105 protein-coding genes (2 of these 105 cut by a window edge) are annotated in these 113056 nt (G+C 61.4%); 54 read left to right on the plus strand and 51 right to left on the minus strand.

The genetic code is table 11. The features are described from left to right. The 9 genes from mrdA to AC1Q9F_RS20245 form a co-directional block, all read left to right on the plus strand. Positions 1-564, plus strand: the 3' portion of a protein-coding gene (gene mrdA / locus AC1Q9F_RS20205) for a penicillin-binding protein 2 (protein WP_007958656.1). It extends 1332 nt beyond the left edge of the window; 564 of the gene's 1896 nt are visible here — the last part of the coding sequence; its start codon lies off the left edge, out of view; the stop codon is at positions 562-564. Positions 565-595: 31 nt separating this feature from the next. Beyond that, positions 596-1699, plus strand: coding sequence for a rod shape-determining protein RodA (gene rodA / locus AC1Q9F_RS20210; RefSeq protein ID WP_052026248.1), 1104 nt, complete (start codon positions 596-598; stop codon positions 1697-1699). A 17-nt stretch (positions 1700-1716) separates the two neighbouring features. Next, positions 1717-2727: a lytic murein transglycosylase B gene (gene mltB / locus AC1Q9F_RS20215; RefSeq protein ID WP_007958658.1), complete on the plus strand. Its 1011-nt coding sequence runs from the start codon at positions 1717-1719 to the stop codon at positions 2725-2727. After that, positions 2727-3734, plus strand: a complete 1008-nt coding sequence (locus AC1Q9F_RS20220) for a septal ring lytic transglycosylase RlpA family protein (protein WP_127800096.1) — start codon at positions 2727-2729, stop codon at positions 3732-3734. The genes mltB and AC1Q9F_RS20220 overlap by 1 nt, the downstream gene beginning before the upstream one ends. A gap of 183 nt (positions 3735-3917) precedes the next feature. Continuing rightward, on the plus strand, positions 3918-5075 hold the full coding sequence (locus AC1Q9F_RS20225; RefSeq protein ID WP_007958662.1) for a D-alanyl-D-alanine carboxypeptidase family protein: 1158 nt from the start codon (positions 3918-3920) through the stop codon (positions 5073-5075). Between the two features lie 84 nt (positions 5076-5159). Then, complete coding sequence (locus AC1Q9F_RS20230) at positions 5160-5435, plus strand: DUF493 domain-containing protein (RefSeq protein ID WP_007958664.1); 276 nt, start codon at positions 5160-5162, stop codon at positions 5433-5435. Next, positions 5435-6082, plus strand: a complete 648-nt coding sequence (gene lipB / locus AC1Q9F_RS20235; protein ID WP_108563334.1) for a lipoyl(octanoyl) transferase LipB — start codon at positions 5435-5437, stop codon at positions 6080-6082. The genes AC1Q9F_RS20230 and lipB overlap by 1 nt, the downstream gene beginning before the upstream one ends. Positions 6083-6107: 25 nt before the next feature. Next, entirely contained in the window at positions 6108-7106 is a 999-nt protein-coding gene (lipA, locus tag AC1Q9F_RS20240) for a lipoyl synthase (RefSeq protein WP_162130488.1), read from the plus strand. A 174-nt stretch (positions 7107-7280) separates the two neighbouring features. After that, entirely contained in the window at positions 7281-8228 is a 948-nt protein-coding gene (locus tag AC1Q9F_RS20245; protein ID WP_492620766.1) for a S66 peptidase family protein, read from the plus strand. A gap of 50 nt (positions 8229-8278) precedes the next feature. Here AC1Q9F_RS20245 and AC1Q9F_RS20250 read toward each other — a convergent pair whose 3' ends face one another. The 5 genes from AC1Q9F_RS20250 to leuS all read right to left on the minus strand — a co-directional run bounded on the left by AC1Q9F_RS20250 (position 8279) and on the right by leuS (position 14345). Next, entirely contained in the window at positions 8279-9601 is a 1323-nt protein-coding gene (locus tag AC1Q9F_RS20250) for a lytic murein transglycosylase (RefSeq protein WP_492620765.1), read from the minus strand. A gap of 61 nt (positions 9602-9662) precedes the next feature. Beyond that, complete coding sequence (gene arfA / locus AC1Q9F_RS20255; RefSeq protein ID WP_007958672.1) at positions 9663-9827, minus strand: alternative ribosome rescue factor ArfA; 165 nt, start codon at positions 9825-9827, stop codon at positions 9663-9665. Between the two features lie 141 nt (positions 9828-9968). Continuing rightward, positions 9969-11006 carry a DNA polymerase III subunit delta gene (holA, locus tag AC1Q9F_RS20260; RefSeq protein ID WP_007958673.1) on the minus strand — a complete coding sequence of 346 codons (1038 nt, stop codon included), beginning with the start codon at positions 11004-11006 and terminating at the stop codon, positions 9969-9971. 39 nt (positions 11007-11045) lie between these two features. Beyond that, positions 11046-11651 (minus strand): LPS-assembly lipoprotein LptE, encoded by a 606-nt coding sequence (locus AC1Q9F_RS20265; protein ID WP_273904868.1) that lies wholly within the window; start codon positions 11649-11651, stop codon positions 11046-11048. Between the two features lie 87 nt (positions 11652-11738). Next, positions 11739-14345 carry a leucine--tRNA ligase gene (gene leuS, locus AC1Q9F_RS20270; RefSeq protein ID WP_492620764.1) on the minus strand — a complete coding sequence of 869 codons (2607 nt, stop codon included), beginning with the start codon at positions 14343-14345 and terminating at the stop codon, positions 11739-11741. 254 nt (positions 14346-14599) lie between these two features. On the opposite strand from leuS, the gene AC1Q9F_RS20275 reads away from it, so the two are divergent. Further along, positions 14600-14923 (plus strand): hypothetical protein, encoded by a 324-nt coding sequence (locus AC1Q9F_RS20275; RefSeq protein WP_207984055.1) that lies wholly within the window; start codon positions 14600-14602, stop codon positions 14921-14923. A gap of 105 nt (positions 14924-15028) precedes the next feature. After that, on the plus strand, positions 15029-15790 hold the full coding sequence (locus tag AC1Q9F_RS20280; RefSeq protein ID WP_492620763.1) for a YdcF family protein: 762 nt from the start codon (positions 15029-15031) through the stop codon (positions 15788-15790). A 52-nt stretch (positions 15791-15842) separates the two neighbouring features. Here the strand turns inward: AC1Q9F_RS20280 and lnt are convergent, their stop codons facing one another. From lnt to miaB, 5 genes are all read right to left on the minus strand, one after another. After that, on the minus strand, positions 15843-17366 hold the full coding sequence (gene lnt / locus AC1Q9F_RS20285) for an apolipoprotein N-acyltransferase (RefSeq protein WP_492620762.1): 1524 nt from the start codon (positions 17364-17366) through the stop codon (positions 15843-15845). Positions 17367-17383: 17 nt separating this feature from the next. Next, the gene (locus AC1Q9F_RS20290; RefSeq protein WP_007909641.1) at positions 17384-18223 is read right to left on the minus strand and encodes a CorC family transporter; all 840 of its coding nucleotides are present in this window, start codon (positions 18221-18223) and stop codon (positions 17384-17386) included. Between the two features lie 5 nt (positions 18224-18228). After that, positions 18229-18723, minus strand: coding sequence for an rRNA maturation RNase YbeY (gene ybeY / locus AC1Q9F_RS20295; protein ID WP_007958682.1), 495 nt, complete (start codon positions 18721-18723; stop codon positions 18229-18231). Further along, positions 18716-19720 (minus strand): PhoH family protein, encoded by a 1005-nt coding sequence (locus AC1Q9F_RS20300; RefSeq protein WP_085608754.1) that lies wholly within the window; start codon positions 19718-19720, stop codon positions 18716-18718. Before AC1Q9F_RS20300 ends, ybeY begins: the two co-directional genes overlap by 8 nt. Before the next feature lie 194 nt (positions 19721-19914). Beyond that, entirely contained in the window at positions 19915-21243 is a 1329-nt protein-coding gene (gene miaB, locus AC1Q9F_RS20305; protein WP_074691567.1) for a tRNA (N6-isopentenyl adenosine(37)-C2)-methylthiotransferase MiaB, read from the minus strand. A 132-nt stretch (positions 21244-21375) separates the two neighbouring features. On the opposite strand from miaB, the gene AC1Q9F_RS20310 reads away from it, so the two are divergent. Then, positions 21376-21705: a DUF1820 family protein gene (locus AC1Q9F_RS20310; RefSeq protein WP_007958692.1), complete on the plus strand. Its 330-nt coding sequence runs from the start codon at positions 21376-21378 to the stop codon at positions 21703-21705. Positions 21706-21816: 111 nt separating this feature from the next. On the opposite strand, the gene AC1Q9F_RS20315 is transcribed toward AC1Q9F_RS20310, so the two are convergent. The 4 genes from AC1Q9F_RS20315 to AC1Q9F_RS20330 form a co-directional block, all read right to left on the minus strand. Beyond that, on the minus strand, positions 21817-22371 hold the full coding sequence (locus tag AC1Q9F_RS20315) for a tetratricopeptide repeat protein (protein WP_003228518.1): 555 nt from the start codon (positions 22369-22371) through the stop codon (positions 21817-21819). A gap of 226 nt (positions 22372-22597) precedes the next feature. Further along, positions 22598-23881 (minus strand): glutamate-1-semialdehyde 2,1-aminomutase, encoded by a 1284-nt coding sequence (gene hemL, locus AC1Q9F_RS20320; RefSeq protein WP_064599654.1) that lies wholly within the window; start codon positions 23879-23881, stop codon positions 22598-22600. A gap of 10 nt (positions 23882-23891) precedes the next feature. Continuing rightward, entirely contained in the window at positions 23892-24515 is a 624-nt protein-coding gene (gene thiE, locus AC1Q9F_RS20325; RefSeq protein ID WP_207984051.1) for a thiamine phosphate synthase, read from the minus strand. Positions 24516-24539: 24 nt separating this feature from the next. Next, a complete protein-coding gene (locus tag AC1Q9F_RS20330) occupies positions 24540-25337 on the minus strand; it encodes a hydroxymethylpyrimidine/phosphomethylpyrimidine kinase (protein ID WP_007958699.1) in 798 nt (265 codons plus the stop codon). Between the two features lie 303 nt (positions 25338-25640). Here AC1Q9F_RS20330 and AC1Q9F_RS20335 point away from each other — a divergent pair, with 303 nt between their 5' ends. The 4 genes from AC1Q9F_RS20335 (at position 25641) to AC1Q9F_RS20350 (ending at position 32001) form a co-directional block, all read left to right on the plus strand. After that, complete coding sequence (locus AC1Q9F_RS20335; protein WP_492620761.1) at positions 25641-27989, plus strand: 7TM diverse intracellular signaling domain-containing protein; 2349 nt, start codon at positions 25641-25643, stop codon at positions 27987-27989. Between the two features lie 95 nt (positions 27990-28084). Further along, positions 28085-29734, plus strand: a complete 1650-nt coding sequence (locus tag AC1Q9F_RS20340) for an acyl-CoA dehydrogenase family protein (protein WP_492620760.1) — start codon at positions 28085-28087, stop codon at positions 29732-29734. A gap of 59 nt (positions 29735-29793) precedes the next feature. Then, positions 29794-31293 (plus strand): AMP nucleosidase, encoded by a 1500-nt coding sequence (gene amn / locus AC1Q9F_RS20345; protein WP_207984048.1) that lies wholly within the window; start codon positions 29794-29796, stop codon positions 31291-31293. A 72-nt stretch (positions 31294-31365) separates the two neighbouring features. Next, entirely contained in the window at positions 31366-32001 is a 636-nt protein-coding gene (locus AC1Q9F_RS20350; protein WP_243459114.1) for a pseudouridine synthase, read from the plus strand. Here AC1Q9F_RS20350 and AC1Q9F_RS20355 read toward each other — a convergent pair. Beyond that, positions 31996-32205: a DUF2788 domain-containing protein gene (locus AC1Q9F_RS20355; RefSeq protein ID WP_003228500.1), complete on the minus strand. Its 210-nt coding sequence runs from the start codon at positions 32203-32205 to the stop codon at positions 31996-31998. The two genes, AC1Q9F_RS20350 and AC1Q9F_RS20355, sit on opposite strands and share 6 nt — an antisense overlap. Positions 32206-32311: 106 nt before the next feature. Continuing rightward, entirely contained in the window at positions 32312-32791 is a 480-nt protein-coding gene (locus AC1Q9F_RS20360; protein WP_007909658.1) for an Lrp/AsnC family transcriptional regulator, read from the minus strand. Between the two features lie 454 nt (positions 32792-33245). Between AC1Q9F_RS20360 and AC1Q9F_RS20365 the strand changes: the two genes are divergently transcribed. Continuing rightward, positions 33246-34295: a DUF6515 family protein gene (locus AC1Q9F_RS20365; RefSeq protein WP_207984047.1), complete on the plus strand. Its 1050-nt coding sequence runs from the start codon at positions 33246-33248 to the stop codon at positions 34293-34295. On the opposite strand, the gene AC1Q9F_RS20370 is transcribed toward AC1Q9F_RS20365, so the two are convergent. Continuing rightward, on the minus strand, positions 34289-35185 hold the full coding sequence (locus AC1Q9F_RS20370) for a cation diffusion facilitator family transporter (protein WP_492620759.1): 897 nt from the start codon (positions 35183-35185) through the stop codon (positions 34289-34291). The two genes, AC1Q9F_RS20365 and AC1Q9F_RS20370, sit on opposite strands and share 7 nt — an antisense overlap. Positions 35186-35200: 15 nt before the next feature. Continuing rightward, positions 35201-35620, minus strand: a complete 420-nt coding sequence (locus tag AC1Q9F_RS20375; RefSeq protein WP_492620758.1) for a polyribonucleotide nucleotidyltransferase — start codon at positions 35618-35620, stop codon at positions 35201-35203. Positions 35621-35728: 108 nt separating this feature from the next. On the opposite strand from AC1Q9F_RS20375, the gene hrpB reads away from it, so the two are divergent. Further along, the gene (gene hrpB / locus AC1Q9F_RS20380) at positions 35729-38248 is read left to right on the plus strand and encodes an ATP-dependent helicase HrpB (protein WP_492620757.1); all 2520 of its coding nucleotides are present in this window, start codon (positions 35729-35731) and stop codon (positions 38246-38248) included. Positions 38249-38251: 3 nt separating this feature from the next. Here hrpB and AC1Q9F_RS20385 read toward each other — a convergent pair whose 3' ends face one another. Further along, positions 38252-39166: a LysR family transcriptional regulator gene (locus AC1Q9F_RS20385; protein ID WP_007958716.1), complete on the minus strand. Its 915-nt coding sequence runs from the start codon at positions 39164-39166 to the stop codon at positions 38252-38254. Between the two features lie 238 nt (positions 39167-39404). Here AC1Q9F_RS20385 and AC1Q9F_RS20390 point away from each other — a divergent pair, with 238 nt between their 5' ends. From AC1Q9F_RS20390 to AC1Q9F_RS20410, 5 genes are all read left to right on the plus strand, one after another. Next, positions 39405-40898: an aldehyde dehydrogenase gene (locus AC1Q9F_RS20390; protein WP_492620756.1), complete on the plus strand. Its 1494-nt coding sequence runs from the start codon at positions 39405-39407 to the stop codon at positions 40896-40898. A 32-nt stretch (positions 40899-40930) separates the two neighbouring features. Continuing rightward, positions 40931-42301, plus strand: a complete 1371-nt coding sequence (locus AC1Q9F_RS20395) for an aspartate aminotransferase family protein (protein ID WP_064382156.1) — start codon at positions 40931-40933, stop codon at positions 42299-42301. 403 nt (positions 42302-42704) lie between these two features. Then, positions 42705-43682 (plus strand): ABC transporter substrate-binding protein, encoded by a 978-nt coding sequence (locus AC1Q9F_RS20400; RefSeq protein ID WP_262193939.1) that lies wholly within the window; start codon positions 42705-42707, stop codon positions 43680-43682. A gap of 10 nt (positions 43683-43692) precedes the next feature. Then, entirely contained in the window at positions 43693-44496 is an 804-nt protein-coding gene (locus AC1Q9F_RS20405) for an ABC transporter permease (RefSeq protein WP_007958721.1), read from the plus strand. Further along, positions 44484-45320: an ABC transporter ATP-binding protein gene (locus tag AC1Q9F_RS20410; RefSeq protein ID WP_492620755.1), complete on the plus strand. Its 837-nt coding sequence runs from the start codon at positions 44484-44486 to the stop codon at positions 45318-45320. Before AC1Q9F_RS20405 ends, AC1Q9F_RS20410 begins: the two co-directional genes overlap by 13 nt. Positions 45321-45322: 2 nt before the next feature. Here the strand turns inward: AC1Q9F_RS20410 and AC1Q9F_RS20415 are convergent, their stop codons facing one another. Together AC1Q9F_RS20415 and AC1Q9F_RS20420 are read right to left on the minus strand one after the other, a co-directional pair. Further along, positions 45323-46399, minus strand: coding sequence for an endonuclease/exonuclease/phosphatase family protein (locus AC1Q9F_RS20415; RefSeq protein ID WP_492620754.1), 1077 nt, complete (start codon positions 46397-46399; stop codon positions 45323-45325). 74 nt (positions 46400-46473) lie between these two features. After that, positions 46474-47148 carry a YciC family protein gene (locus tag AC1Q9F_RS20420; RefSeq protein ID WP_007958726.1) on the minus strand — a complete coding sequence of 225 codons (675 nt, stop codon included), beginning with the start codon at positions 47146-47148 and terminating at the stop codon, positions 46474-46476. Positions 47149-47326: 178 nt separating this feature from the next. Between AC1Q9F_RS20420 and AC1Q9F_RS20425 the strand changes: the two genes are divergently transcribed. The 3 genes from AC1Q9F_RS20425 to AC1Q9F_RS20435 all read left to right on the plus strand — a co-directional run bounded on the left by AC1Q9F_RS20425 (position 47327) and on the right by AC1Q9F_RS20435 (position 49349). After that, complete coding sequence (locus AC1Q9F_RS20425) at positions 47327-48085, plus strand: DUF2076 domain-containing protein (protein WP_492620753.1); 759 nt, start codon at positions 47327-47329, stop codon at positions 48083-48085. Between the two features lie 137 nt (positions 48086-48222). Continuing rightward, entirely contained in the window at positions 48223-48702 is a 480-nt protein-coding gene (locus AC1Q9F_RS20430; protein ID WP_003228475.1) for a LabA-like NYN domain-containing protein, read from the plus strand. 41 nt (positions 48703-48743) lie between these two features. Continuing rightward, positions 48744-49349 carry a 3'-5' exonuclease gene (locus AC1Q9F_RS20435; protein WP_179693646.1) on the plus strand — a complete coding sequence of 202 codons (606 nt, stop codon included), beginning with the start codon at positions 48744-48746 and terminating at the stop codon, positions 49347-49349. Positions 49350-49486: 137 nt separating this feature from the next. Here the strand turns inward: AC1Q9F_RS20435 and AC1Q9F_RS20440 are convergent, their stop codons facing one another. Next, entirely contained in the window at positions 49487-49939 is a 453-nt protein-coding gene (locus AC1Q9F_RS20440; protein WP_179693647.1) for an Lrp/AsnC family transcriptional regulator, read from the minus strand. 163 nt (positions 49940-50102) lie between these two features. Between AC1Q9F_RS20440 and yedA the strand changes: the two genes are divergently transcribed. Together yedA and rhlE1 are read left to right on the plus strand one after the other, a co-directional pair. Then, a complete protein-coding gene (yedA, locus tag AC1Q9F_RS20445; RefSeq protein WP_492620752.1) occupies positions 50103-51053 on the plus strand; it encodes a drug/metabolite exporter YedA in 951 nt (316 codons plus the stop codon). A gap of 65 nt (positions 51054-51118) precedes the next feature. Further along, a complete protein-coding gene (rhlE1, locus tag AC1Q9F_RS20450) occupies positions 51119-52459 on the plus strand; it encodes an RNA helicase RhlE1 (RefSeq protein ID WP_007958742.1) in 1341 nt (446 codons plus the stop codon). A gap of 38 nt (positions 52460-52497) precedes the next feature. Here the strand turns inward: rhlE1 and AC1Q9F_RS20455 are convergent, their stop codons facing one another. Together AC1Q9F_RS20455 and AC1Q9F_RS20460 are read right to left on the minus strand one after the other, a co-directional pair. After that, complete coding sequence (locus tag AC1Q9F_RS20455; RefSeq protein WP_492620751.1) at positions 52498-53739, minus strand: TIGR03862 family flavoprotein; 1242 nt, start codon at positions 53737-53739, stop codon at positions 52498-52500. Positions 53740-53914: 175 nt separating this feature from the next. Further along, on the minus strand, positions 53915-54835 hold the full coding sequence (locus tag AC1Q9F_RS20460) for a histone deacetylase family protein (RefSeq protein WP_007958746.1): 921 nt from the start codon (positions 54833-54835) through the stop codon (positions 53915-53917). Between the two features lie 82 nt (positions 54836-54917). Here AC1Q9F_RS20460 and AC1Q9F_RS20465 point away from each other — a divergent pair, with 82 nt between their 5' ends. From AC1Q9F_RS20465 to AC1Q9F_RS20475, 3 genes are all read left to right on the plus strand, one after another. Then, complete coding sequence (locus AC1Q9F_RS20465) at positions 54918-55487, plus strand: GNAT family N-acetyltransferase (RefSeq protein ID WP_085608734.1); 570 nt, start codon at positions 54918-54920, stop codon at positions 55485-55487. Between the two features lie 109 nt (positions 55488-55596). Next, positions 55597-56466: an acyl-CoA thioesterase II gene (gene tesB, locus AC1Q9F_RS20470; protein ID WP_007958750.1), complete on the plus strand. Its 870-nt coding sequence runs from the start codon at positions 55597-55599 to the stop codon at positions 56464-56466. Continuing rightward, entirely contained in the window at positions 56463-57056 is a 594-nt protein-coding gene (locus AC1Q9F_RS20475) for an HAD family hydrolase (RefSeq protein WP_492620750.1), read from the plus strand. The genes tesB and AC1Q9F_RS20475 overlap by 4 nt, the downstream gene beginning before the upstream one ends. A 27-nt stretch (positions 57057-57083) precedes the next feature. Here AC1Q9F_RS20475 and AC1Q9F_RS20480 read toward each other — a convergent pair whose 3' ends face one another. From AC1Q9F_RS20480 to AC1Q9F_RS20495, 4 genes are all read right to left on the minus strand, one after another. Continuing rightward, complete coding sequence (locus tag AC1Q9F_RS20480) at positions 57084-58037, minus strand: alpha/beta fold hydrolase (protein ID WP_127800050.1); 954 nt, start codon at positions 58035-58037, stop codon at positions 57084-57086. Beyond that, positions 58038-58925, minus strand: coding sequence for a KPN_02809 family neutral zinc metallopeptidase (ypfJ, locus tag AC1Q9F_RS20485; protein WP_492620749.1), 888 nt, complete (start codon positions 58923-58925; stop codon positions 58038-58040). A gap of 190 nt (positions 58926-59115) precedes the next feature. Next, positions 59116-59949, minus strand: a complete 834-nt coding sequence (locus AC1Q9F_RS20490) for an aldo/keto reductase (protein WP_492620748.1) — start codon at positions 59947-59949, stop codon at positions 59116-59118. After that, complete coding sequence (locus AC1Q9F_RS20495) at positions 59933-61669, minus strand: FAD-dependent oxidoreductase (protein ID WP_492620747.1); 1737 nt, start codon at positions 61667-61669, stop codon at positions 59933-59935. The genes AC1Q9F_RS20490 and AC1Q9F_RS20495 overlap by 17 nt, the downstream gene beginning before the upstream one ends. A 177-nt stretch (positions 61670-61846) precedes the next feature. Here AC1Q9F_RS20495 and AC1Q9F_RS20500 point away from each other — a divergent pair, with 177 nt between their 5' ends. From AC1Q9F_RS20500 to AC1Q9F_RS20515, 4 genes are all read left to right on the plus strand, one after another. Next, positions 61847-62623, plus strand: coding sequence for an IclR family transcriptional regulator (locus AC1Q9F_RS20500; RefSeq protein WP_011336050.1), 777 nt, complete (start codon positions 61847-61849; stop codon positions 62621-62623). Positions 62624-62739: 116 nt separating this feature from the next. Then, positions 62740-63801 carry a Gfo/Idh/MocA family protein gene (locus AC1Q9F_RS20505; protein WP_492620746.1) on the plus strand — a complete coding sequence of 354 codons (1062 nt, stop codon included), beginning with the start codon at positions 62740-62742 and terminating at the stop codon, positions 63799-63801. A 2-nt stretch (positions 63802-63803) separates the two neighbouring features. Continuing rightward, positions 63804-64619, plus strand: a complete 816-nt coding sequence (locus AC1Q9F_RS20510; RefSeq protein WP_492620745.1) for a sugar phosphate isomerase/epimerase family protein — start codon at positions 63804-63806, stop codon at positions 64617-64619. Between the two features lie 66 nt (positions 64620-64685). Continuing rightward, positions 64686-65564 (plus strand): DMT family transporter, encoded by an 879-nt coding sequence (locus AC1Q9F_RS20515; RefSeq protein WP_007958785.1) that lies wholly within the window; start codon positions 64686-64688, stop codon positions 65562-65564. A 60-nt stretch (positions 65565-65624) separates the two neighbouring features. Here AC1Q9F_RS20515 and AC1Q9F_RS20520 read toward each other — a convergent pair whose 3' ends face one another. After that, positions 65625-66962: an MFS transporter gene (locus tag AC1Q9F_RS20520; RefSeq protein ID WP_007958787.1), complete on the minus strand. Its 1338-nt coding sequence runs from the start codon at positions 66960-66962 to the stop codon at positions 65625-65627. A 273-nt stretch (positions 66963-67235) separates the two neighbouring features. On the opposite strand from AC1Q9F_RS20520, the gene quiC reads away from it, so the two are divergent. Continuing rightward, positions 67236-69137: a 3-dehydroshikimate dehydratase QuiC gene (quiC, locus tag AC1Q9F_RS20525; RefSeq protein ID WP_492620744.1), complete on the plus strand. Its 1902-nt coding sequence runs from the start codon at positions 67236-67238 to the stop codon at positions 69135-69137. A gap of 102 nt (positions 69138-69239) precedes the next feature. Then, on the plus strand, positions 69240-69917 hold the full coding sequence (locus AC1Q9F_RS20530) for a TetR/AcrR family transcriptional regulator (RefSeq protein WP_492620743.1): 678 nt from the start codon (positions 69240-69242) through the stop codon (positions 69915-69917). 33 nt (positions 69918-69950) lie between these two features. Here the strand turns inward: AC1Q9F_RS20530 and AC1Q9F_RS20535 are convergent, their stop codons facing one another. From AC1Q9F_RS20535 to AC1Q9F_RS20545, 3 genes are all read right to left on the minus strand, one after another. Then, positions 69951-70805 carry a shikimate dehydrogenase gene (locus AC1Q9F_RS20535; RefSeq protein ID WP_492620742.1) on the minus strand — a complete coding sequence of 285 codons (855 nt, stop codon included), beginning with the start codon at positions 70803-70805 and terminating at the stop codon, positions 69951-69953. Between the two features lie 5 nt (positions 70806-70810). Beyond that, a complete protein-coding gene (gene aroQ / locus AC1Q9F_RS20540) occupies positions 70811-71251 on the minus strand; it encodes a type II 3-dehydroquinate dehydratase (protein ID WP_011336043.1) in 441 nt (146 codons plus the stop codon). A 141-nt stretch (positions 71252-71392) separates the two neighbouring features. Then, positions 71393-72304 (minus strand): LysR family transcriptional regulator, encoded by a 912-nt coding sequence (locus AC1Q9F_RS20545; RefSeq protein ID WP_492620741.1) that lies wholly within the window; start codon positions 72302-72304, stop codon positions 71393-71395. 201 nt (positions 72305-72505) lie between these two features. Between AC1Q9F_RS20545 and AC1Q9F_RS20550 the strand changes: the two genes are divergently transcribed. Further along, positions 72506-72934, plus strand: coding sequence for a DUF4160 domain-containing protein (locus AC1Q9F_RS20550; RefSeq protein WP_492620740.1), 429 nt, complete (start codon positions 72506-72508; stop codon positions 72932-72934). Then, a complete protein-coding gene (locus AC1Q9F_RS20555) occupies positions 72931-73377 on the plus strand; it encodes a hypothetical protein (RefSeq protein WP_492620739.1) in 447 nt (148 codons plus the stop codon). Before AC1Q9F_RS20550 ends, AC1Q9F_RS20555 begins: the two co-directional genes overlap by 4 nt. Positions 73378-73432: 55 nt before the next feature. On the opposite strand, the gene trmA is transcribed toward AC1Q9F_RS20555, so the two are convergent. After that, entirely contained in the window at positions 73433-74512 is a 1080-nt protein-coding gene (trmA, locus tag AC1Q9F_RS20560; RefSeq protein WP_085747690.1) for a tRNA (uridine(54)-C5)-methyltransferase TrmA, read from the minus strand. Beyond that, on the minus strand, positions 74509-75804 hold the full coding sequence (locus tag AC1Q9F_RS20565) for an NCS2 family permease (protein ID WP_007950999.1): 1296 nt from the start codon (positions 75802-75804) through the stop codon (positions 74509-74511). The genes trmA and AC1Q9F_RS20565 overlap by 4 nt, the downstream gene beginning before the upstream one ends. 220 nt (positions 75805-76024) lie before the next feature. Here AC1Q9F_RS20565 and AC1Q9F_RS20570 point away from each other — a divergent pair, with 220 nt between their 5' ends. Together AC1Q9F_RS20570 and AC1Q9F_RS20575 are read left to right on the plus strand one after the other, a co-directional pair. Then, positions 76025-76474: a DUF4879 domain-containing protein gene (locus tag AC1Q9F_RS20570; protein ID WP_492620738.1), complete on the plus strand. Its 450-nt coding sequence runs from the start codon at positions 76025-76027 to the stop codon at positions 76472-76474. 67 nt (positions 76475-76541) lie between these two features. Beyond that, entirely contained in the window at positions 76542-77093 is a 552-nt protein-coding gene (locus AC1Q9F_RS20575; RefSeq protein ID WP_492620737.1) for a DJ-1 family glyoxalase III, read from the plus strand. Between the two features lie 5 nt (positions 77094-77098). Here AC1Q9F_RS20575 and AC1Q9F_RS20580 read toward each other — a convergent pair whose 3' ends face one another. From AC1Q9F_RS20580 to AC1Q9F_RS20590, 3 genes are all read right to left on the minus strand, one after another. Then, the gene (locus AC1Q9F_RS20580; RefSeq protein WP_045121630.1) at positions 77099-77386 is read right to left on the minus strand and encodes a HigA family addiction module antitoxin; all 288 of its coding nucleotides are present in this window, start codon (positions 77384-77386) and stop codon (positions 77099-77101) included. A gap of 14 nt (positions 77387-77400) precedes the next feature. Then, positions 77401-77679 carry a type II toxin-antitoxin system RelE/ParE family toxin gene (locus AC1Q9F_RS20585; RefSeq protein WP_207983993.1) on the minus strand — a complete coding sequence of 93 codons (279 nt, stop codon included), beginning with the start codon at positions 77677-77679 and terminating at the stop codon, positions 77401-77403. A 106-nt stretch (positions 77680-77785) separates the two neighbouring features. Then, positions 77786-79024: an MFS transporter gene (locus tag AC1Q9F_RS20590; RefSeq protein ID WP_492620736.1), complete on the minus strand. Its 1239-nt coding sequence runs from the start codon at positions 79022-79024 to the stop codon at positions 77786-77788. 400 nt (positions 79025-79424) lie between these two features. Here AC1Q9F_RS20590 and AC1Q9F_RS20595 point away from each other — a divergent pair, with 400 nt between their 5' ends. Genes AC1Q9F_RS20595 through AC1Q9F_RS20605 form a run of 3 tightly spaced genes read left to right on the plus strand, consistent with a single transcriptional unit; the run spans position 79425 to position 82097 of the window. Beyond that, on the plus strand, positions 79425-80861 hold the full coding sequence (locus AC1Q9F_RS20595; protein ID WP_492620735.1) for a cytochrome ubiquinol oxidase subunit I: 1437 nt from the start codon (positions 79425-79427) through the stop codon (positions 80859-80861). 3 nt (positions 80862-80864) lie between these two features. Then, positions 80865-81872, plus strand: a complete 1008-nt coding sequence (gene cydB, locus AC1Q9F_RS20600; protein ID WP_085608716.1) for a cytochrome d ubiquinol oxidase subunit II — start codon at positions 80865-80867, stop codon at positions 81870-81872. Between the two features lie 57 nt (positions 81873-81929). After that, entirely contained in the window at positions 81930-82097 is a 168-nt protein-coding gene (locus AC1Q9F_RS20605) for a DUF2474 domain-containing protein (RefSeq protein ID WP_007950992.1), read from the plus strand. A 69-nt stretch (positions 82098-82166) separates the two neighbouring features. On the opposite strand, the gene AC1Q9F_RS20610 is transcribed toward AC1Q9F_RS20605, so the two are convergent. Together AC1Q9F_RS20610 and AC1Q9F_RS20615 are read right to left on the minus strand one after the other, a co-directional pair. After that, positions 82167-83291: a methyltransferase gene (locus AC1Q9F_RS20610; protein ID WP_492620734.1), complete on the minus strand. Its 1125-nt coding sequence runs from the start codon at positions 83289-83291 to the stop codon at positions 82167-82169. 176 nt (positions 83292-83467) lie between these two features. Beyond that, positions 83468-84175, minus strand: coding sequence for a LuxR C-terminal-related transcriptional regulator (locus AC1Q9F_RS20615; RefSeq protein ID WP_492620733.1), 708 nt, complete (start codon positions 84173-84175; stop codon positions 83468-83470). 308 nt (positions 84176-84483) lie between these two features. Here AC1Q9F_RS20615 and AC1Q9F_RS20620 point away from each other — a divergent pair, with 308 nt between their 5' ends. Further along, on the plus strand, positions 84484-85260 hold the full coding sequence (locus AC1Q9F_RS20620) for a ferredoxin--NADP reductase (RefSeq protein ID WP_492620732.1): 777 nt from the start codon (positions 84484-84486) through the stop codon (positions 85258-85260). Positions 85261-85292: 32 nt separating this feature from the next. Here AC1Q9F_RS20620 and mscL read toward each other — a convergent pair whose 3' ends face one another. Then, entirely contained in the window at positions 85293-85706 is a 414-nt protein-coding gene (gene mscL, locus AC1Q9F_RS20625; protein WP_186546846.1) for a large-conductance mechanosensitive channel protein MscL, read from the minus strand. A gap of 285 nt (positions 85707-85991) precedes the next feature. On the opposite strand from mscL, the gene katB reads away from it, so the two are divergent. Both katB and radA read left to right on the plus strand, forming a co-directional pair. Next, positions 85992-87530 carry a catalase KatB gene (gene katB, locus AC1Q9F_RS20630; protein ID WP_492620731.1) on the plus strand — a complete coding sequence of 513 codons (1539 nt, stop codon included), beginning with the start codon at positions 85992-85994 and terminating at the stop codon, positions 87528-87530. A 143-nt stretch (positions 87531-87673) separates the two neighbouring features. Beyond that, entirely contained in the window at positions 87674-89041 is a 1368-nt protein-coding gene (gene radA, locus AC1Q9F_RS20635) for a DNA repair protein RadA (RefSeq protein WP_007950985.1), read from the plus strand. On the opposite strand, the gene AC1Q9F_RS20640 is transcribed toward radA, so the two are convergent. Next, entirely contained in the window at positions 89042-89398 is a 357-nt protein-coding gene (locus AC1Q9F_RS20640) for a PilZ domain-containing protein (RefSeq protein ID WP_115079275.1), read from the minus strand. It lies immediately after the preceding gene. 159 nt (positions 89399-89557) lie between these two features. On the opposite strand from AC1Q9F_RS20640, the gene AC1Q9F_RS20645 reads away from it, so the two are divergent. The 3 genes from AC1Q9F_RS20645 to yjiA all read left to right on the plus strand — a co-directional run bounded on the left by AC1Q9F_RS20645 (position 89558) and on the right by yjiA (position 92971). Continuing rightward, complete coding sequence (locus AC1Q9F_RS20645; protein WP_007950983.1) at positions 89558-91624, plus strand: carbon starvation CstA family protein; 2067 nt, start codon at positions 89558-89560, stop codon at positions 91622-91624. A gap of 15 nt (positions 91625-91639) precedes the next feature. After that, positions 91640-91837 carry a YbdD/YjiX family protein gene (locus AC1Q9F_RS20650; protein ID WP_003228401.1) on the plus strand — a complete coding sequence of 66 codons (198 nt, stop codon included), beginning with the start codon at positions 91640-91642 and terminating at the stop codon, positions 91835-91837. Between the two features lie 159 nt (positions 91838-91996). Further along, entirely contained in the window at positions 91997-92971 is a 975-nt protein-coding gene (gene yjiA, locus AC1Q9F_RS20655; protein WP_492620730.1) for a GTPase, read from the plus strand. A 13-nt stretch (positions 92972-92984) separates the two neighbouring features. On the opposite strand, the gene AC1Q9F_RS20660 is transcribed toward yjiA, so the two are convergent. From AC1Q9F_RS20660 to morA, 5 genes are all read right to left on the minus strand, one after another. Further along, positions 92985-93680, minus strand: coding sequence for a GntR family transcriptional regulator (locus tag AC1Q9F_RS20660; RefSeq protein ID WP_492620729.1), 696 nt, complete (start codon positions 93678-93680; stop codon positions 92985-92987). Positions 93681-93704: 24 nt separating this feature from the next. Beyond that, entirely contained in the window at positions 93705-94409 is a 705-nt protein-coding gene (locus AC1Q9F_RS20665; protein WP_230733623.1) for a FadR/GntR family transcriptional regulator, read from the minus strand. A gap of 49 nt (positions 94410-94458) precedes the next feature. After that, positions 94459-95772: a C4-dicarboxylate transporter DctA gene (locus AC1Q9F_RS20670; protein WP_207983984.1), complete on the minus strand. Its 1314-nt coding sequence runs from the start codon at positions 95770-95772 to the stop codon at positions 94459-94461. A gap of 276 nt (positions 95773-96048) precedes the next feature. Continuing rightward, entirely contained in the window at positions 96049-97302 is a 1254-nt protein-coding gene (gene glyA, locus AC1Q9F_RS20675; RefSeq protein WP_007950978.1) for a serine hydroxymethyltransferase, read from the minus strand. Between the two features lie 237 nt (positions 97303-97539). Beyond that, positions 97540-101388, minus strand: a complete 3849-nt coding sequence (morA, locus tag AC1Q9F_RS20680; protein WP_492634785.1) for a cyclic di-GMP receptor MorA — start codon at positions 101386-101388, stop codon at positions 97540-97542. A gap of 286 nt (positions 101389-101674) precedes the next feature. Between morA and ettA the strand changes: the two genes are divergently transcribed. Then, positions 101675-103339: an energy-dependent translational throttle protein EttA gene (gene ettA, locus AC1Q9F_RS20685; RefSeq protein ID WP_007950976.1), complete on the plus strand. Its 1665-nt coding sequence runs from the start codon at positions 101675-101677 to the stop codon at positions 103337-103339. A gap of 194 nt (positions 103340-103533) precedes the next feature. Continuing rightward, on the plus strand, positions 103534-104871 hold the full coding sequence (gene gdhA / locus AC1Q9F_RS20690; RefSeq protein WP_085747705.1) for an NADP-specific glutamate dehydrogenase: 1338 nt from the start codon (positions 103534-103536) through the stop codon (positions 104869-104871). Positions 104872-104881: 10 nt separating this feature from the next. Here gdhA and AC1Q9F_RS20695 read toward each other — a convergent pair whose 3' ends face one another. The 4 genes from AC1Q9F_RS20695 to AC1Q9F_RS20710 form a co-directional block, all read right to left on the minus strand. Then, positions 104882-105376 carry a GreA/GreB family elongation factor gene (locus AC1Q9F_RS20695; protein WP_492620727.1) on the minus strand — a complete coding sequence of 165 codons (495 nt, stop codon included), beginning with the start codon at positions 105374-105376 and terminating at the stop codon, positions 104882-104884. Between the two features lie 70 nt (positions 105377-105446). Then, positions 105447-105803 (minus strand): hypothetical protein, encoded by a 357-nt coding sequence (locus AC1Q9F_RS20700; protein ID WP_007950973.1) that lies wholly within the window; start codon positions 105801-105803, stop codon positions 105447-105449. A 203-nt stretch (positions 105804-106006) separates the two neighbouring features. Further along, the gene (locus AC1Q9F_RS20705; RefSeq protein ID WP_289203835.1) at positions 106007-107860 is read right to left on the minus strand and encodes an Lnb N-terminal periplasmic domain-containing protein; all 1854 of its coding nucleotides are present in this window, start codon (positions 107858-107860) and stop codon (positions 106007-106009) included. Between the two features lie 92 nt (positions 107861-107952). Continuing rightward, complete coding sequence (locus AC1Q9F_RS20710) at positions 107953-108441, minus strand: DUF3015 domain-containing protein (RefSeq protein WP_007950971.1); 489 nt, start codon at positions 108439-108441, stop codon at positions 107953-107955. A gap of 301 nt (positions 108442-108742) precedes the next feature. On the opposite strand from AC1Q9F_RS20710, the gene AC1Q9F_RS20715 reads away from it, so the two are divergent. Both AC1Q9F_RS20715 and AC1Q9F_RS20720 read left to right on the plus strand, forming a co-directional pair. Continuing rightward, positions 108743-111181, plus strand: coding sequence for a Lon protease family protein (locus tag AC1Q9F_RS20715; protein ID WP_007950970.1), 2439 nt, complete (start codon positions 108743-108745; stop codon positions 111179-111181). Between the two features lie 245 nt (positions 111182-111426). Next, positions 111427-111756 (plus strand): PA4575 family protein, encoded by a 330-nt coding sequence (locus AC1Q9F_RS20720; RefSeq protein WP_007950969.1) that lies wholly within the window; start codon positions 111427-111429, stop codon positions 111754-111756. Positions 111757-111788: 32 nt separating this feature from the next. Here AC1Q9F_RS20720 and AC1Q9F_RS20725 read toward each other — a convergent pair whose 3' ends face one another. Beyond that, positions 111789-113056, minus strand: partial view of a hypothetical protein gene (locus AC1Q9F_RS20725; RefSeq protein ID WP_492620726.1) — the 3' portion only. The gene runs 562 nt beyond the window's last position; 1268 of the gene's 1830 nt are visible here — the last part of the coding sequence; its start codon lies beyond the right edge, outside the window; its stop codon occupies positions 111789-111791.

The raw sequence follows: 113056 nt of genomic DNA on the forward strand, positions 1-113056 counted from the left end.
ACCCTGATTCTCGGGATCGGCCAGGGCTACATGCAATCGACCCCGCTGCAACTGGCCCAGGCCACGGCGCTGGTGGCCAACAAGGGCGTGTGGAACCGCCCGCACCTGGCCAAATCCCTCGAAGGCGTGAAACCGGTGGATGAGAATCCGATGCCGGACATCATCCTGCGCGATCCGTCGGACTGGACCAAGGTCAACCATGGCATGCAACAGGTGATGCACGGTGCACGGGGTACGGCGCGTAAAGCGGCGATCGGCGCGCAATACCGGATCGCCGGCAAGTCGGGTACGGCGCAGGTCGTGGCGATCAAGCAGGGCGAGAAGTACGACCGCTCCAAGGTTCAGGAACGCCACCGCGACCACGCTTTGTTCGTCGGTTTCGCGCCGGCGGATGACCCGAAAATCGTGGTGTCGGTGATGGTCGAGAACGGTGAATCCGGTTCCGGCGTCGCGGCACCGGTGGTGCGGCAGGTCATGGATGCCTGGCTGCTGGATCAGGACGGACGGTTGAAGGCCGAATACGCCAGCCCTATCAGTGCGGAGGCTACGGCCCGTGATGAATAATTTCGATCGCATGCTCTCCAGCGAGGATGTGATGCGTCGCCGCGCGACGCTGTTACAACGTTTGCATATCGACGGCCCGCTGCTGGTGCTGCTCTTGATTCTCGCGGCCGGCAGCCTGTTCGTGCTGTATTCGGCCAGCGGCAAGAGCTGGGATCTGCTGGCCAAACAGGCCACGTCGTTCGGCATCGGTCTGGTGTCGATGATCGTCATCGCCCAGTTCGAGCCAAGGTTCATGGCGCGCTGGGTGCCGCTCGGCTATGTGATCGGGGTGGTGCTGCTGCTGGTGGTGGACATCATGGGCCACAACGCCATGGGCGCGACCCGCTGGATCAACATTCCCGGGGTGATCCGCTTCCAGCCCTCGGAGTTCATGAAGATCCTGATGCCGGCGACCATCGCCTGGTACTTGTCCAAACGCACGCTGCCGCCGCAGCTCAAGCATGTCGGCATCAGCCTGCTGTTGATCGGCGTGCCGTTCGCCCTGATCGTGCGTCAGCCGGATCTCGGCACGTCGCTGCTGATTCTGGCCGGTGGCGCTTTCGTACTGTTCATGGGCGGGCTGCGCTGGCGCTGGATTCTCAGCGTACTGGCGGCGGCGATTCCGGTGTCGGTTGCGATGTGGTTCTTCATCATGCACGACTACCAGAAACAGCGGATCCTGACGTTCCTCGACCCGGAAAGCGATCCGCTGGGGACCGGCTGGAACATCATCCAGTCGAAAGCCGCCATCGGTTCCGGCGGCGTATTCGGAAAGGGCTGGCTGCTGGGCACCCAGTCGCACCTGGACTTCCTGCCGGAAAGCCACACCGACTTCATCATCGCCGTGCTCGGCGAAGAGTTCGGCCTGGTGGGCATCTGCGCACTGTTGCTGATCTATCTGTTGCTGATCGGTCGCGGCCTGGTGATTACCGCCCAGGCCCAGACGCTGTTCGGCAAATTGCTGGCCGGCGCACTGACCATGACGTTTTTTGTTTACGTTTTCGTCAACATCGGTATGGTCAGTGGCCTGTTGCCGGTGGTGGGGGTGCCGTTGCCGTTCATTAGCTACGGCGGAACTTCGCTGGTGACGCTGCTGTCAGCGTTTGGGGTTTTGATGTCGATCCATACCCATCGCAAGTGGATCGCACAGGTTTGAATAAGGTGAAGAGTTCAATGCAAGTAATGCGTGACTGGGCGACACGATACGCACCGTGGCTCGGCCTGGTAGGCATCCTTGGCAGCGCGCAGGAAGCGTTGGCCGGCGATTACGAAGGCTCGCCCCAGGTGGCCGAATTCGTCGGTGAAATGACCCGCGACTACGGTTTCGCCGGCGAACAGCTGATGGCCGTGTTCCGCGAGGCCCAGCGCAAGCAGGCGATTCTCGACGCCATTTCCAAACCCGCCGAACGGGTCAAACAGTGGAAAGAATACCGGCCGATGTTCATCACCGACGCGCGCATAGCCCGCGGTGTGGACTTCTGGCGTCAGCACGAGGCCACCCTGGCCCGCGCCGAGCAGGAATACGGCGTTCCGGCCCAGGTGATCGTGTCGATCATCGGCGTTGAGACCTTTTTCGGACGTAATACCGGCAATTACCGGGTGATCGATGCCTTGTCCACGCTGGGATTCGACTATCCTCCCCGTGCCGAATTTTTCCGCAAGGAACTGCGTGAGTTCCTGCTGCTGGCGCGCGAAGAGCAGGTCGACCCTCTGACCCTCAAGGGTTCCTACGCCGGGGCGATGGGTCTGCCGCAGTTCATGCCGAGCAGTTTCCGCGCCTACGCGGTGGATTTCGACGGCGACGGCCACATCAATATCTGGAACAACCCGGATGATGCGATCGGTAGCGTTGCCAGCTATTTCAAGCGTCACGGCTGGGTCGCCGGCGAGCCGGTGGTCAGTCGCGCGGATGTACGCGGTGAACAGGTGGATGAAGGCCTGACCACCGGCATCGAGCCGACGAAAACCGTCGGGGAGTTGCGAGCGCTGGGCTGGTCGAGTCATGATGCGCTGCGCGATGACATGCCGGTCACCGCTTTCCGCCTCGAAGGCGACAATGGCCCGGAATACTGGATGGGCCTGAAGAATTTCTACGCGATTACGCGTTATAACCGCAGCGTGATGTACGCCATGGCCGTACATCAACTGTCTGAACAGCTGGTACAAGCACGGGGCGTCAAGTAATGCGGGCATTGCCTATCAATAAACCCCTGAAGCTGGTGGCTTTCGCTGCGTTGGCGGTGCTGGTCGCCAGTTGTTCGACCAGCCGTTCGCCGAGCCAGAAGCCGACCACCGCCGTGCGTTCGCAGCCTGGCCTGGACATCAACCGGGCCCACAAGGATGGCGCGCCGTGGTGGGACGTCGACGTATCGCGCATCCCGGACGCCACGCCGACCCTGCACACCGGCCCGTACAAGGCCAACCCGTACACCGTGCTGGGCAAGACCTACTTCCCGTTGCAGGAGTCCAAGACGTACGTGGCCTCCGGCACCGCGTCCTGGTACGGCACCAAGTTCCACGGTCAGAACACCGCCAACGGCGAGGTCTACGACCTGTACGGCATGAGTGCCGCCCACAAGACATTACCGCTGCCGAGTTACGTTCGGGTGACTAACCTGGACAACAACCGTACGGTGATCCTGCGAGTCAACGACCGTGGCCCGTTCTACTCGGACCGGATCATCGACCTGTCCTACGCCGCCGCGAAAAAACTCGGTTATGCCGAAACCGGCACCGCGCGGGTCAAGGTCGAGGGCATCGACCCGCAACAATGGTGGGCCGCCAAGGGCCGTCCGGCGCCTTTGATGCTCAACGAGCCCCAAGTCGCGCAGAATAGCGCCCCGGTGATCACGGCCTCGGCCGGCACCGTCGAGCAATGGACTCCGCCGCCGCAGCAGCACGCCGCGGCCGTTGTGCCGGTTCAGCTCGATGCAAAAAAAAACGCTTCTGCACCAGCGTCTGGCCAGTATCTGCAGGTGGGCGCGTTCGCCAACCCGGACGCTGCAGAACTCCTGAGGTCGAAGCTCAGCGGGATGGTGAGCGCTCCGGTGTTCATCAGCTCGATCGTGCGCAATCAGCAGACCCTGCACCGGGTTCGCCTGGGACCGATCGGTTCGCCGGGTGAAATTGCCCAGGTACAGAACAGCGTGCGCCTGGCCAACCTGGGTTCGCCAAGTGTGGTCACCGAGTAAACGTAGGACTTGATTGACGGTTCACCAGCGATTGGGGGGTGAACCAGGTTGTTGGCTCGTCGAAGAACAAAAGCCCGGCAAGGGTGACTGGAGTGAGCAACTGAACACGCGATGGCCCGTTAGAAAGCCATCTGATTAATTTTGTCCGCAAGGACAGTTTCCATTAGCGATTTCGAGAGACGGATGAACATCACCACCTTTGCCAAACGCCTGTGTCTGCTAGTCCCGCTGCTCCTCTCGCCTGCCGCGTTCGCGGCCGAGATGATGCCGTCGCCACCACAACTGGCCGCCAAATCCTACGTGCTCATGGATGCCAACAGCGGCAACGTGCTGGTGGAGAACAACGGTGACCAGCGTCTGCCACCGGCCAGCCTGACCAAACTGATGACCGCGTACATTGCCACGCTGGAAATCCGTCGCGGCCAGATCGGTGAAAACGACCCGGTGACCGTCAGCGAAAACGCCTGGCGCACCGGCGGTTCGCGGATGTTCATCAAGGTCGGCTCGCAAGTCACTGTGAGCGACCTGCTGCACGGCATCATCATCCAGTCCGGCAACGACGCCAGCGTCGCGGTTTCCGAGCACATCGCCGGCAGCGAAGACGCCTTCGCCGACCTGATGAACAAGACCGTCGCCGATCTGGGCATGACCAATACCCACTTCATGAACCCGACCGGTCTGCCGAACCCTGAGCACTACTCGTCGGCTCACGACATGGCGATCCTGGCTCGCGCGATCATCCACGAAGACCCTGCTCACTACGCGATCTACTCGCAGAAAGAGTTCTTCTGGAACGGCATCAAACAGCCTAACCGCAACCTGCTGCTGTGGCGCGACAAGACCGTCGACGGTCTGAAAACCGGCCACACCGACGAAGCCGGCTACTGCATGGTGTCTTCGGCCGTACGTGACGGCATGCGCCTGATCGCCGTGGTGTTCGGCACCAACAGCGAAGTGGCCCGCGCCGCCGAGACCCAGAAGCTGCTGACCTACGGTTTCCGCTTCTTCGAAACCCAGACCTTCTACCAGAAGGGCACCGAACTGGCTCAGGCCCCGGTGTGGAAAGGCACTACCAGTCAAGTCAAGGCCGGCCTGGCACAAGACCTGACCATGACCCTGCCGAAAGGCCAGCTGAAGAAGCTCGCTGCCAGCATGACCATGAACCCGCAACTGACCGCGCCAATCGCCAAGGGTGACGTGATCGGTAAAGTCGAAGTGAAACTGGACGACAAGGTGGTGCACAGCGCCGACCTGATCGCCCTGGACGCTGTCGAGGAGGGTGGTATCTTCCGCCGCATGTGGGATAGCATCCGTCTATTCTTCTACGGCTTGTTCAACTGATTTGAGTTGACCTGCATGGCCCCGTTCCGGTCCGGAGCGGGGCCTTGTTCGTTACCGGGCTTACGCTTACGAGGCCGTTACGCCATGACCGATACCGAAGTAAAGGCGCCAAAGATCGAATTTCCCCAGGTTGATTATCCGGTTAAGGTGATCAGCGATACGGGCGTCGGCAACAAAGACAAGATCATCGACATCGTCAAGAAGCACGCCAAGATCAACGATGAGCGTGTCGACGAGCGTCAAAGCAGCAACGGCAAGTACACCACCATTCAGTTGCACATCGTCGCGACCGACCAGGATCAGCTGTACAACATCAACAGCGAACTGCGGGCTACCGGTTTCGTGCACATGGTGCTGTGATGCCGGGCACGCTGGGCTTTCGCGAGCTTGGCCAGATGGCTTACGAGCCGGTCTGGCAGGCCATGCAACGTTTTACCAACGAGCGTGGTACCGCAGCCCCGGACGAAATCTGGCTGGTCGAGCACCCGCCGGTGTTCACCCAGGGCCAGGCCGGCAAGGCCGAGCACCTGTTGCTGCCGGGGGATATTCCGGTGGTGCAGGTCGACCGCGGCGGTCAGGTGACCTACCATGGCCCCGGCCAACTGGTGGCGTACCTGCTGCTGGATGTGCGCCGACTCGGTTTCGGCGTGCGCGATCTGGTCAGCCGCATGGAGCGCTGCCTGATCGAACTGCTGGCCAGCTACGGCGTGACCGCCGTGGCCAAGCCGGATGCTCCCGGCGTCTACGTCGACGGAGCGAAGATCGCTTCTCTGGGTTTGCGGATTCGCCACGGTTGTTCCTTTCATGGCCTGGCCCTGAACGTGGACATGAACCTGGAGCCGTTTCGACGGATTAATCCCTGCGGCTATGCCGGGCTGGCGATGACCCAGCTGAGCGAGCACGCAGGATCGATTGAATTTGCCGAGGTAAGTGCCCGGCTGCGCGCGCAGCTCGTCAAACACCTCGACTATGCTGAGCAGACGACCCTGACGGGCGGAATCGACTGATATGACTACTGATGCAGTGCAAACCATGATCCCGACGCTCGACGTGACCGAGCGCCCGGCCCCGCGTCCCAAGGTTGAAGCCGGCGTCAAGCTGCGCGGCGCCGAGAAGGTTGCACGCATCCCGGTGAAGATCATTCCGACCACCGAACTGCCGAAGAAACCCGACTGGATCCGCGTGCGCATCCCGGTTTCGCCGGAAGTCGACCGCATCAAGAGCCTGCTGCGCAAGCACAAGCTGCACAGCGTCTGCGAAGAGGCGTCCTGCCCGAACCTGGGCGAGTGCTTCTCCGGTGGCACCGCGACCTTCATGATCATGGGTGACATCTGCACCCGTCGCTGCCCGTTCTGCGACGTCGGCCACGGTCGTCCGAAGCCACTGGACGTCAACGAGCCGGAAAGCTTGGCCATCGCCATCGCCGACCTGAAACTCAAGTATGTGGTGATCACCTCGGTTGACCGCGACGACCTGCGTGATGGCGGTGCCCAGCACTTCGCCGACTGCATCCGCGAAATCCGCAAGCTGTCGCCGAACGTGCAGCTCGAGACCCTGGTCCCGGACTACCGTGGCCGTATGGACATCGCCCTGGAAATCACCGCGGCCGAGCCGCCGGATGTGTTCAACCACAACCTGGAAACCGTGCCGCGCCTGTACAAGGCTGCGCGTCCGGGTTCGGACTACCAGTGGTCGCTGACCCTGCTGCAACGCTTCAAGCAGATGATGCCGCACATTCCGACCAAATCCGGCTTGATGCTGGGTCTGGGCGAGACCGACGACGAAGTCATCGAAGTGATGAAGCGCATGCGCGAACACGACATCGACATGCTGACCCTGGGCCAGTACCTGCAACCGTCCCGCAGCCACTTGCCGGTGCAGCGTTTCGTGCACCCGGACACCTTCGCCTGGTTCGCCGAGGAAGGTTACAAGATGGGCTTCAAGAACGTCGCGTCCGGCCCGTTGGTGCGTTCCTCGTACCACGCCGACGAACAGGCGAAACTGGTCAAGGCCGAGCTGCTCGGTTCCTGATTCAGCGCTGAATGAGAAAATGCCCGCCGGGGTTTATCGCCCGGCGGGCATTTTTTTGCCCGGCCTACACCCGTTACTGACTTTTCCTGCAATCTGCGGCGCGACCGGGCCTCTTCTGTTTGTCGCCGTTCCTGACTACTGTGTGAGCATGACTTCACACAGGGAGATCCATGGATGACCGTTCGACCGACCCACACCCTTTTTCCGCACAAGCCTGTGCCGGCGTTGCCGTCGGAAGGGCTGATAGGCGTCATTGCGCCAGCCGGCCCCGGCACGCTGGATACTGAAAAGGCCGTTCAGTGGATGCGCGCCCGGGGTTACGGTTTGCGGGTGTTCCCTGGCGTCTACGAGAAGGATGGCTATCTGGCCGGCAGCGACGAGGTGCGGCTCAACGATCTGCACGCGGCGTTCGCTGACGAAGAGGTGGATGCAATCATTTGCCTGCGCGGTGGCTACGGCACGCCAAGGTTGCTGGACCGGATCGACTACGACTTGCTGAGCCGCCATGCCAAGCCCTTCGTCGGTTACAGCGACATCACCGCGCTGCATCTGGCCATCAGTCGCTACGCCGGATTTGTGACCTTTCACGGGCCGTTGTTGAATGCCGATCTGCTGGGGGACAAGGAACCGCCGACAGTGACGTCGTTCTTCGCCATGCTGCGCGGTCAGTTGAAGGCCGGCAGTGTGCTGAGTCATCCGGCGGCTTATCCATTGACCACCGTGGAGCCCGGCATCGCCCACGGGCGTCTGCAGGGTGGCAATCTGGCGATGATCGCCGCGACCTTGGGCACGCCTTACGAAATCGACGTCGAAGGGGTGATTCTACTGATCGAGGACATCAACGAGCCGCTGTACCGGATCGACCGCTTGCTGACCCAGATGCGTCTGGCGGGCAAGTTGGCGAGATTGCGCGGCGTGCTGGTCGGGGATGTGGCGGGCGTGGATGTCGAGGCTTTGAACCGCTTGCTCAGGCAGACCTTTGAAACGCTGCGGATTCCGGTGCTGTCCGGCTGGCGCAGCGGGCACTGCGATCCGAACCTGACCTTGCCGCTGGGGGCGCTGGTTCGACTGGATGCAGGGAAGAAGGAATTGATGTTGGAACAGGATGTGGTGATTCGCTGACCGAGCCACAAAAAAAGACCGCCGCCTGAAGAGGCGGCGGTCTTTTTGTTTTACTGGTTACGCAGGCTTTCCAGCAGCTTGTGCGTCGGATAACCATCCGCCGGCCAGCCAAACGACTGCTGCGCACTGCGGATCGCCTTGCGCGTATTGGCACCGATGATCCCGTCTGCCGCACCAGCGTCGTAGTTGCGCGCGGTCAGCAGGTTTTGCAGTTCGATCCGTTCGGTGCGGCTCAACGGCAGATCGTCTTTTGGCCAGGCGCCATTGATCAGGCCGGCGCCATTGAAGCGCTCGGACAACAGGCTGACGGCCAGTGCGTAGGACGACGAGTTGTTGTACTTGAGGATCGCCCGGAAGTTATCGAGGATCAGGAACGCCGGGCCACGGTAGCCGGCCGGCAACAGCAGGGCGGCGGACAATTGCTCGGAGCCGGCCGGCACCTGGCCGCCGTTCGGCAGGATCACGCCCAGTTGCCGCCATTCGGCGACGCTTTTACGAATCGCGCCATCGGCCAGGGTGTAATTGAAACCGCTTGGCAGTTGCACTTCGAAGCCCCACGGCTGGCCACGCTGCCAGCCTGAGCTTTGCAGGTAATGCGCGGTGGAGGCCAGGGCGTCGGCCGGGCTGCCCCAGATGTCGCGGCGACCGTCACCGTCGAAATCCACGGCGTGGGTGTTGTAGGTGGTCGGGATGAACTGGGTCTGGCCCATGGCGCCGGCCCAGGAACCGAGCATTTTCTCCGGCGTGATGTCGCCCTGTTGCAGGATCTGCAGCGCCGCGATCAGCTGCGCGTGGGCAAAGCCCGGGCGGCGGCCTTCATAGGCCAGGGTCGCCAGCGAGTTGATCACCGACTTGCTGCCCTGGAACTGGCCGAAATTGCTTTCCATCCCCCACACCGACACCAGCGCCTGACGATCGACGCCATAACGCTGTTCGATGCTCTGCAGGATGTCGGCGTACTGGCTGATCAGCGCCTGGCCTTTGCGCACGCGCAGGGGCGAAAGGGCACCGTCCAGGTATTCCCAGACCGGCCGGGCAAATTCCGGCTGGCTGCGGTCGGCGCGAATCACGCTGGCATCGAAGCTGACATTGGCGAACGCGCGGTCGAACAGGTCGGCACGAATGCCGGCAGCCAGAGCTTCCTTGCGGAAACCGGCCTGCCATTCGGCAAAGGTCTGGGTCGGTTGCAGGTCGAGGTTGTCACCGGACGGCACTACCGGAGGGATGACCGCTGGGGCTGTGGCAACGGGGACGGTCTGAAGCGGTTGAGCGTCGGCGGCGGTGGGTTTTTCCGCGCAGGCGACGAGCAGTACGAAGCTGGAGGCAGCGATCAGTTGGCGGAAGGGCCAACGACGGGAAAGACTGAGGGGCATGCACAGGTCCAGGGGATACGAATCAGGTGCAGACCTTAACATGAGGAAGGGGTACTGTGCTTCAAGCGGCCAGAAAGTAAGAAGCCTCCCAGCTGTCAGACTGGAAGGCTTCGCGGCGGTAGCTGCCTTTACCCTTGGTTGGTCGTTCCTGGCGGCTGCGGAACAGGGGTTGGGCGACGATGGATTTGGCCTTGTTGTGGCCATGTTTCGATGGCTTTTTGCTCATGAGGATTCTCTCGATTGAGTGGAGTTTTGCGCGGCAGATAATCTGCCGATCTCGGGCGTCTGTCTATAGGACCGAGGGCGGGATGTTCTGTAGGAAATGGACTCGGTAAAAAAACGGGATCGCAGCGCGCGATCCCGGATTTCATTCGGCAGGCAATGTCAGACGCTGACCGGCCATCAGCAGCGCCAACCGGCTCAGGCTCATCCACGGCGAACCGGCCGCCTGGCCCTTGATCTGCGCATCGATGCGCTGGGCTTCGAGCAGCAACTGCGCCCAGCGTTGCGCCGAGTAGCGTTGCAGCGCCTTGCTCATCAGCGGTTTGCGCTTGTCCCAGACCGGCGGTTTAGCCTGACTGAAGCACTTGTCCAGCGGCGTGCCCTGACTGTATTGCAACGAGATATTAGCCAGCAGGCGCAACTCACGGGCCAGGGCCCATAGGATCACCGGCGGCTCGACCCCTTCACCGCGCAGCCCTTCGAGCATGCGCAGGGCGTGAGCCGGTTCACCGTTGAGCACCGCGTCGGTCAGGCCGAATACGTCAAAACGCGCACTGTCGGCCACGGCCGCCTGCACGGTTTCGACGGTGATCTGCCCGCCCTCGGCCATCAGCTTGAGCTTTTCGATCTCTTGCGCAGCGGCCAGCAGGTTGCCTTCGACCCGCGCGGCAATCAGCTCGACCGCGTCCTGACTGGCCGACAATCCGGCCTGGGACAGACGCTGACGAATCCAGCTCGGCAGTTGGTTGGCGTCCACCGGCCAGATCTGCACGAACTGGGTCTGCTGACCCTCGACCAGCGCCTTGCCCCACTTGGTCTTCTGCGCGCTGCCATCCAGCTTCGGCAGGCTGATCAACAGCACCGTGTCTTCTGCCGGGCGCGAGCAGTATTCGATGAGTGCGGCAGCGCCCTTGTCACCGGGCTTGCCCGACGGCAGGCGCAGTTCCAGCAAGCGCTTTTCGGCGAACAGCGACATGCTGGCGCCGGCCTGCAGCAACGTGCCCCAATCGAAATTGGCGTCGGCGGCGAAGACCTGGCGTTCGTCGAATCCTTGCTGACGGGCAGCGGAGCGAATGGCGTCGGCAGCTTCCTGGCACAGCAGCGGGTCATCGCCGCTGATGATGTAGACCGGCGCAAGGGCGCCTTGCAGGTGTTTGCCGAGTTGGGCGGGAGCGAGCTTCATAAGAGAGGGCGAACGGGGCGCCTGAGCGCCCCGAACGTCTTACTGCTGCGGCAGTTCGAGCGGCGACTGACGCGGGGTTTCCGCTTCAGCCTTCTGCGCCGCTTCGAGGGCGTCGGCTTCTGCCTTGGCCCGTGCGTTGGCGGTTTGCTGCAGGGCGTCCAGCTGTGCCGGCGTCAGCTGTTGCAGACGCAGCATCATGCGCTGTACCAGCTCGCGACGGGTTTCACGGCGGGCGTCGTTGGCTTCCTGGTCGGAACCCACCAGGTTGTTGCCGTCGTGGATGAACACTTTCTGCACTTCAAGCTTGTCGCTTTTCAGCAGCAGATCTTTTTCGCCACGGATATCGTAGGTCAGCACGGTGCTCACCTGGTATTCGCCAGTACGACCGGCGCCGGCATAGCTGAGGATGCGCTGGGATTCCTGCTCATCGGCCAGGTACAGTTTGTACGGCGCACCGGAAGTGACCTTGACGCCGCTGGCCTCCAGCACCTGACGCAGTTGCGTCACGGTTTCGCCGTAGGCGTTGCGGGCGCTCAGATCGAGTTCCTTGATCGACAGTTCGTTGGTGCCGGTGCCACGCAGCTGGAAACCGCAGGCGCTCAACAGGACGGCGAGGCCCATCACCAGCAGATTGCGTTTGATCATTGTGTTGCTCCCCTTGAAACCATGTGGGCCGACTCTGTGGCCCGAAAGGTTTTACTGGGCGCCAGGCTCACCTGACGCCCGATCCAATTAGCTGGCGACGATATTGACCAGTTTCCCGGGCACTACGATCACTTTGCGAATAGTCAGGCCGTCAACGAAACGCAGCACGTTTTCGTTGGCGCGGGCTGCCGCTTCGACTTCTTCACGGGTCGCGGCGGCCGGCATTTCGATCTGGCCGCGCAGCTTGCCGTTGACCTGGATCACCAGGGTCAGGCTGTCCTGTACCAGCGCGCTTTCGTCCAGCACCGGCCAGCCGGCGTCGATCACCGGGTCAGCGTGACCCAGGCGGTTCCACAGCTCGTGGCTGATGTGCGGTGTGATCGGAGCGAGCAGCAGCGTCACGGTTTCCAGGCCTTCCTGAACCAGTGCGCGATCCTGTTCGGTGGCTTGCGCAGCTTTTTCCAGCACGTTCATCAGCGTCATCACCTGAGCGATGGCGGTGTTGAATTTGTGGTTCTGGCCGACGTCATGGCTGGCCTGCTTGATTGCCTGATGGATCGCGCGACGAATGACTTTCTGCTCGTCATTCAGGCCGGCGATGTCCAGTTTGCCCGGCAGGCCCTGAGTGATATGGGCCTGAGCCAGACGCCAGACGCGCTTGAGGAAGCGGTGCGAGCCTTCCACGCCGGAGTCGGACCATTCCGCGCTCATGTCAGGTGGCGAGGCGAACATCATGAACAGACGGCAGGTGTCGGCGCCGAACTGGTCGATCATCGACTGTGGGTCGACGCCGTTGTTCTTCGACTTGGCCATCTTCTCGGTGCCGCCGATTTCCACCGGCAGGCCGTCGGCGATCAGCTTGGCGCTGATGACCTTGGCCTTGCTGTCACGCTCGAGTTCCACGTCCGCCGGGTTGAACCAGGTGTAGGCACCGTTGGCTTCGCGACGATAGTAAGTCTCGGCGACCACCATGCCTTGGGTCAGCAGGTTCTTGAACGGCTCGTTGGAGCTCACCAGGCCTTCGTCGCGCATCAGCTTGTGGAAGAAGCGCGCGTAGAGCAGGTGGAGAATGGCGTGTTCGATACCGCCGATGTACTGATCCACCGGCAACCAGTGGTCGGCCGCGGATTTTTCCACCAGACCGCCTTCGAAGTGCGGCGAAGCGTAACGGGCGTAGTACCAGGACGACTCGACGAAAGTGTCCATGGTGTCGGTTTCACGCTTGGCAGGCTGACCACATTTCGGGCAGTTGCATTCGTAGAACTCGGGCATGCGCGCCAGCGGCGAACCTGCGCCGTCCGGCACCACGTCTTCCGGCAGGACGACCGGCAATTGATCTTCCGGTACCGGTACGTCACCGCAGGCATCGCAGTGGATGATCGGGATCGGGCAGCCCCAGTAGCGCTGGCGGCTGATGCCCCAGTCGCGCAGGCGGAACTGGGTGCGCGAGGCGCCGAGTTCTTTCTTGATCAGGGCGACTTCCATGGCGTCGAACGCGCCAGCGAAGTCCAGGCCGTCGAACTCGCCGGAGTTGATCAGCGTGCCATGCTCGCCGTAGGCGTCTTGCCATGGCGCCGGGTTGGTTTCACCGGAGCTGGTGCGCACCACGGATTTGACCGGCAGGTTGTATTTGTGGGCGAATTCGAAATCGCGCTCGTCGTGAGCAGGAACAGCCATGACCGCGCCGTCGCCGTAGTGCATCAGCACGTAGTTGGCGACCCACACCGGCAGTTTTTCGCCGGTCAGCGGGTGCTCGACGAACAGGCCGGTCGGCAGGCCTTTCTTCTCTTGGGTGGCGACGTCGGCTTCGGCGACGCTGCCGCCCTTGCATTCGGCGATGAATGCTTGCAGCTCAGGGTTGTTCTTGGCGGCGAGAGCAGCCAGGTGGTGCTCGGCAGCGACCGCAACATAGGTTGCGCCCATCAGGGTGTCCGGACGGGTGGTGAAGACTTTCAGGGTACCGCTTTCGCCGATCGAATCGACGTTGTACGGGAACTGCACTTCCATCCCGCGCGACTTGCCGATCCAGTTGCGCTGCATGGTCTTGACCTGCTCGGGCCAGCCGGTCAGTTCGTCGAGGCTCTCCAGCAGCTCATCCGCGTAGGCGGTGATCTTGAAGTAGTACATCGGGATTTCGCGCTTTTCGATCAGCGCGCCGGAACGCCAGCCGCGACCGTCGATCACCTGTTCGTTGGCCAGAACGGTCTGGTCGATCGGGTCCCAGTTCACGGTGCCGTTCTTGCGGTAGATCACGCCTTTTTCGAACAGGCGAGTGAACAGCCATTGTTCCCAGCGGTAGTAATCCGGTTTGCAGGTGGTGACTTCGCGCGACCAGTCCACCGCCAGGCCCAGGCTGCGCAGCTGGGATTTCATGTAGGCGATGTTTTCGTAGGTCCACTTGGCCGGGGCCACGTTGTTCTTCATCGCGGCGTTTTCCGCCGGCATGCCGAAGGCGTCCCAACCCATCGGTTGCAGAACGTTCTTGCCGAGCATGCGCTGGTAACGGGAGATCACGTCGCCGATGGTGTAGTTGCGCACGTGCCCCATGTGTAGCTTGCCGCTGGGGTAAGGGAACATCGACAGGCAGTAGTAAGTCTCCTTGCCTGGCTGTTCACTGACTTCAAAGGACTTTTGCTCGTCCCAGAACGACTGGGCGGCGGCTTCGATTTCACGGGGCTGATATTGTTCGTGCATGGCTACTTTTGTACTGGATAGGGGTGGCCTAATCCTCTTCAATGCGACGTTCGGGGCGTGCCGGACGAGCTGGAAGTGGAGTTACAGGAAGCGCCGTAGCATACATGACCGCGCTCGGCCTAGGGAAACCCTGATTGCAGCCGTTTGACCGGCTGAAATTACGGCGAGGGCCGTTGGTCGCGGCGTGCAGCCGGTTTGTGCAGCGAAGCTAAGCTCTAACTGGGGAGTGAGTCTTATCTTCAATGAGGTGAGGGATGGTGGAGTCACAGCAAAAAAACGTTACCAAACCCGAGTTGTACGAGCGGTTGATCGATCGTCTGGGTATGGCCCTGGACGCGGCAAAAACCGCTGGCCGGCTGCGCGACGAGCGCCCCCTGGAGCTGGAATTGCGTGGCTTGAGTACCGCCGAGTTCAAACTGGTCAAGGCCTACCTGGATCGCAGTGAGCGTGAAACCCACGGATACCTGTCACAAGCAGTGAAACAACTCGATGCAGCTCATACGGCCAATGTCATCTGGCTCAAGGACAAGGCGCCCGGCAGAGAAACCGTCAAGGTTCGGACTCTTCAGGCCAAGTAAACGCATGGCAGGTCAAAAAGCGGATTTTTTTCAACGGGATCCGCCCCTACTGGTTGTCGCACGATATCAACCCACTTAGGCTTCGGGCATCTTTGGAGATGCTCGATGCCTTTTCGCTATTTCATTAAACAATTTCTGTTACCGCCAGGCCTTCTTCTGCTGCTGTTGCTGGCGGCCTGGTGGTTGCGTCGCTCGCGGCCGCGGCTGGCCGGGCTGTGTTTTGCCCTTGGTTTTGGCGGATTCTGGCTGATGAGTCTGCCGGTGGTCGTGCAATGGGGTGCCAAGGCTCTGGAGCGTGAGCCGCCGCTGGCCCGGGAAGCATGGACAAGCCTGGCGCAACGCGCCGATGCGATTGTGGTGCTGGGCTCCGGTCGTGAGCGCGGCGATCTGGCCTGGGGCGAAGATCAGCCGACCGGCATCGGTCTTGAACGACAGCGATACGCGGCGCGGTTGGCCAAAGCCTCAGGGCTGCCGGTTCTGACCAGCGGTGGTCTGCATTACGACACGCCGCCGACTGAGGCGAAACTGATGGCCGACTCGCTGCGCGACGATTTCGGTGTGACGGTACGCTGGCAGGAGGGGGAGAGCCGCACCACGTGGGAGAACGCCGAATTCAGCGCCAGAGTGCTGTTGCCGGAAGGTGTCAAGCGTATCGTGCTGGTGACCCAGGCCTGGCATATGCCGCGTGCGGTGTGGAGTTATCAACAGGCTGGATTTGAAGTCGTGCCGGCGCCGGTCGGTTTTCTTGGCACGGACAATGCGCGACCGTTTGGCGGCTGGCTCCCGGAATTCAAATCGATCTGGCAGAGCGGGCAGTTGATTAACGAGGCGGTGGGGCAGGTCGGATATTTATTGTTCTACCGCTGAACAGGGCTCGTTCCTACGCAAGGCGTGGGAACGAGCAGGGTGACGGGGCGTTTCAGAGTGTCTTGGACATCCGGTTGGTCATCAGCGCCCAGCCGAACAGCACCACGCACAGGATGATCAGCGGCCACGAGCGCCATTGCAGATACGGCGTCAGGTTGTGCATCGGCACCACTTCGCCGTACAGCACGCCCTGTTCGAACTGCGGAATGCGTTCTGTGATCTGGCCAAACGGATTGATCAGCCCGGTCACACCGTTGTTGGTCGCACGAATCATCCAGCGTCCGGCTTCAAGCGCACGCATCTGCGCCATTTGCAGGTGCTGCAGCGGACCGATCGACGTACCGAACCAGGTGTCGTTGCTGATCGTCAGCAGCAGATCGCTGCGTGCCGCCAGGCCCGCGGCGAATTCCGGGTAGACCACTTCATAGCAGATGAACGGCGCGATCTGATATCCCTTGGCCTGCAACAGGGCCTGATCGGCAGGGCCGCGGGCGAAGTCGGACATCGGCAGGTCGAAGAAAGCGATCAGCCCGCGCAGGATGTCCTGCAGCGGTACGTACTCGCCGAACGGCACCAGTTTTTGTTTGAGATAGGTACCATCGCCTTCGCCGACCACGGTGATGCCGTTGTAGAAACGTCTCTCGTGGTGAACCATTTCGCGGATCGGTACGCCGGTGATCAGCGCCGATTTACGCTCGGCGGCGAAGTTGCCCATCATGTTCAGGTAGCCCTCGGCGGACTCCTTGAGCACCGGGACGGCGGTTTCCGGCCAGATCAAAAGATCCACCGGTTTGGAGTGGAAACTCAGGTCGCGGTACAACGCCAATTGCGCATTGAGCTCGGCCGGGTCCCATTTCATGCTTTGTGCGACGTTGCCCTGAATCGCGGCAACGGTCAGCGGCGCGCCGGCCGGGCTGGTCCAGGCATGGCCCTTGAGCGCAATGCCCGCCGCCCATGGCCCGATCAGCAATACCACGCCGGCAGCGATGAAGGCTTTGCGGCGGGTTTGCAACAGACGCGGTGCGTTGTAGATCAGTGCAGCGGTCAGTGCCAGAACGAACGACACCAGCCACATCCCGCCTACTGGCGCGAGCCCGGCCAGTGGGCCGTCGAGCTGGCTGTAACCGGAATATAGCCACGGGAAGCCGGTGAGGAACCAGCCACGAAAAGCTTCCTGACCGACCCACAACGCCGCGAACGCCAGGGCATCGGCCACTGGCGCTTCGTTACGCCGCAACCAGCGCGCCCACAGCCACGCCGGCAGAGCGAAGAACCAGGCAATGGCCGCGGTGAAGATCAGCATCAGGAAACCGGCCAGCAGCACCGAAGCGCCACCGAAGTGGTGGATGCTGTAATAGATCCAGCTGGTGCCGGCGCCGAACAGGCCGAAACCGAAGCACCAGCCGCGACCCAGCGCCTGGCGCGGGCTTAGCTCGCGCAGGCCGGCATAGAAAAGGCCGACCGCCAGCAGGGCCAGCGGCCAGAGATCGAACGGTGCCAGAGCGAAGGTGGTGATTGCACCGGCCGCCACGGCCAGCAGGTTACCGGGCCAGCCGGGGCGGGTTGTCCAGCGCATTTCAATCCTTAGATTTTTTACCGGGCGATTGGGGTCAGTCGCAGCAAGTGAATCCGACGGCTGTCGGCGTTCAGGATGCGGAAACGATAGGCGCCGATTTCAGTGATTTCGTTGCGTTTTGGCAAGTGCCCGAACGCGCTCATCACCAGCCCGCCGACGGTGTCGAACTCGTCGTCGGAGAATTCGCTGTCGAAGAACTCGTTGAAGTTCTCGATTGGCGTCAGGGCCTTGATCAGGAAGTCACCGCTGGGCAGCGGCTTGATGTAGCTGTCTTCTTCGACGTCGTGCTCGTCTTCGATGTCGCCGACGATCTGCTCGAGCACGTCTTCGATGGTCACCAGACCGGCCACGCCGCCGTATTCGTCGATGACGATGGCCATGTGGTTGTGGTTGGCGCGGAATTCACGCAGCAACACGTTCAGACGCTTGGACTCCGGCACGAAGGTGGCCGGGCGCAGCAGGTCCTTGATGTTGAAGCTGTCGCCGTTTTCCTTGAGGATCAGCGGCAGCAGATCCTTGGCCAGCAGCACGCCCATCACGTCGTCATGGCTTTCGCCGATGACCGGGTAGCGCGAGTGGGCCGAGTCGACCACGGCGGGGAGGAATTCGCGGGGTGTCTGGGTCGCCTTGATGCTGATCATCTGCGAGCGCGGCACCATGATGTCGCGAACCTGCAGGTCAGCCACCTGGATGGCGCCTTCGACGATGGCCAGCGCTTCGCTGTCCAGCAGTTTGTTCTGATGTGCATCGCGCAGCAGCTCAAGCAGCTCCTGGCGGTTCTTCGGCTCGTGGGCAAAAGCCTGGGTCAGTTTACCCAGCCATGACTTTTGCCCGTTGCTCGATCGATCTTCGCTCATAGCGATTACTCTGAATCCTTTGTTGTAACAGTAGGGGATGTTTCGGTTTCGTCGTCCGCGTACGGATCGGGATAACCCAATTCGGCAAGCAACTCGCGTTCCAGTGCTTCCATTTCCTCGGCTTCCTCGTCATCTATATGGTCGTAACCAAGCAGATGCAAGCAGCCGTGAATGACCAGATGTGCCCAGTGGGCCTTTAGTTCCTTGCCCTGTTCGGCAGCTTCGCGCTCAACCACCGCCACGCAGATCACCAGATCGCCCAGCAATGGAATGTCGAGAAACTCGTCAGGCACTTCGGCGGGAAAGGACAGGACGTTGGTCGCGTAATCCTTGTGGCGCCAGGTGTGATTCAGTTCGCGGCCTTCTTCCTCGTCGACCAGACGAATGGTCATTTCCGAGTCAGCGGTGCGCTGGCGCAGGGCCAGTTCGCACCATTGGCGGAACTCGGCTTCGGTCGGCGCAGACGCTTCGGTCGCGATTTGCAGGTCAAGCTCAAGCATCGTGGCGGGTGTCCTTTGGCGCTTCATCAGCGACACGCGTCTCGAAGCGCTCGTAGGCTTCGACGATGCGTTGCACCAACGGATGGCGCACCACGTCTTTAGGCTGGAAGTGAGTGAAGCTGATGCCCGGCACATCTTTCAGGACTTCGATGACGTGATGGAGTCCGGATTTGGTGCCGCGCGGCAGGTCGACCTGGGTGATGTCGCCGGTGATCACGGCCGTGGAGCCGAAACCGATCCGGGTCAGGAACATCTTCATCTGCTCAACGGTGGTGTTCTGACTTTCGTCGAGAATGATGAAACTGTTGTTCAGCGTACGGCCGCGCATGTAGGCCAGCGGGGCGACTTCGATCACTTGGCGCTCGATCAGCTTGGCCACGTATTCGAAGCCGAGCATCTCGTAGAGTGCGTCGTAGAGCGGGCGCAGGTACGGGTCGATCTTCTGCGACAGGTCGCCGGGCAGGAAGCCGAGTTTCTCACCCGCTTCGACCGCCGGACGCACCAGCAGGATGCGACGGATCTGCTCGCGCTCCAGCGCATCGACGGCGCAAGCGACAGCCAAGTAGGTCTTGCCGGTACCGGCCGGGCCGATGCCGAAGTTGATGTCGTTGCCGAGGATTTCCTTCACGTAGCGCAGCTGATTCAAGCCGCGTGGGCGAATCATGCCTTTCTTGGTGCGCAGGGCAACGGAGGCTTCGGCGGGGGCGTGATTGTCCAGTTGCTCGACGGCCGATTCCTGGAGGAACAGGTGAACCGTATCCGGCGACAGCTCTGAACCCTTGGTTTCCCGGTACAGGCGGCGAATAAGGTTTTCCGCGGAAGTGGTGTGCTTGGGTTCGCCGATCAGCTCGAACTGATTGCCGCGGTTGCGGATCTCGATGGCCAGGCGCTGTTCGATCAGCCGCAGGTGCTCGTCGAACTGCCCGCACAGATTGGCGAAGCGGCGAGCCTCAAAGGGCTCGAGGATAAAACGATGTGGTTCGATGGGTGCGTTCAAGGTCGTATTTAGCCGCCCTGGGGCAATTAGGATGAAATCAAGGATAACGCCAGCGGCGTGGGTGCGAAAGCTCTTAAATTGATGCTGTTTCTGTGGGAGCGAGCTTGCTCGCGAAAGCGGTCTGTCAGACACAGGAATGTTGAATGTGTCGCAGCCTTCGCGAGCAAGCTCGCTCCCACATGGGATATGCGGTGTTACTGGATCAGCGAGCCGCGCAGCGAGTGCGGTTGCGCCGCGTCGATGTGGACGTCGGCGAACTGGCCGATCAAGGTTGGATTATCGCAGCGGAAGTTGACGATACGGTTATTCTCGGTCCGCCCTTGCAGCTCGCCCGGGTCTTTCTTCGAATAATCGGTCACCAGAATCCGCTGGACCGAACCGACCATTTGTCGGCTGATCTCGAACCCTTGCTGGTTCAAGCGGTGCTGCAAGGCGTTCAGGCGTTCTTTCTTCAGTTCTTCCGGGGTGTCGTCGGCCAGATCGGCGGCCGGAGTGCCCGGGCGCTGGCTGTAGACGAACGAGTAGGAAAAGTCGAAACCGACGTCGGCAATCAGCTTCATGGTCTGTTCGAAATCTTTCTCGGTTTCCCCCGGGAAGCCGACGATGAAGTCCGAGCTGATACAGATGCCCGGCACGGCGGCGCGCAGTTTGCGCAGCTTGGATTTGTACTCCAGTGCCGTGTGGTTGCGCTTCATCGCGGCCAGGATCCGGTCCGAACCCGACTGCACCGGCAAGTGCAGATGCTTGACCAGTTCCGGCACTTCGGCGTGGGCCTGGATCAGGCTGTCGGAAAACTCCAGCGGGTGCGAGGTGGTGTAGCGGATGCGGTCGATGCCGTCGACCGCCGCGACCACGCGGATCAGTTCGGCCAGGTCCGCCAGACGACCGTCGTGGGTCAGCCCGCGATAACCGTTGACGTTCTGGCCCAGCAGGGTCACTTCACGCACGCCGTGTTCGGCCAGGTGAATGATCTCGGCGATCACGTCGTCGAACGGCCGGCTGACTTCTTCGCCGCGGGTGTAAGGCACCACGCAGAACGTGCAGTACTTGCTGCAGCCTTCCATCACCGACACGTAGGCGCTCGGGCCGTCGATGCGCGGCTCGGGCAGATGGTCGAATTTTTCGATTTCCGGGAACGACACGTCGACTTGCGGCAGCTTGCTGATGCGCGCGGCGTCGATCATTTCCGGCAGGCGGTGCAGGGTCTGCGGGCCGAACACCACGTCGACGTAAGGGGCTCGATCACGGATCGCCGCGCCTTCCTGGCTGGCCACGCAACCGCCGACGGCGATCACCATGTCCGGGTTGGCCAGTTTCAGTTCGCGCCAGCGGCCGAGCTGGGAATACACCCGGTCCTGGGCGCGTTCGCGGATCGAGCAGGTGTTGAGCAGGATCACATCGGCATCTTCGGCGCGCGCCGTGACTTCCAGGGCCTGGTGTTCGCCCAGCAGATCGACCATGCGCGAGCTGTCGTACTCGTTCATCTGGCAACCGTGGGTTTCGATGTAAAGCTTCTTGGCCATGGAATAGGGTCGTCACGTGGTTCAAAGAACCGCGCATTATAGGGAACATGTCCCCAGGTTCCTACCGCTGCGCGTCCGGTGGCTATGCTATAGTTCGCGCCCTCATTTTTACCCCGATGTCGTCCGCCCGCCATGACCAAACGCGAAGCTCCAATCTACAAGGTGATTTTCCTCAACCAGGGCCAGGTGTTCGAAATGTACGCCAAGCAGATCTATCAAAGTGATCTGTGGGGCTTCCTGGAAGTGGAAGAGTTCGTCTTTGGCGAGCGCACGCAAGTGGTCGTCGATCCGAGCGAAGAAAAGCTCAAGGCGCAGTTCGAAGGCGTGGTGCGCAGCTTTGTGCCGATGCACTCGATCGTGCGAATCGATGAAGTCGAGCGGCTGGGGACGCCGAAGATCAGCGAAGCCCGTGGCGGTGTCGGTAATGTGATGCCGTTTCCGGTGCCGATGCCCGAGAAGTAAACCGTAAGACCGAGTCGCCTCATTCGCGAGCAAGCCCGCTCCCACAGGGATATTCATTCCTATGTGGGAGCGGGCTTGCTCGCGAAGAGGCCAGAAAAATCTAAAGAGAAATCAGGGCAGGGGCGAGAACGGCGTACGCCCGTCGGCGCTCTGCAATTCCATCAGGTATTTACGGAAAATTTGCCCGAGCACTTGCGTGGCAGTCTCAAGATCTTCGCGGGACATTTTTTCGGAGACTTCGTCGGCCGTATCCAGCGCATCTTCTGCGCCGTTGACCGCCGCCATCTTCAGCACGATGTAGGCCTGAATGTTGTTAGCCTGCACGCCTTCGCCGTGGAAAAACATGGTGCCGAGCTTGAATTGCGCCTGGGCGTGGCCTTGCAGCGAGGCCTTTTCGAAATAGCTCAGGGCTTGATTGAGGTCGCGCGGCGCGTTCTTGCCGTCGTAGTAGAACTCACCCAACTCGTATTGCGCTTGCGCATCCCCTTCATCCGCTGCCTTTTGGCAGGCGGCGAGGGCCTGCGTGACATCTTGCGGCTGAGTATTGAGGGTGCAGCGACCCATCGCCGGGATCAACAACGAGTTGCCGCCTGCTTGTGCATGTGCGAGCAGCGGCTGAAGGAGCAACAGGCAGCCCAAGGCAAGGGTGCGGCCGGTGCGGTTCATGGGAATCGACTTACCTCTGAAGGGCGCGCGGACCCGTCGAGGGATCCAATAAGCGCGCATTATGAAATAAGCAGGGCCATCCTTACAAAGTCTTTACTCGATTTTCTGCTGCGCGGGAAATATATCGCCCACTTTATGGGAGATTTTTGGCAGGCGTGTCGGAAAAGGCGTGCGGATGTAGGAGAACGCTGACGCTGGCAATGGCCAACGTCAGCGGCGGGGCGTTTTACTTCAACTTGGCAAACGCGCGCTCGGCGGCGTCGAGGGTCAGTTTCAGCTCGGCTTCGCCATGGGCGATCGAGGTGAAACCGGCTTCGAAGGCGCTCGGCGCGAGGTACACGCCACCTTCCAGCATCAGGTGGAAGAAGCGACCGAACAGCGCTGCATCGCTGGCCATTACGTCTTCAAAAGTAACAATGTCGTCGGCACCGCTGAAGTACAGACCGAACATGCCGCCTGCCTGGGTGGTCACGAACGGAATGCCGGCGGCATCGGCGCGCTGTTGCAGGCCGTCGAGCAGGCGCGTGGTGTAGTCGGTCAACTCGGCGTGGAAACCCGGACGGCTGATCAGGCGCAGGGTGGTCAGGCCGGCGGCCATCGCCAGCGGGTTACCCGAAAGGGTGCCTGCCTGATAGACCGGGCCCAGTGGCGCGATGCGCTCCATGATCGAGCGCTTGCCGCCGAAGCAGCCGACCGGCATGCCGCCGCCGATGATCTTGCCGAAGGTGGTCAGGTCCGGGGTTACGCCGTAGTAGGCCTGGGCACCGCCGAGGGCGACGCGGAAGCCGGTCATCACTTCGTCGAAAATCAGCACCACGCCGTGCTTGTCGCACAGGCTGCGCAGGCCTTCGAGGAAACCCGGCGCCGGCGGTACACAGTTCATGTTGCCGGCCACTGGCTCGACGATGATGCACGCGACGTCCTGGCCGACTTCGGCGAGCATTTTTTCAACGGCGTCGATGTCGTTGAACGGCAGGGTCAGGGTGTGTTTGGCGAACGCTGCCGGTACGCCGGCCGAGCTCGGCACGCCTTGGGTCAGCGCTCCGGAACCGGCCTTGACCAGCAGGCTGTCGGAGTGACCGTGGTAGCAGCCTTCGAACTTGATGATGCTGTCACGGCCGGTGAAGCCACGGGCCAGACGGATCGCGCTCATGGTCGCTTCGGTGCCGGAGCTGACCATGCGCACCATCTCCATCGATGGCACCAGCGAGCAGACCAGGTCGGCCATCTCGGTTTCCATCGCGGTCGGCGCGCCGTAGGACAGGCCGTGTTGCAACTGGTTGCGCACTGCGTCCAGCACGTCCGGGTGGCTGTGGCCGAGGATCATCGGACCCCACGAGCCGACGTAATCCACATAACGCTTGTCGTCTTCGTCAGTGACGTAGGCGCCTTCGGCGTGCTTGAAAAACAGCGGCGTGCCGCCAACGCTCTTGAACGCGCGCACCGGCGAGTTCACGCCACCGGGAATGTGTTTCTGGGCGTTGGCAAACAGGGTTTCGGAACGAGACATGATCGGGCTCTCAGACTTTTAATAATTCATTGAAGGCGCGGGCGCGGCGGGTCACTTCGGCGGTGCTGTCGGCGCCGAACAGGCCATGAACCACGGCCAGCAGATCGACACCGTGGGCCACCAGCGGCGCGGCGTTGTCGAGGGTGATGCCGCCGATCGCGCAGATCGGCAGGTGCAGGGTGCGTTTGGCCTCGTCGAGCAGATCGAGGCTGCAACTCGGTGCACCGGGTTTGGTACTGGAATTGAAGAAGCGACCGAAGGCGACGTAACTCGCACCCTCTTTGGCGGCCTGTTCGGCCAGTTCAAGCTGCGCGTGGCAGGTCGAACCGATGATCGCCTTGGAACCGAGCAGGGCGCGGGTCGGCGACAGCGGGCCGTCGGTCTGGCCCAGGTGCACGCCGACGTTCAAGCGCGCGGCCAGTTCGGCGTCATCGTTGATGATCAGTTGCGTCTTGTAGCGCTCGCACAGATCGCGCAGGGCCTCGGCCTCACGCAGACGACGGGTTTCGTCGCTGCTCTTGTCGCGGTATTGCAGCAGGGTGACGCCGCCTTCCAGCGCCGCCTCCACGTAGGACAGAAACTTGCCGGCCAGCAACGGACCGTCGGTGATGGCATACAGGCCACGTAGTTTCATCGCGCAGACCTCAGGCTCGAAACATCAGGAACAGAAATCCAGCGGCAGGCGACGCGGCACGAACTGGCCTTTGCCCAGCTGTTCGGCATCGCGCAGGGTGCGCCAGGTGTAATCCAGTGCCGTGCGCACGGCGCTGGCGAGGTTTTCGCCCAGTGCCAGGCGGCCGGCGAGGGTGCTGGCCAGGGTGCAGCCTGAACCGTGATAGCTGCCCGGCAGGCGCTGGCACTTGAAGGTTTCGCGCAGGCCGTCGCGGCTGTACAGGCGATTGTGGATTTCGGTTTCGTCGCCGTGACCGCCGGTGATCAGCAGGTTCTTGATGTACGGCAACAGTTTTTCAGCACACTCGTCCGCGGTGCCTTCTGGCAGTTCGGCGAGGATCCGGGCTTCGGGAAGGTTGGGGGTGGCGATGATCGACAGCGGTAGCAGGCGTTCGCGCATGGCGTAGCCGACTTCGTCCTTGCCCAGGCGTCCGCCGCCGCCGGCGCGCAGCACCGGGTCGCAGACCACTGGCAAGTGCGGGTGCGCCTGGAGCAGTTCGACGACGGTGTCGACCATTTCCAGGGAACCGAGCATGCCCAGTTTCACTGCCGCGACTTCGGAATCGTTGAGCACGGCATTGGCCTGGGCCAGTACCCACTCACGGTCGAGGACGCGAAAGTCAGTGACGTTGACCGTGTCTTGCACGGTCAGGGCGGTGACGGCCGGAGCCGCATGGCAACCCTGAGCGAGCAGGGCTTCGATATCTGCCTGCAAGCCGGCGCCACCACTGGGGTCGTGGCCGGAGAGACAGAGGACAACGGGGCGTGAGCTGTAGATATTCATGGTGCGCGAGCTTACCACCAAACCTGTTTTTCGGGTGTTGTGGCGCAGCGTCCTGCCGATAACACGGGTAGCGGATTCGCAGCGCTTGTCACAATTTGACCGAGCAAACAGCTCTAGCCCGGCGTTCTGCTCTGGAACGCCCGTTCTAGAGCCTTCGTCGGAAAAATTTCCATGGTGCTCAATGGCCATCAACGGCTATGCTAGAGTGGATCCAAACCAATAACAGGTAATACCGGTTTTACGTCATCTCAAAGGGAATGGGGGGCTTCCTGACACAACCGGCCAAGCCACGCTGGGGCTTCAATGCGCTATTTGTTGATGTTGCTGTTCTGCTTGCCCCTCCTGGCAAGCGCCGTCGAGTTCGACGAGTTCACCCAGAGCCTCCCGCTGGGTCGATCCCTGCAAGTGTTCGAAGACCCGAGCGGTCAGGCGAGCATTGCCGACGTCCGCGCGCAAGCCGCCGCCGGAAACTTCAAACCCCATGACAAAGCCACGCTCAATGCCGGTTATTCGCGTTCGGCGTTCTGGCTGAAGATCGACCTGCATTACCGCCCGACCAATCCGTCGGCGCAGCGCAGCTGGTTGCTGGAGCTGGCGTATCCGCCGCTAGATCATCTGGACCTGTATCTGCCCGATGCCGCTGGCGACTACCGTCTGGTGCGGCAAACCGGCGACGCCTTGCCGTTCGCCAGTCGCGAGATCCGCCAGAACAATTACCTGTTCGACCTGGCGTTCAAGCCGGATCAACAGCGAACCGTTTATCTGCGGTTGTCCAGCGAAGGCTCGATCCAGGCGCCGGTGACGCTGTGGTCGAGCACCGCTTACCTCGAAGACCAGCCAGTGCGCCTGTATGTGCTGGGGATCATTTATGGCGTGCTGCTGGGGATGCTGGTCTACAACCTGTTTATCTACCTCAGCGTGCGCGACACCAGTTACCTCTATTACATCTTCTATATCGCCTCGTTCGGCCTTTATCAGCTGTCGGTCAACGGTGCGGCCGTCGAGTATTTCTGGCCGGACAACCCATGGTGGGCCAACGCCGCCACGCCGTTCTTCATCGGTTGCGCGGGGCTGTTCGGCAGCCAGTTCGCCCGCAGTTTCCTGCAGACCAGGAACCACAGCCGCTGGCTCGATCGCCTGCTGATGGCCCTGATCGCGTTCGGCGCCGTGGTGATCGGCCTGTCGTTGATGACCAGTTATGGCCTGGCCCTGCGCCTGGCGACGACCCTGGCTCTGACCTTCACCGTAGTGATCTTCGCTGCCGGGATCCTGGCCTGGTGGCGCGGCCTGCGGGTGGCGCGTTATTTCATCATCGCCTGGTCGGCATTCCTGATCGGCGGCATCGTCAACACCATGATGGTGCTGGGCTTGCTGCCGAATGTGTTCCTGACCATGTACGCCAGCCAGATCGGTTCGGCCATCGAAGTGGCGTTGCTGTCGCTGGCCCTGGCCGACCGCATCAACGCGATGCGCGAACAACAGGCGCAGACCCTGTTCGATGCCGGCCAGAAACTCGAAGTGCTGAACCAGCAACTGGCCCACAGCAACAAGCTCAAGGATGAATTCCTCGCGACCCTGACCCACGAACTGCGTACGCCGATGAATGGCGTGATCGGCTCGCTCGAGTTGATGCAGACCGTCGAACTCGATCCGGAACTGGAGCAATACCAGCAGACCGCCGCCGGTTCGGCCCGGGACATGATGCGCATGGTCAACGGCATCCTGACCCTGACCGAATTGCAGGCCGGCAAGCTCAAGGTCACGCCGGGCAGTTTCAGCCTGCGCGGGGTGGTCGAGGCGTTGCGGATTCAGTTCGATGGCAACGCTTCGAGCAAGTCGCTGGACTTCAAGGTCGACGTACTGCCGACCCTGCCGGATCGCCTGCATGGCGACAGCGCCAAACTCGCGCAGTGCCTGGAATGCCTGCTGGACAACGCGATCAAGTTCACCCGCGTCGGCGGCCTGGCCTTGCGGGTCACTGGCAAGCCATCGACGGACAATCGCCTGGCGCTGTCCTTCGCGGTGATCGATACCGGCATCGGTTTCACCGATCTGGGCGAGGCGACGATGTATCAGCGCTTCTTCCAGCTCGACGGTTCGATGACCCGCGAGTACGGCGGGCTGGGCGTCGGTCTGGCGATCTGCCGTCAATTGGTGGAATTGCTCGGTGGCAAGCTCACGCACCGCTCCGAACCGGGGAGTGGCAGCCGCTTTCAACTGGATGTCGAGTTTGAGTTGCCGGAAGTGGAAGCCGTGCCCGCGTTCAGCCGCGACGCCGTGCGCGCGCCGCAGGATTGCACCGTGCTGCTGGTGGACGACAACAGCGTCAACCAACTGGTGATGCGCGGCATGTTGCTCAAGCTCGGTTTCCGGGTGCGCACCGCCGACCACGGCGCGGCGGCGCTCGACTGTTTGCAGCGCGAGCGCTTCGATGCCGTGCTGATCGATTGTCAGCTGCCACCGCTCGACGGGGCATCGCTGTGTTGCCAGATTCGTGACCTGCCGGGATGCGCCCATCTGCCGGTGTTCATGATCGCGCTGGGGGCGGATCGAGAGCATTGCGCGTCGGGTGGCTCGATCGACTATCTGAGCAAACCGGTGAAATTCGAGGATCTGCAGGTTGCGATGCAGCGGCGGGTGTTGAGTTGCTGATAGGGTGAAAGCGCCGGTATTTAGGCCGATATGACACTTTGATCGGTTCGGGCGCGGTGCTTAACTGAAGCTCTGGCCGATCAAGGAGCCCCGTCATGAACCTGCATCAGTTCGCCGAAACTCACGAAGTCACCAACCAGCCACCGTCGCTCGACGGCACCAACCTGTACCGCATTGACCTGCCGTTACAGGAGTGGTCGCGGCGGTTCGGCGCTGGCTGGGCCGAGTCGCGGATCGACGCCTACGGCGCGCTGGCCGGCGGGCCGCTGATGGAAGCCGGGTTCCTCGCCAATCAAAACAAACCGGTGTTCGCCAGCCATGACCGCTACGGTCATCGCATCGATCTGGTGGAGTTTCATCCGGCGTATCACGAGCTGATGCGCACCGCCATTGAACATGGCCTGACCTCGTTGCCCTGGGCTCATCCACAGGACGGCGCCCATGTTGCCCGCGCTTCCATGAGCTATCTGCACAGCCAGGCCGAGGCCGGCAGCGGTTGCCCGTTAACCATGACTTTCGCCAGTGTCCCCGCGATGCTTTTGCAGCCGAACCTGGCCGAACAATGGCTGCCGAAAATCCTCGCCACCGAATACGACCCGCGCAATGTCGGCATGGCCCACAAGGCTGGCGTGACCATCGGCATGGCGATGACTGAGAAACAGGGCGGCACCGACGTCCGTGCCAACACCACCAAGGCCTATCCGGTCGGCGCCAGCGGCCCGGGCCAGGCCTACGAACTGGTGGGCCACAAGTGGTTTTGCTCGGCGCCGATGTGCGATGCGTTCCTGACGCTGGCGCAGACCGACAAGGGTTTGAGCTGCTTCCTGCTGCCGCGCCATCGTCCGGACGACACGCGCAATCAGTTCTATATCCAGCGTCTGAAAAACAAACTCGGCAACCAGTCCAACGCCTCCAGCGAAGTAGAGTTCCGTGGCGCGCTGGCGTGGATGGTCGGTGAGGAAGGGCGCGGCGTGCCGACTATCATCGAGATGGTGGCCATGACCCGTTTCGATTGCATGGTCGGCTCCAGCTCGCTGATGCGTCAGGCGCTGACTCAGGCCAGCCATCACTGCGCCCACCGCAAGGTCGGCGGCAAACTGCTTAGCGAACAACCGCTGATGCAGAACGTGCTGGCCGATCTGGCACTTGAAAGCGAAGCCGCGCTGGCGCTGAGCCTGCGCATGGGCAAGGCGCTGGATCATCTCGATGACCGCCATGAAGCGCAGTTCGCCCGACTGGTGACGGCGGTGGGCAAATACTGGATCTGCAAACGCGCGCCGGGGATGATCAACGAAGCCGCCGAATGTATGGGCGGTGCTGGCTATGTCGAGGAGAGTATCCTGCCGCGGCTGTACCGCGAAGCGCCGGTGAACTCGACGTGGGAAGGCTCCGGCAACGTGCAATGCCTCGACGTACTGCGGGCGTTGTCGAAAGAGCCGGGCGTTCTGGATGTTCTGTTCAACGAGCTCGGCGATGGTCATGGCGACAAGCGACTGGCCGCGCACGTTCAGCAGTTGCAAGCGCAGTTCAAGGACACCACTGACATTCAATACCGCGCTCGGCAATTGACCGAAGACATCGCTTTGGGACTGCAAGCGAAGCTGCTGCTGGAGGCCGGGAATTCGGCGGTCAGCGATGCGTTCATCGCCAGTCGCCTGAGCGGTGGCGGGCGGGTCTACGGCGCGTTGCCGCGCGGGCTGGATGTCGAAGCCATCGTCGCCCGCTCTACGCCGCAAGGTTTCTGAAGGGGGATCGCGACAAAGCCACAACGCCACTGTTTCCGTGACGCCACGATGCAGGCAAGATGAAGCTCTGCAAGTCAGAACACAGGAAGCTGATCGTGACCGAAGCGTTTATTGTCGTTCAAACCGCCGAACAGGCCGTGGATCGTCTCGCCGAGCTGCATGAGCGGGCCACCACGGCGCTGAACTCGGCGCTCAAGCGTTATCTCAAGGATCGCGTCGAGCCCGACGCCGAGCAACGTGCCCTGTTCCGTTATCCCGAACTGCGTCTGACCTACCACTGCCAGGGCGAAGTCCCGCAGACCACCCGCGCTTACGCCAAGGTGCAGTTGCCGGGCACCTACAGCGTGACCGTCACCCACCCGGCGGCGTTTCGCAAATACCTGCTGGAACAGCTTACGCCGCTGATGCACGACTTCACCGTGACCGTGGAAGTCGGGGTCAGCGCGCAAAACATTCCGTACCCGTACGTGGTCGAGCAGGGTGATGAGCTGGCCGGCTCCGGTGTCACCGCCGCCGTGCTGGCGCGAGTGTTCCCGAGTACTGACCTGTCCGCCGCCACCGATGGCATCGCCGACGGTCTCTACGACTGGGAAAACACCGATCCACTGCCATTGGCGCTGTTCGATGCGGCCCGCGTCGATTTCTCGCTGCGTCGTCTGGTGCACTACACCGGCAGCGACTGGCGCCATGTGCAGCCGTGGATCCTGCTGACCAACTATCACCGTTATGTCGACCAGTTCATCGTCCATGGCCTGGAACAACTGCGCCGCGACCCGCGCTTCGTACGCATGGTGCTGCCGGGCAATGTGATCATCGAAAAAGGCATGGATCACGGCGAAGCGTCGGCGATTGCCGCCGGTGTGGTCTGGCATCGTTACCAGATGCCGGCCTATCACCTGATCGCCAGCGATGGCCACGGCGTGACACTGGTCAACATCGGCGTCGGCCCGTCCAACGCCAAGAACATCACCGACCACCTGGCCGTGCTGCGTCCGCATTGCTGGCTGATGATCGGCCACTGCGGCGGCCTGCGTCAGTCGCAGACCATCGGCGACTACGTGCTGGCTCACGCTTACATGCGTCGCGACGGGATTCTCGACCGGGTGGTGCCGCCGAACATTCCGATCCCGGCGCTGGCCGAAGTGCAGCTGGCGTTGCAGCAAGCGGCGGCCAACATCACCGGCGAAAAAGGCGAAGAACTGAAGAAACGCCTGCGCACCGGCACTGTGCTGACCTACGACGACCGTAACTGGGAATTGCGCTGGGCCCAGGAGCGACCGCTGATCAACCTTTCCCGCGCCGTGGCCGTGGACATGGAAAGCGGCACCATCGCCGCCCAGGGTTATCGCCTGCGAGTGCCGTACGGCACGTTGCTGTGTGTGTCGGACAAACCGCTGCACAGTGAAATCAAGCTGCCGGGTTCGGCCAACGCGTTCTACGAACGTGCAGTCAGCCAGCACTTGAAGATCGGCATCGAAGCAGTGGATCTGCTGCGCACCGAACTCAACTCGCTGCACTCGCGCAAACTGCGCAGCTTCGACGAGCCGCCGTTCCGCTAACGGTTTGTCGTGGTCATTTGGCGGTCGGGGCACTAGCATTGTCAGCCCTGATCGCTAAATGTCTGCTCTCTTATGTCCCGTCCTCAACGTCCACCTTCCCGCCGCCCCGGCGCGAAGCCAGCTTCTTCAGCCCCGCGCCGTGTCGCCAAGGCACCACCGGCCGAGCCGAAGCTGATTCTGTTCAACAAACCGTTCGATGTGCTGACGCAATTCAGCGACGGCGAAGGGCGGGCGACGCTCAAGGATTACATCGACATTCCTGGCATTTACCCGGCCGGACGGCTGGACCGCGACAGCGAAGGTTTGCTGCTGCTGACCAACGACGGCCAATTGCAGGCGCGGATCGCCGACCCCAAGCACAAACTGGCGAAAACCTATTGGGTACAGGTCGAAGGCGTGCCGACGGCCGAGCAGTTGCAGCGTCTGCGTGACGGCGTCGAATTGAATGACGGCATGACCTTGCCCGCCGAAGCGCGGCAACTGGATGAGCCCGAGCTGTGGCCGCGCAATCCACCGGTACGCTTTCGCGCGACCATTCCGACAACCTGGCTGGAACTGGTGATTCGCGAAGGACGCAACCGTCAGGTGCGGCGGATGACGGCGGCGGTCGGGCTGCCGACGTTGCGGCTGGTGCGGGTCAGGATTGGTGACTGGTCGATCGAAGGGCTCGATCAGGGCCAGTGGAAAGAAGTGCCGGCGCGCTTATAAAGCGCCGGATTCGATCAGGCCGATCACCACGCTCTTGATGATGAATGCGGCCACGCCAAGGCCCAGCACGAAGAACAGAATGAACGAGCCGAAGCGCCCGGCCTTGGACTTCTTCGCCAGATCCCAGACGATGAAACCCATGAAAATGATCAGGATGCTGACCAGACCGGTCATCATCCACTCTTCAAATACTGCTGGATCCATCGGGCATCTCCGGCGCTGCGCGGCTGAAAGGGCGGCCGGGAGTATACGCCAGCGGCGAACGACGCAGCATTGACCTGCGTCGGTGTGCCGCAGTCATTCGTCGATTTCAGCTACGCAGATGGGTCAGCGGCAATTCAGTGCTGTTGAGCACCTGATTCAGCACAAAGCTTGAGCGCACGCTGGTCACGCCTTCGATCCGGGTCAGATGCCCCAGCAGCAGCTTCTGATAGTGATCCATGTCCGGCACCACCACTTTCAGCTGGTAATCGGCATCAACCCCGGTCACCAGACTGCATTCCAGCACCTGCGGTAAGGTACGGATCGCCGCTTCGAAGTTCTCGAAACGCTCCGGCGTGTGCCGGTCCATGCCGATCAGCACGTAGGCGGTCAGGCTCAGGCCGAGCATCTTGCGATCGAGCAGGGCGACCTGGCGGGAGATGTAGCCGTCGTCCTCCAGTTGCTTGACCCGGCGCGAGCACGGGGAGGGCGACAGACCGATGCGCTCGGCCAGTTCCTGGTTGGAGATGCGGGCGTCGCGCTGCAATTCCGCCAAAATACTGAGGTCGTAACGGTCGAGTTTGCTCATCAAACGATCCTTTGTCTTAACTATTGCGGCGGATTATCTATCCAGGGTTAAAAATTGCGCAAGTGATGTTTATTTGAGCAATCTTCGCAATCATCTGTCGCGGCTCCGGGCCTATTCTTATCACCAGAATCACTGCTCGGTAACACAGTCCACGCGGCCCGCCCAATCCGGCCTGCCGCGGCCGCCACCCCCACCGGGGTTGTGCCGGCCCCCGAGCTGCACACTGTCCAGAAGACGGCGTGAGGTGAGCCGACGTCAAAAGCGTCGAGCCAGGACGAAGTTCTCTAGAAGGGAGGCCGACGGGTCTCCCTTTTTTCTTGCCTGCGATTTGGCCCATCTCGCTCAATAAATAAATGACGTGACTGATAACCTGTAGCAGAACCCGGTGTACTCATCCCCGGTCTTAGCTACACGCCCTCTTAATTTCAGGCTCTAGTCCGCAGTGAGGAATTTCATGAAGTCGCGCATCTGGCGTCTGGCCAGTGTTGGTTTGCTGTGTGTGAGTGTCGGTGCGCAAGCGCTGGCGGATGAGCCGCAGAATCGCGGCCCCGACGGCGGCGGACGCGGGCCGGAGCATCAGGGCAACAATCAGGGGCATGGCGGGGGCGATCAGCAGCGCGGACAGAACAATCCGCAGCGGCAGAACAACGACATCATTCGTGGCGACAACAGCCGCCAGTTCGAGCACAACGGCCAGCAGAACCACGGCCAACCGAACAACGGCCAGTGGCAGAACCAGAACCAGCCGCGTCCGGCCTACAACCCCAACCCGGTGCGCCAGCCGCCACCGCCGCCGCAACTTCCGGCCAACGATCTGCCGATCCAGCCGCGTCCCGACACCGTGCGCCAGACCCAGGAACCGCGTCAGGGTTACTACCGCGACGAGCGCCCGCAGAATGGCTATCACCAGAACTGGCAGACCGGCAGCCGCCCCAACGACAACCGCTGGCCGGGTCGCCCCGACGGGCATGGCAATGGCTGGGGCCCTGGCCCGCAATACCGGCCGGGCCATGTGATCGACCGCTTTCCAGATCGTGACTACCGCGTGCCATATCGCGGCCAAGACTATTTCTACTCCGGCGGTTATTGGTATCGCCCGCAAGGCCCGCGCTACATCGTGGTTCAGCCGCCGCGCGGGATTCGCATCCAGTACCTGCCGGATTACGCCCGTGAAGTGTGGATCGGCGGTTCGCTGCTGTTCCTCGCCGCCGGTTCGTACTACGCCTATCAGGAAGCGACCCAGGATTACGTGGTGGTCGAGCCGCCGTCGCAGCAGCCACCGCAGCCGACCGGCAATGGTTATGACGTGGAGGCGTATCCGGCCAACGGTCAGTCACCGGAGCAGGTTCAGCGCGACGGTTACGAGTGCTATCAGTACGCGGTGCAGCAGAGCGGCTTCAATCCGCGCACCGCGACGTATCAACCGGCGCCCGAAGTGGTTCAGGCCTACCGCCAGGCCCAGGGCAATTGCCTGAGCAGTCGCGGTTATCAGGTCAACTACTGAGCCCGAGCGGCTTTGACCACTTCCTGCGGGTCGGCGTGCACCAGCACTTCGGCCCGTGGGTAGGCCTTGTGAATCGCATCCGCCGCCTGATCGCTGATGCCGTGAGCGACTGACAGCGTCAGCTCCCCCGGCAGTTCCAGGTGCAACTGCACGAACCAGTGATTGCCGGAAATCCGCGTGCGCAAATCATGCGCGCCCAATACCCCCGGCACGCCGCACGCCAGTTCGAGCATGTGCTGACTGACATCAGTCGGCAGCTCTTCATCCATCAGCACCGAAAAACTTTCCCGGGCGATCTGGATCGCGCTCCACAGAATGTACGCCGCGATCCCCAGACCGAACCACGCATCCAGCTGATCGAAACCCAAACCGGCCAATACCAGCGCAATCAGAATGCTGCCGTTCAGCAGCATGTCCGAACGGTAATGCAGCGAATCCGCCCGCACCGCGTTGGAGCCGGTCTGCTTGATCACCCGATGCTGCAGCATCAACAGCGCCGCCGTCAGCAACAGGGAAAACACGATCACTCCGATACTCAGCCAAGGCGCGCCGAGCGGCTCCGGATTGTTCAAACGCTCATAAGCCTGCAACGCGATCAGCACCGCACTGCCACCAATGAACAGCGCCTGTGCCATGCCCGCCAGGGATTCGGCCTTGCCGTGGCCATAACGGTGATCGTCATCCGCCGGGCGCAGCGCGTAATGCACTGCCAGCAGATTGAGCAACGAAGTGACGCCATCGAGGGCCGAGTCGGTGAGGCCGGCGAGCATGCTCACCGAACCGCTCAGCCACCAGGCGATGGCTTTGGCGATGATCAGCGTACAGGCCACCGCCACCGAGGCGCGGGTCGCCAGCCGCAGCAGGCGGGCGTGTTCGGTGCTTGTGGTCATGGGTGCGTTGATTCCTTATGCGGCAGGTTGCAGGCCGAACATCGCCAGTTGCTGAGTGCTGCCCTTGTGCTGGATCAGGCGCGGGTCGTCCAGCGGCAGATTGCGGCCCAGTTCTGTTTCGAGAATAGCCTGCAACTTCAAGTTATCGACCTGGCCGTCCGGGCCGATGGCTTGCTTGAGCTTGGCCGGATCGACCTGCGCCGTGTGGCCCGGTTCGAAGTAGATCGCGCCGGTGGCGAAGTCCACGGCAAACGCGATTACGCCGGGAAGGATATAGAACAGCAGGCCCACGGCATCGAGCACGGCAATCGCCGGGTCGATCTTGCCGTCGATCTGGCCGCGCCGGTCTGGGTAGAAAATCGAACCGCACGCAGTGATCTGAGTGAGCAGGGTGGTAACCAGTACACCGCCGATCAGGCGAAAAGGTAAGCGCATGGGAATCTCCTGAGTCATCTATTAACGAAGCGTCATCGTGTGAAGTTAAGACCCTGACGAACGCTCAGCAGTTCGCCGTTATACTCGCCGCTCTGTTTGGGAGCCAGCATGATTTCTTTGCCAATCGATGAAGTTTTACCCGCCCTGCGTGAAGCGTTGGCGACACGCCACGAAGCCGTGCTCGAAGCACCGCCCGGCGCCGGTAAAACCACCCGCGTGCCCTTGGCCCTGCTCAATGAAGCGTGGCTGAACGGGCAGACCATTCTCATGCTCGAACCGCGTCGGCTGGCCGCGCGTGCAGCGGCGGAACGGCTGGCCAGCGAGCTGGGCGAGAAGGTCGGTGAAACCGTCGGTTATCGCATCCGCCTCGACAGCAAGGTCGGCCCCAACACCCGCATCGAAGTGGTCACCGAAGGCATCCTCACCCGGCGCTTGCAGGACGACCCGGCGCTGGAAGGCGTGGGTCTGCTGATCTTCGACGAATTTCACGAACGCAGTCTCGACGCCGATCTGGCGCTGGCCCTCAGTCTGAACGGTCGCGAGCTGTTTCGAGCTGAACAGCCGCTGAAGATTCTGCTGATGTCCGCCACCCTTGAAGGCGAACGTCTGGCCGGGTTGCTCGACGATGCGCCGATCCTGCGCAGCGAGGGTCGGATGTTCCCGGTGACGATGCGCTGGGGGCGGCCGTTCCAGCCCGGCGAATACATCGATCAACGCGTCACGCAAACGGTGCTCGAAGCCCTGCACGACGAAACCGGCAGCCTGTTGGTGTTTCTGCCGGGGCAGGCGGAAATCCGGCGGGTTCATCAGCAACTGGCGGACGCCATCGGTGAGCGCAGCGACGTCTTGCTCTGCCCGTTGCACGGCGAACTCGACCTGAATGCGCAACGCGCTGCCATCGACCCGACCCCGGCGGGTCAGCGCAAAGTGGTGCTGGCCACCAACATCGCCGAGACCAGCCTGACCATCAACGGTGTGCGCGTGGTGATCGACGCCGGGCTGGCGCGGGTGCCGCGTTTCGACCCGGGCAGCGGCATGACCCGCCTCGACACTCAACGCATCTCCAAAGCCAGCGCCACCCAGCGAGCGGGCCGGGCGGGGCGTCTGGAACCGGGCGTGTGTTATCGGCTGTGGTCGCAGGATCAGCACGAACAACTCGCGGCTTATGGCAGTGCGGAAATTCTCTCGGCGGATCTGGCTGGCCTGGCTTTGCAACTTGGTCGCTGGGGCGTGGCGCCGAGTGATCTGATCTGGCTTGATGTGCCGCCCGCCGCCGCTTATGCACAGGCTCAGGACCTGTTGCAGCGTCTCGGTGCGCTGGACGGTGAAAGTCTGAATCGCCATGGACAGGCTATGGCTGAATTGCCGGCCCATCCGCGCATCGCTCATTTGCTGTTACGCGGTCAGGCGCTGGGTCTGTCGAACATGGCGTGTGACGTCGCCGCGTTGCTCGGCGAGCGCGATATTTTGCGCGGCGCCGGGGCGGATCTGCACAGTCGTCTGGTGTTGCTGTCCGGTGAAGAACGCGCGGCGCGCGGCGCCCAGGGTGGCGTACAACGCGCCCGGCAACTGGCGCGGCAATATCGTGGTTACCTGCGCGGTAAGGCGAGCGAGCCGGTCGCCGACCCGGATCACCCGCGCTGGCTCGGCGCCTTGCTGGCGCTGGCCTACCCGGATCGCGTCGCTCAGCAGCGGCGTGCCGGTGGTGCCGAATATCGTCTGGCCAACGGCCGTGCGGCGCTGTTCGCCGAAGCCGACAGCCTGATGAAGGAGCCGTGGATCGTGATCGCCGACCTCGGCAGCCGCCAAGGTCAGCGCGAAGAGCGGATCTATCTGGCGGCAGATTTCGATCCGGCGCTGTTCGATTCGGTGCTGGCCGAACAGGTGCACAACGTCGATCAACTGGACTGGGACGAACGCGAAGGCGTGCTGCGCGCCGAGCGCCAACGCAAGGTCGGCGAACTGATCCTGAGCCGCGAGCCGTTGACCGGTCTCGACGAAAACGCCCGCAGTCAGGCGCTGGTCAATCTGGTGCGGCGCAAAGGTCTGGAACTGCTGCCGTGGACTCCGGAACTGCGCCAGTGGCAGGCGCGAGTCGCGTTGCTGCGCCAGCTCGACCTGGACGCCAAGGGCGACAGCCAATGGCCGGATGTCAGCGACGCCACGCTGCTGCAAACACTCGAAGACTGGCTGATGCCGTATCTGGCCAAGGTCTCGCGGCTCAGCCATTTCGCCAACCTCGACCTGTCGAGCATCGTGCGTAATCTGCTGCCTTGGCCACTGCCGCAACAGCTTGATGAACAGGCACCGCATCACCTGAGCGTGCCGTCAGGCTCGTCGATTCGCCTCGATTACAGCGAGCAGCCACCGATTCTCGCCGTGCGTTTGCAGGAGTTGTTTGGCCTCGCCGATACACCGCGTATCGCCGGCGGCCGGCAAGTGGTCAAACTGCACCTGCTGTCGCCCGCACGGCGTCCGGTGCAGGTGACTCAGGATCTGGCCAACTTCTGGCGCAGCACCTATGCCGAGGTGAAGAAAGATCTGAAGGGGCGGTATCCGAAGCATTATTGGCCGGATGATCCGTTGGTGGCTGAAGCTACCGCACGAGCCAATCCGCGTGGTACCTGAAGGTCAGCGACTGGCCTTCGCCGTCAGCTGCTCCCGACAATAATCAGCAAACAGCTGTGCCGGTTTGGTCAGTTGTCCGCGTTTGAGCCACGCGGCCACGAGGCCTGAGCCGGTAACGTCTTCGACGATGTCGACGCACACGACTTTCTTGCCGTCGTAGGTGCATTCCGAATGCGGGCGGGTGACCAGGATCGAGAAGCCGAAACCCTGGCCGACCATGCCGCGCACCATTTCGATCGAGGGCGAGCTGAACTCAATGCGTGGCGACAGGCCTAGCTCTTCGAACAGGCTGACGAAGTAGGTGCGGCTCGGTTGTACGTCGAGCAGGATCATCGGCTCCAGGCACAAGTCCCGCAGCGACACCTGCTTGAGCTGGGCGAAGCGGTGATCCGCCGGCAGCAGGGCGTAAGGCCGCTGGGCCGGCATCAGCGGTTCGGTTTCGATGGTGGCGTCGAGGTCGTGCTTGTAGAGGATCGCCAGGTCGAAGGTGCCCGAGGTCAGGCCTTGCACCAGTTCCTGTTGTTCGCCGTCGCGGATGCGGATTTTCACCCCCGGATACAGCGCCGAGAAGCCGGCAATCAGTTGCGGCAAGTACAGCGGCGCGACGGTTTCAAAGCAGCCGATATCGATCTGCCCGGCCACCACGTCGTTGTCGGCGAGGGCGTTCTGTTCGAACTCCTTGGCCATGCGCAGCAGTTCCTGAGCCTTGCGGAAGAACCGCGCACCGCTCGGTGTCAGGGACACGCCCTGGGCGTGATGGCGGATCAGCAGTTGCACGCCGAAGCTGTCTTCCAGCCCCTTGATCGCCGTGGAAATCGCCGGTTGCGCGATGTACAGCTTGCGCGACGCTTCGGCGACGCTGCCGCATTCGACGGTGGTGATGAAGTATTTCAACTGACGCAGGTTGTAAGCGGCCACGGTGAACCTCAAAGCGAACGGATTCCACATCCAAGCAATTTGTACGCCGCCGGCCTCCGTTCTGTCGGCGGTTTTTTTGTCCCTGAACAATAGCCCCATACGCGCGCGAAGGGGCCGTCGGCTGGTTACCTTTTTTATTGTCTGCGAAGACATTTTTACTGGTTTTAGCTCACGCAGGCCTGAGCGACTATCGACTGCAGCCGTTTATAAAAGAATAAAAGTCCAAGGAGCAACCACCGTGTTCGAGCTTGCAGACTGGCAGCGCAAGGCCGCTGAATTGAGCTATCCGTATCAGGCCGTGATCGACGGCAAACTGCGTGCGGCGCAGTCGGGGCAGACCTTTGCCGCGATCAACCCGGCCACCGGCCAGCTGCTGGCAAACGTCGCCGCGTGCGGTGAAGAAGACGTCGATGCGGCGGTGAAAAATGCGCGGCAGGTGTTCGAGGCGGGCACCTGGGCCGGGCGTTCACCGACCGAGCGCAAGCAAGTGCTGCTGCGGCTGGCGGATCTGATTCTGGCCCATCGCGAAGAACTGGCACTGCTGGATTCGCTGAATATGGGCAAACCGGTGATGGACGCTTACAACATCGACGTGCCGGGCGCCGCCGGGGTGTTCCGCTGGTACGCCGAAAGCCTCGACAAACTCTACGACCAGGTCGCGCCAAGCGCATCGAACGTACTGGCGACCATCACCCGCGAAGCGCTGGGCGTGGTCGCTGCGGTGGTGCCTTGGAATTTCCCGTTGGACATGGCCGCGTGGAAACTCGCACCGGCGCTGGCGGCGGGCAACTCGGTCATTCTCAAACCCGCCGAGCAATCACCGTTTTCCGCATTGCGTCTGGCCGAACTGGCGCTTGAAGCCGGGCTGCCGGCCGGTGTGTTGAACGTGCTGCCGGGGCTTGGCGAACAAACCGGCAAAGCCTTGGGCCTGCACCCGGATGTCGATTGTCTGGTGTTCACCGGCTCGACCCAGGTCGGCAAATATTTCATGCAGTACTCCGCGCAGTCGAACCTCAAGCAGGTGTGGCTGGAGTGCGGCGGCAAGAGCGCCAATCTGGTGTTCGCCGACTGCAAGGATCTGGATCCGGCGGCGCAGAAAGCCGCGTTCGGGATCTTCTTCAATCAGGGCGAAGTCTGTTCGGCCAACTCGCGGTTGCTGGTGGAGCGCTCGATTCATGACGAGTTCGTCGAGCGGCTGAAGGCTCAAGCCGAACACTGGCAGCCGGGCGATCCGCTGGACCCGGCGAGTGCGGCGGGGGCGATTGTCGACACCCGTCAGACCGAAAGCATTCTGCGCTTCATCCACCAGGCCGAACGCGAAGGTGCGACCCGCGTCTGCGGCGGTCGGCAATTGAGTTTCAACGGTTCGGACAACTTCGTTCAGCCGACGATTTTCACCGACGTGCAGCCGCACATGACCCTGTTTCGCGAAGAAGTCTTCGGCCCGGTGCTGGCGGTGATTCCGTTCGATGACGAGGCCCACGCCTTGCAACTGGCCAACGACAGCGTCTACGGTCTGGCGGCGTCGCTGTGGACCGATGATCTGCACCGCGCGCATCGGGTGGCGCGGCAATTGCGAGCCGGTACGGTGTCGGTCAACAGCGTCGATGCGCTGGACGTGACCGTGCCGTTCGGCGGTGGCAAGCAATCCGGTTTCGGCCGCGATCTGTCGCTGCACTCGTTCGACAAATACACCCAGTTGAAAACCACCTGGTTTCAACTGCGCTCATGACAGCCGCTCACAACAAGAAAGGAGATCCGGCGATGACCACCTCACGTGAAACCCGCGACTACCAGGCCGCCGATGCAGCGCACCACATTCATGCGTTCGTCGACCAGAAAGCCCTCAACGACGAAGGCCCACGGGTGATGGTGCGCGGTGACCGCTTGCATCTGTGGGACAACGACGGTCGACGCTACCTCGACGGCATGTCCGGACTGTGGTGCACCAACCTCGGCTACGGGCGCAAGGATCTGAACGCTGCGGCGAGCCGGCAACTGGAGCAGTTGCCGTACTACAACATGTTTTTCCACACCACCCACCCGCAGGTGATCGAGCTTTCCGAGCTGCTGTTCAGCCTGCTGCCGGGGCACTACAGCCACGCGATTTACACCAACTCCGGCTCCGAGGCCAACGAGGTGCTGATCCGTACCGTGCGCCGTTACTGGCAGGTGCTGGGCAAGCCCGAGAAGAAAATCATGATCGGCCGCTGGAACGGTTATCACGGTTCGACCCTGGCGGCGACGGCCCTCGGCGGCATGAAGTTCATGCACGAAATGGGCGGAATGATTCCCGACATCGCGCACATCGACGAGCCATATTTCTTCGCTCACGAAGGCAACCTGACCCCGGCGGAATTCGGCCTGCGGGCAGCGCAGCAACTCGAAGCGAAGATCCTCGAACTGGGCGCCGACAAGGTCGCCGGGTTCATCGCCGAGCCGTTCCAAGGCGCGGGCGGGATGATCTTCCCGCCGGAAAGCTACTGGCCGGAAATCCAACGCATCTGCCGCAAGTACGACGTGCTGTTGTGCGCCGATGAAGTGATCGGCGGCTTCGGTCGCACCGGCGAATGGTTCGCTCACGAATACTTCGGTTTCGAGCCGGACACCCTGTCCATCGCCAAGGGCCTGACCTCCGGTTACATCCCGATGGGGGGCCTGATCCTGTCGAAGAAAATGGCCGACGTGCTGGTGGAGCAGGGCGGTGTGTTCGCCCACGGCCTGACCTATTCCGGGCACCCGGTGGCGGCGGCGGTGGCGATTGCCAACCTCAAGGCATTGCGCGATGAAGGCGTGGTGACGCGGGTCAAGGACGACATCGGCCCGTACCTGCAACAGTGCCTGCGCGAGGTGTTCGGCAATCACCCGTTGGTGGGCGATATCCAGGGCACGGGCATGGTCGCGGCGTTGCAACTGGCCGAAGACAAGGCCACGCGCAAGCGCTTTGCCAATGAGAACGACATTGCATGGCGCTGCCGCACGATCGGTTTTGAAGAGGGGGTGATCATTCGCTCGACCCTGGGGCGGATGATCATGGCGCCGGCGTTGATTGCCAGCCGTGAAGAGATTGACGAGCTGGTGGGCAAGACGTTGAAAGCGGTTGATCGTACGGCGCAGGAATACGGTCGGCTCTGAGATATTCGTAAGGCTCAAGGGCCCCTTCGCGAGCAAGCTCGCTCCCACAGTTTTCGGAGTGGATCACGATTTTGTGAACGTCCGATAAACCTGTGGGAGCGACGGTTCGACGTTTCGACTTGCCCGCGATTGCGTCAGTCGATTCACCACTGTTTTTGCTGTCTTGCACCCCCTCCGTGCACCCCCGTCCGACGCGCCCTTTCGCGGTGCGCACTACCCAGTTTTTTCATCGTTCGCGTCTAACTATTTCCTCGTTTTCCTGACGCCAAGCCTGGGTCAACATCGATTTCGCCAGCCAAGGCATTGCCCGCCAGAGTCCAGTAGAGATCGCAGCGTGCAATCGCGACACCACGGCTGGCCGTACTGCCCATGACAACTAAATCAACAGCGTTGGGAGTGCTCCATGAACAAGTCCTTGTTTACCCGTCTTGCATGTCCTCTGGCGATTTCCGCCCTTTCCGTCACCGCCGCTCAGGCCGGCACCTTGTCGATCGGCCACACCACGTGGGTCGGTTACGGCACCCTGTACCTGGCCCAGGATCTGGGCTACTTCAAGGAAAACGGCCTGACCGTCGAATTGCCGGTGGTCGAAGAAGCGTCGATGTACATGGCCGCCCAGGCGTCCGGGCAATTGTCCGGCTCGGCGTCGACCATCGACGAAGTGCTGAAGTACCGCCCGCAATTCTGCTTCAAGGCCGTGGCCGCACTGGATGACAGCCATGGCGGCGATGGCGTGCTGGTCGGTAAAAACGTGAAGAGCCTGCAAGAACTCAAGGGCCAGGCCGTGGCCGTCAACGAAGGGTCGACCTCGCAGTTCTGGCTGTCGTACCTGCTGAAAAAGAACGGCATGAGCATGAGCGATATCACCGTGCAGAACATGACCGCCGACGATGCCGCCACCGCGTTCATCGCCGGTCGCGTGCCGGCCGCCGTGACCTGGGAGCCGCATCTGTCGATGGTGCGCGACAAGCAGCAGGGCAAGGTGCTGATCGACAGCAGCAGTACGCCGGGGGTGATCGTCGATGTGGTGGCGCTCAACTGCACGGTGATCGAGAAGCAGCCGGAAGACGTCAAGGCGCTGGTCGCCGGCCTCTACAAAGCTGTGCAATACACCAAGGACCATCCACAGAAAGCCTACGAAATCATGGCCAAGGGCGTCGGCGGTTATTTGTCCGATCCGAAGGAGCTGGCCGCCGCCGCGCAAGGCGTGCGCTTCTACGATCAGGCCATGAGCGAAAAACTGCTTGGCTCGCCGGGCAAGCCGGGTGACAGCGCACCGCTGATCAAACTGGCCAACGAAACCGCCAGCGAATTGCAGGGCAAGCCCTACAACGTCAGCAACGACGATCTGGTGGATAACCGCTTCGTCAGCCCGCTCTAGGAGACTGGTCATGTTCAAGCGCAATTCATGGCTGAGCCGCTGTATCACGCCGAAGACCGGATTGCCGGTGCCGGTGGTGTGGAGCGCCAGCGGTCTGGCCTGGGTGTTGCTGGTCGGCCTGTGGGCCGGGTTGTCCTACGGCGGCATCGTGCCGGGGATGTTCCTGCCGACGCCCGGCGCGGTGGTCGAAGCCGCCGTGCGCCTGAGCCGCGACGGCACCCTCGGCCAGCATGTCTGGGCCAGTGTCGAAGTGGTGATGGTCGGTTTCATTGTGTCGTCGCTGGTGGCGGTGCCGCTGGGTTTGCTGATGGGCAGCTTTCGCATCGTCCAGGCGTTCCTAGAACCGCTGGTCAACTTCATTCGTTACCTGCCGGTAACCTCGTTCGTGCCGCTGTTCATCCTCTGGATCGGCATCGGTCTGGAGCAACGGGTGTCTGTGATCATTTTCGGCGTGTTCTTCCAGCAACTGGTGATGATCGCGGATGTGTCCAAAGGCATTTCCAAAGACTTGATCAACGCCTCCTACACCCTCGGCTCCAACCGGCGTGACGCAGTGCTGCACGTGATCGCCCCGGCGTCGTTGCCCGGTGTACTCGACACCCTGCGGGTGACCATGGGCTGGGCCTGGACCTATCTGGTGGTCGCCGAACTGGTCGCCGCATCGAGCGGCCTCGGTTACTTGAGCCTCAAGGCCATGCGCGGCTTTCAGGTCGATGTGATTTTTCTCGCCATCGCGATCATCGGCCTGCTCGGCCTGGTCACCGATCAACTGTTCCGCTTCTTGCGTTTGAGGATTGCCGCATGGGCTCAGTAACCGCTGCCAACCGTCGTTTCATCGAGCCGGTCGCCGCACCGGCACACGCCGCGCCAAGGTTGCAGGTGGACAAGGTCAGCCTGCGCTACACCAAACCCGGCGGCGGAACCTTCACCGCGCTGGAAGAAGTGTCGTTCGAGGTGCCGGATCAGCAGTTCGCAGTGCTGGTCGGGCCGTCGGGCTGTGGCAAGTCGAGCCTGCTGTACCTCACCGCCGGCCTGGCCGAGCCGACCTCCGGCGAGATCTATGTCGGTGGCCAGCAAGTGCAAGGCCCCGGCGCGGATCGTGGAATGGTGTTCCAGAGCTACACGCTGTTCCCGTGGCTGACCGTGCGGCAGAACGTCGAGTTCGGCCTCAAACGTCGTGGCATGCCGGCGGCCAAGCGCAAGGAGATTGTCGATCACTATGTGCACGAAGTCGGGCTTTCCGGGTTCGCCGACAACTACGCCAAGCAGTTGTCCGGCGGGATGATGCAGCGGGTGGCGATTGCCCGTGCGCTCGCCAACGATCCGCAGATCCTGCTGATGGACGAACCCTTCGGCGCCCTCGACAGCCAGACCCGCCTGCAAATGCAGCAGCTGTTATTGCGGGTGTGGGGCAACAGCAAGAAAACCGTGCTGTTCGTCACCCACGATATCGACGAAGCGATCCTGCTCGGCGACCGGGTGTATGTGATGGGCGCCAGGCCTGGGCGAATCAAGCAGATTCTCGATGTGCCGATCGAGCGCCCACGCACGCTGGACATGGTGATGGAGCGCTCATTCATCGACATGAAGCGGCAGATCTTCGGTCTGTTGCACGACGATCTCGAAGAAACTCACTGAGGTCAGTTGGATGGCAGCAGGAACCGCGCAATCACCGGCAAATGATCGGAGATGCGCAACGTATCGTCCTGCCGCACCGTGGCTTCGACCCGTTTGATCTTCGGGCTGTAGAACAGGTAATCGACCGTGCGGTCCGGGCCGTTGAGGCCGGGGTCGTTGGGGTAATGGGTCAGCCATTTGGCGCGGTCGATGCCGCTGGCTTCGTTGTTGGTCGGGATCATCGGATACTTGTCCCACAGCACGTGCAGCGCACTGTCGGCAGAGTACGGCGTGCGCTGCTCGGTGGGCAGGCGCCGGTACTGGCCGAGCGGCAACAGGTTGAAGTCACCCCCGATCAGCCACGGCGTGCCGTGGCTTTCGTGTTTGTCGAGGACCTTGGCCACCGCTGTCACCTGCGCCTGCAAGGTGTCGTCCGGTTGGGTGGCGCGATCCAGATGGGTGTTGAACACCACCAGTTGCCCGCCATCGCTGAGCGGCAGGGTGGTGGCGAGCAGGGCGTTTTTCGGCTGGAACTGACGGCTGATGATGTTCGACGGCTGCACCGGCAATTGCAGGCGCTCGGCGTGTTCGATGCGGTAGCGGCTGAGGGTGGCGAGTTGCCGACCGACGCTGCCGAAGATGTGCGGATCCGGGACGAAATCGGCCTTCCAGTCGAAGGCGTGGGCGCTGCACGGGTAGAGGTCGGTCAGGCGCTCCTGCAACAGCTTGAGCTGGTTCTGATAGTCGCTGGCCTTGGCGCCGTCATCCAGTTCCTGCAACAGCACCACGTCGGGCTGTTCGTCGCGGATCACCCGCGCCACTTCATCGAGGCTGAATGCCATGTCTTCCGGGGTCGGGGCTTCGTCGTCGCCTTGCGCCAGATCATTCCAGAACACGTAGCGCTTGCCGGCCAGGTATTGCACGTTCCAGGTCATGACTTTCAGGGCCTGGCCGGGGACCAGCGTCGGCGCTTGCCCGGTGCAACTGACCGGCAGGGTTTCCCGGGCGTCGGGGCGCCAGGTCAGGCTGTAGATCAGCGTGCCGATCAGGGCCAGGGCGAGCAGTGCGGGCAACAGGATGTAGCGCAGTAGACGGGTCATGGCTCGGCTTATAGCGATACGGAAGTGGTCCCGAGCATACCCGAGACCCATCGATCAGCCCAAGCGCGGCGCAGTCAGACTATTCCGTCACGTTTGTCGGGCAATTCGCTGATCAACATGAACAGGCGGAACAGCACCACGCTGGTGAACAGTTGCAGGAAGCTGTGGCCACTGTCGATCAGCACCGCGATCAATGGATTCTGCGGATCGGGATAGACCTGCAGGGTCAGGCCCTTGAGCAGCCACAACGGCCCCATCACACACAGGATGCACACCAGAATCCGCAGAAAATGCCCACGGCTCAGACGCAGGCTTTCCTTCATCGCCTGCAACGGGCCGTAACCGCGAAGCACCAGCAGATATTCACCGAAGGCCAGAGTGACCATCAGCCACAGCCCCGGCAGGAAATACAGCGACAGCCCGAGCAGGATCAACAGCGTGTTCAGCGCAGTCAGCAGGGCAAAGCGCGGCCACAGGCGAGCGGCCATCGCCAGCAGATCGCGGGTTTGCGGGGATTCGCCGCGGGTGCGGGCATCGAGAAACAGAATCAGCGCGGCGGTGTACAGCGGATAGACCAGCAGGCCGACGATCACGCTGATGGCCGAGTAACCGTCCGGGTCGCTGGCATGGTCGACCACCTGTTGCAGCACGGCTTCGAAAATCACCAGCGGCAGGCACAACTGGACGATCCGGCCCAGATTGCGTTTGAAAAAATACAGGGAGTCGCGCAGCACATCGAAGGCATTCATCAGTCGGTATCGCAGGTCAAAAACAGTGGCCCACTTTAACCGATGATCCGTTTCGCTGCGCAAACGTAAACGTTCGGTAAAGGTCATTGAAACATTCTGTTGCTGCCTCCATTACAGAGGTGCGCCTCCTCCGACGTGGACGAGGGCAACGTTATCCCCGGCAATCTACGAGGTCGCCATGAACAGCGAAGAACAAACCCTGATCGATGGACTGTTTTCCCGGCTGCAACAGGCCGAAACGGAGGCAGCCCCGCGCGACGCACTGGCTGAAGCGCGGATCAAGGAACACCTGACGCGCCAGCCGGCCGCAGGTTATTTCATGACCCAGGCGATTCTGGTGCAGGAGGCTGCCCTCAAGAGCCTCGACGAACAGAACAAACAACTGACTCAACAGGTCAAGCAATTGCAGACCGAACTGCAATCGGCCAAGGCGCAGAGCGCGCCGCCGGCCTCCAGCGGTGGTGGCTTCCTGTCGAGCATCTTTGGTGGCAGCAGCTCGCGCCCGGCACCGGCCCAGAGCGCCCCGGCCTCGACCGGCGGCTGGCGTGAGCCGGCACCACAGCAGAACTTCGGTGCCCCGGCGCCGCAACAGAACTTCGGCGCGCCACCACCGGGTTATGGCCAGCAACAAGCGGCCCCGGCAGCCGGCAGCAGCTTCCTCGGCGGCGCCCTGAAAACGGCGGCCGGTGTGGCCGGTGGCGTGATGCTGGCACAAGGCATCAGCAGCCTGTTCCATCACAACCAGCAGCCGGAAGAAATCGTCGAAGTCATCAAGGAAGAGCCAGCTCAGGTCAACGACCAGAGCAACAACGGCTGGGGCGATGACCAGCGCATGGCCAACAACGACTCCTACGGTAATGATCAGGGCGGCTTTGCTGACACCGACTACAGCGATGACAACTCATCGTTCTTCGATGACGACGATTCCTTCGTCTGATTCACCATTCGTCCGGGGCGCCTGATCGCCCCGGGCCGATTATTCGCGGAACCTTCCTTCGGGCTGGCATACTGAGCGCCTTTTTCGGGCCTGGTGCCTGATCCGGCTCATGCGCGTCAGCGCTCACAGGAACTCCGGTGAAAAAAATCGCAGTGTTCGCCGATGTGCAGAACCTCTACTACACCGTGCGTCAGGCCTATGGTTGCCACTTCAACTACGCGGCACTGTGGGCGGACATCAGCAAGGACGGGCAGATCGTCGAGGCCTACGCCTACGCGATCGACCGGGGCGACAGCAAACAGCAGCAGTTCCAGCAGATCCTGCGCAACCTCGGTTTCACCGTGAAACTCAAACCCTACATCCAGCGCAGCGACGGCTCGGCCAAGGGCGACTGGGACGTGGGCATCACCCTCGACATCATGGACGCCGCCGACCACGTCGACGAAATCGTCCTGGCCTCCGGTGATGGCGACTTCGACATGCTGCTCGAACGCATCATCAACAAACACGGCGTGCAAGCGGTGGCCTACGGCGTTCCCGGCCTGACCGCCAACTCGCTGATCCGCGCCGCCAGCCGTTATGTGCCGATCGAAGGCGCGCTGCTGTTGAAAAATTGAGCGCAAGCTCAAGTATTGATTTGGACGGAGTACCACCCGGTTTGGAACGCATTGCAGTCATCGACTTTGAAACCACCGGCATCTCGCCGAGCAGCAGCTGCCGGGCCACGGAAATCGCCGTGGTCATGCTGGAAAACGGCCGCATCGTCGAGCGTTACCAGAGCCTGATGAACGCCGGCGTCCGCGTCCCGGCCTTCATCGAACAACTCACCGGCATCAGCAACGCCATGCTGCGCACCGCGCCATCGGCCGAGCAAGTGATGAACGAAGTCAACGAATTTGTCGGCTGCACACCGCTGCTGGCGCACAACGCCGCGTTCGACCAGAAGTTCTGGGACTTCGAACTGGGTCGGATCAAACGCACCCGTTTGCAAAATTTCGCCTGCTCGCTGCTATTGGCCCGACGCCTGATGCCGGCGGCGCCGAACCACAAGCTCGGCACGCTCACGACCTTTGCCCAACTGCCGCATACCGGCCAGGCGCACAGGGCGATGGCGGATGCGGAGATGGCGGCGAACCTGATGGCGCATCTGGCGGATGAGTTGCGGCGCAAGCATGGGGTGCGGGAGCTATCGCACGACTTGCTGTGCAAATTGCAGAAAGTGCCGGCCGCCAAAGTTGGCGAGCACCTTCAGCGCTATCGCTGAATACGCGTGAATGATCGTTCCCACGCTCCGCGTGGGAATGCCTCAAGGGACGCTCCGCGTTCCAGCTCTCGAGTGGGACGCAGAGCGTCCCGGGCTGCATTCCCACGCAGAGCGTGGGAACGAGCGGTACGGGAAGGTTACTTACCGTTGCCTTCGATGTGGCCGAGCGGCACCCGCTTCTCTATCGCACTCGACAACACGATCGATGTCTTGCTGAACCCGAATTTCGCCACCCGGTTGATCAGATCCTCCAGCTCCGGCATCGAACCCACCGCGGCCTTCATGATCACGCACGGATCGCCCGTCACACGAAAGCACTCGGTCAGTTGCGGAATTTTCACCAGTTCGTCGTAGACCTTTTGACTGCCGTTCTGGTGGAGGCGCAATTCGATCACGCATTGGATCGGCAAGCCGATTTTCGACAGGTCGATGTTCGCCTGATACCCGGTGATGACTCCGGCCGCCTCGAGTTTGGCTACGCGCTCGGCGACGGCGGGGGCGGAGAGGTTCACTTTGCGGGCGAGGTCGGCGTAGGACGCGCGACCGTTTTCGAGCAGGGCGCTGAGCAGCATGCGGTCGTATTTGTCCAAGGTCGGACTCCTGAAAATGCCAGACTTTCGAAATCGCGGTTTCGGCCGTCGATCTCCGTGTTTTCAAAAGTGTACCGGCGCTATAAACAGGTTTTGTAACTTATTTTTAGCGGTTGGCCTTTCTAGAATAACCCATCCCCTGAGTCTGACTTTCGAGCTGCCCATGTCTGCCTTGCGCCGTTTTTCCCTGCCCTTGATCGCTGCGTTTTTTGCGTTGTATGTGATTTGGGGATCGACCTATCTGGTGATCCGCATCGGCGTCGAATATTGGCCGCCGCTGATGCTCGGCGGCGTGCGCTTCGTGATCGCTGGCACCCTGATGTACGCCTTCCTGCGCTGGCGCGGGGCACCGGCGCCAACCTGGGCGCAGTGGAAAGCGGCGGGGATCATCGGGATTCTGCTGCTCAGTTTCGGCAACGGCGCGGTGACGCTGGCCGAGCACAGTGGCGTGGCCTCGGGTGTCGCTGCGCTGGCGGTGGCAACGGTGCCGCTGTTCACTTTGCTCTGCGGCTATTTCTGGGGCGCGCGCAACACCCGTCTGGAATGGGCCGGGGTGGCGATGGGGATTATCGGCATCGCGATGCTCAACATGGGCTCCAACCTGCAATCGAGCCCGCTGGGCGCGGCGTTGCTGATCTTTGCGGCGGCGAGTTGGGCGTTCGGTTCGGTGTGGAGCAAGCACCTGCCGTTGCCTCAGGGCGCCATGGCCAGTGCCGTGGAAATGCTGGTGGGCGGCGTGGTGCTGTTGATCGGCAGCGCGGCCAGCGATGAACACCTGCAAGCCATGCCGCCGCTGGAAGGCTGGCTGGCGCTGGCGTACCTGATCTTCTTCGGCTCGATCATCGCTTTCAACGCTTACATGTATCTGTTGAAAAACGTTCGCCCGGCAGCGGCCACCAGTTATGCCTATGTGAACCCGGCGGTGGCGGTGTTGTTGGGGATCGTGTTTGTCGGCGAGACCATCGGGATCGAAGAGGCGCTGGCGATGCTGGTGATCATTGGTGCAGTGGTGCTGATCGGTCTGCCGCAGTGGCGGCGCCCACGGCAGCTGCCGGTGGTCAGCGAGCCGGCTGCCCCAACGACGGCCATAGCGACGGAGCAGCGTGGGAATTAGGGTAAACTGCGCGTCATCGCATACTTGTTTTGCACAACCGCTCTGATTTTTCCTACGGTACTCCCATGACTTTCGCCACCCTTGGCCTGATCGAACCCTTGCTGCGCTCTCTCGAGAAGCTCGGCTACCAGACCCCGACGCCGGTGCAGGCGCAAGCCATTCCGGCCGTGCTGGCCGGTCGTGACCTGATGGCTGCGGCCCAGACCGGCACCGGCAAGACCGCCGGTTTTGCCTTGCCGCTGTTGCAACTGTTGGCGATGGAAGGGCCGAAAGTCACCGCCAACTCCGTGCGTGCGTTGATTCTGGTGCCGACCCGCGAGCTGGCCGAGCAAGTCCACGAAGCCGTGCGCCAGTACGCTGAAAACCTGCCGCTGCGCACTTACGCGGTGTACGGCGGCGTCAGCATCAACCCGCAGATGATGAAGCTGCGCGGCGGCGTCGATCTGCTGGTCGCGACCCCGGGCCGTCTGCTCGACCTGTTCCGCCAGAACGCGCTGAAGTTCAATCAGCTGCAAACCCTGGTGCTGGACGAAGCCGACCGTATGCTCGACCTGGGCTTTTCCGAAGAGCTGGCGAACATTTACCGCGCGCTGCCGAAGAAACGTCAGACGCTGCTGTTCTCCGCGACCTTCTCCGATGACATCCGCCTGCTGGCCGGGCAGATGCTCAACGATCCGCAGAGCATCGAAGTCAGCCCGCGCAACGTTGCCGCCAACACCGTCAAGCAGTGGGTGGTGACAGTGGACAAGAAGCGCAAGCCGGAACTGTTCGTGCACCTGATGCGCAAGAACAAATGGAAGCAGGTGCTGGTGTTCGCCAAGACCCGTAATGGTGTGGACGCGCTGGTCGAGAAGCTCCAGGGCCTGGGCGTGAACGCCGACGGCATCCACGGCGACAAGCCGCAAGCGACCCGGCAGCGGGCGCTGGACCGTTTCAAGCTGAGCGAAGTGCAGATTCTGGTGGCGACCGATGTGGCGGCCCGTGGTCTGGATATCGAAGACCTGCCATTGGTGGTCAACTTTGACCTGCCGATCGTCGCTGAGGATTACATTCACCGTATCGGCCGGACTGGCCGCGCGGGTTCGACCGGTGAGGCGATCTCGCTGGTGTGCGCCGATGAAGTGAACATGTTGTCGGCGATTGAAATGCTGACCCGCAGCACGTTGAAGCGTGAGGTTGAGCCGGACTTCGTGCCGGAGCACCGCGTGCCGGACACCGATGCCAGCGGGCAGGTGATCAAGAAGCCGAAGAAACCGAAGAAGCCGAAAGCTTCCGGTGGTGGCGGTGGCAAGCGCAATCTGGGCAAGTGGGTGGACAGCGGCGAGACTCAGGCGCCGGAGCCTTCGATCAAGCCTGTTCGTAAAGTGCCGGTGTTTAATACCGGGCCGCGCAAGCGTAAGCCTTAAGCGTCAGACAGGGTCGTTCCCGCGCAATGCGGGAACGATCAGTTACGCTGTTTCAACCAGTCCAGCATTCCAGCTCCGGCCGCCCGGCCACTGGCAAAACACCCCGTCAGCAGATACCCGCCCGTCGGCGCTTCCCAATCCAGCATTTCCCCCGCACAAAACACCCCCGGCAACGCCTTGAGCATCATCCGCTCATCCATCGCCTCGAACGTCACGCCACCGGCACTGCTGATTGCTTCATCCAGCGGACGGGTTTTCACCAGCTTCAGCGGCAAAGCCTTGATCGCCTTGGCCAGCAACGCCGGATCAGCAAACGTCGCTGCATCAGTGAGTTCACGCAGCAACGCCGCTTTCACCCCATCAATCCCGATCTGACTGTGCAGATGCTTGGCCATCGAGCGCGAACCCCGTGGTTTGCTCAACGCCGCCTGCAATTTATCCACAGGCCGGCCGGGCAGCAGGTCGATGTGAATGGTCGCTGCACCGTGCACATTGATCGCCTCACGAATCGGCGCCGACAGCGCGTAGATCAGGCTGCCCTCGATGCCGGTCGCGGTAATCACGCATTCACCCAGACGCGGAACATCGTCGTTCAAACCGATGGCGATATTTTTCAGCGGCGCGCCGGCGAATTTGCTGACCATCACTTCGCTCCAGGCCTGCACCTCGAAGCCGCAATTGCTTGGCTGCAAGGGTGCCAGTCCTACGCCGCGTTGCTCCAGTGGCAGCATCCACGCGCCGTCGGAACCCAGTCTCGACCAACTGCCGCCTCCAAGGGCGAGCAGGGTGGCGTCGGGGTTGAGGGTTTTCTCGCCTTCCGGGCTGTCGATGCGCAGCGCGCCGCTTTCATCCCAGCCGAGCCAGCGGTGGCGGGTGTGGATAACTACGCCGCTGTCGCGCAGGCGCTTGAGCCAGGCGCGCAGCAACGGCGCGGCTTTCATGTCGGTGGGGAACACCCGGCCGGAGCTGCCGATGAAGGTTTCGATGCCCAGTTCGTGAATCCACCGGCACAGAGCATCGGCGTCGAACGCGCGCAGCAGCGGGGCGATGTTCGGGGCGCGTTCGGCGTAGCGCGACAGGAACTCCGGGTAGGCTTCGGAGTGAGTGATGTTCATGCCGCCGACCCCGGCGAGCAGGAACTTGCGGCCGACCGAGGGCATGCCGTCGTACAGATCGACGCGGACTCCGGCCTGGCTCAGCACTTCGGCGGCCATCAGGCCGGCGGGGCCACCGCCGATGATGGCGACGTGAGCGGGAAGGGCGGCAGAAGTCTGGGTCATGGCAGCGGCAATAGCGTGGCGGAATAAGCCGCGCATTCTAGCAGCAGCGGCCATCGTCAGGCCTGATCAAAAAACAACCAGCGCGCTGCAGGCCATGTTCAGCGTGGGCTGTAGTCCCTTTCGCTCAGGTTATCCACAGGCCGTTCCACAGCCATTGTGGGTAACGCAGCACAACTCAATGACAACCGGATGACTGCCAGACGCGCTGCGCACTGTGATGCAGGATCCCGTGGCGGCGGGCGAGGGCGTGGCGATCCTTGCTGTAACCGCCGCCGATCACCCCGACCACCGGGATGTCGCGACCCAGGCAGTGGCGCATCACGCTTTCATCGCGGGCGGCGACACCTTCGTCGGTCAGTTGCAGATAACCGAGGGCGTCGTCCTTGTGCACGTCGACGCCGGCGTCGTAGAGCACCAGATCCGGCTGATACAGCGGCAGCAGATAGTTGAGCGCGTCATCGACCACTTTCAGGTAATCGGCGTCGCCCATGCCGTTGGGCAGCGGAATGTCCCAGTCGCTTTCGGCCTTGCGTGCAGGAAAGTTCTTTTCGCAGTGCAGGGAAACGGTGATCGCTTCCGGGGTGTTGTGCAGAATCCGTGCAGTGCCGTCGCCCTGATGCACGTCGCAGTCGAAGATCAGCACCCGGTTCACCCGGCCGCTTTGCAGCAGGTAGTGGCTGATGATCGCCAGGTCATTGAAGATGCAGAACCCGGCGGGGTAATCGTAATGGGCGTGATGGGTGCCGCCGGCGAGGTGGCAGGCCAGGCCATGCTCCAGGGCTTTTTCCGCTGCCAGAATCGAGCCGCCGACCGCCCGCACGGTGCGTCGGGCCAGGGCTTCATTCCACGGCAGACCCAGGCGCCGCTGGTCTTCGCGGGACAACTCGCCGCTCATGTAGCGTTCGATATAACCGCGGTCATGGGCCAGGGCGAGAATGTCGGCAGGGCACAGTTCAGGGCGCAGCAGGTCTTCGTCGCGGGTCAGGCCGCTGTCCACCAGGTGATCGCGCAGCAGGCGGAACTTGTCCATGGGAAAGCGGTGATCCGCCGGAAATTCCGGGCTGTAGTCTTCGTGGTAGATCAGCGGCAACGGCATGGTGGACTATTCATAAAGGCTGCAGGAAAGAGTGCAAAGCCTAACAGCGATGTAGACTGACGGCATCAAGCGGAGGGGCGGGATGGAACCGATACTGGAGCTGGAAAGCGCAAGGCTGCTGATGCGCCAATGGCAGGACGAGGATTTGCCGGCGTTCGCGGCCATGTGCGCCGACCCGCAGGTGATGCGCTACTTCCCCGCGCCCTTGAGCCGGCTGGAAAGCGCCGCGCTGATCGGTCGGGTGCGCGGACATTTCGCCGAGCACGGTTACGGCCTGTGGGCGCTGGAGCGCAAGGACAGCGGCGAGTTCATCGGTTTTACCGGGCTCGGCGTGGTCGGCTTCGATGCGCCGTTCACACCGGCGGTGGAAATCGGCTGGCGGCTGGCCAAGGAACACTGGGGCCTCGGTTATGCCAGCGAAGCGGCCTGGACCGCATTGCGTTGCGGCTTTGACCGGGTGGCGCTGAATGAAGTGGTGTCGTTCACCAGCGAGACCAATCTGCCGTCGCAGAAAGTCATGCAGGCGATCGGCATGCACCACGCCCCGCAGGATGATTTCGACCACCCGCGTCTCGCGGACGGTCACCCGTTACGGCGACATGTGTTGTACCGCATCACGAGGGAGCAGTGGCTGGAAACCTTGCATGGATAAGCAGGCGCGGACGTTTACAATGGCCGGCACCCTGGGGGCGCCGGCCAGAACCTGAATCCCCCGCCGCAGCCAAGACTGCGCGGCATAGCTTTGTGTGAGGAGAGTCTGAATGAGCCAAGTGTTGGAAGATCTGGTGGATCTGCTGACCCTCGAACCGATCGAGGAGAACCTGTTCCGTGGTCGCAGCCAGGATCTGGGCTTTCGCCAGTTGTTCGGCGGCCAGGTGCTCGGCCAGTCGCTGTCGGCGGCCAGTCAGACCGTTGAAGAAGCGCGCCATGTGCATTCGATGCACGGTTATTTCCTGCGTCCGGGCGATGCCAAGTTGCCGGTGGTCTACTCGGTTGACCGCGTGCGTGACGGCGGCAGTTTCAGTACCCGCCGCGTGACCGCGATCCAGAAGGGCCACCCGATTTTCACCTGCAGCGCTTCGTTCCAGTACGACGAAGAAGGCTTCGAGCACCAGAGCCAGATGCCGCAAGTGGTCGGCCCGGAAAACCTGCCGTCGGAGCTGGAACTGACCCAGCAACGCGCGCACCTGATCCCGGAACACATGCGCGAAAAGCTGCTGTGCCCGAAGCCGATTGAAGTGCGTCCGGTCACTGAAAAAGACCCGTACAACCCGCAACCGGCGGATCCGGTCAAGTACGTGTGGTTCCGTGCCGACGGCGCGTTGGCCGACATCCCGGCGCTGCACAAATACCTGCTGGCCTACGCCTCGGACTTCGGTCTGCTGACCACCTCGATGCTGCCGCACGGCAAATCGGTCTGGCAGAAAGACATGCAGGTCGCCAGCCTCGACCACGCGTTGTGGTTCCACAACGACCTGCGTGCCGATGACTGGTTGCTCTACGCCATGGATAGCCCATGGGCCGGCAACTCGCGCGGGTTCTCCCGTGGCAGCGTGTTCAACCGCGCCGGGCAACTGGTGGCGTCGGTGACCCAGGAAGGCCTGATCCGTCATCGCAAGGACTGGGCATGAGTCTGGCGTATGTGCGGCACTGGGTGTTCGACATGGACGGCACCCTGACCGTGGCCGTGCACGACTTCGCGGCGATTCGCGTGGCGCTGTCGATCCCGCCGGAGGACGACATCCTCACCCACCTCGCGGCGTTACCCGCCGAGGAAGCGGCGGCGAAACATGCGTGGCTGCTGGAACATGAGCGGGATCTGGCGCTCGGCTCGACCCCGGCGGTCGGCGCGGTGGAGCTGGTGCGCGACCTGCACGCCCGGGGTTATCGCCTCGGCATCCTGACCCGCAATGCGCGGGAGTTGGCCCATGTGACGCTGGAGGCCATCGGCCTGGCCGACTGCTTCGCGGTGGAGGATGTGCTGGGTCGCGATGAAGCACAGCCAAAACCGCATCCGGGTGGCCTGCTGAAACTGGCCGAGGCCTGGCAAGTGCCGGCGAGCGAGATGGTGATGGTCGGAGATTACCGGTTTGATCTTGATTGCGGTCGGGCGGCGGGCAGCCACACGGTGCTGGTGAACCTGCCGGACAATCCGTGGCCGGAGCTGACCGACTGGCATGCGAAGGATTGTGTGGAGTTGCGGCGAATGCTTTTCGCCTAAAAAAACGGGGGCTTCGGCCCCCGTCTTTTATTGTTCGAATAGTGCTTTCTGGCCTTCCGGCGAGGTCAGCATGCCGTCGCCGTTATGCCCGACGCCGGGCACTTCGATCAGGCGCTGATTCACCCCTTCAGGGTGACGACGCAGCAAGTAACCGAAAAACAGCTTCCCGCGCTCCAGTCGATAAGCCCCTTGGGCTTTGGCGGCGCAGCTCTTGTCCAGCGCCGGGTGTTGCGGGTCGGTGTCCTGCTGGCCCAGCAGATAAATCACCTCGCGTTTGACGTAACGGCCTTCAAGCTGCGCGGGCGATTGCCCACCCGAGTAGATCGGCGGATCCACCAGACCGTACTTCCAGCGGTTGAAACCCGGGCACTTGGCATGATCGAAGGCCACCGGGCGTTGCTCATTGAAGTAGGCGTAGGACGACGGGTTAGCGACCACGTAACGCAAGCGAATGCCCTCGGTCTTGAGCGCCGGTTGTTCCTGGGCCAGCAGCGCATAACGCTGTACCACCTGAGCGCCGCCGGAGTGGCCGAAGATCACGATCTGCTTCACGTCCGGAAACTGCTTGCGATCGCTCAGCCTTCCGACGATTTCGTCCAGTGCGGCGTAGGAACTCAGCGGGTTCGGCCCTGTGGATAACCCGCCGCCCATCCAGTCGTTGCCTTGCCAGCGCAACACGCTGGCGGGCAGCGAGTAGAGCGACACATCGCTTTCGTTGAGAAACTGCGGGGCGATCACCAGGGTGTTGGCGGTTTGCCCGGCCAGTTCCGCCGCGACTTCGCCGCTTTTGCGATAGGTCTCGGCATTGCGCAGACGGCCATGAATGACGATCAGCACGCGCTCGATTTTCGCCGGCGCCGGGCCGATGCCCACCGCCATTTCGCCGGCCTGCAATTGCAGGCGCCCGGGACTGATTGCGTCGACGCCGGCCGCTTGGGCGGTGCCGCCGATGAACAGTAAAGCCAACAGCCATTTATGCATTTACAGGTTTTTCGCCGCAAAGGTATCGCACTGGCCGACCTGGCCCTGGGCGAATCCGGTTTTGAACCAGCGCACCCTTTGCGCCGACGTACCGTGGGTAAACGAGTCCGGCACCACACGGCCCTGACCCTGTTGTTGCAGGCGATCATCACCGATGGCGTTCGCTGCGTTCAAGGCTTCTTCGATGTCGCCCGGTTCCAGCCAGTTCAGACGCTTCTGCGCGTTGTAGGCCCAGACTCCGGCCAGACAATCGGCTTGCAGTTCCTGACGCACCAGCAGACCGCCATCACCTTCCATCTGCCGGCCTTGCTGGCGGGCTGTCTGAATTTTCGCCGAGACGCCGAGAAGCGTCTGCACATGGTGTCCGACTTCGTGAGCGATCACGTAGGCCTGGGCAAAGTCGCCCGCAGCCTTGAAGCGCTGGGCCATTTCCTGGAAAAACGCCATGTCCAGATAGACCTTCTGGTCTGCCGGGCAATAGAACGGACCGGTGGCCGAGGTCGCCAGACCGCAGGCGGAATTGACCCGGTTGCTGAACAGCACCAGGGTCGGATCCTTATATTGCCGGCCGGCCTGCTGGAAGATCGCGCCCCAGGTGTCTTCGGTGTCGCCGAGGATCGAGCGCACGAATTCGGCCTGTTCATCGTTGGCCGGCGGTGCCTGACGGGTTTGCGAAGTCGGTGCGACTTGCTGTGTGCCTTGGCCGGTGAGCTGGCCGAGGATCTGCAGCGGGTCCTGCCCGGTGATCCAGCCGATACCGACAATCAGCAGGATCGCCCCGAGGCTGAGTCCCTTGCCGCCGCCGAAACGCATGCCGCCACCACCACCCGTGTCATCGCCACGGGCATCGACGACGTTGTCACTGCGTCGGCCTTTTTTCCATAGCATGTGGGAATCCTCTGTTTGATCGTGGTGATGAGTGTTGCTGGTGTGTGAGTGTGGCGCCAGTCCGGTCGTCCGTCTATTCGCACACACGCACAAAGGCCCGGCCTCGGGGTGACGAGGTCGGGCCTGTTATTGACGAGCGCGGGCGCCGGGAATTCAATCCGCCGGCGGATTTCTTTCGTCGGGTCAGGTGTCAGCGGTCGAAGGCATCCCACACCGGCGCGAAGTCCGGGCTGACCTGACGTTCGCGCTTGGACAACGCGGCGATCAAAGTACGGTCCTCATCGTCCAGTTCGACATTCAGTGAGGCCAGGTTGGCCAGTTGATTGATCTTGCTGCTGGCCTTGGGAATCGCCGCGACGTTGTCCTGATCCAGCAGCCATTTCAGCGCGACCTGGGTCGGCAGCACACCGTGTTTTTCAGCGATCTGCTGAATCTGTGGAATCTCCGATACCTTGTTGCGTGCCAGCGGTGTGTAGGCCGTCAGCGCCAGATCGTGTTGACGGGCGTAGTCGAGCAGAGCGTTTTGTCCGAGCAGGACGTGGTATTCGACCTGAATGGCTGACAGAGGAATACCGTATTCCTCGACGACTTTGCGCAGCAGCGGCAGCGGAAAATTCGCCACGCCGATGTTGCGAGCCAGCCCCTGTTCCTTGAACGATGCGAGGGTTTCAAGGGTGCGGGGCAAGTCCCAGTCGGTGGTCGGCCAATGGATCATGAACAGGTCGACGTACTCGCTGCGCAACGCCTTGAGGCTGCGCTCCAGCGAGTGACGCATGGCGTCCGGTTGCAACTGGTCCCACCAGACCTTGGTGGTGACGTGGATCTGCTCGCGGGGTGTCGGCGTATTCGCCAGCGCCTGTCCGACTGCGTCTTCGTTGTTGTAGGCGGCTGCCGTGTCGATGTGCCGGTAACCGAGTTCCAGGGCTTGCTCTACGGCGCGAGTGCATTCGTCGCCGAGCATCGGCCAGGTGCCGAGGCCGAGTTTTGGCAGGTTCAGTCCTTGTCTGTTAACGATGTGCTGCATGGTCGATCTCCTGTTCGAAAGCCGTGACGCCCGCCATGTGCCGGGCTGCGATGTAACCGAAAGTCAGCGCCGGGCCGAGGTTGATCCCGCCCGCCGGATAATGCCCGCCCATGATGCTGGCCATGTCGCCACCGGCGGCGTAGAGCCCGGCGATGGGCCGGTCTTCGGCGTCGAGCACTTGCGCGTGCGGGTTGACCTTGAGCCCGGCGAAGGTGCCGAAGCAGCCCGGCTGAACCTTCACCGCGTAGAACGGGCCTTGTTCGATAGGCGCCACGCACGGATTGGGCTGTTGCGCGGGATCGCCCTGTTTGCGGTTGTACGGGGTCGAGCCGCGACCGAACAGCGGGTCTTCGCCGTGCCGGGCATGGTAGTTGTAGTCATGGAGAGTGGCGCGTAAGCCGTTCGGATCGATGCCGCATGCAGTGGCCAATTCCTCAAGGGTATTGCCGGTTTTCAGATAGCCGCTGCGGATAAAACCTGACACCGGAACCGGAAACGGCCGCGATATGCCGAGCCCGTAACGTCGCTGGAACGCGCGGGTGCAGATCAGCCAGGACGCGACCTCTTCGCCTTCGGGGGCGGCGGCGACCATGGCGCTGACGTAGTCGTAATAGCCGTTGGCTTCGTTGACGAAGCGCTGGCCGTTGCGCAGTACACCGATGACGCCCGGTTTGCCGCGTTCGATGATGTGTGGGAAATGGCCGATGCTGCCGTCGGAATGTGGCACTTGCGAGACCGGGGCCCAGGCCACGGGCGAGGCCACATCGGTGTTGACCCGGCCCCCAGCGGTTTCGCCCAGTCGCAGACCGTCGCCATTGACTGCCAGCGGAGGCAGCGCCCAATGCTCATGACCAGTGGGCGTGCGAGGGAACAACGCTGTGCGCCGCTCGATGTCGTTGGCAAACCCGCCGGCCGCGAGCACCACGGCTTTGCGGGCATGGACAGTGACCGGGCCTTTTGCGGTGTTTACGCGAGCGCCGGTGATGCGTGATTCGTCGCGCAGCAGTTCGGTTACCGGCGCCGATTCCCACAGCAGTACGCCGAGGTCTTCGGCGGATTTCGCCAGCCGCGCCACCAGCGCCACGCCGTTAACCAGTTGCATCGCCCGGCCATGCAACGCCAGGTCCAGCAGATGGCGAGTGAAACGCCGGGTCACGTGCCAGGCCGCCGACAACGAGCGGGTCAGATTGAGAAACGCCGACAGATCCGCGCCGGCCATGATCGGCATGCCCATGAACGATGTTTCGCGCATGGTTGTACGAAGACGCTTGAGCAGGCGCCCGACCTTTCGTCCGTCATAGGGGGCGGCAATCACCGAGCGTCCACCGGTGCCGGCGCCCGGTGTTTCACCGTGGATGTCGGCGATGGCGTTGCCGTCGGCGAATTGCAGGGCGGTGTGTTTTTCGAAGAACGCCACCATGCGCGGGCCGGCCTCAAGGAAGGCGTCGATCATGGCCGGGTCGTAGTGCTCGCCGAGTTCGTGGTGCAGATAGGTGCGCGGCAGTTCCACGTCTTCCACGATCCCGGCGCGCCGGGCCAGCGGATTGCACGGCACCCACGCCCAGCCGCCGGACCACGCGGTGGCGCCGCCCAACACCGGATCCTTTTCCACCACGATGACCTTCAAACCATGCCAGGCGGCGGTGACGGCGGCCGACAAACCGGCGGCGCCGGAGCCGACCACCAGAACGTCGCAGTCGATATCAGGAAGGGCAGGCATCAGCAAGGGCTCCAGTAATCAATTGTTTTTAGAATCATGTTCCAGAAAATAACCAGTGCGGGCGAAGCATATCAACCGACTGACGCGCAAAGTGGGCGGTTATCGGACGCCAGGTTCCAGATTTCGCATTCCTCGGGATGTCTTCTAGAATCGGCGAAATTTCACCGAGAGCGCACCATGGCCGGCAGTCAAATCGAACGGGTTTTCAGCGTGCTGGAAAGCCTCACCAGTGATCCGCGCGGGCTGCCGATGCAGACTCTGGCCGAGCAACTGGACATTCCGAAGAGCGCGACGCACCGCCTGCTCGCCGAGCTGATCCGCCTGGGTTACGTGCGGCAGAACCCGGAGACGTTGCGCTATCACCTGTCAACCAAACTGGTTGCGATGGGCTTCCAGTACCTGTCGAGCAGCGGTGCCGACATCGTGCAGCCGGTGCTCGATCGGCTGGCCCAGGAAACCGGTGAGCTGGTGCGCCTTGGGGTGATCGACGGCGAGCGCCAGACCTGGATCGCCAAGGCCCAGGGCGCGCGCACCGGCCTGCGTTACGACCCGGACATGGGCCGCGATGCGCCGCTGTTCTACACCGCGTCGGGCCATGCGTGGCTGGCGTGCATGAGCGACGCCGAGGCGTTATCGCTGGTCGAGCGCCAGGGCGCGGAGGTGCCGGCGGATATCGGGCCCAACGCGCCGCGCTCCAATATTGAACTGCTCGAACGCCTGCGCGTGGCTAGGGAACAGGGCTATGCCTGTGTGGAAGAAAGCTCGGCGGTCGGCACTTCGGCGATTGCTGCCGTGGTGAAACATCCCGCCGATGGACGGGTGATCGGCGTGCTCAGCATCGCCGGGCCAAGCGCCCGGATGCCGGGGGCGCGATTGCATGAACTGGCGCCGCTGTTGCTGACGTTTACCGAGGAATTGTCGGCGGCCAGCCTGGCCTCGGAGTTGTTCGTTTAAGCAAAGCTGTGCGCTGTTCGCCCACTTTTCAGTCGGGCGGGTGTGAGAATATGGAACCGGGTTCTAAATTGTTGATGGAGTGAGTTTTCCCACAACAATCACAAGAGGATCGCACCTTGAACCCGCCCCTTCGAATCGCCTTGATCGGCGCCGGCAACATGGGCCAGCAACATTACCGGCACCTGAAAAATCTCGCTGAGGCCACGTTATGCGCCGTGGCCGATCCCGGCCCTCAGGCACCGGCCCTGGCAGCGGAGTGGGGTGTGGCGCATTTCGCCGATCACCGTCAGATGCTGGAGCAGAACCGGCCAGACGCAGTGATCGTCGCCAATCCGAATAATCAGCACGTCAGCACTGCACTGGATTGCCTGGCGGCTGGTGTTCCGGTGTTGCTGGAAAAACCGGTGGGCGTAAACCTGGATGAAGCGCGGGAACTGGTGGCAGCGGTGAAGCGCAGCGGCGTGCCGGTGCTGGTTGGTCATCATCGGCGGCACAATCCGTTGATCGTGCGGGCCCATGAACTGGTCAAGGGCGGAGCGTTGGGACGGCTGACGCTGGTGACTGCGTTGTTCCAGCTGCGCAAGCCTGACCAGTATTTCGAAACGGCGTGGCGGCGCGAAGCAGGTGCCGGAATGTTGCTGACCAATCTGATCCACGACCTCGATCTGCTGCGTCACCTGTGCGGCGAAGTGCGTTCGGTGCAGGCGATCACCGACCGTTCGGTGCGCGGTTTTGCCAATGAAGACAGCGCGGCGATCCTGCTGCAATTCGACGGCGGAGCGCTGGGCAGCCTGACCGGTTCCGATGCGGTGGCGGCGCCGTGGAGCTGGGAGTTGAACTCCGGGGAGAACCCGGTCTATCCGCGTCAGGCCGATCAGCCTTGTTACTTGCTGGCGGGAACAGCCGGGGCCTTGAGCATTCCGCAACTCAAGCGCTGGCATTACAGCGCCGAGCAGGTGGACGCCGGTTGGCATGAGCCGTTGCTGTCGGTCGACGAACCGTTCACGCCTGACGAAGCCCTGCGATTGCAGTTGCAGCATTTCGTCCGCGTCGCACGACGGGAGGTTGAACCGCTGGTGAGTGCCACCGACGCTGCCCGCACCCTGGCACTGGTCGAGGCCATCCGTGAAGCAGCGGCCAGCGGTCGCGCCACCGAACCTGCGCAGATCGAGGCCTGAACATGAACGAACGAATTCTGTCCCTGGCCAGCCTGACCGTGCTGGAGCTGTCGCCACCCGAGATGGTCGAGGTCGCCGCCCGTGCCGGTTACAGCCATGTCGGCCTGCGTCTGGAGCCGGCGACGCCCGAGGAATATCACTTCCCGTTGGTAGCCGATGGCGGTTTGCGGCGTCAGACACTCGCGCGTTTGCGTGATACCGGAGTCGGCGTGCTCGACGTGGAAATCCTGCGTTTGAAACCGCAGACAGTGGTCGCGGATTTCGAGAAGCTGCTCAGCATCGGCGCGGAGTTCGGTGCCAGTGAATTGCTGGTCGCCGGTAACGATCCCGACGAGCAGCGGCTCACCGATAATTTCGCAGCACTCTGCGATCTGGCGGCGCCCTACGGTTTGCACCCGCATCTGGAGTTCATGCCGTGGACCGATGCGCGCAATCTCGAACAGGCGTTGCGCATCGTCGACAACGCCGGGCGCGAAAACGGGGCGGTGCTGGTCGATGCGTTTCACTTCGACCGTTCCGGATCGCGGCTGGAAGATCTGGACGGTGTGCCAGCCTCACGGCTGCGCTATGCACAGTTGTGCGATGTTGCCGGGCCGAGGCCGACGGACATGGCCGAGATCTTGCGTCAGGCCCGCAACGAACGACGGTTTCCCGGCGAGGGCGATTGTGACTTGAGCGGCTTGTTGCGCAGTCTTCCGGCTAACCTTCCCCTGAGTCTGGAAATTCCCACGGTCAAATTGCTGGAGCAAGGCGTGAGTGGTTTGCAGCGTGCGCAAATGGCGATCGACCGGACACGGGAATTGTTGGCCCGGCTTTAAGTCTGCTTCAAGGGGCGAGGGCGCACGCGTCCTCGTCACCGTTTATTTTTCATTCAGAGAGAGCCAATGACCGTCAGCACTCCGCTTTCCGGCGTCAACCAACCCTTCAAGGGGATCTTGCTGATTGTCGTGGCAACCTTCCTGTTCTCCAGTCACGACGCGCTGTCGAAATACCTTTCGGGTTTTTATCCGATCGTCATGGTGGTGTGGGCGCGGTATCTGGTGCACACGCTGCTGATGGCGGGGATTTTCCTGCCGCAGTCCGGGCTGCGCGTGCTGCGCACCAAACGTCCGTTGTGGCAGTTGGCGCGGGCGTTGTGCCTGTTGGGCACCAGCCTGTTTTTCACCACGGCGTTGCTGTACATCCCGCTGGCCGAGGCCACGGCGGTCAACTTTCTTGCGCCGGTGCTGGTGACGGCGCTGTCGGTGCCGTTGCTCAAGGAACGGGTGACGCGCGGTCAATGGATCGCGGTGGTGTGCGGGTTCATCGGTGTGCTGATCATCGTCCATCCGGGCGGTGACTTGTTCACCCCGGCGATTCTCTTGCCGTTCTGCTCGGCGCTGTTTTTCTGCTTCTATCAGTTGCTCACCCGCAAGCTCGCGGAAATCGACAGCCCGACCACCAGCAACTTTTTCGCCGGGTTGTGCAACACGCTGGTGATGAGTGCGCTGGTGCCGTTCTTCTGGCAGGTGCCGAGCCTGGGGCATGCGTTGTTGATGCTGGCGCTGGGCAGTTGCGGAATGACCGCGCACCTGTTTCTGACCCAGGCGTTCCGTCATGCCGCGCCGGCGTTGCTGGCGCCGTTCGGTTATTGCCAGATCGTGTTCGCGGGGTTGTTGGGCTGGTTGCTGTTTGCTCACACGCCGACCCTGATGACGGTGATCGGGATCGCGGTGATCTGTTGCAGCGGGCTGGCGGCAGCGTGGCAGCAGAGCCGGCGCTGAAAGCAAAACCGGCCTGGAATCAGGCCGGTCGATGCAGGACGGCTTCTCAGTATTGAAGGGCTACTCGGTGACGGTAGGAATCTTGCGCGGTGCCATGAAGTACATCCAGGTCAGCGCAATGAAGTACATCGCCGGGATCAGGGTGAACAGCACGGTGTAGTTGTTGTTGGTGACGGTCAGGATGTGGCCGACGATCTGGGTCATGAACATCCCGCCGATCGCCGCGCACATGCCGCCGAAACCGAACACCGTGCTCATCATGTGCTTGGGCGTGTAGTCCATCACCAGGCTCCAGATGTTGGCGGTCCAGGCCTGATGCGCGCCGATGGCCAGGGAGATGGCGGCAACCGCGATCCACAGGTTGGCGGAGCCGGCGGCCATGACCACGCCGATGATGCAGCAGGCGAACAGGAACATCGACAGCAGCCGTGCCTTGATCGAGTTCATGCCGCGACCGATCAGGAACGAAGAGAGAATCCCGCCGCCCACGCTGCCGAAGTCGGCGGTGACGTAGATGATGATCAGCGGAATGCCCATCTGGGTGACGTTGATGCCCAGGTTGTATTGCTGATTGAGAAACGGCGGCAGCCAGTACAGGTAGAACCAGAACACCGGCGCAGTCAGCGAGTAGGCGAGGGCGAAGGCCCAGGTGCCGCGCATCCGCAGGATTTTCGAGAACGGCACGCGGGCCTGTTCCGGTTCGACTTCTTTCTGGATGTATTCCAGCTCCGACTGTTTAACGCTCGGGTGATCTTCCGGGTTGAAATACTTCAGGCCCCAGAACAGCAGCCAGATCCCGCCCAGTGCCGACATGCACAGGAACGCGGCCTGCCAGCCCCACACGTGAAGGATCAGCGGCAGCAGCATCGGGGTGAACATCGCGCCGACGTTGGTGCCGGCGTTGAAGATGCCGGTGGCCACGGCGCGCTCGCCGGCCGGGAACCACAGGCGTGTGGTTTTCACGCAGGCTGGATAGTTGGCCGCTTCGGTGAGGCCGAGGATGAACCGGCAGACCATGAAGCCCACCGCCGAGGTCGCCAGGCCGTGGGCGCCGGTGGCCAGGCTCCAGAGCAGCACCGCGCAGAAGAACACGCGCTTGACGCCGACCCGGTCGATCAGCCGCCCTTGCAGCACGAAGCCGATCGCGTAGCCGACCTGAAACCAGAAGTTGATGTTGGCGTAGTCCATCGCCGTCCAGCTCATTTCCTTGGCGAGGATCGGCTGCATGACGCCGAGGGCGGCGCGGTCGATGTAGTTCAGGGTGGTGGCGAAAAACACCAGCGCCAGCATGCCCCAACGGGTCTTGCCGACGGCCATGGCGCCGCGGATCTTGTCGCCGATGCCACCCGTGGCAGTGCTCATGGCCGGAGCCATGCGGGAAGTCTGTGAAGGAATCATGTGTTCCACCCGTTTTTGGATTTGTTATTTGGTGTGCTTTTTTTGTGCACGCTGCGACCGGTGGTTCAGTTCCGGACTCAAGGTGAGAGGGATGTTGGGCAGTGGACGAAAAATCGTCAATTCGCCAAACCGGCATTGTGTTCGATAATCGCACGCAAAACTAACCGGGTAGTACACTTTAAATTGCTCAATGATAAACCGGGACCAATAATTCGCTCACCCTATAAAAGCGGCGCAATTTTCGTAGCCGACGTCTCCACCGGGAGTTGAAACATGCAGCGATCCATTGCCACCGTTTCCTTGAGCGGAACCCTGCCGGAAAAACTCGAAGCCATTGCCGCCGCCGGGTTCGACGGGGTGGAGATTTTCGAGAACGACCTTCTGTATTACGACGGCAGCCCCCGGGAAATCCGGCAGATGTGCGCCGATCTCGGGATCGCCATCACGCTGTTCCAGCCGTTCCGCGATTTCGAAGGCTGCCGCCGCGATCGTCTGGAGCGCAATCTTGAGCGGGCCGAACGCAAGTTCGATCTGATGCAGGAACTGGGCACCGACCTGGTGCTGGTCTGCAGCAACGCTTCCCCCGACAGTATCGGCGAGCAACAGATCCTAATAGACGATCTGCGTCTGCTGGCCGAACACGCCGGCGCCCGTGGCTTGCGCATCGGTTATGAAGCGCTGGCCTGGGGCCGTCACGTCAATACTTATCAACAGGTCTGGGACATCGTGCGTCAGGCCGATCACCCGGCCCTCGGCGTGTTGCTCGACAGCTTCCATACCTTGTCGCTCAAGGGCGATCCACGGGCGATTGCCGAGATTCCCGGCGACAAGATTTTCTTTGTGCAGATGGCCGACGCGCCGATCCTGGCGATGGACGTGCTGGAGTGGAGCCGGCATTTCCGCTGCTTCCCGGGGCAGGGCGAATTCGATCTGCCGGGTTTCCTCGCGCCGATCATTCAGAGTGGCTACACCGGGCCGCTGTCGCTGGAAATCTTCAACGACGGCTTCCGTGCCGCGCCGCCTCGGGCCAATGCGGCGGACGGTTTGCGTTCGCTGCTGTACCTGGAGGAGAAAACCCGCCAGCGTCTGGAGCAGGAAATCCGCCCTGTGGATAACCGCGAAATCCTCTTCGAGACGCCGAAGGCCAGCGAATACAACGGCATCGAGTTTCTGGAGTTCGCCGTGGATGAAAGCCTCGGCGCCAAGCTGTCGAACTGGCTGGAACGGCTGGGTTTCGTCAAGGCCGGCCAGCATCGCTCCAAGAGCGTCAGCTTGTTGCGTCAGGGCGATATCAACCTGATCCTCAACTCTGAACCCTATTCGTTCGGCCACAGCTTTTTTGAGGCCCACGGCCCGTCGCTGTGCGCCACCGCCGTGCGGGTCAAGGACAGCGCCAGTGCGCTGGCCCGCGCCGTCGCCTATAAAGGTCAGCCGTATCGCGGACTGGTCGGCCCCAACGAGCTGGAGCTGGCGGCGGTGCGTGCGCCGGACGGCAGCCTGATTTATCTGGTGGATCAGGAGGCGGACGTCTACGGCACCGATTTCAATCTGCTGCCGGACGCTGTGGCGCGCGGCGGCCTCAAGCGCATCGATCACATGGCCATGGCGCTGCCGGCGGACAGCCTCGACAGTTGGGTGCTGTTCTACAAGAGCCTGCTGGACTTCGAGGCCGACGATGAAGTGGTCCTACCCGACCCGTACGGTCTGGTGAAGAGTCGCGCGCTGCGTAGCCGCGACAGTTCGATCCGTCTGCCGCTGAACATTTCCGAGAACCGCAACACCGCGATCTCACACGCGCTGTCGAGTTATCGCGGCTCCGGGGTGCATCACATCGCCTTCGATTGCGACGATATCTTCGCCGAAGTCAGCCGGGCGAAAGAGGCGGGCGTGCCGCTGCTGGACATCCCGCTGAATTATTACGACGATCTGGCGGCGCGCTTCGATTTCGATGACGAATTCCTCAGCGAGCTGGCGTACTACAACGTGCTGTACGACCGCGATGCGCAGGGCGGCGAGTTGTTCCACGTCTACACCGAGCCGTTCGAAGGACGCTTCTTCTTCGAGATCATCCAGCGCAAGAACGGTTACGCCGGTTATGGCGCGGCCAACGTCGCGGTGCGGCTGGCGGCGATGGCCAAATCACGCAGTGGCGCGGTTCGCCAGGCCAAGTTGTAGGAAATTCGTAAACGCGGGATTAAACACGGGTCTCGCGGCTTCCTTCACTGGGGCGCGCGGCCCATAATCGCCAGCCTGTGCAGTGATGGCCGTGAGCCCGCAATGACGATGACTTCAGAACTTTCCGCAGCCCCCGATCTACCAGCGGTAGAGCCGCGCAAAAGTCGCAAGAACAACCCGGAAAAGACCCGCGAGAATATCCTGCAGGAGGCGATCGTCGAGTTCGTCCAGCAGGGTCTGTCCGGTGCTCGCGTCGACGCGATCGCCGAGCGCATCCACACCTCCAAGCGCATGATCTATTACTACTTCGGCAGCAAGGAGCAGTTGTACGTCGAGGTGCTGGAGAAGCTCTACGGCGATATCCGCAGCACCGAAAACCGTCTGCACCTGGCCGAATTGCCGCCGGTGGAAGCGATCCGGCGTCTGGTGGAGTTCACATTCGATCACCACGATCGCAACGTCGATTTCGTGCGGATCGTCAGCATCGAAAACATCCACAACGCCGAGTACGTGAAGCGTTCCGACGCGATCAAGGCGATGAACAACACCATCCTCGATTCCCTGGGCGAGATTCTGCGTCGCGGTGCTGAAGAAGGGGTGTTCCGCGCCGGGCTCGACGCGCTGGACGTGCATCTGCTGATCAGTTCGTTCTGCTTCTATCGCGTGTCGAACCGCCACACGTTCGGTGAGATCTTTCAGATCGACCTGCCGGACGAAAGCATCAAGCAGCGTCATCGCGAGATGATTTGCGAGTCGGTGCTGCGTTACCTGCAGGCGTGACCGAAGTCGAGGGGGCGTCGCCCCCTCACGGTTTTATCCATTCATGCTTTGAAAATGCGCGAGCATTCGCTGCGCATCCGGCACCTTGCCGCTGAACAGCTCAAACGCCTTCACTGCCTGAAATACCGCCATGTTGCCGCCATCCAGGGTTCGGCAACCCTGGGCGCGGGCGTTGCGCAGCAGTTCGGTTTCCAGCGGGAAATATACGATCTCCGCTACCCACAACTCGGGTCGCAGCAATTCCGTCGGCACGGGCATGCCTGGCAATTTGGCCATGCCCATCGGCGTGGTGTTTACCAAGCCATCGGCCTGACTCAGTGTGCTCGCCAGATCATGCCCGGCAATCGCCCGGCCAGCGCCGAAATGCTGGTTGAGGTTGTTGGCCAGGCTTTCGGCGCGCTCCACGTCCACATCAAAAATGCTCAGTTGCTGGACGCCTTCGCTCAACAATGCGTGGGCTACTGCCGCGCCTGCGCCACCGGCGCCCATCTGGACCACACATTCGCGGGCGACGTCTGGCAGGCCGCGACGAAAACCTTCGGCGAAACCCAGGCAATCGGTGTTGTGGCCGACGCGTTTGCCGTCCTTCAGCACCACCGTGTTCACGGCGCCGATGCCTCGGGCTTCCGCGGACAGCTCATCGAGCAGCGGGATGATTGCCTGCTTGCACGGGAAGGTGATGTTCAGGCCGGTGTAATTCATTCGTTCGGCGGCCAACAACAGGTCGGGCAGGGCGTTGCTGTCCAGTTGCAGTTGATCGAGGTCGATCAGCCGGTACAGGTAACGCAGGCCCTGTTCGTCACCTTCGTGTTCATGCAGCGCCGGGGTGCGGGAGGCCTGGATGCCGGCGCCGATCAGCCCGGCGAGTATCACGTTGTTGCGGTTCATGCGGATCACCCCTTCAGCCGCTGGCTGAAATGTTCCAGAGCCAGTCGATAACCGTGGCTGCCGAAGCCGCACATCACGGCCGTGGCGATGGCCGAGACGAACGAGTGGTGACGGAACGGCTCGCGGGCGTGGACGTTGGACAGGTGCACTTCGATCACCGGCAATTCGCTGGCGACCAATGCGTCGCGGATCGCGACCGAGGTGTGAGTCCAGGCGGCCGGGTTGATCACGATGCCGGCGCAGCGCTGGCGGGCGCCGTGAATCCAGTCGAGCAGTTCGCCTTCGTGATTGGTCTGGCGAAACTCCACGGCCAGGCCGAACTCTTCGGCGGCGCGCCCGCACAGGGCTGAGATGTCGGCCAGGGTTTCGTGACCGTAGGTCGCCGGTTCACGGGTGCCGAGCAGGTTCAGGTTCGGGCCGTTGAGCACCAGAACGATAGGGGGCATGGGGGCAAACTCCACTTATTGTTTTTGGCTTGGGCCGAGGGTTTCGACCTGTGGAGTTAAATTGTACTAGATGGTTACTTTAATCAATTGCTCTGCATCGACAGCCCGGTTTTGTGTGCGGTGATCGCACACTGGTGCAATTCAGTGCGGCAACTGCTCGACCAGAAAATCGATGAAAGCCCTGACGCGCAGCGGCATATGGCGATTCTGCGGGTACAGCAAGGTGAACGGTCGCGAGCGTCCGCTGTAGGGTTTGAGCACTTCTATCAGCGAGCCGTCGGCCAGTTCTTTTTCGACGATGAAACGATAGGTCTGGAACAACCCGGCACCGTTTCTGGCCAGAGTCACGCCACCGAGCACATCGTCTGAACAGCAAAAATTGCCCTCGGCGAGGATTTCCCGTGGCGCGTCCTCGTCGTAAAACAGCCAGGTGATCCGCCGCCCACTGCTGGGCAGTTCGTACTGGATGCACTCGTGCTGTTCGAGGTCCTCGAGGGTCTGTGGCGTGCCCGCGCGTTTGAGGTAATCGGGGCTGGCAACCATCACCAGCGCCGCATCTTCCAGATGGCGGGCGATCAGGCCGGAATCGGGAATCGCCCGCACGCGGATCGCCATGTCGTAACCCTCGCCGACGAAGTCGATGTTGCGGTTACTGATGTGCATGTCGACCTTCACCTGCGGGAAGCGCGCACGAAAGGCCGGCAGCAGCGGCAGGATCCGATGATGGGCGTAGGTCGTAGGAATACTGATACGCAGGGTGCCGGACGGTTCCTGCTGCTGGCCCATGACTTCCCGTTGCGCCTCGACCAGTTGCGCCAGCGCCTGACGGCATTCTTCGTAATAGCGACGGCCGCTGTCGGTCAGTTTCACGCTGCGGGTAGTGCGCGCGAACAGCCGCACGCCCAGGCGTTCCTCCATGCGTGACACCGAGCGGCTGACCGCTGCCGGCGTCACCGAAGCCGCCTGCGCCGCGCCGGTGAAACTGCCGCACTCGGCGGCCAGGCAAAACAACTCGATGCTGCCCAGCTGAAGATCGTCGAAGTGTCGCTGCATGATTGATTACACCGGGGAATGAGTCTTCGTATGTAGCAAATGCGCGGTCGCTGCGAAAGAACTGCTTACCATTTTGCCCGCGGCTTTTACGGCTCCCGCACTAGGCTCGAAAGGTAACGGCCATCGCAGGCGTTGGTGCCGATGGTCAGCTTTGCCAGGGGATGGCAAGTGTTGAAACTTTAAACCTAACGGATGGGTAGCATGAAGGTATGCAGTTACAAAGGATTGTCAGTGGTGATCATGTTGCATGACGAACATTGTCCGCCCCACGCGCATGTGGATGCAGGCACCTGGAGCGCCCGCTTCAAATTCAGTTTCTGGCACAACGGCGTTGAACTGTGGGATGTGGTGCCGTTGTCGCATCGACCGCCGGTCAGCCTGCTTGAAGGGCTGCGCCAGTCGCTGCGCGAAACCGATCATCTGCGGCGGGCGCGCTGGATCTGGTGGACTCGATTGCGAACGGCGTGTCTCGACAATCAGTGGTGGGACGGACAGTCGAATCAGGTGGCGGTGCTGCGGGAAGTCGCCAGCACGAGTTTCAGGATCGGATCGGCGTATTACGAGCCTGAGGTCAACAAAACCCTGTTGGCTCTGTTCGGCGCCAACGAAGGAGTGGAAATAGAATTATGAAAACAGTCAAAGCCGCGTTGCACGCGGATCGGCCCGTCACGGAAAAACGTCTGGACGAAGCCGTCGACCGTGGCGGCGTGCGTCGTCGCAGCAGCCTGCAAGCCGTGTCGGTGGCCTTTCAGAAACCATGCCTGGTGATTCACTTCGAGGACGACAGCGGCGTGCTGCTGCCAGTGAATCTCTACCGGGAATTCGATGATTTCGAACCGCAAGATTTCACCGGATTGCACGTCGGCTTTGCCGGCACCGCGCTGTGCCACGAAGGCAAGGACCTGCAGGTTTCCATCGCCGGCATGATCTCCGCCAGTCAGCCATTGATGGCCATGGCCGCCTCGGTGATCGCTTCGCGCAATGGTCGCCAGAGCAGCACCGCGAAAGCTGAAGCTGCGCGGGCCAACGGCAGGAAGGGCGGGCGCCCGCGCAAGATCGATCCCGTGCCATGAACAGGCACAAAAAAGCCGTCGGTGAGGACGGCTTTCTTGTTTCTGGCACTTGCGATCAACGTCGGGTCAGCAGCACGCCGGATTCCATGTGGTGAGTCCACGGGAACTGGTCGAACAGCGCGCAGCGGGTGATGCGGTGCGTGTCGTGCAGCTGGGCGATGTTGGCCGCCAGGGTCTCCGGGTTGCAGGAGATGTACAGGATGTTGTCGAAGCGACGGGTCAGTTCGCAGGTGTCCGGGTCCATGCCGGCCCGTGGCGGGTCGACGAACACGCTACCGAATTCGTAGCTTTTCAGGTCGATGCCGTGCAGGCGGCGGAACGGGCGAACTTCGTTCAGGGCTTCGGTCAGCTCTTCGGCAGACAGGCGCACCAGAGTCACGTTATCCACAGCGTTTTCGGCGAGGTTGCTCAACGCGGCGTTGACCGAGGTCTTGCTGATTTCGGTGGCCAGCACTTTGCGCACGCGGGTTGCCAGCGGCAGGGTGAAGTTGCCGTTGCCGCAATACAGCTCCAGCAGATCGTCGCTGCGATCGCCCAGCGCTTCGTATGCCCAGTTGAGCATCTTCTGGTTCACGGTGCCGTTCGGTTGGGTGAATGCGCCTTCCGGCTGGCGATAGCTGAATGTGCGACCGCCGACGTCGAGTTTCTCGACCACGTAATCCAGGCCGAGTACTTCGCGTTTGCCCTTGGAGCGACCGATGATGCTGACGCCCAGATCCGCCGCCAGTTTGGTCGCCGCCGCGTGCCAGTGTTCGTCCAGCGGACGGTGATAGCACAGGGTGATCATCGCGTCGCCGGCCAGGGTGGTCAGAAACTCCACCTGGAACAGCTTGTGGCTCAGCGCCGCGCTGGCCTGCCAGGCCGCTTTCAATTGCGGCATCAGCTGGTTGATGCGCAGGCTGGCGATCGGAAACTCTTCGATCAGTATCGGCGTGCGTTTGTCATCCTGCGAGAACATCGCGTAGTGACGCTCGCCACCCTCGCGCCACAGGCGGAATTCGGCGCGCAGGCGGAAGTTCTGCAGCGGCGAGTCGAACACCGTTGGCTCCGGTGCATCGAACGGGGCCAGCAGGTCACGCAGGCGCGTGACCTTGTCTTCGAGTTGTGCGGCGTAGGCCTGGGAATCAAAAGTCATGCGTTGAACCAACCCAGCTTGATCACGAACAGAATCGACAGGATCACCAGCGCCGGGTTCAGCTCACGGGCGCGGCCGGACAGCAGTTTGATCGCAGTCCAGGCGATGAAGCCGAAGGCGATGCCGTTGGCGATGGAATAGGTGAAAGGCATCGCCAGGGCGGTGACCACGACCGGCGCGGCGACGGTGATGTCTTCCCAGTCTATTTCCGCCAGGCCCGAAGTCATCAGCACGGCGACGAACAGCAGCGCCGGTGCGGTGGCGAATGCCGGCACGCTGGCAGCCAGTGGCGAGAAGAACAGCGCCAGCAGGAACAGGATCGCGACGACGATGGCAGTCAGGCCGGTGCGGCCGCCGGCACTCACGCCCGCAGCGGATTCTATGTAGCTGGTGGTGGTCGAGGTGCCCAGCAGCGAACCGGCCATCGCAGCGGTACTGTCGGCGATCAGCGCACGGCCCATTTTCGGCATGTGGCCGTCCTTGCCCATCAGGCCGGCGCGCTTGGCGACGCCGATCAGGGTGCCGGAGTTGTCGAACAGGTCGACGAACAGGAAGGCGAAGATCACGCTGACCAGACCGATGTCCAGAGCGCCCTTGATGTCCAGTTGCAGGAAGGTCGGGGCCAGCGAAGGCGGCATCGACGTCACGCCGCCGAACGGGGTGAAGCCCATCACGATCGAGACGATGGTTACCGCGAGAATGCCGATCAGCACTGCGCCGCGCACTTTCAGGGCTTCAAGGGCAACGATCAGGGCGAAACCGAGGGTGGCGAGGATCGGCGCCGGTTGTTTCAGGTCGCCGAGGCCGACCATGGTCGCCTGGTTGCTGACCACGATACCGGCGTTGTGCAGGGCGATCAGCGCCAGGAACAGGCCGATACCGGCAGCAATCGCCGAGCGCAGCGGCAGCGGAATACTGTTGATGATCCATTCACGGATGCGGAAGATCGACAGCAGGAAGAAGCACACGGCGGAAATGAACACCGCGCCCAGCGCCACTTGCCAGGTGTGGCCCATGTGTAGCACGACGGTGTAGGTAAAGAAGGCGTTCAGGCCCATGCCCGGTGCAAGGGCGATCGGGTAGTTGGCGATCAGGCCCATGACCGTGGAGCCGATGGCGGCTGCCAGGCACGTGGCGACGAACACCGCGCCTTTGTCCATGCCGGTCTCGCCGAGGATGCTCGGGTTGACGAACAGAATGTAGGCCATGGCCAGGAAGGTCGTGACGCCCGCGAGAATCTCGGTCCGCACGTTGGTGTTGTGTGCCTTGAGTTGAAACAGCCTTTCCAGCATGTCTGCTCCCCGTGGCGCGCGTGGCGCCGTGAATGTATCGACCTCAACAGCAAAGCACAGACCGTCGCAAGCGCCTGGAAAATTGTGGTGGGCCGGAAAAAGCCGCGCATCATACCAGCAGCGTGAGGAAGATGGCGGATGTTGGTGTCGATCGTCGGCGAAGTTTTGCACCACGGCCAAGTACGCCATACTGCGCGCTGTTTTTTCGGGGATGGATCGCATGAACAAGGGTTGGATGAAGACCGCTGGACTGATGGCCTTGCTGCTAGCCGGTGCACCGGCGGCACTCGCGGCGTCGGCACCGCCATTGAGCGAGGTGAAAGTCATCAAGGTTCAGTCGTCGTCCTGCGGGCTCGAAGACATTACCGATGGCCAGGTGCAGACCCGTTGCGATCACAGCGCGCCGGGCATCAAGGTGTACGTGCTGGAAATCGGTTACGGCCAGAGCCAGCCTCACGCAGCACTGGATGGCTTTGAAGTGGATGGTACCCGGAGCCCGGTCTGTGCCTTCGATAACGGCAATCTGACCGAGTGCACGCCAGGCGCGAAGACGGTCGGTTCGCTGTACACCTTCGATCTGGTCGCCCGCCAGGAAGGCACCTTTACCTTCAGCAACACGTCCATCAACGCCCCGCGCAACACGATGTCGACCCAGCTTTACATCAAGTAATGGCTGTCGCCGAACGGGGCAGGGCAAAGCTGACTACGCTTTGAATATCACCCAGCGGATGGCGCCCATGACCTTTAGAGCCCTGATTACCCTCGCCGAGGGCATCGATGATCTGCAATGCGTGACCCTGATCGACGTGCTGCGCCGCGCTGGCGTCGAAGTGGTGGCGGCCAGCATCGAAGGCCGGCGCATGCTGACCTGCGCCCGAGGCACGCGACTGACCGCCGACGGCATGCTCATTGATGTGCTGGCCCAGACCTTCGACCTGATCGTCCTGCCCGGCGGCGCTGTCGGCGCGCAACACCTTGCCGCGCACCAGCCTCTGCAACAGTTGCTCAAGGACCAGGCCAGCGCCGGGCGACTGTTCGCCGCGATCGCCGAAGCCCCGGCGATCGCGCTGCAAAGCTTCGGTGTATTACGTCAACGCCGGATGACCTGCCTGCCCACAACCAGCCATCAATTGTCCGGTTGCACCTTTGTCGATCAACCGGTGGTGGTCGACGGCAATTGCATCACCGCCCAGGGCTCCGGCGCCGCACTGGCGTTTGTGCTGACACTGGTCGAGCAACTGGCGGGCAAGGCCGTCAGAGCGAAAGTGGCGGGGGAGTTGCTGGCCTGAGAAGTTCAGGCGTGAGCAGCGATTGGTTGAATGGCTGGCTGCTCACGGTGCTCGGCTTGCCAAAGGTCGTAATCGGTTTGAACGCCTAGCCACATACGAGCCTTGCCAATCCCAGCGCGCTCCAGTCGTACAGCCAGATCCGGGCTGATCGGCGCATGTCCGTGCAAGACGCGAGATAGATGAGGACGAGCGAATCCCAGATGCCGAGCCAATTCGGTAACGCTGATGCCAAGTTCCGGCAATACGTCCATCAGCAGTGTTTCACCGGGGTGTGGCGGGTTGTGCATGGGCATGAGCCTGCCTCCTGTCAGTGGTAATCCAGATAGTCGATCAGTTCGATATCCGAACCTGCAAATCGAAAGATCACCCGCCAGTTCCCGGACACACTGAGCGACCAGTACTCGCAAAGCTCCCCCTTCAGTGGATGCAGACGCCAACCGGGAAGGTCCAGATCCCCCGGAACCGCTGCGCGATCCATGAACTGCAGCATGCGCGACAGCCGTTTAGCGTGATCGGCACGAATCCCGCGAGTCGAACCGGTTTCATAGAAGCCGCGAAGGCCTTTGTGCTGAAAGGATTTGATCATGCGGCGAGTGTAAGGCGATACATTACACTCAATGCGGTATCTATGTACCGCATCTTTTCGAGCTATTTGTGCTTGGGGGATGGCCCCGCTGGTGGAACCCGTGCAGTCAGGCCTTCACCTCTTCCACCGGCACATGCATCCGGTCGCGGTTGGCCAGGGTCGGGAACAGTTTGATCCAGGTCCCGGTCACCACCAGCGTGCCGATCCCGCCCATCACCACCGCCGGCACGGTGCCGAACCAATGGGCGGTGAGGCCCGATTCGAATTCGCCCAACTGGTTCGAGGCGCCGATGAACAGGCCGTTCACCGCGCTGACCCGGCCGCGCATCTCGTCCGGGGTTTCCAGTTGCACGAAGGAGGCTCGGATCACCATGCTGATCATGTCCGCCGCACCGAGCACCACCAGCACCGCCAGGGAGAACCAGAACGAGGTCGACAGACCGAAGGCAATGGTGGCCACGCCGAACACGCCGACGGCAGTGAACATCACCCGACCGACGTTTCGCTCAACGGCAAACCGCGCCAGGAACAGCGACATCATCAACGCACCGACCGCCGGCGCCGAGCGCAGTAGCCCCAGCCCCCACGGCCCGGTCAGCAGGATGTCCTTGGCGAACACCGGCAACAGCGCGGTGGCGCCGCCGAGCAGCACGGCGAACAGATCCAGCGAAATCGCCCCGAGAATGTCCGGGCGACTGCGAATGAAACGAATCCCAGCCAGCAACGAGTCCAGCGTCGCCTTACCTTTGTTCAGCGGCGTTTGCCGTGCAGGCAGGTTGAGCATCAGGGTGCAGGCGATGACATACAGAATGACCGTCGGGCCATAGACCCACACGCTGCCGAAGGCATAGAGCAGACCGCCGAGCGCCGGGGCGACGATGGTGGCCGACTGCTGCGCCGACTGCGCGGCGGCGACGGCACGCGGGAACAGCGCACTGGGCACGATGCTAGGCAGCAGCGCCTGGGTAGTCGGCATTTCGAACGAGCGCGCGGCACCCAGCAGGAACGCCAGGATAAAGATCATTTCCCGGGTGACATGGTCGGTGGCGCTGCCGATGGCCAGTGCCAGGGCGATCAAGGCCTGCAACGACTGACAGATCGCCGCGACCTTGCGCCGGTCGTAGCGATCGGCAACATGGCCGGTGTGCAGCATGAACAGTACGCGTGGAGCGAATTCCACCAGACCGACCAGACCCAGGTCGAGCACGTTGCCGGTCAGTTGATAGAGATTCCAGCCGATCGCCACGGTGAGCATCTGAAAACCGCTGGCGGTGAAAATCCGGGCAAACCAGAACGCAAGAAAAGGACGGTGATGATGTAACAGCAAGGGCTCTTGGCTGGGCATTTGCGGGCCGGTCTTGATCGAGGGGAACCGCGAGATTATCACCAGTCTGTAACAGGAAGTTGCTATGACAAAAAATTTAGTTAGCCAGACATCGATTTTTCCGCGCCCGGACACCGAACTCGGCCACCGATGTATTTCAGGGCGTTGCCAGGACTGTGAGGCAACTTGTCACGCGGCAAAAGACCACGCGGTTCCCCGTCGGAAATGGGACTACTCTTTCAACGTTGATTGATCCAGATCAAGACCCTTCCCGGAACTGATCAGGGATCCGTCGGCAGACTCCCTGCGTCGCGATGCCTGTAAAAAGAAGAACGAATCCGAGTTCGCCGCACTCCATACCCGTGGGGGCAGTGGTCCAAGGCCGCCAGTCTTGGAACCGTTATCTGATAGAGGAAAGCTTATGTTCGGTTTAGAGGCACTAGATCTCGCCCGAATTCAGTTCGCGTTCACCATCTCGTTCCACATCCTGTTCCCGGCGATTACCATCGGTCTTGCGAGCTATCTCGCGGTTCTTGAAGGCCTGTGGCTGAAAACCCACAACGACACTTACCGTGACCTCTACCATTTTTGGTCGAAGATCTTTGCCGTCAACTTCGGCATGGGTGTGGTCTCGGGGCTGGTCATGGCCTACCAGTTCGGCACCAACTGGAGTCGCTTTTCGGACTTCGCCGGTTCCGTCACCGGGCCGTTGCTGACGTATGAAGTGCTTACGGCGTTCTTCCTCGAAGCAGGTTTCCTTGGCGTGATGCTGTTCGGCTGGAACAAGGTCGGGCGCAAGCTGCACTTTTTCTCCACGGTAATGGTGGCCATCGGCACGCTGATTTCGACCTTCTGGATTCTCGCCTCCAACAGCTGGATGCAGACCCCGCAGGGCTTCGAGATCGTCAACGGTCAGGTCATTCCAACCGACTGGCTGGCAATCATCTTCAACCCGTCGTTCCCGTATCGACTGATGCACATGGCCACTGCCGCGTTCGTCGCGACAGCATTCTTCGTCGGCTCGTCGGCGGCTTGGCACTTGCTGCGCGGCAAGGACAACCCGGCGATCCGCACCATGCTGTCGATGGCGATGTGGATGGCGTTGATCGTTGCGCCGATCCAGGCGGTCATCGGTGACTTCCACGGCCTCAACACCCTCAAGCATCAGCCGGCGAAGATTGCCGCGATCGAGGGCCACTGGGAAAACCATGGCAATGAGGCGACGCCGCTGATTCTGTTCGGCTGGCCGGACATGAAGGAAGAGAAAACCAAATACGCGGTCGAGATCCCGTACCTAGGCAGCCTGATCCTGACGCACTCGCTGGACAAGCAAGTCCCGGCGCTCAAGGAATTCCCGCCAGAAGACCGACCGAATTCGACCATCGTGTTCTGGTCGTTCCGGATCATGGTCGGCCTCGGCTTCCTGATGATCTTCACCGGCCTCTGGAGCCTGTGGCTGCGCAAGCGCGACACGCTCTACACCTCGCGGCCGTTCCTGTACCTGGCGCTGTGGATGGGGCCGTCCGGTCTGATCGCGATCCTGGCGGGCTGGTTCACCACTGAAATCGGTCGTCAGCCGTGGGTGGTCTACGGGCTGATGCGCACGGCGGATGCGTCGTCCAACCACAGTTTCATGCAGATGAGCATCACGCTGATCATGTTCGTGGTGGTGTATTTCGTGCTGTTCGGTGCGGGTCTGGGCTACATGATGCGCCTGGTGCGCAAAGGGCCGAAGACCGACGAAGGCAAGGAAACCAACGACGGTGGTCCTGGCCAGAAACGCACGCCGGCCCGTCCGTTGTCCGCTGCCGACGACGATGGCGCCGAACACGACCGCAGCCTGACCAAGGAGATTTGAGTCATGGGTATTGATCTTCCGCTGATCTGGGCCGTGATCATCATCTTCGGGATCATGATGTACGTGGTCATGGACGGTTTCGACCTGGGGATCGGGATTCTCTTCCCGTTCATCCCCGGCAAGACCGACCGCGACGTAATGATGAACACCGTCGCCCCGGTATGGGACGGCAATGAAACCTGGCTGGTACTGGGCGGTGCTGCGTTGTTCGGCGCGTTCCCGCTGGCTTATTCGGTGGTGCTGTCGGCGCTGTACCTGCCACTGATCTTCATGCTGATCGGGCTGATTTTCCGCGGCGTGGCGTTCGAGTTCCGCTTCAAGGCCAAGGATGACAAGCGTCACCTGTGGGATAAGGCCTTCATCGGTGGTTCGGTGGCGGCGACGTTCTTTCAGGGCGTGGCGCTTGGCGCGTTCATCGACGGCTTGCCCGTGGTCAACCGGCAATACGCCGGCGGTTCACTGGACTGGCTGACGCCGTTCACGCTGTTCTGCGGTGCCGCGCTGGTGGTGGCGTATGCCTTGCTCGGCTGCACGTGGCTGATCATGAAAACCGAAGGCAAGCTTCAGGAACAGATGCATAACCTGGCGCGCCCTCTGGCCTTCGTGCTGTTGGCGGTGATCGGCGTCGTCAGTCTGTGGACGCCGCTGGCCCATCCGGAAATCGCGACGCGCTGGTTCAGCATGCCGAATCTGTTCTGGTTCATGCCGGTGCCGATTCTGGTGCTGGTGACGATGTATGGTCTGATTCGCGCAGTGGCGCGTAATGCCAACTACATGCCGTTCCTGCTGACCCTGGTGCTGATCTTCCTCGGCTACAGCGGTCTGGGTATCAGCCTGTGGCCGAACATCGTGCCGCCGTCGATCTCGATCTGGGACGCCGCCGCACCACCGCAAAGTCAGGGCTTCATGCTGGTGGGCACGCTGTTCATCATCCCGTTCATCCTGGGTTACACCTTCTGGAGCTACTACGTGTTCCGCGGCAAGGTCACCCACGAAGACGGTTATCACTAATGGTGATCACGATGGCGCCGACCCCGGCGCCATCTCCCTCAACCGGAGGATGCAAGCATGACCGGCAAACATTCCCTGCACGACATTGAAGAAGCCGAAAAAAAGCCGCTGTGGCAGCGGCTCGGCTGGTTGGCCATGATCTGGGTCGGCAGCGTCGGTGCATTGTTCATCGTCGCCAGCCTGATGCGCATGTTCATGAACGCCGCAGGTCTGACCACGCACTGAGACTTCCCATCCCGCTGCCTTGCGGCACGGATTTTTGACCCTCCGACCGGAGGGTTTTTTTTGCCCGGATTATTTGCGCGCCTTGAGAATCACGAATTTCGGCGTTGCCGCGACTTGCTCGACACCCCGGAACAGCCGCGCCAGTTTGCTGTGATAACCCAAGTGACGGTTGCCGACGATGTACAGCGCGCCACCAACCACCAATGCTTCGCGGGCCTGCTGGAACATGCGCCAGGCGAGGAAGTCGCCGACCACCTGTTGCTGATGGAACGGCGGGTTGCACAGCACCACGTCCAGCGATTGCGCTTCCTGCCCGGCCAGACCGTCGCCGGCGCGCACGATCACTTCACGTTCACCCAGCGCCGCGCGCCAGTTTTCGGCCGCCGATTGCACGGCCATGAACGATTCGTCCACCAGCGTGTAATGCGCGTCGGGGTTTTGCAGGGCGCTGGCGATGGCCAGTACGCCGTTACCGCAGCCGAGGTCAGCGACGCGTGCCGAGCCAAGGTTTTTCGGCAGGTGCGGAAGGAAGGCGCGAGTGCCGATGTCCAGCCCTTCACGGCAAAACACGTTGGCGTGGTTGAGCAGTTCGATGGCCGGCTCGTCGAGGCGATAGCGGGTCGGGTAGGGCGAGACGGCTGGCGTTTTGGCCTCGGGCGTAGCGATCAGCAGTCGGGCTTTTTTCACGGCCAGTGAAGCCTGAACCGGGCCGATGTAGCGTTCCAGCAGATCACCGGCGGCGCGGGGTAAATGCTTGACCATCGCCGCTGCTACCACCTGAGCGCCGGGTGCCAATTGACCCTGCAAGCGAATCAGTTGTTCTTCCAGCAGCGCCAGGGTTTTTGGGACGCGGATCAGCACCCGGTCGAACGGCCCGACCAACGGCTCGCTGGCGGGAATGCCGCGAAGAGCATCAAACACCTGACCATTGCGCAGCAGGTTCTTTTCCAGGCCCTGAAACGCCAGGAACGAATCACCGCAGGTGCTGACCTGCACCTTGCCCAAGAGGCTGATGGCCAGCGCGCCGAAACTGTCGTTGAGCACCAATACTCGGGTATCCGCCGGCAGATTCTGTTCGGCCAGATGATTGAGCAGGTATTCGTCGGCCGCATCGAAGGCTTGCAGCGGTTCGTTCTGCTGTTCGGGCTGGCGGATCAGATCAAGCTGGGCGAAGGGCGTATCGAGCAAAGGCATGGGGCGGGGACTCTAGGTAATCGACGGGTATCCCGCGGCCCAGGGTGTCGTGCGGCGGAACCGACCGAGTGGACAACGGCGCGAAAGAATCACGACATCACTCAGGAAGGCTGCAAATGGTACGTTTTTTTTGTTGGCAATACTCGTCTGATTTCAGTGCAGTTGAAGAGGGCGGCCTAGAGATATCCGGCCTTGGAGGCGGCGATGACGGCTGACATCTTGTTGCAGGCGTTGAACTTGATGATCAGGTTTTTTGTGTGATAGTTCACGGTCCGTTCCGCGATATTCAGGATCTGGCCGATTTCCCACGATGTTTTGCCAAGGGCGCACAGCCTTACGATTTCAAGCTCCCGAGTGGACAATCGCACGGGCGGTGGTTTGGCCAGTATTGGCGGGAATGCAATGAAGAACAACGCACACAAATGCTGCAAGACGTATTGCAATACGCCGTATTCGTTGTACAGCTCCAAAGCAAAAATTTCGCAATGGGTTCTGGCCAGGCTGATTGTGCAGCACAGGTCATTTTTCTCGTCGTGATATGACTGGGACCAACCATGTTCCATCCCATGATTTTGAAGCGCACTCCACATTAGCGGAGTCTTCGCGAAGGCTTTCCTGCTCCAGAGAAACGGCAGCATGGAACGATCGCAATAGGCTGCTATCGGGTCATCACTTTCGTAATTTCTTTCGTATTCGTCGTTCCATGCAATTGTGAAGTTATTGATATGGAACGGTTTGAATGACGGGGAGCTTGGCCGCGAGACTTTAATGCCGCAAAACTGAAAACCAATGTTATTGGCAAATGTTCTCAGAATCGGGAATGCGTTCTCTATTTCCTTCGCGCGCGTAAGCTGTTCTATCTGGTACTCCTTCCACCTTTCCATTTTGAATGTTCTCCAAAATAATAATTCGCGGGGGCGCCATGTTGGATCCAAAGTGGGTGGCACGGAGTCGAGTGTAGGATGATTCCTACGAAGCTGTTTGGATTTTTTTGTTCTTGAACAGTGGCTCTATTTGGAATATCTCTGAACAACTCTTTATATGTGGGAGGTCATTTAAAAAAATTCTGACTTTCAGGTTGATTATTTTAGAGTTTTAAAACTAGTGGCACTTTGGAATTTCATTACAAACTGTCAGTGTTCCATTGTGTAATTATGCGCAACAATCGGGTCATTGTTGATGGAGTGAATCGATGACCGCCAGCAGCGAAAAATTCAGCCGCCAGACATTGTTCGATGTACAACCGCTGACCCCGAATCTGTTCACCCTGCGTACCACGCGGGATGCCGGTTTCCGTTTCCGCGCCGGGCAATTCGCGCGGATTGGCGTGACACGCGCGGACGGCAGTACGGTGTGGCGCGCCTATTCGATGGTGTCTTCGCCATTCGACGAGTTTCTCGAATTCTTTTCCATCGTGGTGCCGGGCGGTGAGTTCACCAGCGAACTGAGCCGTCTGAAGGCAGGGGATAGCTTGCTGATCGAGCGCCAGGCCTTTGGTTATCTGACGCTGGATCGCTTCATTGATGGCCGCGATCTCTGGCTGTTATCCACAGGCACGGGCGTGGCGCCGTTTTTGTCGATCCTTCAGGACTTCGAGGTCTGGGAGAAGTTTGAACGAATCATCCTGGTCTATAGCGTGCGAGAAGAGCGGGAACTGGCTTATCAACAGCTGATTGCCGAGCTGAGGCAGCGTGACTACCTGGCTGAATATGCGCACAAATTCCAGTTCATTCCGGTAGTCACTCGCGAGCCGTATGCCGGTGCCCTCAACGGGCGCATCACCACGTTGATCGAGAATGGCGAGCTGGAGAGGGTGGCAGGCGTCGAACTGACCCCGGAGCATTCGCGGGTCATGCTCTGTGGTAATCCGCAGATGATCGATGACACCCGGGCGTTGCTCAAGCAACGTGGCATGGCCTTGAGTCTGACCCGTCGACCGGGGCAGGTGGCGGTGGAAAACTACTGGTAAGAAAACGGCGCCCTCAGGCGCCGTTTCAGTCTTCAAGGCCGGTTGTTCTGGGCCTTTAGCAGATCGCGTATTTCGCCCAGCAATTCTTCTTCCTTGGTCGGTACCGGCGGCAAGGTCGGCGCCACAGCTTCTTCGCGCTTCAGGCGGTTGATGGCTTTGACGCCCATGAAAATCGCGAAGGCGACGATCACGAAGTCAAGAACGCTCTGGATGAATTTGCCGTACGCCAACATCACCGCGGGAGCATTGCCCTCGGCGGCTTTCAGCGTGATGGCCAGGTCACTGAAATCCACTCCGCCGATCAGCAGGCCGATTGGCGGCATGATCACGTCGCCGACAAACGACGAAACGATCTTGCCGAAGGCTGCGCCGATGATGATACCGACGGCCATGTCGACCACATTGCCTTTGACCGCGAAGGCCTTGAACTCGCTGAGCACGCCCATAGTTATTTCCTTGTTACAGATGAGTTTGGTGTACGCAGTGTAAATCAGCATAACGCGTCCTGCGCGTAACACCTTCTTACAAAGCCCGTTTTTATCGACACACCAATTCGCATTTAGTTTGCAAAGTGCCACTAATTGCGCGCGAAATACGCTGCAAGCCACTGATCCTGAAGAAAAATTAATCAATCATTGCGTTACGATCTTTCTATTTATGTTTGTCTGGCTGAGCTCTTAGCCTCTGTCTGGCGCACCTGGATGCGCCTCAAAAAAACAGAGGAACCTGAAATGATCTCCACACTTGGTTCAGGGATTATTCCCCGTCGCACCGTTGGTGTATTGGCCGCCAGCCTGTTGACCCTTTCCGTGAACGCCGCACCGCTGACCCGTGACAACGGTGCGGCGGTCGGCGACAACCAGAACTCGCAAACCGCCGGTGCCAACGGCCCGGTACTGTTGCAGGACGTCCAGCTGATTCAGAAGTTGCAACGTTTCGACCGCGAGCGCATTCCCGAACGCGTCGTGCATGCCCGGGGAACCGGTGCCCATGGTACGTTCACCGCAACCAACGATCTGAGCGATCTGAGCAAGGCCAAGGTGTTTACCGCCGGCCAGGTCACGCCGGTGTTCGTGCGTTTCTCGGCGGTGGTTCACGGCAATCACTCCCCGGAAACCCTGCGTGACCCACGGGGTTTCGCGACCAAGTTCTACACTGCCGATGGCAACTGGGATCTGGTAGGTAACAACTTCCCGACATTCTTCATCCGCGATGCGATCAAGTTCCCGGATATGGTGCACGCCTTCAAGCCCGATCCGCGTACTAACCTTGACGATGATTCGCGCCGTTTCGATTTCTTTTCCCATGTACCGGAAGCCACCCGCACATTGACGGAGTTGTATTCCAACTCGGGAACACCGGCCAGTTATCGGGAGATGGATGGCAACAGTGTGCACGCCTACAAGTTGGTCAATGCCAAAGGCGATGTGCACTATGTGAAGTTTCACTGGAAAAGTTTGCAGGGCGTCAAGAATCTCGATCCGCAACAAGTTGTGCAAGTTCAGGGCCGAGACTACAGCCATATGACTCACGATTTGGTAACAAATATTAACAACGGCAATTTCCCCAAGTGGGACTTGTACATCCAGGTCTTGAATCCGCAGGACTTGTCCAAGTTTGACTTCGATCCTCTTGATGCCACCAAGATCTGGCCAGGTATTCCAGAGCGAAAAGTTGGACAAATGGTCTTGAACCGCAATCCTGCGAATGTCTTTCAGGAAACCGAACAAGTAGCTATGGCGCCGTCGAATGTGGTGCCGGGCATCGAGCCCTCGGAAGATCGTCTGCTGCAAGGCCGGATATTTGCCTATGCCGATACGCAAATGTATCGCCTCGGCGCCAACGCCCTGCAATTGCCGATCAATGCTGCCAAAACCGCCGTCAACAATGGCAATCAGGATGGCGCGATGAATGCCGGTACCAGCACCTCGGGCGTCAACTATGAGCCAAGCCGCCTGCAGCCGCGTGAAGAAACGCCAGGAGCGCGATACAGTCAGACCGCGCTGCAGGGCAGCACGCAACAAGCGAAGATCCAGCGCGAGCAGAACTTCAAGCAGGCCGGTGATCTGTATCGCTCGTTCAGCAAGAAAGAGCGCCAAGACCTGATCGAGAGTTTTGGCGGTTCGCTGGCGAGCGCCGATGACGAGAGCAAGCACATCATGCTGTCCTTCCTCTATAAGGCGGATCCGGAATACGGCGCCGGTGTGACCAAAGTGGCCAAGGGTGATCTGGATCGGGTCAAGGCCCTGGCGGCCAAACTGGTCGACTGACAGCGACCCTTTCAAGCCCCGGCAATTGCCGGGGCTTGACCGGCAGCAGCGCCGTGCGTCTGGCCAGCGGAGAAATCCGTCCCGGCGCGCCGCGCTGATCGACGATGGCTGCGTTATCATCGCGGTTTTTGCCGGGGGTTCAGATGGCCAAGGCCAAGCGCATGTACGGCTGCACCGAGTGCGGCGCAACCTTTCCCAAGTGGGCGGGGCAGTGCGGCGAATGCGGAGCCTGGAACACCCTGACCGAAACCATGGTCGAGAGCGGCGGTGCGGCCGCCCCGAGCGGGCGTACCGGCTGGGCGGGACAGCAGGCCCAGATCAAGACCCTGGCCGAAGTCAGCATCGAAGAGATTCCGCGTTTTTCCACAGCCTCCGGCGAGCTGGACCGAGTGCTCGGCGGTGGTCTGGTGGACGGTTCGGTGGTGCTGATCGGCGGCGATCCGGGCATCGGCAAGTCGACGATCCTGTTGCAGACCCTGTGCAACCTCGCCAAGAGCATGCCGGCGCTGTACGTTACCGGTGAGGAATCCCAGCAACAGGTCGCCATGCGCGCGCGCCGCCTGGGCCTGCCGCAGGATCAACTGCGGGTCATGACCGAAACCTGTATCGAAACCATCATTGCCACCGCCCGTCAGGAAAAACCCAAGGTGATGGTGATCGACTCGATCCAGACGATCTTCACCGAACAACTGCAATCGGCGCCGGGTGGCGTGTCCCAGGTACGCGAAAGTGCGGCGTTGCTGGTGCGTTACGCCAAGCAAAGCGGCACGGCGATTTTCCTGGTCGGCCACGTGACCAAGGAAGGCGCGCTCGCAGGGCCACGGGTTCTGGAACACATGGTCGATACCGTGCTGTATTTCGAAGGCGAGTCCGACGGTCGGTTGCGTTTGCTGCGGGCGGTGAAAAACCGTTTCGGCGCAGTGAACGAGCTTGGCGTTTTCGGCATGACCGACAAGGGCCTGAAAGAAGTCTCCAACCCTTCGGCGATTTTTCTCACGCGTGCTCAGGAAGAAGTCCCGGGCAGTGTGGTGATGGCAACGTGGGAAGGCACCCGGCCGATGCTGGTGGAAGTCCAGGCGCTGGTGGATGACAGCCATCTGGCCAATCCGCGTCGGGTCACGCTGGGCCTGGATCAGAATCGTCTGGCGATGTTGCTGGCGGTGCTGCACCGTCATGGCGGCATTCCGACCCACGATCAGGACGTGTTCCTCAACGTGGTCGGCGGAGTGAAGGTGCTGGAAACCGCTTCCGACCTGGCCTTGATGGCCGCCGTCATGTCGAGCCTGCGCAACCGTCCGTTGCCCCATGACTTGCTGGTGTTCGGTGAAGTCGGTCTGTCCGGCGAAGTGCGCCCGGTGCCGAGCGGTCAGGAGCGATTGAAGGAAGCCGCCAAGCACGGCTTCAAGCGTGCGATCGTGCCCAAGGGCAACGCGCCGAAGGAAGCGCCTCCAGGTTTGCAGATCATTGCAGTGACGCGTCTGGAGCAGGCGCTGGATTCACTCTTCGAGTGATCAGAGTTCCATCAACGCGCCAAGCTCCCGTTCGAGCTCGGCCTCATCCCCGAGGTTGAGCTCGATCAGGCGGCGCAGGCGCTGGATCGATTCCAGGCTGATGTGCCTGCACTGGAAACCCAGCTGTCCATGATCGTCGTGCGCCAGTTGCACATCCATCTGGATGTCGATGTCCTTGCTCAAATGAATGTCGACGTTGAAGTCTTGCGTTTCATCCCCCAGCCACGGTTCCGGTTTTTCGATCAACAGGCCCTTGAGCGACAGATCGATCAACTTCACCGGCCAGATGTACTCGCCCTGGCTCAATTCGGTCTTGGCATCGAACGCAATACGTTTGAAGCGGCGACGCTCGCTCATGGCGCAATCCTCTTGAAAGTACGCTGACTATAGACCCGCCTCATCGAGCGCTGCCAGTACAGTGGGGCGTCAGACCAATGTCGGGGTATGGCCTTTGCCGCCAGTAGCGCTAAACTCGGGGTGGCTGTCTTTCTTGTCCACCTTGGCTGGAATAATAAAATGAAAAATAATAATAGCCTGCTACGCCACTTACCCTGGCTGCTGCTGGCAATCGTAGGAGCGTGCGCCCTTGGCGTAGTGGCATTGCGCCGAGGCGAGGCGATCAACGCCTTGTGGATTGTGGTCGCCGCCGTGGCCATTTATCTGGTTGCGTACCGTTACTACAGTCTGTTCATCGCTAACAATGTGATGCAACTCGATCCGCGTCGGGCCACCCCCGCCGTGCTCAACAACGACGGTCTGGACTACGTTCCAACCAACAAACACATTCTCTTCGGTCACCACTTCGCGGCCATCGCCGGCGCGGGGCCTCTGGTCGGCCCGGTACTGGCGGCGCAGATGGGCTATCTGCCCGGTACGCTTTGGCTGATCGCCGGCGTGGTGCTGGCGGGTGCGGTGCAGGACTTCATGGTTCTGTTCATGTCGACCCGTCGCAACGGCCGTTCGCTGGGCGACATGGTGCGTGAAGAAATGGGCCGTATTCCCGGCACCATCGCCCTGTTCGGCTGCTTCCTGATCATGATCATCATCCTCGCGGTGCTGGCGCTGATCGTGGTGAAAGCCCTGGCTGAAAGCCCGTGGGGCATCTTCACCGTGATGGCGACCATCCCGATCGCGATGTTCATGGGCATCTACATGCGCTACATCCGTCCGGGCCGCATCGGCGAGATCTCGGTCGTCGGCGTGTTGCTGCTGCTCGGTTCGATCTGGCTCGGTGGGCAGATTGCCGCCGATCCGGTCTGGGCCAAGGCCTTCACCTTCACTGGCGTGCAGATTACCTGGATGCTGGTCGGTTACGGTTTCGTCGCCGCTTCGCTGCCGGTGTGGCTGATTCTGGCGCCGCGTGACTATCTCTCCACCTTCCTCAAGATCGGTACCATCGTCGCCTTGGCGATCGGCATCCTGGTGACCATGCCCGAGCTGAAAATGCCGGCACTGACCCAGTTCGTCGACGGCACCGGCCCGGTGTGGAAGGGCGGTCTGTTCCCGTTCCTGTTCATCACCATCGCTTGCGGTGCGGTATCGGGTTTCCACGCGCTGATCTCTTCCGGGACCACGCCGAAGCTGCTGGATAACGAAACCAACGCCCGTTACATCGGTTATGGCGGCATGCTGATGGAATCGTTCGTGGCCATCATGGCCATGGTCGCTGCCTCGGTGATCGAGCCTGGCGTGTACTTCGCCATGAACAGCCCGGCCGCCGTGGTCGGCGGTGACGTGGTGTCCGTGGCAACCGCAGTCAGCAATTGGGGCTTCGCAATTACCCCGGAAGCCCTGCAAGCCGTGGCGCATGACATTGGCGAAACCACCATCCTGGCCCGTGCCGGCGGTGCGCCGACCCTGGCGGTCGGTATCGCGCAGATCCTGCACAGTGTCCTGCCGGGTGAAAACACCATGGCGTTCTGGTACCACTTCGCGATCCTGTTCGAAGCGCTGTTCATCCTGACCGCAGTCGATGCCGGTACCCGTGCCGGTCGCTTCATGCTGCAGGACCTGCTCGGCTCCTTCGTTCCGGCGCTGAAACGTACCGAATCCTGGTCCGCCAACCTGATCGCCACCGCCGGTTGTGTGGCGATGTGGGGCTGGTTGCTGTATCAGGGCGTGGTCGATCCACTGGGCGGGATCAATACCTTGTGGCCGCTGTTCGGCATCTCCAACCAGATGCTTGCCGGTATCGCGCTGATGCTCGGCACCGTGGTCCTGATCAAGATGAAGCGCCAGCGCTACATCTGGGTCACCCTGCTGCCGGCCACCTGGCTGCTGATCTGCACCACCACTGCTGGCTTCATCAAGTTGTTTGACGCCAACCCGGCGATCGGCTTCCTGTCGCTGGCCAAGAAGTACAGCGATGCACTGGCCAACGGTCAGGTGCTGGCGCCGGCCAAAAGCGTCGAGCAGATGCAGCACGTGATCTTCAACGCCTACACCAACGCTACATTGACCGCGCTGTTCCTGTTCGTGGTATTCAGCATCCTGTTCTATGCGCTCAAGGTCGGCATCGCCGCCTGGGGCAAAAAAGAGCGTACGGACAAAGAATCGCCATTCCAGGCCCTGCCGGACGCGTAACCAGAGGATTGCAGCATGTTCAATGACCTGAGTCGCCTCGGTAAATACCTCGGTCAGGCCGCGCGCCTGATGGTCGGCATGCCCGACTACGATACCTACGTCGAGCATATGCAGACCAAACACCCGGACAAACCGGTGATGAGCTACGAGATGTTCTTTCGCGAACGTCAGGAAGCCCGTTACGGTGGCAAGGGTGGGCCGAAGTGCTGTTGATCTGACAGCCCGAGGTTGATGCAATCCCCCTGTGGGAGCGAGTTTGCTCGCGATAGCGTAGTGTCAGTTGGCGAATGCGTTGACTGACACACCGCATTCGCGAGCAAGCTCGCTCCCACATTTGTTTTGTGTTGTTCATCAATTTTGTGAAGGGGATCGATGTTGTCTTCTCCAATACCTGTAACGGTGCTCAGCGGTTTCCTCGGCGCCGGCAAGACCACCTTGCTGCGCCATCTGTTGAAAGCCGAGCACGGCCTGAAAATCGCCGTGATCGAAAACGAATTCAGCGACGCCGGCATCGACACCCAACTACTGGGCGACGAGCCGGTGCAAGTCATGACCCTGGCCAACGGCTGCGTCTGCTGCACCATCCACACCGACCTGACCAAAGCCCTTTATCTGCTGCTCGAACGGCTGGACAGCGGCGAAATCGCCTTCGATCGCTTGGTCATCGAATGCACCGGCCTGGCCGACCCGGCCCCGGTAGCACAGACCTTTTTCATCGACGAAGAACTGCGTGAGCGCTATTTACTCGACGGCATCATTACCCTCGTCGACGCGGCCCACGCCGAGCTGCACCTGACCCAGACCATCGCCCAGGCGCAGATCGGTTTTGCCGACCGCTTGCTGGTGAGCAAGACCGATCTGGTGGACGAGGCTGCGTTCAACGCGCTCAGCGAACGTCTGACCCGCATCAACCGCCGCGCATCGATCCGCGTGGTCGAGCACGGCAACATCGATCTGTCTGAATTGCTTGATGTGCGCGGTTTCAACCTGAATGCCGATCTCGGCGGCGGGGTGAGCTTGCGGCCGGTGAGCAAGGCACCGTCCATCGACCGGATTTCCAGTCTGGTGTTGCGTACCGATCAGCCGCTGGATATCGATCAGCTCAGCGAGTTCATGAACGAGTTGCTGGAGGAGCACGGCAAGCAATTGCTGCGCTACAAAGGCGTGTTGAACATTGCGGGCGAAGATCGGCGTCTGGTGTTCCAAGGCGTGCTGAAACTCTACGGCTTCGACTGGGACACCGAGTGGGCGGAAGGGGAGGCGCGGGAAAGCGTGATCGTGTTTATCGCCGACGATTTGCCGGAAGAGAAAATCCGGGCGGGGTTTGCCAAGGTGGCGGCGAACTGAGTCCGCCGCGCTTTCAGTGCATGCAGCCGCTGAGAATCGTCTGCTCCAGGTGATCTAGATGACGGTTCATCAGCGACACCGCCTCGGCAGCGTCATCACGCTCGATCGCTTCGACGATCCGGGCGTGATCCTGCCAGCCGCAACAGCTGTGCGTGCTTTCAGTGCAACGCGCAATCGCCAGTGAGGTCAGCGGCACCAACGTGCCAAGAAAATGCGCCAACGGTGCGTTCCGCGCCATTTTCGCGACCTGCAAATGAAACTCCCCGGACAGGCGAATTGCCGCCCCGCGCCGATCTTTATCCACAGCCTGACGCTCGCGTTCGATCAACGCTCGCAGGCGCTTCAAATCTTCAGCCTGTGCGTGCTGGCAAGCCAATCGAACCAGCGTGTTCTCGGCCAGGCGCCGGGCGTGCAGCGCTTGACGTGTCTGCTCGGCGTCCGGCGTGGCTACTCGCGGTCGGTGGTTGGCCCGCAGCACGATGATCTGTTCGTGGGACAGCTGGGTCAGCACCCGACGCACATCGGCGCGGCTGACGCCGAACATCTGCTTCAGGCTCTCTTCGGTAAACCGGCTGGCGGCATCGATGCGTTGCTCGAGGATTGCGTCGAACAGGCGCGGATACAGATCCTCCACCGGCGCGTGCAGGCGGGAGAAGGGCAGGGCTGCCGAGGTCGGGCGAGGGTGCGACGGCGTGGCAAGACTGTTCATGGCCGGTCTCCAGTGTGAAGCGTTTCAGTGGCTCAGGTTGTCATCCGGAATATTCAGCTCGATGCCCATCCGCTGGCCTTCGCGCAGGATGTGTCGGCGCATTTCGGCGCTGGCCTGGGCGCTGTTCTTGCTGCGGATCGCGCGCACCACGGCTTCGTTTTCCTCAAGGCGTTCGGCCAGGTGCTCCGGCGAATTGCGCAGTACTTCGGCGCTTTGCTTGAGGGCATTGCTGGTCTGTTGCACCACGCTCTGGAAAATCGGGTTCGAGGTCAGGGTGAACAGCTCCTCGTGGAACGCGATGTAGGCGCTGACGCCGGCCTCGCTGTCGCCCGCTTCGAGGGCTTCGCGCATGTCCATCAGGGTCAGGCGCAACTGCCCGACTTCCTTGCTGCTGATCGACTGCGCCACCAGACCGACAATGAACGGTTCGAGGGTGTAGCGCAGTTGCAGCACGTCTTCGAGGCTGGCACCGGCCACTGCGCTGTCGTGGCTTTGACTGTCACTGGCCTGCACGTCGAGCACCACCACGCCTTTGCCCGGCATCGAGCGCACCAGACCGAGGGTTTCCAGCACGATCACCGCTTCGCGCAGGCTCGGGCGGCTGATGCCCAGTTGTTCGGCCAGTTCGCGCTGGCCCGGCAACATCTCGCCGGAGCGCCACTGACCACGGGCCAGCGCGGCCCGGAGTTTTTCCACCACTGAGTTGACGACGGTTGATGTAGTAATCACGTGTTCGCTCCATGAGCCGTGCCTGCATTGGCGCAGGCACGGCGCTCATTCAGAATTCTTTGGCCGCCGCTTGAGCGACCGTTTTTCTCGGCTGAAAGTTATAGCCCTGCTCGCCGTTGAGCACCTTGTTCGCCCGCTGCACGTCGATGTCCTTTTCCCAGCGGGCGATGGCCACGGTGGCGACGCAGTTGCCGATCAGGTTGGTCAGCGCGCGACCGATGCCCATGAACCAGTCCACCGCCAGCACCAGCACCAGACCGACCACCGGAATCGCCGGGATGGCCGTCAGCGTAGCCGCGAGAATCACCAGCGCCGAACCCGGAATGCCGTGGGCACCTTTGGAGGTAATCAGCGACACCAACAGAATCGTCAGCAGATCGGTCATGGCCAGCGGTGTACCGGTGGCGTTGGCAATGAACACGATGGCCAGGGTCAGGTAGATCGAAAAGCCGTCGAGGTTGAACGAGTAACCGGTTGGAATCACCAGCCCGACGGTGGAGCTGCCGATGCCCAGATGTTCAAGCTTGCGCATGATCTGCGGCAGCACGGCGTCGGAGGACGCGGTGCCCATGACGATCAGCAATTCTTCACGCAGGTACTTGAGCAGCGGCCACATGCGCAGGCCGGACACGCGCATCACCAGACCGAGAATCAGCGCGACGAAGGCGATGCAGGTCAGGTAGAACAAGCCGACCAGGCTGCCGAGGTGTTGCAGCGAATCCAGGCCATATTTGCTGGTGGTGAAGGCGATGGCGCCGAACACACCGATCGGCGCCAGACGCACGATCATGCCCATGATGCGGAAGATCACATGGCTCAATTCGTTGATCAGCCGCGAGATCCCGGAAGCGGCTTCGCCCACCAGATTCAGCGCGCTGCCGAACAGCACCGAGAACAGCAGGACTTGCAGAATGTTGTTGTCAGCGAAGGCGCCGAGTACCGAGGTCGGGATCAGGTCCATCAGGAACTGGGTGGTGGTGTGCATGTGCTGGCCGCGTTCGGCGATGTCGCCCATGTCGGCGGCGGACAGCTGCTCCAGATGGATGTTGGCGCCGCTGCCGATCCCGGTGCTGAACGCGAACACCAGACCGATCACCAGGGCGATGGTGGTCAGCACTTCGAAGTAGATCACCGACTTGAGGCCGATGCGCCCGACCTTCTTCAGATCGCCGGCGCCGCTGATGCCGCTGACCACCACGCAGAACACGATCAGGCCGATGAGCATCTTGATCAGTTTGATGAAACCGTCGCCGAGCGGTTTGAGCTGGGCCGAGTATTCAGGAAGGGTCAGCCCGCAGACGATGCCGAGCACCAGTCCGAGAACCACTTGGAGGAAGATTGAACGCGAGCACCATCTGAGCATGGGAGGAATCCTGGTCGGTGTCCTGGCTGCCGTGCGCGGGGCGCATCAGATTCAGAACTTAATTATTGTGGTCTTACCGGTATGTCCAGTGCGGGTGCAGTCTAGGCGCTGTTTTTTAGGGATCGCAAGTGAAAAATGACGAATTGGCATGACCGGTCTGACCAGTTGAGCGCCAGGCCCCGACCTTGAGCCATTCGCAGTCCGAAACTTTTTTGCGGGCGAAAAAAAACCGGCCATCACTGGCCGGTTTTTCATGCTGCGGGTTTAACGTCGCAGTTAAGCGCCGTATACCGGCAGTTTCTTGCAGATGGCTTTGACTTTCTCACGAACGGCGTCGATCACCGCTTCGTTGTTCAGGTCAGCCAGGATGTCGCAGATCCAGCCAGCCAGCTCTTTGCACTCAGCCTCTTTGAAGCCGCGAGTGGTCACAGCCGGAGTACCGAAGCGCAGGCCGGAGGTGACGAACGGGGAGCGTGGGTCGTTTGGCACGGAGTTCTTGTTCACGGTGATGAACGCTTTGCCCAGAGCGGCGTCGGCGTCTTTACCGGAGATTTCCTGCTTGATCAGCGACAGCAGGAACAGGTGGTTTTCAGTACCGCCGGAAACCACGTCGAAACCGCGCTCGATGAACACGCCGGCCATGGCCTGGGCGTTTTTCACCACTTGTTGCTGGTAAGCCTTGAACTCAGGCTGCAGTGCTTCCTTGAAGCAGATCGCTTTGGCGGCGATCACGTGCTCCAGCGGGCCACCCTGGGCGCCCGGGAATACGGCGGAGTTCAGCTTTTTCTCGATGTCGGCGTTGGCCTTGGCCAGGATCAGGCCACCACGTGGACCGCGCAGGGTCTTGTGGGTGGTGGTGGTCACGACGTCAGCGAATGGAACCGGGTTCGGGTAGACGCCAGCGGCGACCAGACCGGCCACGTGAGCCATGTCGACGAACAGGTAGGCGCCAACCTTGTCGGCGATGGCGCGGAAGCGCGGGAAGTCGAGGATCTGCGAGTAGGCAGAGAAACCGGCCACGATCATTTTCGGCTTGTGTTCAACAGCCAGACGCTCGACTTCGTCGTAGTCGATCAGGCCGTTGGCGTCGATGCCGTACTGGATGGCGTTGTACAGCTTGCCGGAGGAGGAAACGCTGGCGCCGTGGGTCAGGTGACCGCCGTGAGCCAGGCTCATGCCCAGGATGGTGTCACCGGCCGACAGCAGGGCCAGGTAAACAGCGGCGTTGGCCTGGGAACCGGCGTGCGGCTGAACGTTGGCGTAGTCGGCGCCGAACAGTTCCTTGGCGCGGTCGATGGCCAGTTGCTCGACAACGTCGACGTACTCGCAGCCACCGTAGTAGCGCTTGCCCGGGTAGCCTTCGGCGTACTTGTTGGTCAGTACCGAGCCTTGAGCTTCCATCACCGCTGGGCTGGTGTAGTTCTCCGAAGCGATCAGCTCGATGTGTTCTTCCTGGCGCTGGGCTTCTTGCTCCATGGCGGCAAAAAGATCGGCGTCGTACTTGGCAATAGTCAAATCACGGCTGAACATGGCGGTCCTCAAGGATCGGGGGCAGAAAAGGGGGGCATTCTAACCCATCGGGTTTTGGATGGCATATGAAACGACATCATGTCGCAGACAAGTGGCGTTCATGACCAGATATGTGGCGTCCGTGCCGGCCTTCGCTGACCAGCCGGTTCGCACAATAACCGAAGCCGGCCCGCGATTTTGTGATCGACATCAATCCCTGTGGGGGCAAGTTGCTCGCGAAGAACGCGCCGCCGATCTTCAGTCGAACATGAACAGCGCATCATTGCTGAACTGCGCCTCGAACCGGCCCGCCGGCATCGGCCGTCCGAACAGATAACCCTGAACCTCGTCGCAACCATGCTCGCGCAGGAAGTCCAGTTGTTCATGGGTTTCCACGCCCTCGGCGATCACCGCCAGATTCAGACTGTGGGCCATGGCGATGATTGCCCGGGCGATCTGCGCGTCCTGCTCGCCGGACGGCAGGCCGTCGACGAAGGTGCGGTCGATCTTCAGCACGTCGATCGGGAATTGCTTGAGGTAGTTCAGCGATGAGTAACCGGTGCCAAAGTCGTCTACCGCGATGCTCAGGCCGAGGTTCTTCAAACCGGCAAGGATCTGCATCGCCTCGCTGACTTCGCGCATCAGGATACTTTCGGTCAGCTCCAGCTCCAGGCACGCCGGCGGCAGACCGGTTTCCTTGAGGATGGTGGCGATCCGCGTGCCGAGCTGGCCGTCGGAGAACTGCCTGGCGGAAATGTTCACCGAGACCTTCGGCACGCGCACGCGGCTCTGGTGCCAGGTCTTGAGCTGACGACAGGCCTCGCTGATCACCCAGTCGCCGACGTCCACCACCAGCCCGAGTTCTTCGAGCACCGGGATGAAATCCCCCGGCGGCACCAGTCCGCGACGCGGGTGACGCCAGCGCAGCAGGGCTTCGGCGCCGGTCAGGCGTTTGCCGTCGCCGCTGAACTGCGGCTGGTAATAGAGCACAAATTCGTTCTGCTCGAGGGCGTGACGCAGATCGCTTTCCAGTTCCAGGCGTTCCAGCGCACTGGCGTTCATGTCGGCCTGATAGAACTGGAAGTTGTTCTTGCCGCGCTCCTTGGCGTGGTACATCGCGGTGTCGGCGTTCTTCATCAACTGGCTGAGTTCGTTGCCGTCCTGCGGGCTCAGGGCGATGCCGATACTGGCGGTGACGAAGAACTCGCGGCCCTCCAGCACGAACGGCCGCACCAGACTGGCGAGGATCTGCTCGGCCACGTGGATCGCACGGTTCAGCGCCATTTCGCGGCTGGAACGGTGTTGCAGCAACAGGGTGAATTCGTCGCCGCCCATCCGCGCCACGGTGTCGTCATCGTCGACGCAGGCCAGCAATCGCGTGGCCATGTCCTTGAGCATGCGGTCGCCGGCAGCGTGGCCGAGGGAGTCGTTGATCGGTTTGAAACGGTCAAGGTCGAGGAACATCAGCACCACCCACGACTTCTGCCGCTCGGCCGATTGCAGCGCGGTGTGCAGGCGATCCTGGAACAGCGTGCGGTTCGGCAGGTGAGTCAGGGCGTCGTAGTAGGCGAGGCGGTGAATCCGCTGCTCGCTGGCCTTGCGCTCGCTGATGTCGCTGAAGAAGCACACGTAACTGGCAAGATCACCCTCGTCATCGAGCACGGCGGTGATGCCGACCCAAGCCGGGTAGTGCTCACCGTTGCGGCGTTTGAGCCAGACCTCACCTTCCCAGGTGCTGTGCTGATGCAACTGCTTGAGCACGTAGCGCAGGTGCGCGTCCTGCTGTTCGTCGACGGTCAGCATGTTCGGCAACTGGTCGAGCACTTCGCTCACCGCGTAACCGCTGACCCGACTGAACGCCTCGTTGGCCTGGACGATGTAACCGGCCGGGTCGGTGATCAGGATCGCCGAAGTCGAGTGCTCGAATACCGTGGCCGCCATGCGCAGGTCTTTCTCGGCGCGGCGCTGCTGGCTGATGTCGCGACCGACTCCGAGCACGCCTTCGAAGGCGCCGTGTTCGTCCCACACCAGCACCAGACGCAGTTCGATCGGGATCTTGCGGCCGTCGGCGCGCAGGCAGTCGAACAGGAACATCTGGGTCTGCACCTGGCTACGCAAGATGACCAGTTGCTCGGGTTTGCCCAAGGCTTTGCTGACGCGATCCATCAGGTGATAGATGCCGCTCAACTGCTGTGGGTTGGCGATGGTCGATTGCCAGCCGTTCTGGAAAATCCATTCGGCGTCGTAGCCCAGTACCGCCTGCACCGACGGGCTGACGTAGTTCAGCGAGAGCTTGCTGTCGGTGGAGAAAATCACGTCGCCGATGCTTTCGGCGAGCATCCGATAACGCTGTTCGCTGTCGCGCAACGATTCGCTGGCTTCGATCTGCTCGGTGATGTCCTTGGCCACGCCGATGATCCGCGTGACCTGATCGTGCTTGTCCCGGGCCAGCGCCTGTTCGCGAATATCGAAGCGCCGCCACTTGCCGTCGCGGTGACGGAAACGCAGCTGACATTGCAGCAACTGGCTATAACCGGCGTGACGCTGCATCTGCCGCGAGCGATGGTAATAGTCGGCGTCTTCAGGGTGCAGGAGGATTTCCCAGAAGTACTCGCCCATCTGATGCAGTTCGGTGCGGTTGTAACCGAGGGTCTGGCCGAGGTGGTGGTTGCTGAAAATCATCCGCTGGCTGATCACATCCTGCACATACAGGTGATCCGGCACGGTGCGCACCACGTCCGACCAGAAGCCTTCGCGTTCCAGCAGCGACAGTTCGATCAGCTTGCGGCTGGTGATGTCGTTGATGCTCAGAATCACAGCCTTGTAGTCGTGCTGTTCCTGCGGCAGGCGCAGCACCAGCCACAGGTGCTGGTCGCGGCCATTGATGTCCGGCAGTTTGATTTCCAGTTCCAGCTGCTTTTGCTGCTGGAGCACGGCGTCGAGTACCTGATTGCCGATGGCGCACTGACTGTGTGGCTGACCGTCGATCAACAGTTGCCAGGCGTGGTCGCAGGAATTGACGTTGAGCAGTTGCAACGCGACCTGGTTGACCTCGGTGACCCGCAGTTCGTGGAGCAATTGCTGGCGCTGCGCCGGCTGGTCGAGCCAGGCCTTGAGCTGGTCGCTGGTCTGGATCTGGGCTTTCTCGAAAACCTGCTTGAGTCCCGAAAGATCCAGAACGCACAACGCCACGCCGGTGCCTTCGAAAATATCCTGATAACGTCGACGCCCTTCATGCACCTGACGCTGACGGCGACGCATGTTGAGCAGCGCGATAAACGGCAGCAGCGAGAGCGCCAGGCCCAACAGGCATTTGCCGATGAACGCCGGCAGCAGTTCTTCAAGCACATGCTGGCGGTCGAACAGGCCACGCAGTTGCCAGTCGCTGCTGCTCAGCGGCACGGTCAGCACGCTGTTGGCCAGATCGTCCGGGGTCAGGGTGCTGGTCTTGGAGGAGGGCAGGGCTTCGTCGCGGCTGATGATCTGATGGTTGACGCGGTTTTCCACCAACCACAGCGGACGGATACCGCTGTCGCCCTGTTTGGTCAGTGCGTCGAAGAAGGTCGGCGTCAGACGCAGCGCCCAGTAACCGCGAGTGCTACCGCTGGCCTGATGCAGCAACAGATGCACCACCGAACCGTCGTCGGCGTTGCTGAAGTAATGGGCTTGAGCGCGACTGCGGCGAACCAGATCGCTGAGGTAATCGGCGTCGTGGCTGTCAGTCGCGCTGTCGCTGAGGATTTTGCCGGACGGGCTGAGCAGCGCCAGGCTGCGCAGGTCAGGCAGCGATTGCTGAAGCTTGCGCAGCAATGCTTGCTGTTCGTCGGCTGACTGGGGCTGTTCGACGATCGGTAGCAGATTGAGGGCGATCTGCGCGTTCAGCGCCATGTTCAGGCTGACCTGAGCGGCGAGGTCAGCGGTGTAGTCGATGGTGTACTGACGCTGGTTTTTCTGGGTTTCGCGCAGTTGATCGAGCAGCTGCCAGAACAGCAGCGCGAGCAGCAACAGCACCAGTGTCGCCAGCGCGCCTTTCAATGTTCCGCGCAGGGACGAGCCGGGCGCCGGTTGGGTGCTGCTCACAGAGGCTGGCGGAGTGACGTTGGACAAGCTGTAATCCTGCGGTCTGGCTGGACTGGCGCGACGTGCACTATAAGCCGGACGCCCAAGGGGCGGCTAGCATGCCTTGAGTTGTGGCGAAGTGCCAGCCCCACTCGGCTGGACTGCCTTCCGTCATTAAGGTAGCTTTGCCGGTTACGCGGGAGCGTTCCAGCTCCTAGACTCAGACTTTTTCAGCGCGCACGCATTGATGACTATCAAGTGAACGACGCGCATCGGTCTGGCCGGGCATCGCCTGCGCTCCAATCATTCATCTGTCACTGACCCAAGGTTCTCCATGGCTCAATACGTCTTCACCATGCATCGGCTGGGCAAAGTTGTTCCGCCGAAGCGGGAAATCCTGAAAAACATTTCGCTGTCTTTCTTCCCTGGCGCCAAGATCGGCGTACTCGGCCTCAACGGTTCGGGTAAATCCACGCTGCTGAAAATCATGGCCGGCGTCGACACCGAGTTCGAAGGCGAAGCACGCCCGATGCCGGAACTGAACATCGGTTACCTGCCGCAAGAGCCGCAACTGGATCCGACCAAGACCGTGCGTGAAGTGGTCGAGGAAGCGGTCAGCGTGATCAAGGATGCGCAAGCGCGTCTGGACGAGGTCTACGCCGCTTACGCCGACCCGGATGCCGACTTCGACAAGCTGGCCGCCGAACAGGCCAAGCTCGAAGCGATCCTGCAGGCCAGCGACGGTCACAACCTTGAGCGCCAGCTGGAAGTCGCCGCCGATGCGCTGCGTCTGCCGGCCTGGGACGCCAAGGTCGAGCACCTGTCCGGTGGTGAAAAACGTCGTGTGGCCCTGTGCCGTCTGCTGCTGTCCGCCCCGGACATGCTGCTGCTCGACGAACCGACCAACCACCTGGACGCCGACTCCGTTGCGTGGCTCGAACACTTCCTGCACGACTTCCCGGGCACCGTGGTAGCGATCACGCACGACCGTTACTTCCTGGACAACGTTGCCGGCTGGATTCTGGAACTCGACCGCGGCGCGGGCATTCCTTACGAGGGCAACTATTCGGGTTGGCTGGAAGCCAAGTCCGATCGTCTGGCCCAGGAATCCAAGCAGCAATCGGCTCACGAAAAAGCCATGAAGGAAGAACTGGAGTGGGTGCGCAAAGGCGCCAAGGCCCGCCAGTCGAAATCCAAGGCTCGTCTGCAACGCTTCGAAGAAATGCAGTCGCAGGAGTTCCAGAAGCGTTCGGAAACCAACGAGATCTACATCCCGGCCGGTCCGCGCCTGGGTGACAAGGTCATCGAATTCAAGAACGTCACCAAGGGCTACGGCGATCGCGTCCTGATCGACAACCTGTCGTTCTCGATGCCCAAAGGCGCCATCGTCGGCGTGATCGGCGGTAACGGTGCCGGTAAGTCGACCCTGTTCCGCATGCTGATGGGCAAGGAAACCCCGGACTCCGGCAGCATCGAGATCGGCGAAACCGTGCAACTGGCCTGCGTTGACCAGAGCCGCGAAGACCTGGACGGCAGCAAGACTGTGTTCCAGCAGATCTCCGATGGTTCCGACCAGATCCGCATCGGCAACTACGAGATCCCGTCGCGTACCTACGTCGGTCGCTTCAACTTCAAGGGCGGCGATCAGCAGAAGTTCGTCAAGGACCTGTCCGGTGGTGAGCGCGGTCGTCTGCACCTGGCGCTGACCCTGAAGGAGGGCGGCAACGTCCTGCTGCTCGACGAACCGTCTAACGACCTCGACGTTGAAACCCTGCGTTCCCTGGAAGAAGCCCTGCTGGACTTCCCGGGCGCCGCCATTGTGATCTCTCACGATCGGTGGTTCCTTGACCGCGTCGCGACTCACATCCTGGCGTACGAAGACGACTCGCAAGCGGTGTTCTTTGAAGGTAACTACACCGAGTACGAAGCCGATCGCAAAAAGCGCCTCGGCGAAGCAGCGGCCCAGCCACACCGGGTACGCCACAAGAAACTGGCCTGATAACAGGTTGGTTGCATGAAAAAGCGGAGCCTTCGGGCTCCGCTTTTTTTTTGCCTGCAATGCAGACTGTTTTATAGCGTGTGTACTATTTGTTTTCATAAATGCGACATTTTTGTCTGTTGCTGTGTACATGTCGTTTGTTACAGTCCGGCTCAATCTCCTCCAACGACAACAAATTTGCCGAGACTTTTCCCATGATCGAATCCGTCGAATCCTTCCTCGCCCGTCTGAAAAAGCGCGATCCGGATCAACCCGAATTCCACCAGGCCGTCGAAGAAGTCCTGCGCAGCCTGTGGCCGTTTCTCGAAGCCAATCCGCACTATCTGACCTCGGGAATTCTGGAGCGTATCTGCGAGCCGGAGCGGGCGGTGGTGTTCCGTGTTTCGTGGGTCGACGATCAGGGCAAGGTCCAGGTCAATCGCGGTTTCCGCATCCAGATGAACAGCGCCATCGGCCCGTACAAGGGCGGCTTGCGCTTCCACCCTTCGGTGAACATGGGCGTGCTGAAATTCCTCGCCTTCGAACAGACCTTCAAGAACTCCCTGACCTCGTTACCCATGGGTGGCGGCAAGGGCGGTTCGGACTTCGATCCGAAGGGCAAGAGCGACGCCGAAGTCATGCGTTTCTGCCAGGCGTTCATGAGCGAACTGTACCGCCACATCGGTGCCGACGTGGACGTACCGGCCGGCGATATCGGTGTCGGCGCCCGGGAGATCGGTTTCCTGTTCGGCCAGTACAAACGCCTGAGCAACCAGTTCACCAGCGTGCTGACCGGCAAGGGCATGACCTACGGAGGCAGCCTGATCCGTCCGGAAGCCACCGGTTTCGGTTGCGTGTACTTCGCCGAGGAAATGCTCAAGCGCCGCGAGCAGACCGTCGAAGGCAAACGCGTGGCGATCTCCGGCTCCGGCAACGTTGCGCAGTATGCAGCCCGCAAGGTGATGGACCTGGGCGGCAAAGTGATTTCCCTGTCCGACTCCGAAGGCACGTTGTACTGCGAGGCAGGCCTGAGCGAAGAACAGTGGTTGGCGCTGCTGGAACTGAAGAACGTCAAGCGTGGGCGGATCAGCGAATTGGCGGCGGCATTCGGCCTGGAGTTCCGTGCCGGTCAACTGCCATGGTCGTTGCCGTGCGACATCGCGCTGCCATGCGCGACCCAGAACGAACTCGACGCCGAATCCGCCCGCACCTTGCTGCGCAACGGCTGCATCTGCGTGGCCGAAGGTGCGAACATGCCGACCACCCTCGAGGCTGTGGATCTCTTTATCGAGGCCGGCATTCTGTTCGCGCCGGGCAAGGCTTCGAATGCCGGCGGCGTGGCGGTCAGCGGTCTGGAGATGTCGCAGAACGCCATGCGCCTGCTGTGGACGGGCGGCGAGGTGGACAGCAAGCTGCACGGGATCATGCAGTCGATCCACCACGCCTGCGTGCATTACGGTGAGGAAAACGGCCGGATCAACTACGTCAAGGGCGCGAACATTGCCGGCTTCGTCAAAGTCGCCGACGCGATGTTGGCGCAAGGCGTAGTTTAAGCGACGGGGTTCAAGAGCGTTCGATGCGGATCACTTCGATCACTTGATCGCCGGCGGGGCGCTGCCACAGCACTTCATCGTTGAGCCGTGCGCCAAGCAGCGCACGGCCCAGCGGTGAGGCCCAGTTGATCAGGCCATTGGCCGCATCGGCCTGATCCTCGCCGACCAGTTGCACTCGGCGCTCGGTGTTGTGTTCATCGGCGTAGGTCACCCAACTGCCGATCTGCACTTTGTCGTTCGACGTCGGGGCCGGTGCGACCTGGGCGCTGCCGACCCGTTGATTGAAATAACGCAAATCCCGTTCGAGATCAGCCAGCCGCTGCTTGTCGGCCTGTTCGCCCTTGGCGGACTGTTCGGCGTGCAGGGTTTGCAGTTCGGCGACTTTCGCCTGCAACTGGGCAAGCCCTTGCGGCGTGACGTAATTTGGCTGGGTGCTGACCTGCCGTTCGACCGGCTGATCGGCTTGCGCAGCGGCGTTGTCTTCGTTGACGAAGGCGCGACTCATGATGGGCTCCTGTTACAACCGTTGGGCCATGGTCGCAGGCAAAAGGTTTCGCTGGATGTCTGGAAACGACCTACTGCGAACGATAAGCCCGCGCGGCGCCCTGGTCCTTTTCCTGCTGCCAGGCGCGCTCGCGTTCGTCCCAGTGTTCATTGCGATACTGTTCGCGATCCTTGTTTTCCAGCATCGCCTGGCACTGGCGGAAGCCGTCGCTCCAGCCTTCGGCGTATTGCTTGTCCTTGAGATAGCGCGGCACGTTCTTGCGAAACTCGCCGCTGATCGAACCGGCCGCCTGACGACCGCTGATGCAACCGTCATCGAACCCGTCGGCGAACGCCGGTGGATAACCCTTGGCAATCAGATCTTCGTGGGTGCTCTGACAGCCACCCAGCAACAGCAACACGCCCGCAAAAACCGCACACCGCCACATCACACTCTCCCGGGCCGTCTAACGGCTGATAGGGAAAGTCTAGAAGCGGATTCGTCGGAAGGATGTGAAAGGTGCGTGAGCAATCTGTAGAACACCGCAATTTCCTGTGGGAGCGAGCTTGCTCGCGATGACGGAGTGTCAGTCACCTCAATATCGACTGACCGATTGCCATCGCGAGCAAGCTCGCTCCCACAGTGGTCGTTTCAGTAGTGATACCACTTCACTTCCAGCATCACCTCGGTTTCCGGCGTGGCCAGATGGCTGAACTCGCGCTGGGCGCTCAGGCGCAGGCCGAGGTTGCGCGACAATTCCCACTGCTGATTCAGACTCAGGCTACGGCGCACTTCACCATTGAAGAAATAATCGCCTTTGGCCTCCAGGCTGAGATTGCCCAGCGGGTTTTTCCACAGCACGCCGGTATTGAAACCGCCTGCGGGGGAAACGAACTCGGCGAAATCATTGTTGTGTTCAACGCGCACTGTGCCGAGGGCAAAACCCAGTACATCATCTCCCAGCGCCCAGGTTCCACCGCCGCCACCGTTGACGTGGCTGACCAGCGTCTCGTCGTCATGCTTGCCCGGCACGCGTTCAAGACCACCGGTGACTTGCCACGACAGCGGCTGCAACAGCGCATTGCGCGGCGTCAGCGAACGGATGGTCGCCAGATCCAGCTGCTGGAACTGCCAGTGATTGCCTTCGTACTGGCGCAGCTTCATTTGCAGGATTTCGATCTGCGCGCCGAGGGGGAAACTCTCGGCGTTGTCGTTGAGGTCGTGATAGGCCATGCGCAAGCCGTACTCGCCGAACGCGCGGTCACCGCGCGTGCCGAGACCGGCTTGCCAGGTGCGCGATTCGTGGCCGTCTTCGGGCAGGCCCGGTTGTGGAATTTGCAGCTCCGGCGCCGGGTTCTTGTTGATCGCCCGCAGCAGTTCGAAACTGCGCTGGGCCCGTTGCGGATCACGTTCCTGGCCGTTGGCGCGGTAGCGCTCCAGCCGATACGCGGCGTCGATGATCAGCGCTTGCCGATCCCGGGGTAGGGCCTTGAAGGCTGGATCCTGCAATTGCTGCTGGTCGGCGCTGACTTTCAGCACCCAGTCCTGTTCTTCGCCGCTCAAGGGCTCGGCGCGGCTGAGCAGTTCGCGCTCGCGGGACGGGCGATACTCGATGTGCTCGACCAACCCGGCTTCCTTCACCGCTTTGACGGTGTCGGTCGGGATCGCGGTCAGCGGGAATTGTTCGGTCAGGCGCAAACTCGGACGGGCGACTTGCAGAAGTTCGAGCAGGCGATAGGAGCAGTTTTCATCGAAGAAGAAATAGTCGAACTGGATCTGCTTCAGCTCCCACACATGCTCGACCATTCGCGCGGTTTCGGCTTGCGTCAGATTGAGCCGGTATTCCCACAGGTCGCGGTTTTCGAGGCTGCGGTATTCCGAGAGTTTTTCTTGATAGGGCACCAGCGCGAACAGCCCCGGATAACCGCCCATCAGGCCTTTCCAGGCGTAGAGAATGCTGTTGTCCGAACCTTCGATGTAGGCGCCGAAGTTGATCGCATAACTGAGCAGCGAGGTCTTGTCGCTCTGCACGTCAGCCTGGTCGATGCGCAGCAGGGTGTGGCCGAACATCGACGACGGGCTGTTGAGGTAGGCCGCCGGGAAAATCATCACCGCGCTGTGGGGCGAGACGTCCTTGAACCATTTCTTGAATTCGGCGCAGTCCGGGGTCGGCAGGTCGGTCAGGTTGAGTTGATCTTTCAACCAGCGGGTGCGTGCGGGGTAGACGCACTGGGCGTGTTGCTCACCGAGACGGGCGGGGGCGTACAGCGCTTGCACGGTGGCGGCCAGTTCATGGTCGGGGTGTTCGTTGCCATCGGGGGCGAGGAAGAATTTTTTGTCGCTGACGTAGCTGCGCCAGCCACCGAGTTTGGCGGTTTCGTAATGACCGAGGGAAATCCAGAAGCGGTCGTTGGCCAGTTGCTGCAAACGTTGAGGGTCGATGTGAGGCGCGGCGGACAACGGGGCGCAGACACACAGCGCCAGCCAGGCAAGGCGTTTGAGCATAAATGGCAACTTAAGTCGAAAGAAACAAAGACCCAAGAAGGGCGGGTCGAAAAAATAAAACCCGCTTCCCGAAAGAAGCGGGTGGGTCGAGCTTAAGCCTGAGTCGCGTACTTGGCCAGACGTGGGTCTGCTTTCAGAACGGCCAGGGTGTTGGTATGCACGTCTTCGGCGGTCACGTCAGCCTTGCTGAAGATCTGCTGGAAGTGCTCGTGAGTGACGGCGGCGAAGTGCGCACGGTCTTCCGGCGCCACGCCCAGTACCACGGCATAGGTCGTCAGCGCTTCGCCGTTGCCTTTTGCCATGTCTTCGGACAGCTCGTTCATCATGCCATTCATGGCAAACCAGGATTTGCCGCCGTAGGTCAGCGATGCGTTGGTGGAGCAACCGTTGGTGCCGGACGTCATGCCGAATGTGGCGTTGCCGGAGGTGCCGTTGGTGGTGGATGCCAGGAAGTGAGCCGGGGTGCCACGCTGACCTTCGAACAGCATGTTGCCCCAACCGCAATCCGGGCCGCCTGGAGCTTGCGCCATTGCGTTGATGGATACAGCGGTGAAGAGAGTACCGAGAAGAATCCGTTTCATAGCTTTGTTCTCTTTATGTGCATACCAATGGACAGGGTTCTGGCCCCCCAAGCTCTGTACGAAACAGATCCAAACGAAGCCAGTGGGCCGGTATTAGTTCCAGCCGCGCAGTTTGGAGTTTAGGCACGTTCCCGGGGTTCCGTGATTTTTTACGAAAGATTTGACGATACCCCCGGTTTCACTGGGGCTGCGTCAAGGTTGGCCGGTTGTCTATGCTTTGTCGTATGGCGCGCCTTGCCAGTGGGGCTCGGGCAGCGCCAGAATGCCGCTATCTGCCCCGCCTGATTGTTAAGGAAGCCCGATGCCTGATCCTGTTGCTGCCAGCTTGCGTCTAGCGCCCGAAGCGCTGACCCGTCCGTTTTCCGCTGAACAGTTCAGCTTCACTACCACCAATGATCTGGAGCCCTTTCGCGGTGTGCTCGGCCAGGAACGTGCGGTCGAAGCCTTGCAGTTCGGTGTGGCCATGCCACGCCCCGGTTACAACGTATTCGTCATGGGCGAGCCCGGCACCGGCCGTTTCTCGTTCGTCAAACGCTACCTGAAGGCCGAAGGCAAACGCCTGCAGACCCCGGCGGACTGGGTCTACGTCAACAATTTCGATGAGCCGCGCGAACCCCGCGCCCTGGAATTGCCATCGGGCAGCGCCGCTGCCTTCATCGGCGATATCAACGGCTTGATCGACAACCTGCTGTCGACCTTTCCTGCGGTGTTCGAACACCCGTCCTACCAGCAGAAGAAGAGCGCTATCGACCGCGCCTTCAACCAGCGCTACGACAAGGCGCTGGACGTCATCGAACGTCTGGCCCTGGAAAAAGACGTCGCCCTGTACCGCGACAGCAGCAACATCGCCTTCACCCCGATGCTTGAAGGCAAGGCGCTGGACGAAGCCGAATTCGCCCAGTTGCCGGAGGCCGAGCGCGAGCGTTTCCACGAGGACATTTCAGGCCTCGAAGAGCGCCTGAACGAAGAACTCGCCAGCCTGCCGCAGTGGAAGCGCGAGTCGAGCAACCAGCTGCGTCAGCTCAACGAAGAAACCATCACCCTGGCCCTGCAGCCTTTGCTCGCACCGCTGTCGGAAAAGTACGCGGAAAATGCGGCCGTCTGCGGTTACCTGCAGGCGATGCAGGTGTATCTGCTGAAAACCGTGGTCGAGCAACTGGTCGATGACAGCAAGACCGACGCCGTCGCGCGCAAGCTGCTGGAAGAGCAATACGCCCCGAGCCTGGTGGTCGGCCATCCGGCCAGCGGCGGTGCACCGGTGGTGTTCGAGCCGCATCCGACCTACGAAAACCTGTTCGGCCGTATCGAGTACACCACCGATCAGGGCGCGCTCTACACCACTTATCGCCAGTTGCGTCCGGGTGCACTGCACCGCGCCAATGGCGGTTTCCTGATTCTTGAAGCGGAAAAAATGCTCGGCGAGCCCTTCGTGTGGGATGCGCTCAAGCGCGCCCTGCAATCGCGCAAGCTGAAGATGGAATCGCCATTGGGCGAGATGGGCCGTTTCGCTACCGTGACGCTCAACCCGCAGCACATTCCGTTGCAGGTCAAAGTGATCATCATCGGCGCCCGTCAGCTGTATTACACGCTGCAGGACCTCGATCCGGACTTCCAGGAGATGTTCCGCGTTCTGGTGGACTTCGACGAAGACATCCCGATGGTCGACGAAAGCCTGGAGCAGTTCGCCCAGTTGCTGAAGACCCGCACTTCGGAAGAAGGCATGGCGCCGCTGACAGCCGACGCGGTGGCACGCCTGGCGACTTACAGTGCACGTCTGGCCGAACACCAGGGGCGTTTGTCGGCGCGGATCGGCGATCTGTTCCAGCTGGTCAGCGAGGCGGATTTCATCCGGCATCTGGCCAACGATGAAATGACCGATGCCGGCCACATCGAGCGTGCGCTCAAGGCCAAGGCCACCCGTACCGGTCGGGTGTCGGCGCGGATTCTCGATGACATGCTGGCGGGGATCATCCTGATCGACACCGACGGCGCGGCGGTCGGCAAGTGCAACGGTTTGACCGTGCTCGAAGTCGGCGACTCGGCGTTTGGCGTGCCGGCGCGGATTTCCGCCACGGTGTACCCGGGTGGCAGCGGCATCGTCGACATCGAGCGTGAGGTCAACCTCGGCCAGCCGATCCACTCCAAGGGCGTGATGATCCTCACCGGGTATCTGGGCAGCCGTTACGCTCAGGAATTCCCGCTGGCGATTTCCGCGAGCATCGCGCTGGAGCAATCCTACGGCTACGTCGATGGCGACAGTGCGTCGCTGGGCGAGGCGTGCACGCTGATTTCGGCGTTGTCGAAAACCCCGCTCAAGCAGTGCTTCGCGATCACCGGCTCGATCAACCAGTTCGGTGAAGTGCAGGCGGTGGGCGGGGTCAACGAGAAGATCGAAGGCTTCTTCCGTCTCTGCGAAGCACGCGGGCTGACGGGCGAGCAGGGCGCGATCATTCCGCAGGCCAACGTCGCCACCTTGATGCTCGACGAGAAGGTGCTGGCGGCGGTGCGTGCCGGGCAGTTCCACGTTTACGCGGTGCGTCAGGCCGACGAAGCGTTGAGCCTGCTGGTGGGCGAGCCGGCCGGTGAGCCGAACGAAGAGGGCGAATTCCCGGAAGGCAGCGTCAACGCGCGGGTGGTGGAGCGTCTGCGAGTGATTGCCGAGATGATCAGCGAAGAGGATCTGAAAGAAGCCGAGAAGGAACTGGCGCAGGAGGCGCTGGCGGAGGCCAAACCGGCGTAAGCCAGGCCGCCTTCAAAAAAAACGGGAGCCTTGTGCTCCCGTTTTTGTTTTGTCGTGAACGTCGGCAAAAGTGCCATCACTCTGGCGTCAATATTCACACAATGACCATTCGGCGCCTTCTGGTTCTGTGCGGCTTGCGCGGCGGACTTTTCTTCTATTCTCTGCTCAAGGACATCGACAGTATCACTGGATCGAAACAGCTCTTCAGCAAGGGCTGAACACCGGCTTTACCGAGGGTCGCCGCCATGTCGCGCAACCTCTGCCTCACCCGTCAATGCCTGGGTCTCGTGACCCGTATCGAATGCGCCATCAAGCCGTTGGCCGGCGATAACGGCATGTGGACGTTGCTCTTCGCCGCCGGCATGGCCGGTGAACAACCTTCCGCCATCAAAGCCCAAGGCCCGTTCCACGGACCGATCGCCGCCGAGTCGATTCTCGACACCATCGTTGAAAGCCTGACGATGCACGGCTATGAACTGGCCAATGATCCACAGATATGGTCGTTGCATCTGCAGGCGCAGTTGCGGCAGATCAATGGTGGACGCGGACGCAGCATCGGCACCTTCGACCATTAGCGCCGATCACCAGTGCCGACCATCAGCGTCGATCAGGGCGCAGCGCCCTGGGTCGGCGCCTTGTCGAGTTTGACCTCAAAGCCGTATTGCACGGTGGCGAGGTCGGTTCGCTGGTAGGTTTCCACGCGCGTCGGACGGCCGTAGAAATAATGCACGCCGAATAACGCCGGCCCTTCTGCGCTCGCGTCGTGGCTGACCGACAGAATCTGTTTCAGATAATGACCGCTGTCGTCCTTGACGAAGAATCGCCATTCGTTGGCGGGGTATCGCTTCAAATCCACCACCAACGCGTTGTTCCTGATTTCCAGTCCTTTGGGCAGGGCCTTGGCTTCGTAAGCCTGTTTGTCCACCGTGGCCAGGAACAACGGCATCGAGCCGACGGCAATCGCCGGGGTTTCCGGGAACAGGTTCAGGTCGTAGGTGATGGTCGCCTGTAGTGGATCGACCTGGTATGCCTCGGGCGGCAGTTCGATCGGCTCGTCGAGTTTGCCGTTGTGCTTTTCAGTGAAGAACGTCACCGGGCTTTCGCCGGGGCTGAAGTCGTCGCCGAGCATTTCATCGTTAAAGGTTTTACGGTGGTCGAACTCGATGCGCGCGGCGCTCGGCTCTTCAACCGACTGGCGGATATGAACGCCGCTTTTCAGCTGTTCTTCAGTGAGGGATGCGCCCTTGAGCCAGTCGGGCGCCTGGTCGTCGTAAACGGTGATCGGCAGGTCGAGCGGCTGCACGGTTTTGTCCGTGGTGTGCGGATCGAATTCGCGCACGGGCAGATCCAGCGCCTTGCGGGTGACGGTCGCTTCGGAAAAATCCAGCAGGCTGACTTCGAGGGTGTCGATCGGGCCGTTGAAATACACCTTGTTGTAGTGGTGCGGGTGCTGCTGTTCAAAGGCCTGCTGTTCATCGTCCAGCTTTTTCTCCAGCGTATCGCTCCAGTTTTTTTGCTGTTGCAGGTAGGCCAGTTGTTTTTGATAGAACGCCACCTGCTCGGGGTTTTCGTTGATGGCGCCGGCACGCACCAGATACTGGCCCGTTGAATCGCGGGCCTGGACGATCAACGGATTGAGCCGGGTATTGGCGACTTCCGGGGCGAGCGGCAGCTGGTTGCTGAACTCGAGTTCGGCGTAGTGCGTGTCCAGTTTCAGCAGGGTCACGCTGAGGTTGCCGTCGGAGCGGGTCTGGCCGACGTCCTTTTTGTCCAGATTGAAACTGTGCAGGCGTTTCGGGGCGATGACTTCCACCCGGCCTTGCAGGCTGACCGGGCGCGGAAGGTTCTTCTTGTCGACATTCAGCCCTTCGATGA

The organism is Pseudomonas sp. GW823-FHT04A03, from assembly GCF_058796615.1.

Coding starts and splice junctions, on each gene's coding strand:
- AC1Q9F_RS20575 (WP_492620737.1), top strand. CDS start 76,542: ATGACCTTTAGAGCCCTGATTACCCTCGCCGAGGGCATCGATGATCTG.
- katB (WP_492620731.1), top strand. CDS start 85,992: ATGATCTCCACACTTGGTTCAGGGATTATTCCCCGTCGCACCGTTGGT.
- tesB (WP_007958750.1), top strand. CDS start 55,597: ATGAGCCAAGTGTTGGAAGATCTGGTGGATCTGCTGACCCTCGAACCG.
- AC1Q9F_RS20705 (WP_289203835.1), bottom strand. CDS start 107,860: ATGCTCAAACGCCTTGCCTGGCTGGCGCTGTGTGTCTGCGCCCCGTTG.
- AC1Q9F_RS20595 (WP_492620735.1), top strand. CDS start 79,425: ATGTTCGGTTTAGAGGCACTAGATCTCGCCCGAATTCAGTTCGCGTTC.
- AC1Q9F_RS20715 (WP_007950970.1), top strand. CDS start 108,743: ATGCCTGATCCTGTTGCTGCCAGCTTGCGTCTAGCGCCCGAAGCGCTG.
- AC1Q9F_RS20640 (WP_115079275.1), bottom strand. CDS start 89,398: ATGAGCGAGCGTCGCCGCTTCAAACGTATTGCGTTCGATGCCAAGACC.
- AC1Q9F_RS20695 (WP_492620727.1), bottom strand. CDS start 105,376: ATGAGTCGCGCCTTCGTCAACGAAGACAACGCCGCTGCGCAAGCCGAT.
- AC1Q9F_RS20565 (WP_007950999.1), bottom strand. CDS start 75,804: ATGCTGGAAAGGCTGTTTCAACTCAAGGCACACAACACCAACGTGCGG.
- rodA (WP_052026248.1), top strand. CDS start 596: ATGCGTCGCCGCGCGACGCTGTTACAACGTTTGCATATCGACGGCCCG.
- gdhA (WP_085747705.1), top strand. CDS start 103,534: ATGATCGAATCCGTCGAATCCTTCCTCGCCCGTCTGAAAAAGCGCGAT.
- AC1Q9F_RS20245 (WP_492620766.1), top strand. CDS start 7,281: ATGACCGTTCGACCGACCCACACCCTTTTTCCGCACAAGCCTGTGCCG.
- AC1Q9F_RS20585 (WP_207983993.1), bottom strand. CDS start 77,679: ATGATCAAATCCTTTCAGCACAAAGGCCTTCGCGGCTTCTATGAAACC.
- thiE (WP_207984051.1), bottom strand. CDS start 24,515: ATGAAACTACGTGGCCTGTATGCCATCACCGACGGTCCGTTGCTGGCC.
- AC1Q9F_RS20475 (WP_492620750.1), top strand. CDS start 56,463: ATGAGTCTGGCGTATGTGCGGCACTGGGTGTTCGACATGGACGGCACC.
- holA (WP_007958673.1), bottom strand. CDS start 11,006: ATGAAGCTCGCTCCCGCCCAACTCGGCAAACACCTGCAAGGCGCCCTT.
- AC1Q9F_RS20510 (WP_492620745.1), top strand. CDS start 63,804: ATGAACGAACGAATTCTGTCCCTGGCCAGCCTGACCGTGCTGGAGCTG.
- AC1Q9F_RS20490 (WP_492620748.1), bottom strand. CDS start 59,949: ATGCAGCACATCGTTAACAGACAAGGACTGAACCTGCCAAAACTCGGC.
- ypfJ (WP_492620749.1), bottom strand. CDS start 58,925: ATGCTATGGAAAAAAGGCCGACGCAGTGACAACGTCGTCGATGCCCGT.
- AC1Q9F_RS20340 (WP_492620760.1), top strand. CDS start 28,085: ATGAACCTGCATCAGTTCGCCGAAACTCACGAAGTCACCAACCAGCCA.
- hrpB (WP_492620757.1), top strand. CDS start 35,729: ATGATTTCTTTGCCAATCGATGAAGTTTTACCCGCCCTGCGTGAAGCG.
- AC1Q9F_RS20465 (WP_085608734.1), top strand. CDS start 54,918: ATGGAACCGATACTGGAGCTGGAAAGCGCAAGGCTGCTGATGCGCCAA.
- lipB (WP_108563334.1), top strand. CDS start 5,435: ATGCCGGGCACGCTGGGCTTTCGCGAGCTTGGCCAGATGGCTTACGAG.
- AC1Q9F_RS20370 (WP_492620759.1), bottom strand. CDS start 35,185: ATGACCACAAGCACCGAACACGCCCGCCTGCTGCGGCTGGCGACCCGC.
- glyA (WP_007950978.1), bottom strand. CDS start 97,302: ATGTTCAGCCGTGATTTGACTATTGCCAAGTACGACGCCGATCTTTTT.
- AC1Q9F_RS20415 (WP_492620754.1), bottom strand. CDS start 46,399: ATGACCCGTCTACTGCGCTACATCCTGTTGCCCGCACTGCTCGCCCTG.
- mltB (WP_007958658.1), top strand. CDS start 1,717: ATGCAAGTAATGCGTGACTGGGCGACACGATACGCACCGTGGCTCGGC.
- AC1Q9F_RS20720 (WP_007950969.1), top strand. CDS start 111,427: ATGTCGCGCAACCTCTGCCTCACCCGTCAATGCCTGGGTCTCGTGACC.
- AC1Q9F_RS20405 (WP_007958721.1), top strand. CDS start 43,693: ATGTTCAAGCGCAATTCATGGCTGAGCCGCTGTATCACGCCGAAGACC.
- mscL (WP_186546846.1), bottom strand. CDS start 85,706: ATGGGCGTGCTCAGCGAGTTCAAGGCCTTCGCGGTCAAAGGCAATGTG.
- AC1Q9F_RS20515 (WP_007958785.1), top strand. CDS start 64,686: ATGACCGTCAGCACTCCGCTTTCCGGCGTCAACCAACCCTTCAAGGGG.
- AC1Q9F_RS20310 (WP_007958692.1), top strand. CDS start 21,376: ATGACCAAACGCGAAGCTCCAATCTACAAGGTGATTTTCCTCAACCAG.
- AC1Q9F_RS20355 (WP_003228500.1), bottom strand. CDS start 32,205: ATGGATCCAGCAGTATTTGAAGAGTGGATGATGACCGGTCTGGTCAGC.
- AC1Q9F_RS20420 (WP_007958726.1), bottom strand. CDS start 47,148: ATGAATGCCTTCGATGTGCTGCGCGACTCCCTGTATTTTTTCAAACGC.
- AC1Q9F_RS20410 (WP_492620755.1), top strand. CDS start 44,484: ATGGGCTCAGTAACCGCTGCCAACCGTCGTTTCATCGAGCCGGTCGCC.
- AC1Q9F_RS20230 (WP_007958664.1), top strand. CDS start 5,160: ATGACCGATACCGAAGTAAAGGCGCCAAAGATCGAATTTCCCCAGGTT.
- AC1Q9F_RS20365 (WP_207984047.1), top strand. CDS start 33,246: ATGAAGTCGCGCATCTGGCGTCTGGCCAGTGTTGGTTTGCTGTGTGTG.
- lipA (WP_162130488.1), top strand. CDS start 6,108: ATGATCCCGACGCTCGACGTGACCGAGCGCCCGGCCCCGCGTCCCAAG.
- cydB (WP_085608716.1), top strand. CDS start 80,865: ATGGGTATTGATCTTCCGCTGATCTGGGCCGTGATCATCATCTTCGGG.
- AC1Q9F_RS20545 (WP_492620741.1), bottom strand. CDS start 72,304: ATGCAGCGACACTTCGACGATCTTCAGCTGGGCAGCATCGAGTTGTTT.
- AC1Q9F_RS20395 (WP_064382156.1), top strand. CDS start 40,931: ATGACCACCTCACGTGAAACCCGCGACTACCAGGCCGCCGATGCAGCG.
- hemL (WP_064599654.1), bottom strand. CDS start 23,881: ATGTCTCGTTCCGAAACCCTGTTTGCCAACGCCCAGAAACACATTCCC.
- AC1Q9F_RS20335 (WP_492620761.1), top strand. CDS start 25,641: ATGCGCTATTTGTTGATGTTGCTGTTCTGCTTGCCCCTCCTGGCAAGC.
- AC1Q9F_RS20710 (WP_007950971.1), bottom strand. CDS start 108,441: ATGAAACGGATTCTTCTCGGTACTCTCTTCACCGCTGTATCCATCAAC.
- AC1Q9F_RS20570 (WP_492620738.1), top strand. CDS start 76,025: ATGAACAAGGGTTGGATGAAGACCGCTGGACTGATGGCCTTGCTGCTA.
- AC1Q9F_RS20350 (WP_243459114.1), top strand. CDS start 31,366: ATGTCCCGTCCTCAACGTCCACCTTCCCGCCGCCCCGGCGCGAAGCCA.
- AC1Q9F_RS20650 (WP_003228401.1), top strand. CDS start 91,640: ATGTTCAATGACCTGAGTCGCCTCGGTAAATACCTCGGTCAGGCCGCG.
- ettA (WP_007950976.1), top strand. CDS start 101,675: ATGGCTCAATACGTCTTCACCATGCATCGGCTGGGCAAAGTTGTTCCG.
- AC1Q9F_RS20550 (WP_492620740.1), top strand. CDS start 72,506: ATGAAGGTATGCAGTTACAAAGGATTGTCAGTGGTGATCATGTTGCAT.
- AC1Q9F_RS20265 (WP_273904868.1), bottom strand. CDS start 11,651: ATGATCAAACGCAATCTGCTGGTGATGGGCCTCGCCGTCCTGTTGAGC.
- trmA (WP_085747690.1), bottom strand. CDS start 74,512: ATGACTTTTGATTCCCAGGCCTACGCCGCACAACTCGAAGACAAGGTC.
- yjiA (WP_492620730.1), top strand. CDS start 91,997: ATGTTGTCTTCTCCAATACCTGTAACGGTGCTCAGCGGTTTCCTCGGC.
- AC1Q9F_RS20315 (WP_003228518.1), bottom strand. CDS start 22,371: ATGAACCGCACCGGCCGCACCCTTGCCTTGGGCTGCCTGTTGCTCCTT.
- AC1Q9F_RS20580 (WP_045121630.1), bottom strand. CDS start 77,386: ATGCCCATGCACAACCCGCCACACCCCGGTGAAACACTGCTGATGGAC.
- AC1Q9F_RS20530 (WP_492620743.1), top strand. CDS start 69,240: ATGACGATGACTTCAGAACTTTCCGCAGCCCCCGATCTACCAGCGGTA.
- leuS (WP_492620764.1), bottom strand. CDS start 14,345: ATGCACGAACAATATCAGCCCCGTGAAATCGAAGCCGCCGCCCAGTCG.
- AC1Q9F_RS20460 (WP_007958746.1), bottom strand. CDS start 54,835: ATGCCGTTGCCGCTGATCTACCACGAAGACTACAGCCCGGAATTTCCG.
- aroQ (WP_011336043.1), bottom strand. CDS start 71,251: ATGCCCCCTATCGTTCTGGTGCTCAACGGCCCGAACCTGAACCTGCTC.
- AC1Q9F_RS20400 (WP_262193939.1), top strand. CDS start 42,705: ATGAACAAGTCCTTGTTTACCCGTCTTGCATGTCCTCTGGCGATTTCC.
- AC1Q9F_RS20670 (WP_207983984.1), bottom strand. CDS start 95,772: ATGCTCAGATGGTGCTCGCGTTCAATCTTCCTCCAAGTGGTTCTCGGA.
- AC1Q9F_RS20555 (WP_492620739.1), top strand. CDS start 72,931: ATGAAAACAGTCAAAGCCGCGTTGCACGCGGATCGGCCCGTCACGGAA.
- amn (WP_207984048.1), top strand. CDS start 29,794: ATGAAGCTCTGCAAGTCAGAACACAGGAAGCTGATCGTGACCGAAGCG.
- AC1Q9F_RS20610 (WP_492620734.1), bottom strand. CDS start 83,291: ATGCCTTTGCTCGATACGCCCTTCGCCCAGCTTGATCTGATCCGCCAG.
- ybeY (WP_007958682.1), bottom strand. CDS start 18,723: ATGCTTGAGCTTGACCTGCAAATCGCGACCGAAGCGTCTGCGCCGACC.
- AC1Q9F_RS20250 (WP_492620765.1), bottom strand. CDS start 9,601: ATGCCCCTCAGTCTTTCCCGTCGTTGGCCCTTCCGCCAACTGATCGCT.
- AC1Q9F_RS20280 (WP_492620763.1), top strand. CDS start 15,029: ATGCCTTTTCGCTATTTCATTAAACAATTTCTGTTACCGCCAGGCCTT.
- yedA (WP_492620752.1), top strand. CDS start 50,103: ATGTCTGCCTTGCGCCGTTTTTCCCTGCCCTTGATCGCTGCGTTTTTT.
- AC1Q9F_RS20700 (WP_007950973.1), bottom strand. CDS start 105,803: ATGTGGCGGTGTGCGGTTTTTGCGGGCGTGTTGCTGTTGCTGGGTGGC.
- AC1Q9F_RS20495 (WP_492620747.1), bottom strand. CDS start 61,669: ATGCCTGCCCTTCCTGATATCGACTGCGACGTTCTGGTGGTCGGCTCC.
- AC1Q9F_RS20605 (WP_007950992.1), top strand. CDS start 81,930: ATGACCGGCAAACATTCCCTGCACGACATTGAAGAAGCCGAAAAAAAG.
- AC1Q9F_RS20290 (WP_007909641.1), bottom strand. CDS start 18,223: ATGAGCGAAGATCGATCGAGCAACGGGCAAAAGTCATGGCTGGGTAAA.
- AC1Q9F_RS20590 (WP_492620736.1), bottom strand. CDS start 79,024: ATGCCCAGCCAAGAGCCCTTGCTGTTACATCATCACCGTCCTTTTCTT.
- radA (WP_007950985.1), top strand. CDS start 87,674: ATGGCCAAGGCCAAGCGCATGTACGGCTGCACCGAGTGCGGCGCAACC.
- AC1Q9F_RS20480 (WP_127800050.1), bottom strand. CDS start 58,037: ATGCATAAATGGCTGTTGGCTTTACTGTTCATCGGCGGCACCGCCCAA.
- AC1Q9F_RS20330 (WP_007958699.1), bottom strand. CDS start 25,337: ATGAATATCTACAGCTCACGCCCCGTTGTCCTCTGTCTCTCCGGCCAC.
- lnt (WP_492620762.1), bottom strand. CDS start 17,366: ATGCGCTGGACAACCCGCCCCGGCTGGCCCGGTAACCTGCTGGCCGTG.
- AC1Q9F_RS20500 (WP_011336050.1), top strand. CDS start 61,847: ATGGCCGGCAGTCAAATCGAACGGGTTTTCAGCGTGCTGGAAAGCCTC.
- AC1Q9F_RS20520 (WP_007958787.1), bottom strand. CDS start 66,962: ATGATTCCTTCACAGACTTCCCGCATGGCTCCGGCCATGAGCACTGCC.
- arfA (WP_007958672.1), bottom strand. CDS start 9,827: ATGAGCAAAAAGCCATCGAAACATGGCCACAACAAGGCCAAATCCATC.
- AC1Q9F_RS20615 (WP_492620733.1), bottom strand. CDS start 84,175: ATGGAAAGGTGGAAGGAGTACCAGATAGAACAGCTTACGCGCGCGAAG.
- AC1Q9F_RS20375 (WP_492620758.1), bottom strand. CDS start 35,620: ATGCGCTTACCTTTTCGCCTGATCGGCGGTGTACTGGTTACCACCCTG.
- AC1Q9F_RS20660 (WP_492620729.1), bottom strand. CDS start 93,680: ATGAACAGTCTTGCCACGCCGTCGCACCCTCGCCCGACCTCGGCAGCC.
- AC1Q9F_RS20620 (WP_492620732.1), top strand. CDS start 84,484: ATGACCGCCAGCAGCGAAAAATTCAGCCGCCAGACATTGTTCGATGTA.
- AC1Q9F_RS20535 (WP_492620742.1), bottom strand. CDS start 70,805: ATGAACCGCAACAACGTGATACTCGCCGGGCTGATCGGCGCCGGCATC.
- AC1Q9F_RS20455 (WP_492620751.1), bottom strand. CDS start 53,739: ATGACCCAGACTTCTGCCGCCCTTCCCGCTCACGTCGCCATCATCGGC.
- AC1Q9F_RS20360 (WP_007909658.1), bottom strand. CDS start 32,791: ATGAGCAAACTCGACCGTTACGACCTCAGTATTTTGGCGGAATTGCAG.
- AC1Q9F_RS20425 (WP_492620753.1), top strand. CDS start 47,327: ATGAACAGCGAAGAACAAACCCTGATCGATGGACTGTTTTCCCGGCTG.
- AC1Q9F_RS20225 (WP_007958662.1), top strand. CDS start 3,918: ATGAACATCACCACCTTTGCCAAACGCCTGTGTCTGCTAGTCCCGCTG.
- AC1Q9F_RS20275 (WP_207984055.1), top strand. CDS start 14,600: ATGGTGGAGTCACAGCAAAAAAACGTTACCAAACCCGAGTTGTACGAG.
- quiC (WP_492620744.1), top strand. CDS start 67,236: ATGCAGCGATCCATTGCCACCGTTTCCTTGAGCGGAACCCTGCCGGAA.
- rhlE1 (WP_007958742.1), top strand. CDS start 51,119: ATGACTTTCGCCACCCTTGGCCTGATCGAACCCTTGCTGCGCTCTCTC.
- miaB (WP_074691567.1), bottom strand. CDS start 21,243: ATGGCCAAGAAGCTTTACATCGAAACCCACGGTTGCCAGATGAACGAG.
- AC1Q9F_RS20645 (WP_007950983.1), top strand. CDS start 89,558: ATGAAAAATAATAATAGCCTGCTACGCCACTTACCCTGGCTGCTGCTG.
- AC1Q9F_RS20220 (WP_127800096.1), top strand. CDS start 2,727: ATGCGGGCATTGCCTATCAATAAACCCCTGAAGCTGGTGGCTTTCGCT.